The organism is Streptomyces sp. NBC_00829 (genome assembly GCF_045161795.1).
GTDB lineage: Bacteria > Actinomycetota > Actinomycetes > Streptomycetales > Streptomycetaceae > Streptomyces.
In genome coordinates, this window is sequence record NZ_CP108867.1 from 2065074 (window position 1) to 2180416 (window position 115343).

General features: G+C 69.5%; 89 protein-coding genes, 1 tRNA gene, 3 rRNA genes, 4 pseudogenes and 1 riboswitch (2 of these 98 cut by a window edge). Of the genes and pseudogenes, 32 read left to right on the forward strand and 65 right to left on the reverse strand.

Annotated features, from left to right (window positions below):
• On the forward strand, positions 1 to 1867 hold the 3' portion of the coding sequence (locus OG293_RS08390) for a SpoIIE family protein phosphatase (protein WP_405998140.1). Its footprint begins 791 nt before the window's first position; the window shows 1867 of its 2658 coding nt (coding positions 792-2658); its start codon lies beyond the left edge, outside the window; it ends in the stop codon at positions 1865 to 1867.
• Between the two features lie 64 nt (positions 1868 to 1931).
• Here OG293_RS08390 and OG293_RS08395 read toward each other — a convergent pair.
• From OG293_RS08395 to thyX, 7 genes are all read right to left on the reverse strand, one after another.
• A tRNA-Thr gene (locus OG293_RS08395) sits at positions 1932 to 2004 on the reverse strand.
• A 260-nt stretch (positions 2005 to 2264) separates the two neighbouring features.
• Positions 2265 to 2381, reverse strand: a 5S ribosomal RNA gene (rrf, locus tag OG293_RS08400).
• A gap of 86 nt (positions 2382 to 2467) precedes the next feature.
• Positions 2468 to 5592, reverse strand: a 23S ribosomal RNA gene (locus OG293_RS08405).
• Positions 5593 to 5893: 301 nt separating this feature from the next.
• A 16S ribosomal RNA gene (locus tag OG293_RS08410) occupies positions 5894 to 7419 on the reverse strand.
• Together the 16S, 23S and 5S rRNA genes with 1 tRNA gene alongside form the textbook arrangement of a ribosomal RNA operon.
• 519 nt (positions 7420 to 7938) lie before the next feature.
• On the reverse strand, positions 7939 to 9624 hold the full coding sequence (locus tag OG293_RS08415) for a ribonuclease J (RefSeq protein ID WP_405998141.1): 1686 nt from the start codon (positions 9622 to 9624) through the stop codon (positions 7939 to 7941).
• A 133-nt stretch (positions 9625 to 9757) separates the two neighbouring features.
• Positions 9758 to 10657 carry a 4-hydroxy-tetrahydrodipicolinate synthase gene (dapA, locus tag OG293_RS08420; protein ID WP_405998142.1) on the reverse strand — a complete coding sequence of 300 codons (900 nt, stop codon included), beginning with the start codon at positions 10655 to 10657 and terminating at the stop codon, positions 9758 to 9760.
• Between the two features lie 208 nt (positions 10658 to 10865).
• Positions 10866 to 11606 carry an FAD-dependent thymidylate synthase gene (gene thyX / locus OG293_RS08425; RefSeq protein WP_405998143.1) on the reverse strand — a complete coding sequence of 247 codons (741 nt, stop codon included), beginning with the start codon at positions 11604 to 11606 and terminating at the stop codon, positions 10866 to 10868.
• Positions 11607 to 11789: 183 nt separating this feature from the next.
• On the opposite strand from thyX, the gene OG293_RS08430 reads away from it, so the two are divergent.
• Together OG293_RS08430 and OG293_RS08435 are read left to right on the forward strand one after the other, a co-directional pair.
• A complete protein-coding gene (locus OG293_RS08430; RefSeq protein ID WP_405998144.1) occupies positions 11790 to 12029 on the forward strand; it encodes a hypothetical protein in 240 nt (79 codons plus the stop codon).
• A 95-nt stretch (positions 12030 to 12124) separates the two neighbouring features.
• Positions 12125 to 12673 carry a hypothetical protein gene (locus tag OG293_RS08435; RefSeq protein WP_405998145.1) on the forward strand — a complete coding sequence of 183 codons (549 nt, stop codon included), beginning with the start codon at positions 12125 to 12127 and terminating at the stop codon, positions 12671 to 12673.
• A 35-nt stretch (positions 12674 to 12708) separates the two neighbouring features.
• Here the strand turns inward: OG293_RS08435 and OG293_RS08440 are convergent, their stop codons facing one another.
• From OG293_RS08440 to eccD, 6 genes are all read right to left on the reverse strand, one after another.
• The gene (locus OG293_RS08440) at positions 12709 to 13164 is read right to left on the reverse strand and encodes a hypothetical protein (protein WP_405998146.1); all 456 of its coding nucleotides are present in this window, start codon (positions 13162 to 13164) and stop codon (positions 12709 to 12711) included.
• Between the two features lie 5 nt (positions 13165 to 13169).
• Positions 13170 to 13922: a 4-hydroxy-tetrahydrodipicolinate reductase gene (dapB, locus tag OG293_RS08445; protein ID WP_405998147.1), complete on the reverse strand. Its 753-nt coding sequence runs from the start codon at positions 13920 to 13922 to the stop codon at positions 13170 to 13172.
• 60 nt (positions 13923 to 13982) lie between these two features.
• Positions 13983 to 15362, reverse strand: a complete 1380-nt coding sequence (locus tag OG293_RS08450; RefSeq protein WP_405998148.1) for a M16 family metallopeptidase — start codon at positions 15360 to 15362, stop codon at positions 13983 to 13985.
• Complete coding sequence (locus OG293_RS08455; RefSeq protein ID WP_405998149.1) at positions 15359 to 17590, reverse strand: polyribonucleotide nucleotidyltransferase; 2232 nt, start codon at positions 17588 to 17590, stop codon at positions 15359 to 15361. Before OG293_RS08455 ends, OG293_RS08450 begins: the two co-directional genes overlap by 4 nt.
• Positions 17591 to 17851: 261 nt before the next feature.
• Positions 17852 to 18142 carry a 30S ribosomal protein S15 gene (gene rpsO / locus OG293_RS08460; protein ID WP_215096097.1) on the reverse strand — a complete coding sequence of 97 codons (291 nt, stop codon included), beginning with the start codon at positions 18140 to 18142 and terminating at the stop codon, positions 17852 to 17854.
• A gap of 234 nt (positions 18143 to 18376) precedes the next feature.
• Positions 18377 to 19852, reverse strand: coding sequence for a type VII secretion integral membrane protein EccD (gene eccD / locus OG293_RS08465; protein WP_405998150.1), 1476 nt, complete (start codon positions 19850 to 19852; stop codon positions 18377 to 18379).
• Positions 19853 to 20037: 185 nt separating this feature from the next.
• Between eccD and eccCa the strand changes: the two genes are divergently transcribed.
• Together eccCa and OG293_RS08475 are read left to right on the forward strand one after the other, a co-directional pair.
• Complete coding sequence (gene eccCa, locus OG293_RS08470; protein ID WP_405998151.1) at positions 20038 to 23991, forward strand: type VII secretion protein EccCa; 3954 nt, start codon at positions 20038 to 20040, stop codon at positions 23989 to 23991.
• Positions 23992 to 24037: 46 nt separating this feature from the next.
• A complete protein-coding gene (locus OG293_RS08475) occupies positions 24038 to 24283 on the forward strand; it encodes a DUF397 domain-containing protein (RefSeq protein WP_405998152.1) in 246 nt (81 codons plus the stop codon).
• Between the two features lie 93 nt (positions 24284 to 24376).
• Here OG293_RS08475 and OG293_RS08480 read toward each other — a convergent pair whose 3' ends face one another.
• From OG293_RS08480 to eccB, 4 genes are all read right to left on the reverse strand, one after another.
• Positions 24377 to 24670 carry a WXG100 family type VII secretion target gene (locus tag OG293_RS08480; RefSeq protein WP_405998153.1) on the reverse strand — a complete coding sequence of 98 codons (294 nt, stop codon included), beginning with the start codon at positions 24668 to 24670 and terminating at the stop codon, positions 24377 to 24379.
• Positions 24671 to 24712: 42 nt separating this feature from the next.
• On the reverse strand, positions 24713 to 25042 hold the full coding sequence (locus OG293_RS08485) for a WXG100 family type VII secretion target (RefSeq protein ID WP_405998154.1): 330 nt from the start codon (positions 25040 to 25042) through the stop codon (positions 24713 to 24715).
• Positions 25043 to 25187: 145 nt separating this feature from the next.
• A complete protein-coding gene (gene mycP / locus OG293_RS08490) occupies positions 25188 to 26441 on the reverse strand; it encodes a type VII secretion-associated serine protease mycosin (protein WP_405998155.1) in 1254 nt (417 codons plus the stop codon).
• Positions 26442 to 26454: 13 nt separating this feature from the next.
• Positions 26455 to 27996, reverse strand: a complete 1542-nt coding sequence (eccB, locus tag OG293_RS08495) for a type VII secretion protein EccB (RefSeq protein ID WP_405998156.1) — start codon at positions 27994 to 27996, stop codon at positions 26455 to 26457.
• A gap of 219 nt (positions 27997 to 28215) precedes the next feature.
• On the opposite strand from eccB, the gene eccE reads away from it, so the two are divergent.
• The 8 genes from eccE to OG293_RS08535 all read left to right on the forward strand — a co-directional run bounded on the left by eccE (position 28216) and on the right by OG293_RS08535 (position 39620).
• Positions 28216 to 29511 carry a type VII secretion protein EccE gene (gene eccE / locus OG293_RS08500; protein ID WP_405998157.1) on the forward strand — a complete coding sequence of 432 codons (1296 nt, stop codon included), beginning with the start codon at positions 28216 to 28218 and terminating at the stop codon, positions 29509 to 29511.
• On the forward strand, positions 29511 to 30230 hold the full coding sequence (locus OG293_RS08505; protein WP_405998158.1) for a hypothetical protein: 720 nt from the start codon (positions 29511 to 29513) through the stop codon (positions 30228 to 30230). Before eccE ends, OG293_RS08505 begins: the two co-directional genes overlap by 1 nt.
• A gap of 285 nt (positions 30231 to 30515) precedes the next feature.
• Positions 30516 to 33683: an SCO5717 family growth-regulating ATPase gene (locus tag OG293_RS08510; protein ID WP_405998159.1), complete on the forward strand. Its 3168-nt coding sequence runs from the start codon at positions 30516 to 30518 to the stop codon at positions 33681 to 33683.
• Between the two features lie 195 nt (positions 33684 to 33878).
• The gene (locus OG293_RS08515; protein ID WP_405998160.1) at positions 33879 to 35705 is read left to right on the forward strand and encodes an ABC transporter substrate-binding protein; all 1827 of its coding nucleotides are present in this window, start codon (positions 33879 to 33881) and stop codon (positions 35703 to 35705) included.
• A gap of 3 nt (positions 35706 to 35708) precedes the next feature.
• Positions 35709 to 36761, forward strand: coding sequence for an ABC transporter permease (locus OG293_RS08520; RefSeq protein WP_405998161.1), 1053 nt, complete (start codon positions 35709 to 35711; stop codon positions 36759 to 36761).
• Positions 36758 to 37648, forward strand: coding sequence for an ABC transporter permease (locus OG293_RS08525; protein ID WP_405998162.1), 891 nt, complete (start codon positions 36758 to 36760; stop codon positions 37646 to 37648). The genes OG293_RS08520 and OG293_RS08525 overlap by 4 nt, the downstream gene beginning before the upstream one ends.
• On the forward strand, positions 37645 to 38628 hold the full coding sequence (locus OG293_RS08530; protein WP_405998163.1) for an ABC transporter ATP-binding protein: 984 nt from the start codon (positions 37645 to 37647) through the stop codon (positions 38626 to 38628). Before OG293_RS08525 ends, OG293_RS08530 begins: the two co-directional genes overlap by 4 nt.
• Complete coding sequence (locus tag OG293_RS08535; protein WP_405998164.1) at positions 38625 to 39620, forward strand: ABC transporter ATP-binding protein; 996 nt, start codon at positions 38625 to 38627, stop codon at positions 39618 to 39620. Before OG293_RS08530 ends, OG293_RS08535 begins: the two co-directional genes overlap by 4 nt.
• 168 nt (positions 39621 to 39788) lie before the next feature.
• Here the strand turns inward: OG293_RS08535 and OG293_RS08540 are convergent, their stop codons facing one another.
• The 9 genes from OG293_RS08540 to rimP form a co-directional block, all read right to left on the reverse strand.
• On the reverse strand, positions 39789 to 40733 hold the full coding sequence (locus OG293_RS08540) for a bifunctional riboflavin kinase/FAD synthetase (RefSeq protein ID WP_405998165.1): 945 nt from the start codon (positions 40731 to 40733) through the stop codon (positions 39789 to 39791).
• Between the two features lie 41 nt (positions 40734 to 40774).
• The gene (locus tag OG293_RS08545) at positions 40775 to 44497 is read right to left on the reverse strand and encodes a serine protease (protein WP_405998166.1); all 3723 of its coding nucleotides are present in this window, start codon (positions 44495 to 44497) and stop codon (positions 40775 to 40777) included.
• 243 nt (positions 44498 to 44740) lie between these two features.
• Entirely contained in the window at positions 44741 to 45637 is an 897-nt protein-coding gene (gene truB / locus OG293_RS08550) for a tRNA pseudouridine(55) synthase TruB (protein ID WP_405998167.1), read from the reverse strand.
• Entirely contained in the window at positions 45634 to 46077 is a 444-nt protein-coding gene (gene rbfA, locus OG293_RS08555; RefSeq protein WP_405998168.1) for a 30S ribosome-binding factor RbfA, read from the reverse strand. Before rbfA ends, truB begins: the two co-directional genes overlap by 4 nt.
• A 36-nt stretch (positions 46078 to 46113) precedes the next feature.
• Positions 46114 to 46407, reverse strand: a complete 294-nt coding sequence (locus OG293_RS08560; RefSeq protein ID WP_405998169.1) for a DUF503 domain-containing protein — start codon at positions 46405 to 46407, stop codon at positions 46114 to 46116.
• A gap of 136 nt (positions 46408 to 46543) precedes the next feature.
• Positions 46544 to 49639, reverse strand: a complete 3096-nt coding sequence (gene infB, locus OG293_RS08565) for a translation initiation factor IF-2 (protein ID WP_405998170.1) — start codon at positions 49637 to 49639, stop codon at positions 46544 to 46546.
• A gap of 148 nt (positions 49640 to 49787) precedes the next feature.
• A complete protein-coding gene (locus OG293_RS08570; protein WP_405998171.1) occupies positions 49788 to 50066 on the reverse strand; it encodes a YlxR family protein in 279 nt (92 codons plus the stop codon).
• A gap of 130 nt (positions 50067 to 50196) precedes the next feature.
• A complete protein-coding gene (nusA, locus tag OG293_RS08575; RefSeq protein ID WP_405998172.1) occupies positions 50197 to 51204 on the reverse strand; it encodes a transcription termination factor NusA in 1008 nt (335 codons plus the stop codon).
• Between the two features lie 2 nt (positions 51205 to 51206).
• Positions 51207 to 51704 (reverse strand): ribosome maturation factor RimP, encoded by a 498-nt coding sequence (gene rimP / locus OG293_RS08580; protein ID WP_405998173.1) that lies wholly within the window; start codon positions 51702 to 51704, stop codon positions 51207 to 51209.
• Between the two features lie 191 nt (positions 51705 to 51895).
• On the opposite strand from rimP, the gene OG293_RS08585 reads away from it, so the two are divergent.
• The 3 genes from OG293_RS08585 to OG293_RS08595 are packed head-to-tail and all read left to right on the forward strand — an operon-like array spanning position 51896 to position 53684.
• Positions 51896 to 52348, forward strand: a complete 453-nt coding sequence (locus tag OG293_RS08585) for a hypothetical protein (RefSeq protein WP_405998174.1) — start codon at positions 51896 to 51898, stop codon at positions 52346 to 52348.
• Positions 52345 to 52785 carry a ferritin-like domain-containing protein gene (locus tag OG293_RS08590; protein WP_405998175.1) on the forward strand — a complete coding sequence of 147 codons (441 nt, stop codon included), beginning with the start codon at positions 52345 to 52347 and terminating at the stop codon, positions 52783 to 52785. Before OG293_RS08585 ends, OG293_RS08590 begins: the two co-directional genes overlap by 4 nt.
• Before the next feature lie 23 nt (positions 52786 to 52808).
• Entirely contained in the window at positions 52809 to 53684 is an 876-nt protein-coding gene (locus OG293_RS08595) for an aminoglycoside phosphotransferase family protein (protein ID WP_405998176.1), read from the forward strand.
• A 57-nt stretch (positions 53685 to 53741) separates the two neighbouring features.
• Here OG293_RS08595 and OG293_RS08600 read toward each other — a convergent pair whose 3' ends face one another.
• From OG293_RS08600 to OG293_RS08655, 12 genes are all read right to left on the reverse strand, one after another.
• Positions 53742 to 55436, reverse strand: a complete 1695-nt coding sequence (locus tag OG293_RS08600; RefSeq protein WP_405998177.1) for a proline--tRNA ligase — start codon at positions 55434 to 55436, stop codon at positions 53742 to 53744.
• A 65-nt stretch (positions 55437 to 55501) separates the two neighbouring features.
• Complete coding sequence (locus OG293_RS08605; RefSeq protein WP_405998178.1) at positions 55502 to 56071, reverse strand: GNAT family N-acetyltransferase; 570 nt, start codon at positions 56069 to 56071, stop codon at positions 55502 to 55504.
• A gap of 29 nt (positions 56072 to 56100) precedes the next feature.
• A complete protein-coding gene (locus OG293_RS08610) occupies positions 56101 to 56943 on the reverse strand; it encodes a GNAT family N-acetyltransferase (protein ID WP_406003540.1) in 843 nt (280 codons plus the stop codon).
• 125 nt (positions 56944 to 57068) lie between these two features.
• Positions 57069 to 58235, reverse strand: coding sequence for a flavodoxin-dependent (E)-4-hydroxy-3-methylbut-2-enyl-diphosphate synthase (gene ispG / locus OG293_RS08615; RefSeq protein ID WP_405998179.1), 1167 nt, complete (start codon positions 58233 to 58235; stop codon positions 57069 to 57071).
• 163 nt (positions 58236 to 58398) lie between these two features.
• Positions 58399 to 59700 carry a M50 family metallopeptidase gene (locus OG293_RS08620; protein WP_405998180.1) on the reverse strand — a complete coding sequence of 434 codons (1302 nt, stop codon included), beginning with the start codon at positions 59698 to 59700 and terminating at the stop codon, positions 58399 to 58401.
• Positions 59697 to 60947 (reverse strand): 1-deoxy-D-xylulose-5-phosphate reductoisomerase, encoded by a 1251-nt coding sequence (gene dxr / locus OG293_RS08625; protein WP_405998181.1) that lies wholly within the window; start codon positions 60945 to 60947, stop codon positions 59697 to 59699. The genes OG293_RS08620 and dxr overlap by 4 nt, the downstream gene beginning before the upstream one ends.
• A gap of 45 nt (positions 60948 to 60992) precedes the next feature.
• A complete protein-coding gene (locus OG293_RS08630) occupies positions 60993 to 61772 on the reverse strand; it encodes a hypothetical protein (RefSeq protein WP_405998182.1) in 780 nt (259 codons plus the stop codon).
• Positions 61773 to 61844: 72 nt separating this feature from the next.
• Positions 61845 to 63782: an acyl-CoA dehydrogenase family protein gene (locus OG293_RS08635; RefSeq protein WP_405998183.1), complete on the reverse strand. Its 1938-nt coding sequence runs from the start codon at positions 63780 to 63782 to the stop codon at positions 61845 to 61847.
• A 197-nt stretch (positions 63783 to 63979) separates the two neighbouring features.
• Positions 63980 to 65425, reverse strand: coding sequence for an aldehyde dehydrogenase family protein (locus OG293_RS08640; RefSeq protein WP_405998184.1), 1446 nt, complete (start codon positions 65423 to 65425; stop codon positions 63980 to 63982).
• A 139-nt stretch (positions 65426 to 65564) separates the two neighbouring features.
• Positions 65565 to 66524 carry an EamA family transporter gene (locus tag OG293_RS08645; RefSeq protein ID WP_405998185.1) on the reverse strand — a complete coding sequence of 320 codons (960 nt, stop codon included), beginning with the start codon at positions 66522 to 66524 and terminating at the stop codon, positions 65565 to 65567.
• Positions 66525 to 66754: 230 nt separating this feature from the next.
• The gene (locus OG293_RS08650; RefSeq protein ID WP_405998186.1) at positions 66755 to 68320 is read right to left on the reverse strand and encodes a PucR family transcriptional regulator; all 1566 of its coding nucleotides are present in this window, start codon (positions 68318 to 68320) and stop codon (positions 66755 to 66757) included.
• 107 nt (positions 68321 to 68427) lie between these two features.
• On the reverse strand, positions 68428 to 70545 hold the full coding sequence (locus OG293_RS08655) for an ATP-binding protein (protein ID WP_405998187.1): 2118 nt from the start codon (positions 70543 to 70545) through the stop codon (positions 68428 to 68430).
• A gap of 230 nt (positions 70546 to 70775) precedes the next feature.
• On the opposite strand from OG293_RS08655, the gene gabT reads away from it, so the two are divergent.
• Both gabT and OG293_RS08665 read left to right on the forward strand, forming a co-directional pair.
• The gene (gene gabT, locus OG293_RS08660) at positions 70776 to 72110 is read left to right on the forward strand and encodes a 4-aminobutyrate--2-oxoglutarate transaminase (RefSeq protein WP_405998188.1); all 1335 of its coding nucleotides are present in this window, start codon (positions 70776 to 70778) and stop codon (positions 72108 to 72110) included.
• 342 nt (positions 72111 to 72452) lie between these two features.
• Positions 72453 to 73007, forward strand: coding sequence for a phosphatase PAP2 family protein (locus tag OG293_RS08665; RefSeq protein WP_405998189.1), 555 nt, complete (start codon positions 72453 to 72455; stop codon positions 73005 to 73007).
• Here OG293_RS08665 and OG293_RS08670 read toward each other — a convergent pair.
• The 7 genes from OG293_RS08670 to OG293_RS08700 form a co-directional block, all read right to left on the reverse strand.
• The gene (locus OG293_RS08670) at positions 72958 to 74760 is read right to left on the reverse strand and encodes a chitinase (protein WP_405998190.1); all 1803 of its coding nucleotides are present in this window, start codon (positions 74758 to 74760) and stop codon (positions 72958 to 72960) included. The two genes, OG293_RS08665 and OG293_RS08670, sit on opposite strands and share 50 nt — an antisense overlap.
• A gap of 285 nt (positions 74761 to 75045) precedes the next feature.
• A complete protein-coding gene (locus OG293_RS08675; RefSeq protein WP_405998191.1) occupies positions 75046 to 76458 on the reverse strand; it encodes an NAD(P)/FAD-dependent oxidoreductase in 1413 nt (470 codons plus the stop codon).
• 19 nt (positions 76459 to 76477) lie between these two features.
• Positions 76478 to 77275, reverse strand: a complete 798-nt coding sequence (locus OG293_RS08680) for an ABC transporter permease (protein WP_405998192.1) — start codon at positions 77273 to 77275, stop codon at positions 76478 to 76480.
• Positions 77275 to 78201, reverse strand: a complete 927-nt coding sequence (locus tag OG293_RS08685) for an ABC transporter permease (RefSeq protein ID WP_405998193.1) — start codon at positions 78199 to 78201, stop codon at positions 77275 to 77277. Before OG293_RS08685 ends, OG293_RS08680 begins: the two co-directional genes overlap by 1 nt.
• Entirely contained in the window at positions 78198 to 79349 is a 1152-nt protein-coding gene (locus tag OG293_RS08690) for an ABC transporter ATP-binding protein (protein ID WP_405998194.1), read from the reverse strand. Before OG293_RS08690 ends, OG293_RS08685 begins: the two co-directional genes overlap by 4 nt.
• Before the next feature lie 36 nt (positions 79350 to 79385).
• Positions 79386 to 80633 carry a PotD/PotF family extracellular solute-binding protein gene (locus tag OG293_RS08695; protein ID WP_405998195.1) on the reverse strand — a complete coding sequence of 416 codons (1248 nt, stop codon included), beginning with the start codon at positions 80631 to 80633 and terminating at the stop codon, positions 79386 to 79388.
• A gap of 69 nt (positions 80634 to 80702) precedes the next feature.
• On the reverse strand, positions 80703 to 82217 hold the full coding sequence (locus OG293_RS08700) for a gamma-aminobutyraldehyde dehydrogenase (RefSeq protein ID WP_405998196.1): 1515 nt from the start codon (positions 82215 to 82217) through the stop codon (positions 80703 to 80705).
• Positions 82218 to 82392: 175 nt separating this feature from the next.
• On the opposite strand from OG293_RS08700, the gene OG293_RS08705 reads away from it, so the two are divergent.
• On the forward strand, positions 82393 to 82941 hold the full coding sequence (locus OG293_RS08705; protein WP_405998197.1) for an NADAR family protein: 549 nt from the start codon (positions 82393 to 82395) through the stop codon (positions 82939 to 82941).
• A 239-nt stretch (positions 82942 to 83180) separates the two neighbouring features.
• Here the strand turns inward: OG293_RS08705 and OG293_RS08710 are convergent, their stop codons facing one another.
• Positions 83181 to 83888: a DUF4190 domain-containing protein gene (locus tag OG293_RS08710; protein ID WP_405998198.1), complete on the reverse strand. Its 708-nt coding sequence runs from the start codon at positions 83886 to 83888 to the stop codon at positions 83181 to 83183.
• A 131-nt stretch (positions 83889 to 84019) separates the two neighbouring features.
• On the opposite strand from OG293_RS08710, the gene OG293_RS08715 reads away from it, so the two are divergent.
• Genes OG293_RS08715 through OG293_RS08725 form a run of 3 tightly spaced genes read left to right on the forward strand, consistent with a single transcriptional unit; the run spans position 84020 to position 86608 of the window.
• Positions 84020 to 85045 (forward strand): adenosine deaminase, encoded by a 1026-nt coding sequence (locus OG293_RS08715; RefSeq protein ID WP_405998199.1) that lies wholly within the window; start codon positions 84020 to 84022, stop codon positions 85043 to 85045.
• Positions 85046 to 85057: 12 nt separating this feature from the next.
• On the forward strand, positions 85058 to 85777 hold the full coding sequence (locus OG293_RS08720; RefSeq protein WP_405998200.1) for a glycerophosphodiester phosphodiesterase: 720 nt from the start codon (positions 85058 to 85060) through the stop codon (positions 85775 to 85777).
• Between the two features lie 45 nt (positions 85778 to 85822).
• Positions 85823 to 86608, forward strand: a complete 786-nt coding sequence (locus OG293_RS08725) for an SAM-dependent methyltransferase (protein ID WP_405998201.1) — start codon at positions 85823 to 85825, stop codon at positions 86606 to 86608.
• Positions 86609 to 86687: 79 nt separating this feature from the next.
• Here the strand turns inward: OG293_RS08725 and OG293_RS08730 are convergent, their stop codons facing one another.
• Positions 86688 to 87851 (reverse strand): spermidine/putrescine ABC transporter substrate-binding protein, encoded by a 1164-nt coding sequence (locus OG293_RS08730; protein WP_406003541.1) that lies wholly within the window; start codon positions 87849 to 87851, stop codon positions 86688 to 86690.
• A 169-nt stretch (positions 87852 to 88020) separates the two neighbouring features.
• Between OG293_RS08730 and OG293_RS08735 the strand changes: the two genes are divergently transcribed.
• Together OG293_RS08735 and OG293_RS08740 are read left to right on the forward strand one after the other, a co-directional pair.
• The gene (locus tag OG293_RS08735; RefSeq protein WP_405998202.1) at positions 88021 to 88383 is read left to right on the forward strand and encodes a DUF1304 domain-containing protein; all 363 of its coding nucleotides are present in this window, start codon (positions 88021 to 88023) and stop codon (positions 88381 to 88383) included.
• Positions 88380 to 88946: a TetR/AcrR family transcriptional regulator gene (locus OG293_RS08740; RefSeq protein ID WP_405998203.1), complete on the forward strand. Its 567-nt coding sequence runs from the start codon at positions 88380 to 88382 to the stop codon at positions 88944 to 88946. Before OG293_RS08735 ends, OG293_RS08740 begins: the two co-directional genes overlap by 4 nt.
• A gap of 53 nt (positions 88947 to 88999) precedes the next feature.
• Here OG293_RS08740 and OG293_RS08745 read toward each other — a convergent pair whose 3' ends face one another.
• A complete protein-coding gene (locus tag OG293_RS08745; protein ID WP_405998204.1) occupies positions 89000 to 90439 on the reverse strand; it encodes a gamma-aminobutyraldehyde dehydrogenase in 1440 nt (479 codons plus the stop codon).
• Positions 90440 to 90604: 165 nt separating this feature from the next.
• On the opposite strand from OG293_RS08745, the gene OG293_RS08750 reads away from it, so the two are divergent.
• The 6 genes and pseudogenes from OG293_RS08750 to OG293_RS08775 all read left to right on the forward strand — a co-directional run bounded on the left by OG293_RS08750 (position 90605) and on the right by OG293_RS08775 (position 96864).
• Positions 90605 to 91111: an Lrp/AsnC family transcriptional regulator gene (locus OG293_RS08750; protein ID WP_405998205.1), complete on the forward strand. Its 507-nt coding sequence runs from the start codon at positions 90605 to 90607 to the stop codon at positions 91109 to 91111.
• Positions 91096 to 92475, forward strand: a complete 1380-nt coding sequence (locus tag OG293_RS08755) for an aspartate aminotransferase family protein (protein ID WP_405998206.1) — start codon at positions 91096 to 91098, stop codon at positions 92473 to 92475. Before OG293_RS08750 ends, OG293_RS08755 begins: the two co-directional genes overlap by 16 nt.
• Before the next feature lie 209 nt (positions 92476 to 92684).
• Positions 92685 to 93410 carry an ABC transporter ATP-binding protein gene (locus tag OG293_RS08760; RefSeq protein WP_405998207.1) on the forward strand — a complete coding sequence of 242 codons (726 nt, stop codon included), beginning with the start codon at positions 92685 to 92687 and terminating at the stop codon, positions 93408 to 93410.
• Positions 93392 to 94627, forward strand: a complete 1236-nt coding sequence (locus OG293_RS08765) for a hypothetical protein (protein WP_405998208.1) — start codon at positions 93392 to 93394, stop codon at positions 94625 to 94627. Before OG293_RS08760 ends, OG293_RS08765 begins: the two co-directional genes overlap by 19 nt.
• A gap of 111 nt (positions 94628 to 94738) precedes the next feature.
• A pseudogene (locus OG293_RS08770) lies at positions 94739 to 95844 on the forward strand (LOG family protein).
• Positions 95845 to 95922: 78 nt separating this feature from the next.
• Positions 95923 to 96864: a hypothetical protein gene (locus OG293_RS08775; RefSeq protein ID WP_405998209.1), complete on the forward strand. Its 942-nt coding sequence runs from the start codon at positions 95923 to 95925 to the stop codon at positions 96862 to 96864.
• Between the two features lie 109 nt (positions 96865 to 96973).
• Here OG293_RS08775 and OG293_RS08780 read toward each other — a convergent pair whose 3' ends face one another.
• The 8 genes and pseudogenes from OG293_RS08780 to OG293_RS08815 form a co-directional block, all read right to left on the reverse strand.
• Positions 96974 to 97999, reverse strand: coding sequence for an ABC transporter ATP-binding protein (locus OG293_RS08780; protein WP_405998210.1), 1026 nt, complete (start codon positions 97997 to 97999; stop codon positions 96974 to 96976).
• Complete coding sequence (locus tag OG293_RS08785; protein ID WP_405998211.1) at positions 97999 to 99615, reverse strand: ABC transporter permease; 1617 nt, start codon at positions 99613 to 99615, stop codon at positions 97999 to 98001. The genes OG293_RS08780 and OG293_RS08785 overlap by 1 nt, the downstream gene beginning before the upstream one ends.
• 38 nt (positions 99616 to 99653) lie before the next feature.
• The gene (locus OG293_RS08790; protein WP_405998212.1) at positions 99654 to 100745 is read right to left on the reverse strand and encodes a thiamine ABC transporter substrate binding subunit; all 1092 of its coding nucleotides are present in this window, start codon (positions 100743 to 100745) and stop codon (positions 99654 to 99656) included.
• A gap of 67 nt (positions 100746 to 100812) precedes the next feature.
• A riboswitch (TPP riboswitch) is annotated at positions 100813 to 100922 on the reverse strand.
• Between the two features lie 19 nt (positions 100923 to 100941).
• The gene (gene rlmN / locus OG293_RS08795; RefSeq protein WP_405998213.1) at positions 100942 to 102048 is read right to left on the reverse strand and encodes a 23S rRNA (adenine(2503)-C(2))-methyltransferase RlmN; all 1107 of its coding nucleotides are present in this window, start codon (positions 102046 to 102048) and stop codon (positions 100942 to 100944) included.
• Positions 102049 to 102554: 506 nt separating this feature from the next.
• Positions 102555 to 103220 (reverse strand): annotated as a pseudogene (locus OG293_RS08800) (YdcF family protein).
• Positions 103217 to 103668: pseudogene (locus OG293_RS08805) on the reverse strand (UTRA domain-containing protein); the annotation flags it as partial. The pseudogenes OG293_RS08800 and OG293_RS08805, both read right to left, overlap by 4 nt.
• A gap of 194 nt (positions 103669 to 103862) precedes the next feature.
• Entirely contained in the window at positions 103863 to 104183 is a 321-nt protein-coding gene (locus OG293_RS08810) for a hypothetical protein (RefSeq protein ID WP_405998214.1), read from the reverse strand.
• A gap of 53 nt (positions 104184 to 104236) precedes the next feature.
• Positions 104237 to 104386, reverse strand: a complete 150-nt coding sequence (locus tag OG293_RS08815; protein WP_405998215.1) for a hypothetical protein — start codon at positions 104384 to 104386, stop codon at positions 104237 to 104239.
• A gap of 422 nt (positions 104387 to 104808) precedes the next feature.
• Here OG293_RS08815 and OG293_RS08820 point away from each other — a divergent pair, with 422 nt between their 5' ends.
• Entirely contained in the window at positions 104809 to 105051 is a 243-nt protein-coding gene (locus OG293_RS08820; RefSeq protein WP_405998216.1) for a hypothetical protein, read from the forward strand.
• 523 nt (positions 105052 to 105574) lie between these two features.
• On the opposite strand, the gene OG293_RS08825 is transcribed toward OG293_RS08820, so the two are convergent.
• The 5 genes from OG293_RS08825 to rpsB all read right to left on the reverse strand — a co-directional run bounded on the left by OG293_RS08825 (position 105575) and on the right by rpsB (position 110185).
• Positions 105575 to 106684 (reverse strand): phosphatidate cytidylyltransferase, encoded by a 1110-nt coding sequence (locus tag OG293_RS08825; RefSeq protein WP_405998217.1) that lies wholly within the window; start codon positions 106682 to 106684, stop codon positions 105575 to 105577.
• Positions 106684 to 107241 (reverse strand): ribosome recycling factor, encoded by a 558-nt coding sequence (gene frr / locus OG293_RS08830; protein WP_405998218.1) that lies wholly within the window; start codon positions 107239 to 107241, stop codon positions 106684 to 106686. The genes OG293_RS08825 and frr overlap by 1 nt, the downstream gene beginning before the upstream one ends.
• Before the next feature lie 135 nt (positions 107242 to 107376).
• Positions 107377 to 108159, reverse strand: coding sequence for a UMP kinase (pyrH, locus tag OG293_RS08835; RefSeq protein WP_405998219.1), 783 nt, complete (start codon positions 108157 to 108159; stop codon positions 107377 to 107379).
• Between the two features lie 159 nt (positions 108160 to 108318).
• A complete protein-coding gene (tsf, locus tag OG293_RS08840; RefSeq protein WP_405998220.1) occupies positions 108319 to 109155 on the reverse strand; it encodes a translation elongation factor Ts in 837 nt (278 codons plus the stop codon).
• Positions 109156 to 109261: 106 nt separating this feature from the next.
• Positions 109262 to 110185, reverse strand: a complete 924-nt coding sequence (gene rpsB, locus OG293_RS08845; RefSeq protein WP_405998221.1) for a 30S ribosomal protein S2 — start codon at positions 110183 to 110185, stop codon at positions 109262 to 109264.
• A gap of 258 nt (positions 110186 to 110443) precedes the next feature.
• Between rpsB and OG293_RS08850 the strand changes: the two are divergent.
• Positions 110444 to 110833: pseudogene (locus tag OG293_RS08850) on the forward strand (peptidoglycan DD-metalloendopeptidase family protein); the annotation flags it as partial.
• 343 nt (positions 110834 to 111176) lie between these two features.
• On the opposite strand, the gene OG293_RS08855 reads toward OG293_RS08850, so the two are convergent.
• The 4 genes from OG293_RS08855 to OG293_RS08870 all read right to left on the reverse strand — a co-directional run.
• The gene (locus OG293_RS08855) at positions 111177 to 111734 is read right to left on the reverse strand and encodes a TetR/AcrR family transcriptional regulator (RefSeq protein WP_406003542.1); all 558 of its coding nucleotides are present in this window, start codon (positions 111732 to 111734) and stop codon (positions 111177 to 111179) included.
• 70 nt (positions 111735 to 111804) lie between these two features.
• Positions 111805 to 112641, reverse strand: coding sequence for an RNA polymerase sigma factor WhiG (whiG, locus tag OG293_RS08860; protein WP_405998222.1), 837 nt, complete (start codon positions 112639 to 112641; stop codon positions 111805 to 111807).
• 243 nt (positions 112642 to 112884) lie between these two features.
• Positions 112885 to 114087 (reverse strand): DNA-processing protein DprA, encoded by a 1203-nt coding sequence (dprA, locus tag OG293_RS08865; protein ID WP_405998223.1) that lies wholly within the window; start codon positions 114085 to 114087, stop codon positions 112885 to 112887.
• A gap of 95 nt (positions 114088 to 114182) precedes the next feature.
• Positions 114183 to 115343 carry the 3' portion of a YifB family Mg chelatase-like AAA ATPase gene (locus OG293_RS08870; RefSeq protein WP_405998224.1) on the reverse strand. The gene runs 456 nt beyond the window's last position, so the window shows 1161 of its 1617 coding nt (coding positions 457-1617); the start codon falls outside the window, past its right edge; the stop codon is at positions 114183 to 114185.

Below are 115343 nucleotides of genomic sequence, written 5' to 3' on the forward strand. Positions count from 1 at the left end.
TCTCGTACGCGACGACGAACGCGCGGTCATCCAGACACCGCAGCGCGCCCCCGTCACCGACACCGGCGCCGAGAGCCGTTCCACGGACCCCTTCGAGGTGTTCATCGGCTCCCCCGCGCCCGACGATCTCGACGGCCTCCTCCAGCGCACTGTCGAACGCGCCCGCGACATGCTCGACGGCGACGCCGCGTTCCTGCTGCTGGCCACCGACGACGAGACCGAGCTGGAAGTACGGGCCACCACCGGACTGCCCTCCGCCCGCCAGCGCTTCGCCCGCGTCCCCGTCGAGGCCGGCACCGGCCGGTACGGCTCGGCCCGGATGCCCGCCGTCCACGAGGACCTGGCGGCCGTTCCGGGAGCTGTTCCCCTGCTCAACTCCACCGGCATGCGCTCGGTCGTCACCGTCCCGCTGAAGGTCGAGGGCCGCCTCACCGGCTCCCTGGGCGTCGCCGCCGAGTCTGCTTGCCGCTACTCCAACGAGGAGGCCCTGCGCCTCCAGTTCGCCGCCGACCGCATCGCCCTGGCCGTCGAATCGGCCCGGCTCGGCGAACTGGAACGGCTGCGCCGGGGCTCCCTCTCCTTCCTCGTCGAGGCTTCCGACCTGCTCGCCGGGACCCTCGACCGCGACCAGACACTGGCCCTGATGGCTCAGATGACGGTCCCCACCCTCGCCACCTGGTGCGCCGTCTACACCATCGCGGACCAGGCCTCGGAGCCGTACCTCAGCTATGTGCTCCACGAGGACGAGGAGAGGATCGACGGCCTCAAGGCCCTCCTCTCCAAGATCGACCCCCCGGAGCCGGTGCCCACACCCGGAGCACGCGTCTGGGCGGCACCCGCGGAAGCCGCCCATCGCGCTGCCCTGCGCTCCTCCCGGCGCGAACTGGGCCTCGGCTCATCTCCCCCTGTCTCCTCCGGGATCGGCACCACCCTCGCGACGGCCGCGGCCGTCGGAGGCGAGACGGTCGTTCTCCCCCTGGTGGCACGCAATCGCGTCATCGGCATGCTGACCCTCGGCAAGCCATCCGACGACCACTTCCGCCAGGAGATCCTGGAACTGGCCGAGGACCTCTCCCGACGAGCGGCCCTCGCCCTCGACAACGCCCGTCTGTACTCCGAGCGGGTGGCCATCAGCCAGTCCCTCCAGCGCAGCCTCCTGCCGCCGGAGCTCCCCCATGTTCCCGGCGTCGAGGTCGAGGTCATCTACCGAGCGGCCGGCGAAGGCAACGAAGTCGGCGGCGACTTCTACGACCTCTTCCCCATCCGCGACGGCGCGTACGGCTTCGCCATCGGCGATGTCTGCGGCACGGGACCGGAAGCCGCTGCCGTCACCGGCCTCGCCCGTCACGCCCTGCGCCTCCTCGCCCGTGAAGGCTTCGGCGGTCCCGCCGTCCTGGAGCGCCTCAACGCGGCGATCCTCGACGAAGGCGCCCGCAGCCGCTTCCTGACGCTCCTTTACGGCGAGCTGTGGCCACAGGAGGACGGCAGCGCGGTCCTCAAGGTCGTCTGCGCAGGCCACCCCCTCCCGCTGCGCCTGCGCCAGGACGGCACGGTCGAACCGGCGGCCGAACCTCAGCCGCTCCTCGGCGTCATGGAGGATCTTGAGCTGTACGAGCAGATGGTGACCCTCGACCCCGGCGACGTCCTGCTCTGCGTCACCGACGGCGTCACTGAACGGCGCGAGGGCACGCGCATGCTGGGCGACGACGGCCTCAGCGACGTCCTCACGAACTGCACGGGCCTCACCGCCGGCGCGGTCGCCTCCCGCGTGCTGCGCGCGGTCGAACGCTTCGCCGCCGAACCGGCCTCCGACGACATGGCCATCCTCGCGATGCGCGTCCCGGAGCCCGAGACCCCCCGGAGCTGAACACCAATCGGAGCTGAACACGAAGCAGGCCCCCGCCACTTGGCGGGGGCCTGCTTCTGTACCGAGCCCCAATACGGAATCGAACCGTAGACCTTCTCCTTACCATGGAGACGCTCTACCGACTGAGCTATTGGGGCAATGCTGCGCTGCGGCAACGGGATAGATCATACCCCGAACAGGCGGTTGCTTTGAACCACCTGGGCCGCTGTACGGCCAACTGGCTTCCTGCCACCCGGTGTCACGGTGACGGGCGGGCGACTCGCCGGGCGACAGACCCCGAGCACCCGCGACCGTCCCCGGCGTCGGAGCCAGGAGACCGTGCCATTCCGAACCGTGGAACGGTCCTGAACGCAGAAAAGCCCCGCACCAGAAGGTGCGGGGCTTTCCCACAATGATTGTTCGGCGGCGTCCTACTCTCCCACAGGGTCCCCCCTGCAGTACCATCGGCGCTGAAAGGCTTAGCTTCCGGGTTCGGAATGTAACCGGGCGTTTCCCTAACGCAATGACCACCGAAACACTATGAAACTGTTCACCGGAGTCCCGGCCATGGGGACTCGACAGTTCGTTGTTTCAGAACCAACACAGTGGACGCGAGCAACTGAGGACAAGCCCTCGGCCTATTAGTACCAGTCAGCTCCACCCCTTGCGGGGCTTCCACATCTGGCCTATCAACCCAGTCGTCTACTGGGAGCCTTAACCCCTCAAAGGGGGTGGGAGTCCTCATCTCGAAGCAGGCTTCCCGCTTAGATGCTTTCAGCGGTTATCCTTTCCGAACGTAGCCAACCAGCCATGCCCTTGGCAGGACAACTGGCACACCAGAGGTTCGTCCGTCCCGGTCCTCTCGTACTAGGGACAGCCCTTCTCAAGACTCCTACGCGCACAGCGGATAGGGACCGAACTGTCTCACGACGTTCTAAACCCAGCTCGCGTACCGCTTTAATGGGCGAACAGCCCAACCCTTGGGACCGACTCCAGCCCCAGGATGCGACGAGCCGACATCGAGGTGCCAAACCATCCCGTCGATATGGACTCTTGGGGAAGATCAGCCTGTTATCCCCGGGGTACCTTTTATCCGTTGAGCGACGGCGCTTCCACAAGCCACCGCCGGATCACTAGTCCCGACTTTCGTCCCTGCTCGACCCGTCGGTCTCACAGTCAAGCTCCCTTGTGCACTTACACTCAACACCTGATTGCCAACCAGGCTGAGGGAACCTTTGGGCGCCTCCGTTACCCTTTGGGAGGCAACCGCCCCAGTTAAACTACCCATCAGACACTGTCCCTGATCCGGATCACGGACCCAGGTTAGACATCCAGCACGACCAGAGTGGTATTTCAACGACGACTCCACAACCACTGGCGTGGCCGCTTCACAGTCTCCCACCTATCCTACACAAGCCGAACCGAACACCAATATCAAACTGTAGTAAAGGTCCCGGGGTCTTTCCGTCCTGCTGCGCGAAACGAGCATCTTTACTCGTAGTGCAATTTCACCGGGCCTATGGTTGAGACAGTCGAGAAGTCGTTACGCCATTCGTGCAGGTCGGAACTTACCCGACAAGGAATTTCGCTACCTTAGGATGGTTATAGTTACCACCGCCGTTTACTGGCGCTTAAGTTCTCAGCTTCGCCACACCGAAATGTGACTAACCGGTCCCCTTAACGTTCCAGCACCGGGCAGGCGTCAGTCCGTATACATCGCCTTACGGCTTCGCACGGACCTGTGTTTTTAGTAAACAGTCGCTTCTCGCTGGTCTCTGCGGCCACCCCCAGCTCAAGCAGCAAGTGCTCTCACCAGTGATGGCCCCCCTTCTCCCGAAGTTACGGGGGCATTTTGCCGAGTTCCTTAACCATAGTTCACCCGAACGCCTCGGTATTCTCTACCTGACCACCTGAGTCGGTTTAGGGTACGGGCCGCCATGAAACTCGCTAGAGGCTTTTCTCGACAGCATAGGATCATCCACTTCACCACAATCGGCTCGGCATCAGGTCTCAGCCCCATGTGTGACGGATTTGCCTATCACACGGCCTACACCCTTACCCCGGGACAACCACCGCCCGGGCTGGACTACCTTCCTGCGTCACCCCATCGCTTACCTACTACCACCTTGGGCCGGCGGCTCCACCACTCCCCTCAACTCCGAAGAGATCAGGGCGGCTTCACGGCCTTAGCATTAATGGGCTCGATACTGGGCGTTTCAAAGCGGGTACCGGAATATCAACCGGTTGTCCATCGACTACGCCTGTCGGCCTCGCCTTAGGTCCCGACTTACCCTGGGCAGATCAGCTTGACCCAGGAACCCTTAGTCAATCGGCGCACACGTTTCTCACGTGTGTATCGCTACTCATGCCTGCATTCTCACTCGTGAACCGTCCACCACTGCCTTCCGGCGCGGCTTCACCCGGCACACGACGCTCCCCTACCCATCCACACTCCCGTTGGGGATATATGCGTGAATGACACGACTTCGGCGGTACGCTTGAGCCCCGCTACATTGTCGGCGCGGAATCACTTGACCAGTGAGCTATTACGCACTCTTTCAAGGGTGGCTGCTTCTAAGCCAACCTCCTGGTTGTCTCTGCGACTCCACATCCTTTCCCACTTAGCGTACGCTTAGGGGCCTTAGTCGATGCTCTGGGCTGTTTCCCTCTCGACCATGGAGCTTATCCCCCACAGTCTCACTGCCGCGCTCTCACTTACCGGCATTCGGAGTTTGGCTAAGGTCAGTAACCCGGTAGGGCCCATCGCCTATCCAGTGCTCTACCTCCGGCAAGAAACACACGACGCTGCACCTAAATGCATTTCGGGGAGAACCAGCTATCACGGAGTTTGATTGGCCTTTCACCCCTAACCACAGGTCATCCCCCAGGTTTTCAACCCTGGTGGGTTCGGTCCTCCACGAAGTCTTACCTCCGCTTCAACCTGCCCATGGCTAGATCACTCCGCTTCGGGTCTTGAGCGCGCTACTGAATCGCCCTATTCGGACTCGCTTTCGCTACGGCTTCCCCACACGGGTTAACCTCGCAACACACCGCAAACTCGCAGGCTCATTCTTCAAAAGGCACGCAGTCACGAGACACCAAGCAAGCTTGATGTCCGACGCTCCCACGGCTTGTAGGCACACGGTTTCAGGTACTATTTCACTCCGCTCCCGCGGTACTTTTCACCATTCCCTCACGGTACTATCCGCTATCGGTCACCAGGGAATATTTAGGCTTAACGGGTGGTCCCGCCAGATTCACACGGGATTTCTCGGGCCCCGTGCTACTTGGGTGTCTCTTAAACGAGCCGTTGATGTTTCAGCTACGGGGGTCTTACCCTCTACGCCGGACCTTTCGCATGTCCTTCGCCTACATCAACGGTTTCTGACTCGTCTCACAGCCGGCAGACCGTGAAAAAGAGATCCCACAACCCCGCATGCGCAACCCCTGCCGGGTATCACACGCATACGGTTTGGCCTCATCCGGTTTCGCTCGCCACTACTCCCGGAATCACGGTTGTTTTCTCTTCCTGAGGGTACTGAGATGTTTCACTTCCCCTCGTTCCCTCCACACTGCCTATGTGTTCAGCAGCGGGTGACAGCCCATGACGACTGCCGGGTTTCCCCATTCGGAAACCCCCGGATCAAAGCCTGGTTGACGGCTCCCCGGGGACTATCGTGGCCTCCCACGTCCTTCATCGGTTCCTGGTGCCAAGGCATCCACCGTGCGCCCTTAAAAACTTGGCCACAGATGCTCGCGTCCACTGTGCAGTTCTCAAACAACGACCAGTCACCCATCACCCCACCCCATCAGGCGAGTTCACTGGGACCGGCATCCCGAAGGACGAGCTCACGCTCGCACCCTCAGACACCCAACAGCGCGCCCGGCACGACCAGTCGAAGACACACGTTCCACGCCGAAGCAGTACTAGTGATCCCAACCAACCGTGCCGAATAGTCAACGTTCCACCCATGAGCAACCAGCACCGGACATTCGCCGATGAACTGGCCTCTGACCAGGCCAGGCCTGGTAAGAAGTGCTCCTTAGAAAGGAGGTGATCCAGCCGCACCTTCCGGTACGGCTACCTTGTTACGACTTCGTCCCAATCGCCAGTCCCACCTTCGACAGCTCCCTCCCACAAGGGGTTGGGCCACCGGCTTCGGGTGTTACCGACTTTCGTGACGTGACGGGCGGTGTGTACAAGGCCCGGGAACGTATTCACCGCAGCAATGCTGATCTGCGATTACTAGCAACTCCGACTTCATGGGGTCGAGTTGCAGACCCCAATCCGAACTGAGACCGGCTTTTTGAGATTCGCTCCGCCTCACGGCATCGCAGCTCTTTGTACCGGCCATTGTAGCACGTGTGCAGCCCAAGACATAAGGGGCATGATGACTTGACGTCGTCCCCACCTTCCTCCGAGTTGACCCCGGCAGTCTCCTGTGAGTCCCCATCACCCCGAAGGGCATGCTGGCAACACAGAACAAGGGTTGCGCTCGTTGCGGGACTTAACCCAACATCTCACGACACGAGCTGACGACAGCCATGCACCACCTGTATACCGACCACAAGGGGGGCACCATCTCTGATGCTTTCCGGTATATGTCAAGCCTTGGTAAGGTTCTTCGCGTTGCGTCGAATTAAGCCACATGCTCCGCTGCTTGTGCGGGCCCCCGTCAATTCCTTTGAGTTTTAGCCTTGCGGCCGTACTCCCCAGGCGGGGAACTTAATGCGTTAGCTGCGGCACCGACGACGTGGAATGTCGCCAACACCTAGTTCCCAACGTTTACGGCGTGGACTACCAGGGTATCTAATCCTGTTCGCTCCCCACGCTTTCGCTCCTCAGCGTCAGTAATGGCCCAGAGATCCGCCTTCGCCACCGGTGTTCCTCCTGATATCTGCGCATTTCACCGCTACACCAGGAATTCCGATCTCCCCTACCACACTCTAGCTAGCCCGTATCGAATGCAGACCCGGGGTTAAGCCCCGGGCTTTCACATCCGACGTGACAAGCCGCCTACGAGCTCTTTACGCCCAATAATTCCGGACAACGCTTGCGCCCTACGTATTACCGCGGCTGCTGGCACGTAGTTAGCCGGCGCTTCTTCTGCAGGTACCGTCACTTTCGCTTCTTCCCTGCTGAAAGAGGTTTACAACCCGAAGGCCGTCATCCCTCACGCGGCGTCGCTGCATCAGGCTTTCGCCCATTGTGCAATATTCCCCACTGCTGCCTCCCGTAGGAGTCTGGGCCGTGTCTCAGTCCCAGTGTGGCCGGTCGCCCTCTCAGGCCGGCTACCCGTCGTCGCCTTGGTAGGCCATCACCCCACCAACAAGCTGATAGGCCGCGGGCTCATCCTTCACCGCCGGAGCTTTCAACCCCTCCCCATGCGAGGAAGAGTGGTATCCGGTATTAGACCCCGTTTCCAGGGCTTGTCCCAGAGTGAAGGGCAGATTGCCCACGTGTTACTCACCCGTTCGCCACTAATCCACCCCGAAGGGCTTCATCGTTCGACTTGCATGTGTTAAGCACGCCGCCAGCGTTCGTCCTGAGCCAGGATCAAACTCTCCATGAATGTTTTCCCGTAATCGGGATGAACACCACAAGAGCGGAACAGCCGGTCGGAATAAGACCGACTGTTCACAGCGTCCTCGCTGTGTCATTGCCTACCCGCCCAAAGGGCCAAGATAGGACTTTCAAAGGAACCACGCCCTGCCGAAGCAGAGACGGGGTATCAACATATCTGGCGTTGACTTTTGGCACGCTGTTGAGTTCTCAAGGAACGGACGCTTCCTTCGTACTCACCCTCTCGGGCTTTCCTCCGGGCGCTTCCCTTCGGTCTTGCGTTTCCAACCCTACCAGACTCTGTTTCCATTCCGTTTCCGGTGAGGAATTCGAATCCAGTGGCCGTTGGAAGGCCTTTTGCCTTTCGGCTGAACCGACTTTATCAGAGATTCTGAGTCGGAATTCCCGCCCCGTTCAGGAACTGTTCCGAACACACGAGTGTGCCGGGTCCCGTTCAGGCGGAGCCGCAAACGTACTGGAGCGGAGCTCCCCGACGCAAATCGGGGGCTCCGCTCCTGGATCGACGGCGTCAGACCTCGACGACGACGGGAAGGATCATCGGGCGCCGGCGGTATGTGTCGGACACCCACTTGCCCACCGTGCGGCGGACGAGTTGCTGCAGCTGGTGCGGCTCGGCGACACCGTCGGCCGCCGACTTCCCGATGGCTTCCTCGATCTTCGGGAGCACCGCGCTGAACGCGGCGTCCTCGATGCCGGAGCCGCGGGCGTGGATGTGCGGGCCGCCCACCACCTTGCCCGTGGTGGAGTCGACCACCACGAAGACCGAGATGATGCCCTCGTCGCCCAGGATGCGGCGGTCCTTGAGGACGGGCTCGGTGACATCGCCGACCGAGAGTCCGTCGACGTACACATACCCGGCCTGGACCTTGCCGACGATCCTGGCCTTGCCGTCGACGAGGTCGACGACGACTCCGTCCTCCGCGATGACGATGTGGTCCTTGGGGACACCCGTCAGTGCGCCGAGTTCGGCGTTGGCGCGCAGATGGCGCCATTCACCGTGGACCGGCATCAGGTTCTTCGGCTTGCAGATGTTGTAGAAGTACAGCAGCTCGCCGGCCGATGCGTGACCCGAGACATGGACCTTGGCGTTGCCCTTGTGGACGACGTTTGCGCCCCAGCGGGACAGGCCGTTGATCACGCGGTAGACCGCGTTCTCGTTACCCGGGATGAGGGACGACGCCAGGATCACCGTGTCGCCCTGGACGATACGGATCTGGTGGTCTCGGTTGGCCATTCGGGACAACGCCGCCATCGGCTCACCCTGGGAACCCGTACAGACGAGGACGACGTCGTGGTCCGGGAGGTCGTCGAGCGTCTTGACGTCGACGACGAGGCCGGCCGGGACCCGGAGGTAGCCCAGGTCGCGGGCGATGCCCATGTTGCGGACCATCGAGCGGCCGACGAAGGCGACCCGGCGGCCGTATTCGTGTGCCGCGTCGAGGATCTGCTGGATGCGGTGCACGTGGCTGGCGAAGCTGGCCACGATGATGCGCTTCTGGGCGTTCGCGAAGACCGTGCGCAGGACGTTCGAGATGTCGCGCTCGGGCGGAACGAAGCCCGGGACCTCGGCGTTGGTCGAGTCCGAGAGCAGCAGGTCGATGCCCTCCTCGCTGAGCCGCGCGAATGCGTGCAGGTCGGTCAGGCGACGGTCCAGCGGGAGCTGGTCCATCTTGAAGTCGCCGGTGTGGACGACCATGCCCGCGGGGGTGCGGATGGCGACGGCCAGCGCGTCCGGGATGGAGTGGTTGACCGCGATGAATTCGCAGTCGAAGGGACCGATCCGCTCACGGTGGCCCTCGGTGACTTCGAGGGTGTAGGGGCGGATGCGGTGCTCCTGAAGCTTCGCCTCGATCAGCGCGAGGGTCAGCTTGGAGCCGATCAGCGGGATGTCCGGCTTCAGGCGGAGCAGGAACGGGACGCCGCCGATGTGGTCCTCGTGGCCGTGCGTGAGCACGATCCCGTCGATGTCGTCCAGGCGCTCCCGCAGGGTGGTGAAGTCCGGCAGGATCAGATCGATTCCGGGCTGCTCCTCCTCGGGGAAGAGGACGCCGCAGTCGACGATAAGCAGTCGGCCGTCGTACTCGAAGACCGTCATGTTCCGGCCGATCTCACCGAGACCGCCGAGTGGGGTGACGCGCAGGCCGCCCTTGGGAAGCTTCGGCGGGGCGCCGAGTTCAGGATGCGGATGACTCAAAAGACTCTCCTCACCACGCACGCCACGTACCGCTTCGGCACGTGGCGTACATGACATTCGTGCACTTGCCGTTGTCTGGGTCCGACCGCTTCGGGGCCGGATTTCTTCGCGTATTCAGTTGTGAAGTCCGTGTTTAGAGCTGTACCCCACCGGCCGCGAGGTCGATCTTGAGCTGCGCGGTTTCTTCCGGGGAGAGCTCCACAAGGGGCAGCCGGAGCGGTCCGGCCGGGAGGCCCTGGAGCGCCAGTGCCGCCTTGGTGGTGATGACGCCCTGGGTGCGGAACATCCCGGTGAAGACCGGGAGGAGTCGCTGGTGGATCTCGGTGGCCTTCTGGACGTCGCCGTTGACATGGGCGTCCACGAGGGCGCGGAGCTCCGGGGTCACGACATGGCCCACGACGGAGACGAAGCCGACGGCGCCGACCGAGAGCAGCGGGAGGTTGAGCATGTCGTCGCCGGAGTACCAGGCGAGTCCGCTGCGGGCGATGGCCCAGCTGGCGCGGCCGAGGTCTCCCTTGGCGTCCTTGTTGGCGACGATACGCGGGTGATCGGCGAGGCGCACCAGGGTTTCGGTGTCGATCGGAACGCCGCTGCGCCCGGGGATGTCGTACAGCATGACGGGCAGTTCCGTCGCGTCAGCGATGGCCGAGAAGTGACGGTACAGGCCCTCCTGTGGAGGCTTGTTGTAGTACGGCGTGACGGCGAGCAGGCCGTGTGCGCCGGAGCGTTCGGCGGTGCGGGCGAGCTCGACGCTGTGGCGGGTGTCGTTGGTGCCGATACCGGCGACGACGTGGGCTCGGTCTCCGACGGCTTCCAGTACGGCCCGTACGAGCTGGTCTTTCTCCGCGTCGCTGGTGGTCGGCGACTCACCGGTGGTGCCATTGATGATCAGGCCGTCGTTGCCTGCGTCCACCAGATGGGCGGCCAGACGCTGTGCGCCGGCGAGGTCGAGTGCGCCGTCAGCCGTGAAGGGCGTGACCATGGCGGTGAGGACCCGCCCGAAGGGGGTCTGCGGAGTGGAGATCGGAGCCATGGGTAACACGCTACTCGCTGCTCAGCACGCAGTGTCCCCTAGGGGGACGTGACGTACGACGTGGCATGAGGAGCCCGGCACTGCCTGCTCGGGGGTTCAAGCAGTGCCGGGTCCGTTTGATCAGCCTAGATGAACTTCATGAAACACCGCAATGCGGACACTTCGCCGTGCCAATGCGTACACCTGTGCTCTATGGGACTGCTGTGCCCTAAGGGGCAACGCGGCCGTTGGCGTTGAAGGCGGCGTATGTGAGCGGCATGAGCTGCGCCCAGTGCTGCTCCATCTTTTCGCCGACCATCTCGATCTCGCGCTGCGGGAAGGACGGGACCGCCGCCAGCTCGTGCTGGGTGCGCAGTCCGAGGAAGTGCATCAGCGAGCGGGCGTTGCAGGTGGCGTACATGGAGGAGAACAGGCCGACGGGGAGGACCGCGCGGGCGACCTCGCGGGCGATGCCCTCGGCGAGCATCTCCTGGTACGTCTCGTACGAGCGGCGGTACGAGTCCACCATCGCGTCGGAGACGACCTTGTGCTGCGCGGGGGACCCGTCGATGAAGACGTACTTGCCGGGGCGGCCTTCCTGGACCAGCTTGCGGTTCTGCCCCGGGACGTAGAAGACCGGCTGGAGCTCGCGGTAGCGGCCGGACTCCTCGTTGTAGGACCAGCCCACGCGGTGCCGCATGAACTCGCGGAAGACGAAGATCGGGGCGCTGATGAAGAAGGTCATCGAGTTGTGCTCGAAGGGGCTGCCGTGGCGGTCCCGCATCAGGTAGTTGATCAGTCCCTTCGAGCGCTCCGGGTCCTTCTGGAGCTCCTCCAGAGACTGCTCGCCTGCCGTGGAGACGCGGGCGGCCCACAGCACGTCGGAGTCGGCGGCGGTGTGCTTCACCAGCTCGACGGTGACATCGCTGCGGAAACTGGGCGTGGCTGTCTCGGCGGGGGTGTCGGGCACCAGGGGTCCTTCCGGTTGAACGCTTAGGCGGCGCCCACTTTAACGACGGAACGCTCCGCCAGTGCCTCTGGCCCCTTCGGCTGATTCCCCGTCGAAGGCACGATCGATGGCACCAAACGGCTGCTTCTTACGTCAGTACCAGTAGAACCCCACAATCATGCGATGCCAAGGAGAGTGTTCCTGATGTTCCGCCGGCGAGAGGCCGTCCCGTTCGCATTCGTCGCCGAGGCCGACCGCTTCCGCAGTAACGTCACTCCCCCACCCCGTGAACGCCCCAGCAGGTCCGACCTCGCAAGCCGCAGCCTGATCGGGCTGACCATGGTCTGCGGACTCGTCGGAGCCCTGCTCCTCGGGGTCCCCGCCCTGGATTCCGGCCAGGCTCAGGGACATTCACAGAAGTCCGAGGCGTCCCGGGGGCACTGACTCGTACGGCCCCCCTGGGGTGGTCGGTCCGTGGTCGCCTCGGTAGCCTCACCCGTCACAGCCCAATCGAGTGTGCTGGTGAGTGAGGATCAGTCGTGCCCCTGCCCTTCCTGACGGCCGACCGTGCGTTTGACACGACCACGGACGACGTCGCGCTGCCCTTCGACGATCACGACCACTGGCGGCGTCCGTACCGTCCGGGTCCGTGGCGGGTCTGCGCGGCGGCGTTGTTGCTGCTCCTCGCCTCGTTCGTGCTGATCGCGGCGATGATCATCGCGTTCGCCGGTGAGCTGCCGGGAGCGGGCGCCTGTCTGGGCGTGGGGCTCGCGGTCATCTTCGCCGCGCTGCGGCTGCTGCGGATGGGCGTCTGGGTCAGCCGGCACGGGCTACGGCGCGTCGCCTTCTTCGCGACCACCACGATGCCGTGGAACCACGCGTCGGCCGTACGCACCGTGCAGCAGCCGGTGCGCTGGCTCGGGCTGCCGCGCACGGTCCAGGGGCAGGCGCTCGTCGTCGTACGCCAGGGCGGGGAGCCGCTGCCCCTGCTGACCGATCACAACGCGGATTTCCTCTCGCGCACCGAGGCGTTCGACCGCGCGGCCGACACGGTCGAGGCGTGGGGCTCGGAGTACCGCGGAGCCTGACCCCGTGCTCCCGCCGGAACGACTCGGCAAACGGCTCAGGGGCTCGATACCGCCGGGCGGTCGTGCAGTGCGATCGCCCGCTGCATGGCCTTGCGGGCGCGCGGGGTGTCCCGGGCGTCGTGATAGGCGACGGCGAGACGGAACCAGCAGCGCCAGTCGTCCGGTGAATCCTCGGTCTCGGCCCGCCTCTTGGCGAAGGTCTCGTCGGCCGCGTCGCGGTCGATACGGCCGCCGTGCGTCCGCGCCGACTCCTCGGCCGGCAGGCCGCCCTCGGCCTCCAGCTCACGAGCCAGGCGATGCGCATTGCGCGCGAAGCTCGTGTTGTGCCAGAGGAACCAGCCCCCGATGAACGGCAGCAGGAACGCCACCGCGCCCATGCCCATGGCCGCAGGCTCACCGGTGAGCAGGAGCAGGACGCCTTCCATCGCCACCACGCCGAAGACAAGCACCAGCACGGTGGCGAGGAAGAAGTACGTGATCTTTCCGCCCATGGCCGTCAGCCCAGGTCGAGGAAGTGTTCGAGACCGAAGGTGAGGCCTGGCGCGGACACCACACGGCGGACGCCGAGCAGGATGCCGGGCATGAAGCTGCTGTGGTGCAGCGAGTCGTGCCGGATGGTGAGCGTCTCGCCCTCGGCGCCCAGCAGGACCTCCTGGTGGGCGAGGAGACCGCGCAGCCGGACGGCGTGCACGGGGACACCGTCGACGTCCGCGCCCCGGGCGCCGTCCAGTGCGGTGACGGTCGCGTCGGGCTGCGGGGCGCTGCCCGCCTCCGCGCGCGCCGCCGCGATCAGCTGGGCGGTGCGGGTCGCGGTGCCGCTCGGGGCGTCGGCCTTGTTCGGGTGATGCAGTTCGACGACCTCGACGGACTCGAAGAAGCGCGCGGCCTGCTGGGCGAACTTCATCGTGAGGACGGCGCCGATCGAGAAGTTCGGGGCGATGAGCACACCCGTCTGCGGCGATGCGGCGAGCGAGGTGTTCAGCTGCGCGAGGCGTTCGTCCGTCCAGCCAGTGGTGCCGACGACCGCGTGGATGCCGTGGCGTACGCAGAAGTCGAGGTTGCCCATCACCGAGGCCGGGGTGGTCAGCTCGACCACGACCTGGGCGCCGGAGTCCACCAGGGCCTCCAGCTTGTCGCCCCTGCCGAGCGCCACGACCAGTTCCATGTCGTCGGCGGCCTCGACGGCTCGTACCGCTTCCGAGCCGATACGGCCCTTGGCCCCGAGGACGGCCACGCGCAGCTTGCTCATTGCCTTACTTCCCTTTTCTTGAGGGACCGCTTCCGGAAGACACCTTCTAGGACACAGCTTCTAGGAGACGGCTTCGTGGAGGCGGTCCGCCTGCTTGTCCTTCAGGGGGCCGATCACCGACAGCGAGGGCCGCTGCCCCAGCACGTCGGCCGCCACGGCACGCACCTCGTCGGGAGTGACGGCGGCTATCCGCGCGAGCATGTCGTCGACGGACATCTGCGTGCCCCAGCACAGTTCGCTCTTGCCGATACGGTTCATCAGCGCGCCCGTATCCTCAAGCCCCAGCACCGTGGAGCCGGAGAGCTGGCCGACCGCTCGCCCGATCTCCTCGTCCGACAGACTGTCCGTGGCGGCCCGGTCGAGCTCGTCACGGCAGATCTTCAGGACGTCGTGGACCTGGCTGGGCCGACAGCCCGCGTAGACCCCGAAGAGGCCGGTGTCGGCGAAGCCCGAGGTGTACGAGTACACGCTGTAGGCGAGGCCTCGCTTCTCCCGTACCTCCTGGAACAGACGTGAGGACATGCCGCCGCCGAGGGCGGTGTTCAGCACGCCGAGCGCCCAGCGGCGCTCGTCGGTGCGGGCGAGGCCCGGCATGCCGAGCACGACGTGGGCCTGCTCGGTCTTGCGGTTGAGCAGTTCGACGCGGCCCGCGGTGCGCAGGGCGCGCACTCCGTCACGCGGAGGCGTCGGGACGGCGTCCGTACGGGTGAGGGCGCCGGCCTTCTCGAAGGCCCTGCGGACCTGGCGTACGACCGTGGTGTGGTCGATGTTGCCCGCGGCGGCGACGACCAGGTGGGTGGGGTCGTAGTGCTTCTTGTAGAAGCGGCGGACGCGATCGGCGGTCAGCGCGTTGACCGTGTCGACGGTGCCGAGGACCGGGCGGCCGAGGGGGGTGTCGCCGAACATGGTGTGCGCGAACAGATCGTGCACACAGTCGCCCGGGTCGTCCTCGGTCATCGCGATCTCTTCGAGGATGACTCCCCGCTCGGCGTCGACGTCCTCCTGGAGGATCAGGGAGCCGGTGAGCATGTCGCAGACGACATCGATGGCGAGCGGCAGGTCCGTGTCGAGGACCCGCGCGTAGTAGCAGGTGTACTCCTTCGCCGTGAAGGCGTTCATCTCCCCGCCGACCGCGTCGATCGCCGAGGAGATGTCCAGGGCGGAGCGCCGTCGCGTGCCCTTGAAGAGGAGGTGCTCCAGGTAGTGCGTGGCGCCGCCGAGGGACGGCGTCTCGTCACGGGAGCCGACGTTCGCCCAGATCCCGAAGGTCGCGGAGCGTACGGAGGGCAGGGTCTCGGTGACGACCCGCAGGCCGCCGGGGAGGACGGTGCGCCGGACGGTGCCGATGCCGTTCTCGCCCTTGAGGAGCGTTTGGGTACGGGCGACGGCCCGCGCCTCCGAAGAGGTGCGGGCCGTCGTCCTGGAACTACGGGACGTCACTTGGCGGCGTCGTCCTTGTTCTCGGAGTCACCCTCGGACGCGGACTCCTCGCCCTCGATCACGGGGATCAGGGAGAGCTTGCCGCGCGAGTCGATCTCGGCGATCTCGACCTGCACCTTGGCGCCGACCGCGAGCACGTCCTCGACGTTCTCCACGCGCTTGCCACCGGCGAGCTTGCGGATCTGCGAGATGTGCAGCAGGCCGTCCTTGCCCGGGAGCAGGGACACGAACGCACCGAACGTGGTCGTCTTGACGACCGTGCCCAGGTAGCGCTCGCCGACCTCCGGCATGGTCGGGTTGGCGATGCCGTTGATCGTGGCGCGGGCGGCCTCGGCGGCCGGGCCGTCGGCGGCACCGATGTAGATGGTGCCGTCGTCCTCGATCGTGATGTCGGCGCCGGTGTCCTCCTGGATCTGGTTGATCATCTTGCCCTTGGGGCCGATGACCTCACCGATCTTGTCCACCGGGATCTTGACGGTGATGATCCGCGGGGCGTTGGGGGACATCTCGTCCGGGACGTCGATGGCCTCGTTCATCACATCGAGGATGTGGAGGCGGGCGTCGCGGGCCTGCTTCAGCGCGGCGGCCAGGACCGAGGCGGGGATGCCGTCGAGCTTGGTGTCGAGCTGGAGCGCGGTGACGAAGGTCTTCGTACCGGCGACCTTGAAGTCCATGTCACCGAACGCGTCCTCCGCACCGAGGATGTCGGTGAGGGTGACGTAGTGGGTCTCGCCCTCGATCTCCTGGGAGATCAGACCCATGGCGATACCGGCGACGGGGGCCTTGAGCGGCACACCGGCGTTCAGCAGCGACATGGTGGAGGCGCAGACCGAGCCCATCGACGTGGAGCCGTTGGAGCTCAGCGCCTCGGAGACCTGGCGGATGGCGTACGGGAACTCCTCGCGCGTCGGCAGCACCGGCACGAGCGCCCGCTCGGCCAAGGCGCCGTGGCCGATCTCGCGGCGCTTCGGCGAACCGACGCGGCCGGTCTCACCGGTGGAGTACGGCGGGAAGTTGTAGTTGTGCATGTAGCGCTTGCGGGTCACCGGGGAGAGGGTGTCCAGCTGCTGCTCCATCCGGAGCATGTTCAGGGTGGTGACGCCCAGGATCTGGGTCTCGCCACGCTCGAACAGCGCCGAACCGTGCACGCGCGGGATGGCCTCGACCTCGGCGGCGAGCGTACGGATGTCCGTGACGCCACGGCCGTCGATGCGGACCTTCTCCTTGATGACGCGCTCGCGCACCAGGGTCTTGGTCAGCGAGCGGTACGCGGCGGAGATCTCCTTCTCGCGGCCCTCGAACTGCGGGAGCAATTTCTCGCCGGCCAGCGCCTTGACGCGGTCCAGCTCGGCCTCGCGCTCCTGCTTGCCGGCGATGGTGAGCGCCTGGGCGAGCTCGCTCTTGACCGCGGCGGAGAGGGCCTCGAGGACGTCGTCCTCGTAGTCCAGGAAGATCGGGAACTCACCGGTCGGCTTGGCGGCCTTGGCGGCGAGGTCCGACTGCGCCTTGCAGAGGGTCTTGATGAAGGGCTTCGCGGCCTCGAGACCGGCGGCCACGACCTCCTCGGTCGGCGCCTCGGCGCCGCCCTTGACGAGCTCGATGGTCTTCTCGGTGGCCTCGGCCTCGACCATCATGATCGCGACGTCGCCATCCTCCAGGACGCGACCGGCGACCACCATGTCGAAGACGGCGTCCTCAAGCTCGGTGTGCGTCGGGAAAGCGACCCACTGGCCCTTGATCAGCGCGACACGGGTGCCGCCGATCGGGCCGGAGAAGGGCAGGCCGGCCAGCTGCGTGGAGCAGGAGGCGGCGTTGATCGCGACCACGTCGTACAGGTGGTCGGGGTTGAGCGCCATGATCGTCTCGACGACCTGGATTTCGTTGCGCAGGCCCTTCTTGAAGGACGGGCGCAGCGGGCGGTCGATCAGGCGGCAGGTGAGGATCGCGTCCTCGGAGGGCCGGCCCTCACGACGGAAGAAGGAGCCGGGAATCTTGCCGGCTGCGTACATCCGCTCCTCGACGTCCACCGTCAGGGGGAAGAAGTCGAGCTGGTCCTTGGGCTTCTTGGAAGCGGTGGTGGCCGACAGCACCATGGTGTCGTCGTCCAGGTAGGCCACGGCGGAGCCGGCGGCCTGACGGGCCAGACGGCCCGTCTCGAAGCGGATGGTGCGGGTGCCGAAGGAACCGTTGTCAATGACGGCCTCGGCGTAGTGGGTCTCGTTCTCCACTAGCGTTTTCTCCTCGTCTTCGTCCCCTCGCCCGTGTGGCGGAGGACGGTGGCCGAGAAGCCCTCGTTCTGCGGGCCGGTCTTCGATCGAAGCACCCGGGGTGTGGTTCTCCGGGGGCCACTACCGAGGACCGGCGGCGGTGAGGCGGCTTCTCGTTCGGTATTGCGTTGTGCGACCAGACTAATTGCCGTCCGGTACGTCGCGCACGTACAGCAAAGGGAGCGGCCCCCTCAGAGTGGGAACCGCTCCCTTCACGGCGTCTTACTTGGCGCCGCCGGCCGCACCGCGGCGGATGCCGAGGCGGTCGACCAGCGCACGGAAGCGCTGGATGTCCTTCTTGGCCAGGTACTGCAGCAGACGGCGACGCTGGCCCACCAGGATCAGCAGACCACGGCGGGAGTGGTGGTCGTGCTTGTGCGTCTTGAGGTGCTCGGTCAGGTCCGAGATACGGCGGGAGAGCATCGCGACCTGCACCTCGGGGGAGCCGGTGTCGCCCTCCTTGGTGCCGAACTCGGACATGATCTGCTTCTTCGTAGCGGCGTCGAGAGACACTCGGTACTCCTCTGGGTGTTCGATGCGCCCACGAGTGCCCCTGGTCTTGATCTCAGGGGAGCTTCCGTGACTCGGAGGCGAAGGTCCGATGAGCGCTGCACCCAGAATCCGAGATTCCGGGAATCGCGTACACAAACGGCCGTCACACAGCGTACCAGCCCTCCGCGTCCCTCTTGACGGGCGGTCCAGTACCTGTTCCTGGGTCCTGTCCGGGCGATCAGGCCGGATGGGGACCTAGCTGGTCAGGGAGCGGGCCGCGTTGAAGACGTCGAGCACGGCCAGGCAGAGCGGGACCAGCGAGAGCAGGACGGCACCCTCGGTGAGGTCGAGCAGCCGGCCCCAGAAGGGTGACAGGCCCTTCTTCGGGATGACCAGGCCGATCGCGGTGATCAGGGCGGCACCGGCGGCGAGGGCCGCGGTGAGCCAGATCGTACGGATGTCGAGGCCGCCGCGGTCCCCGTACATCAGGAGATCCTTGACGAGGTCGACGGGCGGATTCAGGGACAGGCCGAGGATCAGCAGCGCGACCGCCGCGATGCCGGCGACCAGGGTGCAGGCGACTTGCGAGGTGTAGCGGAAGAGACGGGCGCGCAGCAGCATCGCCAGACCGGCGGAGAGGGCGAGGAGCTGGCCCCACACGCTGCCGGAGAAACCGAGCACGGCGGCGCAGCCGACGACGACCGCGGCGCAGCCGCCGACCAGGCCGAGCAGCATCTCGTGGCCGCGGCGGGCCTGGGCGGCGATCCGCTCGCCGTCAACAGGCTGGGCCTCGGGGGCCTCGTTCGGGTCGCCCGGGATGTCGTCGTAACCCTCCGTGGCGCTGCGTGGCGATGCGTAGCCGATGGGCAGCCGGGCGAAGCGGGCGGAGAGACCGGGCAGGAAAGCGACCAGGCCGATGGCGACCGGGGCGACGGCGGAGGCGGTCTCGGTGGCGGAGGCCTCCGTGAGGATCGCGACGAAGGTGGCGAGGGTGCCGGTGGCACCGAGGAAGGTGGCGGCGACGAAGGGGGCGTCGCCGCTCGGGGTCAGCGCGACGAGACTGACGGAGGCGACCAGGACGGTGACACAGCCGAGCAGGAACTGCAGCTTGCCGGGGCCCTGGCCGGCGTCCGGGCCGATGATGCCGGAGCCGGCGATCAGCAGCATCGGCAGGGCGCCGAGTCCGAGGGCGACGGCGGTGGCGCGGTCGGAGTAGACCCGGGCGCGCACACCCGCGAAGGCGGTGAGCAACAGCCCTGCCGCGCCCGCGATGATGCCGGGCAGGCTGTGCATGTCGTGACGGACCGGGTCGGCGAACCAGAGCACGAAGCCCATCAGGACCAGCAGCAGGACACCGCCCACCAGGCCCGCCCCGCGCAGGAGTTCGTCGCTCCACAGATGCCGGTCACGGGTGACGGCGGAGGCGACGGCGTCTGACACGTCGTCGAAGACGGCGGGCGGCAGGGACTCCGCGAAGGGGCGCAGGCTGAGTACTTCACCGTCGAGTACCTGCTGCGCGGAGAGCGACCGGGCGCCGTCGAGCACAGTGCCGTCGCGGCGGACCAGGTGGTATCCGGTGGGAGTTCCCGGAGTCTGGGTCTGGCCGGTGAGACGCAGAATCTCCGGGTAGACGTCAGCGACGGCGATGTCCTCCGGGAGGGCGACATCGATACGGCTGTCAGGCGCCACGACGGTGACGCGGCAGAAGCCGGTCGCTGCGGTCGTACTCACGTGTCTGGTCCCCCTGATTCGCGGTTGCGCACACTGCGCGCGCCACCCTACCGGGACGCGCCCGATGGGCCTGCACGTAGGATCACCGTCGCGCGGAGGGAAGTCCGCAGCAAAGGCCGTCACGGGGGCGTCGGCGCCGAATCCGGCCGTCCCTCTTCCATCCGTAACGAGGGATTGATGCTCCGGTGAGCCAGATCGTCGTCAAACGCCCGCCGAGGTCACTGCCGCCTGAAGTGCCCATGGATGAGCTGGCTCTTGAGGCTCCTCCGGAGCTGCCGCGAGGGCAGCAGGAGGGCATGCTGATGCAGATCCTGCCGGTGCTCGGCATGAGCTCTTCGGTGGTCTTCTTCTTCTCTCCCCAGGCGCCGCCCTTCATGCGGATCATGGGTGTTCTGATGCTGGTCTCGACCGTCGCGATGGTCGTCGCCCAGGTCGTCAGATTCCGTCGCGGTACGCAGGGGCAAATGGCTGATGTCCGTCGCGACTACCTCAAATACCTTGCCCAGACACGGCGTACGGTCCGCAAGACCGCGCGCAAGCAGCGCGACGCCCAGCTGTATCTGCACCCCTCCCCCGAACAGCTCTGGTCCGTGGTGGCCGAGGGCTCACGGGTGTGGGAACGCCGGGTGGGCGACAAGGACTTCGGCCAGGTGCGGGTCGGGCTCGGCGCGCAGCAGCTGGCAACTCCCCTCATAGCGCCGGACACCGCGCCGGTGGATGAACTGGAGCCGCTGGCCGCCGGTGCGATGCAGCAGTTCCTCGCGGTGCACGGCTCGTTGGACGGGCTGCCGATGGCGGTCTCGATGCGCGCCTTCTACCACGTGACGGTCTCCGGAGAGCCGGAGTCCGCGCAGTCCGCGGCGCGCGCGCTGGTCTCCCAACTGGTGACGCTGCACTCCCCCGAGGACCTGGTGGTCGCGGTGGTGGCGGCGCCGGGCGCGGTCGCGCGCTGGGACTGGACGAAGTGGCTGCCGCACACGCAGGTACCCGGTCAGGTGGACGGCGCCGGTACGAAGCGGCTGTTCGGCGACGACCTCGGTGAGCTGGAGCAGCTGCTGCACGGCCGGCTCGACGGCCGGCCGCGGTTCAGCCGGGAGAACCAGCCGGTGTTGGACCAGCCGCACATCGTGGTCGTCCTCGACGGCGGCATGGTGCCTGCGGACTCGCTGTTCGCGGCGGCCGAGGGCTTGCAGGGCGTCACCATCGTCGAGGTCGTCTCCGGGGATCTGGACGAGCCGCGCGGCGGTCTTTCGGTGGTCGTGCGTCCCGGCCGGCTGCGCCTGGAGTCCGGCCACCGGGTGGCGTACGAGGGAGTGCCGGACGGGATCTCGCTGCCGGCCGCCGAGGCGCTCGCGCGTCAGCTGGCGCCGTTGCGGATGGGCGGAGGCGACGACGACGAACCGCTGCTCGCCAATCTGGACTTCACGGATCTGCTGAACCTGGGCGACGCGGCCGGTGTCGATGTGGCCCGCACCTGGCGGCCGCGTTCGGTTGCCGAGCGGCTGCGCGTGCCGATCGGTGTCGGCGAGGACGGCCAGCCGGTGATGCTGGACCTCAAGGAGGCCGCGCAGGAGGGCATGGGCCCGCACGGTCTGTGCGTCGGCGCGACCGGTTCCGGCAAGTCGGAACTGCTGCGCACACTGGTCCTCGGCCTCGCGGTCACGCACTCCTCGGAGACGCTCAACTTCGTCCTCGCGGACTTCAAGGGCGGTGCGACGTTCGCGGGCATGTCGCAGATGCCGCACGTCGCCGCCGTGATCACCAACCTCTCCGACGACCTGACACTGGTCGACCGCATGGGCGACGCGATCCGCGGAGAGCTCCAGCGGCGGCAGGAGCTGCTGCACAAGTCCGGCAACTACGCGAACATCCACGACTACGAGAAGGCCCGCGCGGCCGGTGCTCCGCTGGAGCCGCTCGCCTCGCTGGTCCTCGTTCTGGACGAGTTCTCCGAACTCCTCACCGCCAAGCCCGACTTCATCGACATGTTCATCCAGATCGGCCGCATCGGCCGTTCGCTGGGTGTGCATCTGCTGCTGGCGTCACAGCGCCTGGAGGAGGGCAAGCTGCGCGGCCTGGACACCTATCTCTCGTACCGGATCGGTCTGCGGACCTTCTCGGCGGCGGAGTCGCGTACGGCGATCGGTGTGCCCGACGCGTACCACCTGCCGTCGGTGCCCGGCTCCGGCTATCTGAAGTTCGGCACGGACGAGATGACCCGCTTCAAGGCGGCGTACGTCTCCGGCACGTACCGCACCGGAGTGCCGGAGACGTCGGTGGGGCATCTGCCCATCGAACGGCTGCCCGTGGTCTTCACCGCGGCCCCTGTGCCCGTGGTGTACGCGGCTCCCGACCCGGCCGGGACGGCCGCGGCGCATGCCGCCGGGGACGAGGCGCTCGCGGACACGGTCCTCGATGTGATCGTGCGCCGTCTGGAGGGCCAGGGCGTGCCCGCGCACCAGGTGTGGCTGCCGCCGCTGGAGCAGGCGCCCACGCTCGACCAGTTGCTTCCGGGACTCGCGCCGACCGCCGAGCGCGGTCTCACCGCGACCGAGTACACCCGCCCGGGCGGTCTCACCGTCCCGCTCGGCCTCATCGACAAGCCCTTCGAGCAGCGCCGCGAGGTGCTCTACCGGGACTTCTCCGGTGCCGCGGGCCACATGATGGTCGTCGGCGGTCCGCAGTCCGGCAAGTCGACGCTGATGCGGACGCTGATCTCCTCGTTCGCGCTCACCCACACGCCGGGCGAGGTGCAGTTCTACGCGCTGGACTTCGGCGGTGGCGGTCTGACCTCGCTGGCCGACCTGCCCCATGTGGGCGGGATCGCTTCGCGCCTCGACCCCGAGCGGGTGCGGCGTGCGGTCGCGGAGGTGATGGGCGTGCTGAACCGGCGCGAGGAGTTCTTCCGCGCCAACGGCATCGACTCCATCGGCACCTACCGGCGCAAGCGGGCCGCGGGTGAACTGCCCGGCGAGGCATGGGGAGACGTCTTCCTGGTCATCGACGGCTGGGGCGGCTTCAAGAACGACTACGAGATGCTGGAGCCGGTCGTCGCCGACCTCGCGGCGCGCGGTCTCGGCTACGGCATCCATGTCGTCATCACCGCCGCCCGGTACATGGAGGTCCGCGCGGCGCTCAAGGACCAGATGCTGGGCCGCCTCGAACTGCGCCTCGGTGATGTCATGGACTCCGAGTTCGACCGCAAGGTCGCGGCGAACGTGCCGCCGGGTGTGCCGGGCCGCGGCCAGGTCCCGGAGAAGCTGCACTTCATGACGGCTCTGCCGCGTATCGACTCGATCAGCAGCTCGGGCGACCTGTCGGAAGGCACCGCGGCTTTCGTGCGGGCGGTGAAGTCGAACTGGGCGGGCGCCCCCGCGCCGGCGATCCGTCTGCTGCCGCGCCGGCTGCCGGCCGAGCAGCTGCCCAAGGGGTTCGAGTACCCGCAGCACGGCATCGCGATCGGTATCGACGAGACGAACCTGGAGCCGGTGTTCGTCGACTTCGAGACGGATCCGTTCTTCCTGATCTTCGGCGAGAGCGAGTCCGGCAAGACGGCGCTGCTGCGGCTGATCGCCAAGCAGATCACCGAGCGCTACACCCCGGAGCAGGCCCGGATCGTGGTCGGCGACTACCGGCGCACGATGCTGGAGGCCGTACCGTCGTCGCATCTCCTGGAGTACGCGCCAATGACGTCCGCGATGGAGATGCACATGGACGCCATCAACACGGTCATGGGCAAGCGCGCGCCGAAGCCGGACATCACTCCGCAGCAGCTGCGCGACCGCAGCTGGTGGACGGGACCGCAGCTGTTCGTGCTGATCGACGACTACGAGCTGGTCGCCACCAACTCCGGCAATCCGCTGTCGGCGCTGGTGGAGAATCTGCCGTTCGCCCGTGACGTCGGCATCCGGTTCATCATCGCGCGCAGTCAGGCCGGAGCCTCCCGGGCGATGTACGAGTCGTTCATGCAGCGCATCAAGGAGCTGGGCGCACAGGGCGTCATCCTGTCGGGCGACCCGGGCGAGGGCGACATCCTCGGCAATGTGCGGGCCCGGCCGATGCCTCCGGGGCGTGGCACGTTCGTGTCGCGCAAGCGGGGTGCGCCGCTTGTTCAACTCGGGTGGATGCCGGAGCAGTAGGGTGGTCGCGCACCTCGATCGTCACACCCGTGGAGGGACCGCGCCGATGGCTGACGCCAGCGAGAAGGAACGCCAGAAGGAAGAGCTGTACGCCCTCGACATCTCCGGTGTGGAGTGGCTCAGCGCGCCCGGCACGAGCCAGGACGAGGAGCGCGTCGAGATCGCGCACCTGCCGGACGGGGCGGTCGCCATGCGCTCGTCGCTCGACCCGGAGACGGTGCTGCGGTACACCGAGGCCGAGTGGCGCGCGTTCGTACTCGGCGCGCGCGACGGCGAGTTCGACCTGAGGTAGTCGGCCGGAGCGGTCCGGCCGAGGCATGTGCCGTTACGGCAAGGGGGGTTGCCCGCATCGGCGGGCAACCCCCCTTGTGGTACGCAGGGTTCGTCAGTGCATCATGCGGAAACGGGCGGCGTTGCCCTTGTCCGTGTCCTGGTAGCCGATGACCGACTCGTCGAGCAGACGGGCGATGTGGGCCAGGTCCTGGTTCATGCCGTCCATGTCCCGGGCGAGGCGCGCCTGGATCTCGGTGTACGCCGTCTTGGACTCACCGTCCCAGTTGCCCGCGACGTTCCTGACGTGCGTCATCAGCGTCTGGAGCTGCTCGCTGAGGTACGAGGACGTGCCGCGGACATCGCTGGCCGCCGTGGTCACTGTGTCGTAATTGACGGCAGTGGTCATTCTCTAACTCCTAGTGGCGAGGTTCGACGGAGGATGGGTGACTCAGACGTCGAGGATGGCGCTGCCCTTGGAGGCTTCCATCTTGCGGAAGGACGAGATGCGCTCGGTCTCGTGCGCATCGAAGCCGTCGGCGCTCATCTTGATGAGGTTCTCGAGGTTCTCCAGGTCGCGCTGCATGCTCCGCAGACGGCGGTTGAGGTCCGACTGAACCCGGTCGTACTCGAGGCTGGCGGCACCCTTCCAGCCGGCCTGGATGCGGTCGACCACGCCGTTGAGGGACGTGATGCGACCGTTCAGCTGGTCCTGGAACGTCTGGACCTTGCCCGCAAGACCAGTGATCTCACTACTCGTTACATTCAGGTCTTTCGACATCGTGCCCTTCTTCCTTCAACGGTGACGTAGACGGAAGCCATGTGGATGCCGCCCCCGTGCCGGACCCGGTCCTCACCAAGTCCGGCTGTCACTCTAACCACTTGATACGACAGTTCCAACTGCAAAGTCTGGAGGGAGACTTGGCTCACCGGGCCCGTGTGCGCCGGGTGTCCCTGATGACCGTGGCCGCCCCCGCGACCACGGCCACCAGGACGACGCCCATGCCCAGCGCGTAGGTTGCATAACGCTCGTTGCGTTCCTGGACGGTCTCCGTCATCGCCAGATGCGCCGGTTCCGGGGCGGGCGGTTTCGGCGGGCCGGGGTCCGCGTGCGGGGCCGCGATCGGGTGGCCGTCGCCGCTGAGCGCGCGCACCGGGTCGACCACTCCCCAGCCCACGAAGTTGTCCCTGCCGTTCACGCTGCGCTCGGCGGTCTGCTCGATCTGCGCGATGATCTGCGCCACCGTCCACTTGGGGTACTTGGCTTTCAGCAAAGCGGCCACTCCGGCGACGTAGGGGGCCGAGAAGCTGGTGCCGTTGTCGACGCACTGGCCGTTGCCCGGGACGGTGGAGACGACGTCGACGCCCGGTGCCGCAACGCCGACGAAGGTGCCCGCCTGCGAGAAGGCGGCACGCTCGTTGTTACGGTCGGAGGAGGCGACGGCGAGCACTCCGGGGAACGCCGCGGGGTAGGTGGTCTTCAGCTTGCCGTCCATGCCGTCGTTGCCGGCGGAGGCGACCACCACGATCTTCTTCCGGATGGCCCGCTGTACGGCCTGGTTGAGCGGCGAGGTGGTGGGCAGCGGCTTCGTGGTGTCCTGCGAGATGTTGATGACGCCGGCGCCCTTGGCGACGGCGTGGTCGATCGCCGTGGCCATCGTCGATTCGTTGCCGGTGTTGTTCTCGTCGTTCTGGCGGATCGGGATGATCGTGGCCTCGGGCGCCAGCCCGACGAAGCCGGTGCCCTTGCGGGGGCGCGCGGCGATGATCCCGGCGACCTTGGTCCCGTGGCCGACCTCGTCGACCGTGCCGTCGGTCTTGCCGCGCTTGTCGTCGCCCGCGCCCGGGTTCTTCTTGTCGGGCGTGAGGAGGTCCCTGCCCGCGGAGGCGTCGACGGCGGACTTCAGCTGGATGTTGTCATCGTCCACACCGGTGTCGATGACCGCGACGCGTACACCCTTGCCCTTGGTGTCCTGCCAGAGCTCGTCGAGCAGAACCCGCTGGAGCGGCCAGGGGATCCCTTCGATCTGCTCCTTCATCGGGAACGTGCACTCGCCGCTGCCGTCGACACCGAGCACGCCGGGCGTCTCGTCGGCATACGCGGCAGGAGGCACGGCCGCCAGGCTTGTCAGTGCCGCCGCGGCACTGACCACGGCGGCCTTCCTGCACAGGTGCAGCATCGGTGGCACTCCCCTACGAACCCTGCGGCTGACGCGCGCTGTTGGTGTCCAGGCGGGGTCCCTTGGAGAGGAACTCCGACCAGGTGATCGGGACGAGCGTGGGGGTGACCTTCTCGTAGCCGAGCCGGATCTGCGCCTGGCTGGGCTCGGGGCGGCCGTCCTGCTGCTTCTCCTGGTCCCCCGTGCCGATGTCGGAGCGGCCCTTGTCGCTGTCGCCGTTGGCCTGGACCGCGTACCGCAGTCCGGTGTCGGTCACCAGGAACAGCGATCCGTCGGGCTTCGTCTGGTTGCCCTGGACCTGGGTGAAGAGCAGGCCGGTTCCCGGAGTGACGTAGGTGCTGGTGCCACCCGCCGTGATCTCGGCGGGGTACTCGGATCCCGCCCAGGTCGACAGGGTCGTACGGCCCTTGTCGTCGACCTTGCGCAGCACGCTGCACACGGTGTCCCGCTCGCCGCCCGCGTCGTTGACCTGATCGGCCTTCAGCGAGGGCCAGCGGTACTCCGTGCCGAAGAGGTCGTTCTCGGGCGAGAAGGAGGCCGCGTCGACGACGGTCGCCTTGCCTCCCATGTTGAGAGTGTCGGTCTGCGGGGAGTTGATGAGAAGCCAGGCCGTGAAGTCCGAGACCGGCTGGACCTTGCCCGGGAGGACCACGTAATGCTGCGGTCCGGAGCCGGTCTGGGCCTGGAGCACCATGCCGACCCGGTCCTGCTCGGGCGTCAGCCCGCCTCCGACGCCCGCGGAGGATTTGACGCTGCCGGGGATGACGGGGAAGTCGATGGGGCTGCCGGTGTGCAGGGTCGCCAGCCAGTCCTCGGTGACGGACTGCGGCTCCCGGCTGCCGACGAGGGCGCGCGTCAGAACGGAGGAGTCGGCCGGGGTGCCGCGCACCAGATACCTGGTGCCGTCCGCGTCGACGAGATAGCGCAGCCCGTTCTGGCCCTTGACGTACAGGACATGACCGCCGGTCAGGCGCTTGCTGCCCTCGGTGCGCTTCATGTCGCGCTCGCCGAGGACGAACGTGGCCTTCTGCGCGGTGCCGCCCTTGCCGCCGCCGGGCTGCTCGCATACCGCCCAGCGCTTGGCCTTGGCGGCCTCCTTGTCGCTCGGCAGCCGGTCGGGTGCGTACGGAATGCCGAGGATGGGACCGCGCGGAGGCTTGCCCGCGTCGAGGATGTCGTCGCTGACCTGGATCACCTTGAACTGCTGGGGGTTGAGCAGCAGTCGTGCTGACGCGAGGTTCAGTACCGGGTGCAGCAGGACCTTCTTGTTCTTGCCCTTGCCGGTGGCCAGCACCACATAGCGGGTAGTGGAGTCCTTGCCGATGATGACCTTGGTGCCGGGCGCCGCCCAGTCCTTGGGGGCCTTGGGCTTGAACATGCCGAACGCGCCGAAGCCCGCCAGGATCAGCGCACCGACGATCAGGCTGGGGATGACGGCGCGCATCGGGCGCGGCGCCCCCTCCTCCGTGCCTGTGGCGGAGGGTTGGAGGAATGCGGCCACCGTGCGCTTCTTCGCAAAGGTGTACGCGTTGAGCTCATCCCGCCGTGATGCCATGAGTCCCCATTGGTAAAGAAGGCACTGTCTCCCCGCGGGGCCTTGTGGTGAGCGCGGTCCCCCGGGCCGGCCTGCCGGACCGGCCCCCTACTATGCCTGTTGATCGACGGTGTCTGTGGGGCGGGTAGGGTGATCCAGCCGCCGAAAGCCTTGCTGTACAGGGCTGGACAGGGTGATCGGGATGAATTGGGGCCTAATGAACCGGGGGGTGCCGCAATAATGGCTTCCGCGACGCGGGTACGACCGGGACCCCGGGGGCAGGCTCCGACTCGGCCCGCAGCGCCGTCCCAGGGACCGGCCGCACCCCGGCTCAGGGCACGACCCGGGCACTTCGGTTCGTTCCGACTGCAACAACTCGTACTGATCGAGATCGCCGCCGCTCTGCTGCTCATCGCCTGGGTGATCGATCCGCTGATGCTGGTGCCCGCCGGAGTCGTGGCAGCGCTCCTGGTGCTGCTCGCGCTCGTACGCAGACACCGCCGCTCCCTGCCCGAATGGCTCGCCACCGTCTTCGCGTTGCGTGCCCGCGGGCGCAGGGCAGCGTCCCTGACTCTGCCGCCCGGCACGGAACCCGGACTGGCGCCCGCCGTCGAGTGCGACCCGGCCCTGCGGACGTACAGCTACAGCGACCGCGACCGGCGGCCGGTCGGAATGATCGGCGACGGAACCTTTCTGACGGCGCTGCTCCAGGTCGAGGCCGGCGCGAGCGCCCTGAGGCCCGACCGGACCGCTCGGCCACTGCCGTTGGCGCTTGTACGGGATGTCCTCGACGTCGACGGCATCCGTCTTGAGTCCGCGCAGATCGTTCAGCACACCCAGCCCGCGCCCGCACCCCATCTGCCGCAGCAGTCGGTGGCGGCGCGCAACTACGCACCGCTGCAGGCGCAGACCGGCTCGCCCGCCATCCGTATCACCTGGATCGCGCTCAAACTCGACCCGGAGCTCTGCCCGGAGGCGGTGGCCGCGCGCGGCGGCGGGATCGAGGGCGCGCAGAAGTGTCTCGTACGCTCGGCCGACCAGCTGGCGAGCCGGCTCACCGGCGCCGGGTTCAAGGCGACCGTGCTGACCGAGCAGGAGCTGACGGCCGCCGTCGCCACCTCCTCCTGCGCGAGCCCCATGGCCATCGCCCAGGCGGGCCGGGCGGAGGTGCCCGCGCGCCGCACCCAGGAGACCTCACGCACCTGGCGCGTCGACGACCGCCGCCACACCACCTACTGGGTGGGCCGCTGGCCCCAACTGGGCGGCGGTGGGGCCCCGATGCCCCAGCTCGTCGCGCTGCTCACCTCGATCCCCGCGCTGGCCACGACCTTCAGTCTCACGGTGGGCCACGGCGACCGGCAGGGCGTGTCGGTCACCGGCCATGTCCGTATCACCGGGCGCAGCGACGAGGAACTGGTCGCCGCACGTCATGAACTGGAGCGGGCCGCCCGCGGGGTCAAGACCGGTCTCGTACGGCTCGACCGCGAGCAGCTGCCCGGGATGCTCGCCACACTGCCGCTCGGGGGAGCCCGCTGATGCCTTCGTCTGCCGCCAAGCCGCGCATCGGCTTCGGACTGATCGGACCGCGCCGTGACCGGCACGCGCTGTCGCTCGACCAACTGGCCGCGCTCGCGCTGCCCGTGGGCGACGACGGCGTGGTCATCGGTGTGGACGCCGAGGGCCGGCCAGCGGTGCTCGGGATCAACAGACCCACGCCGTACGACGTCACGCTGATCGGCGGTCTGTGGACCGCCCAGGTGCTGGCGCTGCGTGCGGCGGCCACCGGCGCACGTGTCACCGTCGAGACCGGCCGGGCGCACGCCTGGACGACGCTTGCTCAGGCGGCGGGCGGCGGGACACAGATCATCTCGCTGCACGACGTGGGCAGGGTGCCGCCGCAGGGCGCATCCGCCGGCAGTCCGGTGGTCGTCGTGCGCGACTGCGGTATGCGTCCGCCACGTGGCCGTGTCGTCTCCGGTCCGTGGCAGTCGGTACTGACCCTGCTGCCCTATCTGAGCCCGGTTGCACCGCGGCTGATGGAGAAGTCCGGCCTGGTCGGCGTCCAGCGGGTCTCGCCCGACGAAGCCGCCCAGATCGCGCGCATCATGCATCTTCCGCGGCCCGAGACCGAGGCGCTGTCCACGCTCGCGGACGGGGTCACGCTGTGGTGCACACCGCGGGACCGGCAGTTCGTCATGACGCAGGCCACGGACGCCGAGACCGGATTGTTGGGCAGCGCCCGGCGGATGGACTGACGGCCGGACAACCGTACGCAGTTGTACTGATTTGACCCGTCAGCTTTCTCACCCTCCGCCAGACCCGCCTCACTTGGGGGCGGGGCGTGACGTACGGGAGGGGAGCCGCCGGGCGGCCGGGCCTGCCGGACGGGCGTTGTTGACGATTAGGGTGGGAGAGGGAGCGGCAGAGAACCTGTGGACAGCCCGGCCGCGTCCCCAAGGGGAGAGCCCGGGCCGATCGAACGACACAGGTCGCCCCCATCCACGACGGCACAAGGCTGCTCGACCACTCAAGGAGGCAAAGTGAACGGCGATCGGGACGAGATCCGCGGGGGCTGGAACATTCCCGTCGATGATCAGTCCGACGCGGAGCCCGCCGAGCTGACGGGTGAGTTCACCATCGACTACACCCCGCCGGCCTGGTACACGCAGAACGCGTCGGGCGCCACAACGGGCGGGGCCGCGGGTGCGGTCCAGCAGGGGTCCACGCCGCCTCCGCCGCCGAACGGAGCGCCGGTCGCCGTGCCGGGGCTGCCGGTGGGCAGTGGGTTCGAGCCGAACTGGGCGCCCGTTCCGGCGCCCGCCCCTGCCCCGGCTCCTCCCGTGCAGCAGACGCCGCCTCCGGTGCCCACCCCCTCACCCACACCGGCTCCGGCTCCGGTGCAGCAGACGCCTCCGGCTGCTCCTGCTCCGGCGCCCGTGCCTGCTCCCGCGCCCCCCGTCACCGAGGCTGCTGCCGGGCCCGCGCCGCAGCCCTTCGGAGGCGGCGAGGTGGAGAGCGGTGCGACGATGCGGTTCTCCCCCGCTGCGCTGAAGCGCGAGATGGAGGAGCGCGCGGCGGCCGAGAAGGCCGATGCCACAGACGTGCCTGCCACGGCCTCCACCGACGAGCCGGCTCCCGCGGGCTCCGCGGACGGGCCCGCGGACGCTGCCGCCACCCCGGCGGCGGACGATGCGGCACAGACCGTGGACGAGAGCCCCGCGGAGCCGGTCGAGCCCGTCGAGGCCCCGGAGGCATCCGGCGCTGCCGAGGAGACCGGTGAGGTTGCCTCGGACACCGCGGTCCGGGCCAACGCCCAGTCCGGTGACGCGAGCGCCCCGCAGCCCGGGACGGAGGTGAGCGGCGAGGAACCGTCCGACTTCCCCCTTCAGGACTCCGTGTCCGAGGACGTGGATCCTCAGAACGCGGATAGTCAGGACACGGATAGTCAGGACGCCGATCCGCAGGCCCCGGAGCCGCAGGACGCAGTGCCGCAGGACGCGGTGCCACTGGGGCCCCTGCCCGCCGTCGCCGACGCGCCGCAGGTCACTCCGCCGGGCCCCGCCCCGGCGCAGCCCTGGCCGGCCACGCCTCCTGCGCCACCCGCGCAGCCGCAGCCTCAGGGCGCGGGCCTGCCACCGCTGCCGCCCGCCTTCCAGCCGGCCGCTCCTACGTCCGCGCCTCAGTGGCCGGTCTCCGCGCAGACCGCCGAGCAGTCCGACGCACCGCATGCCCAGCAGCCGGTGCAGGGTGGCTACGGGTTCCCCCAGCAGGGACAGCAGCCACAGCCTTCACCTCAGCAAGGCGGCTACGGCTTCGCGCAGCCAGGACAGCCCGGGCCGCACCCCGGCGCGCAGGCACCCGCACCCGTCGCGCCCCACCCCCAGCCGTACCAGCATCCGGTCCAAGGCGGCTACGGGTTCCCCCAGCAGGGACAGCAGCCACAGCCTTCCCCCCAGCAGGGCGGCTACGGCTTCCCGCAGCCAGGACAGCCCGGGCCGCACCCCGGCGCGCAGGCACCCGCACCCGTCGCGCCCCAACAGCCGCAGCAGCCGCAGACACCTCAGGTTGCGCAGCCGCCGAATCTGCCCGCGCCCGTAACGCCCCACCTGCCGGCGCAACAGGCCCACCCGCAGCAGACCCACACCCAGCCGCCGCCGGCCGCGCCCGTCGACCCGCGCACCGGTGCCGCCTGGCCCACGCCCGTGACGCACGATCAGCGCGAGCGCTCCGTACCGGGCGCCCCTCTCGGGTACACCGCGGCCGTCGAGCTCTCCTCCGACCGCCTGCTGCGCAACAACAAGCAGAAGGCCAAGAGCAGCCGCATCCCCGGCGCCGCGGCCCGTTTCAAGATCGGCGGCAAGAAGGAAGAGGCCGAGCGCCAGCGCAAGCTCGACCTGATCCGTACACCGGTGCTGTCGTGCTACCGGATCGCGGTCATCAGCCTCAAGGGCGGTGTCGGCAAGACCACGACGACCACCGCGCTGGGCTCTACCCTGGCCACCGAGCGGCAGGACAAGATCCTGGCGATCGACGCCAACCCCGACGCCGGCACGCTCGGCCGCCGGGTGCGACGCGAGACCGGTGCCACGATCCGCGACCTGGTCCAGGCGATCCCGTACCTCAACTCGTACATGGACATCCGCCGGTTCACCTCCCAGGCGCCCTCCGGTCTGGAGATCATCGCCAACGATGTGGACCCGGCGGTCTCCACGACGTTCAACGACGAGGACTACCGGCGCGCGATCGACGTCCTGGGCAAGCAGTACCCGATCATCCTCACCGACTCCGGCACCGGTCTGCTCTACAGCGCGATGCGCGGAGTGCTCGATCTGGCCGATCAGCTGATCATCATCTCGACGCCGTCCGTCGACGGTGCGAGCAGCGCCTCGACGACGCTCGACTGGCTGTCGGCGCACGGGTACGCGGAGCTGGTGCAGCGTTCCCTCACGGTCATCTCCGGGGTTCGCGAGACCGGAAAGATGATCAAGGTGGACGACATCGTGCAGCACTTCCAGACGCGCTGCCGCGGAGTGGTCGTGGTGCCGTTCGACGAACACCTCTCGGCCGGCGCCGAGGTCGATCTCGACATGATGCGCCCCAAGACCCGGGAGGCGTACTTCAACCTCTCGGTACTGGTTGCCGAGGACTTCGTTCGCGCCCAGCAGCAGCAGGGCCTGTGGACCGCGGACGGTAACCCGCCACCGCACATGGCCCCGCCGATGCCGGGCCATCAGCAGGCGCCGGGGCAGCCAGTGCCTGGTCAGCCGATGCACGGTCAGCCGTACGCCCCTCAGCAGCCGCACCAGCCATACCCCCAGGGGCAGCCGCACCAGCCATACCCCCAGGGGCAGCCCCACCAGCCGTACGGGGGACAGCGGCCTCCCCAGCAGCCCTACCCGCCCCAAGGCGCCCAGCAGTCCTACCCGCCCCAAGGCACCCAGCAGCCCTACCCGCCGCAAGGCACCCAGCAGCCCTACCCGCCGCAAGGCACCCAGCAGCCCTACCCGCCGCAGGGCTGGCAGCAGTCGCTCCCCTCGCAGGCACAGTCCCCCGCGAGTCCGGCCGGACCACCGCCCGCACAGCCGGGACACACCGGTCACCCCGGCCGGCCGGGCGATCCGGGACAGCCCGAGCTGCAGGGCCCCGTGCCTCCCGCAGGATGGCCTCAGCCGCAGCCTCCGCAGGCACCGCCAGCCCCTCAACAGTAGGGCGACAGAGGTCTCAACCAATGAGGGTCCGCACCGTTCCGAGGTGCGGACCCTCAGCGCATTCCCGCAGCCCACAAGGGGTTTGAGGGGCCGTTGACTCAGTGGTGCACCGCTGATAAACCTTCATTTCACCGGCCGGCGAACCAGAGATCGACACGCCTTCTCCCAGCGAGTGATGACGCGAGGTCCCCCTCCATGGTCAACGCAAAGGTTCCCCCACGCATCCGAATGCTTCTGGCCTCCGGAGCCGCCACCTTACTGGTGGCGGGCTCGGCCGTTCCCTCGGCGCAGGCCGCCGACGGCGGCGGCAAGGACGGCGGAAAGAAGGTCCTCACCGTCGCCGTCTCGCAGAGTGTGGACTCCCTCAGCCCCTTCCTCGCGCAGAAGCTCGTCAGCACCACCGTCCACCGACTGGCCTACGAGTACCTGACGAATTACGACGTCAGGGACGCCCATCCGATCCCCGGTCTGGCCACCGCGTGGAAGACGTCCCCGGACAAGCTGACCTGGACGTACACGATCCGGAAGAACTCCCGGTGGTCCGACGGGAAGCGGGCCACCGCCGAGGACGCCGCCTGGACCTTCAACAAGATGATGACGGACGAGAACGCCGCCACCGCCAACGGCAGCTTCACCGCCAACTTCAAGAAGGTCACGGCTCCCGATCCCGAGACCCTCGTCATCGAGCTGAAGAAGCCTCAGGCGACGATGCTCGCCCTGGACGTACCGATCGTGCCCGCACACGTCTGGGAGAAGGTCGGCGACTTCTCGAAGTTCAACAACGACAAGCAGTTCCCCATCGTCGGCAACGGCCCCTTCGTCATCACCGACTTCAAGGTCGACCAGTTCGTCAAACTCAGGCCCAACAAGGACTTCTGGCGTGGTGCGCCCAAGTTCGACGAACTGGTGTTCAAATACTACAAGGACGGTGACGCGGCCGTCGCAGCACTGAAGAAGGGCGAGGTCTCCTTCGTCCAGGGGCTCACGCCCGCACAGGCCACGGCCCTGAAGAGCGCCGACAACATCAAGGTCAACGACGCTCCGGGCCGCCGCTTCCTCGCTCTCGCGACCAACCCCGGCGCGAGGTCCAAGGACGGAAAGACCTTCGGCAGCGGCCACAAGGCACTGCTCGACCCGGCCGTGCGCAAGGCTCTCCTCCACGCCACCGACCGCTCGACCATCGTCGACAAGGTCTTCCAGGGGCACGCGGTGGAAGGCGAGGGCTACATCCCGCCGCGCTTCGCCTCCTACTTCTGGAAGCCGACGGCACGTCAGAAGACCGCCTACGACCCGGCGAAGGCAGCCGCCCTCCTCGACGGGGCAGGCTACCGGAAGAACGGCAGCGGCAAGCGCGTCGGCAAGGACGGCAAGGCGCTCGACCTGCGCGTCCTCTGCCATGCCACCGACCCCAACGACAAGGCGATCGGCAAGTACCTCCAGGAGTGGTGGGGCGAGCTCGGGGTCGGGCTGAAGGTCGACTGCCTCGACAATGTCTCCGACCCCTGGCTCAAGGGCGACTACGACCTCGCCTTCGACGGCTGGTCCGTCAACCCTGACCCGGACTTCGTCCTGTCCATCCACACCTGCGCGGCGCTCCCTGCCACACCCAAGGACTCCGGCGCCACGGACAACTTCATCTGCGACAAGCAGTTCGACGGACTCTACGCACAGCAGACCGCCGAGTACGACGCCGCCAAGCGGACCGCGCTGGTCAAGCAGATGGAATCCCGGCTGTACGACACGGGCTACATGAATGTCCTCGCGTATCCGAACGCTGTCGAGGCGTACCGTACCGACCAGATCAAGTCCATCAAGACGATGCCGGAGGCCGCGGGCAATCTCTGGGGTCAGGACGGCTACTGGAGCTGGTGGTCGGCGGAGCCGGCCGCCGGGAGCAGCAACTCCGACGGCGGCACCTCCATGGGCGTGGTGACCGGTATCGGAGTGGTCGTGGTCCTCGCCGTCGGACTCGGGCTCATCGTCGTGATGCGTCGCCGTTCCACCGCGGAAGACCGTGAATAGTCGATGAGCACCACAAGCACCACCGGCTCCGCCGCCGTGGCCCTGGCCCCCGAGGCCAGGGCCACGAGCGGCGGGAACGCACGCGCCTATCTCCTCTATGTCGGGGGCAGGCTCGGCGGCGCCGCGGTCTCGCTGCTCGCCGTTCTCGTCACCAGCTTCTTCCTCTTCCGGATCATCCCGGGCGACCCCGTGAAGGCCATGACGCACGGCGCGCCCACCTCCGCCGAACAACTGGCGGCGCTGCGCAGGCAGTTCGGCCTCGACCAGCCGATGTGGCAGCAGTTCACCGACTACTGCGGCAAGGCGCTGACGGGGGATCTCGGCACCTCGTACCAGTTCCACGCGCCCGTCGGGGAGCTGATCGCCCAGAAGCTCCCGGCGACGCTCCTGCTCACGGGTGTCGCCGTGGTCATCTACTCGACGATCGGGCTCTGGCTCGGCACCCGTGCGGCGTGGCGGCACGGCAGCCTCGGCGACAAGCTGAACACGGGCGTGGCGCTGACCCTGTGGTCCGTGCCGTCGTTCTGGCTGGGGCTGCTGCTGATCATCACTTTCTCGGTGGGCGCCGGTCCGATCCCCGGTCTCTTCCCGACCGGCGGCATGGAGTCGGGCGACGAGACCGGCTTCGCGTACGTCGTCGATGTCGCGCACCACATGGTGCTGCCGGTCATCACGCTGGTCGCGGTCGGTTACGCCCAGACGCTCCTGGTGATGCGATCCTCCCTGCTCGACGAGATGGGCAGCGACTATCTGACGACGGCACGGGCGAAGGGGCTGCGCGACGACGCCGTACGCCGTCGGCACGCCGTGCCCAACGCACTGCTGCCCACCGTCACGATGGTCTTCATCAACCTGGGTCATGTGGCGGCCGGCTCGATCCTCGTCGAGACGGTGTTCTCCTGGCCTGGCCTCGGCGGGCTCTTCTACCAGGCGCTGAGCGTGCCCGATCTGCCGCTCGTCCAAGGCCTGTTCGTGGTGTTCGCAGGTGCGATGATCGTGATGAATCTGCTGGCCGATCTGCTCTATCCGCTGCTCGACCCCCGGGTGGGCCGATGACTGCCGCTTCCCTCACATGGACGCGCCGCCGCGACTCGGTCAGCCGGTTCTGGCGCGCGTACCGCACCCATCGGGCCGGGCTGTACGGGCTCGTCGGGCTCGCGCTCATCGCCCTGATCGCCGTCGCGGCGCCGCTGCTCGTCGGCGACGACGTGCAGAGCGTGACAAACGCGCCGGGCAGCGCGCTGGAGCCGCCGAGCGGAGAATTCCCGCTCGGGACGGACCAGTTCGGGCGCTCGCTGCTCGGGCTGCTGGTGTGGGGCGCGCGGATCTCGCTCACCGTGGGCCTGCTGGCGGCTGCCCTGTCGGTGGCGATCGGCACGCTGGTCGGCATCATCGCCGGGCACTACGGCGGATGGTTCTCGACCGTCGTCATGCGGATCACGGACTGGTTCCTGGTGATGCCGACGCTCGTACTCGCGATCGTCCTGGCCACCGTGATGTCCCGGAGCGTGTGGACGGTGGTCCTCGCGATCGGCGTCACCAGCTGGCCGACCACGGCGAGGCTCGTGCGGGCGCAGACGATCGCGGTCGAGTCCCGTCCGTACATCGAGCGCGCGAGGGCCCTCGGCGGCGGCCACGGCCACATCATGACCCGCCATGTGCTGCCGAACGTGATGCCGCTGGTGCTCGCGCAGACGACGCTCGGCATCTCCACCGCGATCCTGACAGAGGCCACGCTGGCCTTCCTCGGCCTCGGCGATCCGACGGTCGTCTCCTGGGGCGGGATGCTCCAGGACGCGCGGGAGGCGGGCGCGGTCTCGTCCGGCCACTGGTGGTACCTGGCGCCGCCCGGGATCGCGATCGCGCTGGTCGCGCTCGCGTTCACGCTCTGCGGCCGGGCGATCGAGGCCGTGCTCAACCCGAAGCTGGGGGTGGCTCGTTGAGCCTGCTCGAAGTCAGGAACCTTCAGGTGACATACGGCACCGGCGCCCGGGCGGTGCCCGCCGTACGCGGTGTCGATCTGAGTGTGGCCCCCGGGCAGAAGCTGGGCATCGCGGGCGAGTCGGGCTGCGGCAAGTCGACGCTCGCCCTCGCCCTGCTGCGTCTTCTCCCCGCCTCCGCCAGGCTCTCGGGCAAAATCCTGCTCGACGGGGAGGATGTGCTCGCCATGAAGTGGGGGCGGCTGCGGGCCGTGCGATGGGCGGGGGCGTCGATCGTCTTCCAGGGGGCGATGCACTCGCTGAACGCGGTGCACCGTGTCGGGGAGCAGATCTCCGAGCCGATCCTGCTGCACAGCGGGACGACGCCGGCCGCCGCGAAGAGGCGCGTCCGCGAGCTGCTGGCGCATGTAGGGCTGCCCGTCGCCCGCGCCGACGCGTATCCGCACGAACTGTCCGGCGGACAGCGGCAGCGCGTGATGATCGCCATGGCACTGGCCTGCGATCCGCGGCTGATCGTTGCCGACGAGCCGACCACAGCGCTCGACGTCATGATCCAGGCGCAGATCCTGCGGCTGATCGAGCAGCTGGTCGCCGAGCAGGACATCAGTCTGCTGATGATCAGCCACGATCTGGCCGTGCTCGCCGACACCTGCGACCGGCTGGCGGTGATGTACGCGGGGCGGGTCGTCGAGGAAGGCCCGGCCCGGACCGTGTACGGCTCGGCTTCGCATCCGTACGGCCGGGCCCTGGCCGCGGCCTTCCCCCGCATCGGCGACACCGCCTCCCGCCGGGCCCCGCGCGGCCTGCCGGGCGACCCGCCCGATCCCTCCGCGCTGCCGGGCGGCTGTACGTTCCACCCGCGCTGCCCCGTCGCGGTCGACGCGTGCGAGCGGGAGGACCAGGTGCTGGTGGCGGCGGGTGAGGGGCACCGGGCGGCGTGCGTCCACGTGGGCGCTGCCCTGCCGACGGAGAAGCGCCTGTGACCCCCTCGCCCAGCGGTCAGGAGCCCGCCGTGAACTCCACTCCCCTGCTGTCGGCCGCCGGTCTGCACGTCACCTTCCCCGGGCGGCGCGGCGGCCCGTCCGCCCGTGCCGTCGACGGGGTCGACCTCGACATCGGCACGGGCGAGATCGTGGCCCTGGTCGGCGAGTCCGGCTGCGGCAAGACGACGCTCGCGCGCTCGCTGCTCGGCCTGGTGCGGCCGACCTCGGGCCGGGTGACGTTCGGCGGCGAGCCACTGTCGTACACCTCCCGCGCGCTCAAGTCGTACCGCAAGCGGGTGCAGTTGGTGCTCCAGGACCCGAGCGGCTCGCTCAACCCCCGGCACACGGTGTACGACGCGGTCTCCGAGGGCCTGCGGATCCACGGGTACGCCGGGGACGAGCGCGAGGCCGTCGCCGAGGCGCTGTCCCGCGCCGGACTGCGCCCTCCCGAGCGCTTCTTCCTGCGCTACCCGCACGAGCTGTCGGGCGGCCAGCGTCAGCGCGTGGTGATCGCCGGGGCACTGGTGCTCGGGCCCGAACTGATCGTCGCGGACGAGCCGGTGGCCTCCCTCGACGCCTCGGTACGGGGCGAGATCCTGGCGCTCCTGCTCCGTCTGCGGGACGAACTGGGCCTGTCCGCGCTGGTCGTCACGCACGACCTGGGCCTCGCGTGGAACATCGCGGACCGGGTGGCGGTGATGTACCTCGGACGGATCGTGGAGTCGGGCACGGTCGAGGAGGTCCTGACGTCCCCCCGCCACCCCTATACGCAGGCGCTCCTGTCGGTCCTCCCGGAGGCGTCCGGCCCCCCGGTGGTCCTCACGGGCGAACCCCCGGACCCGACCCGCATCCCGTCCGGCTGCCGCTTCCACGCGCGCTGCCAGGTGCTGGCGTCGGGAGAGGCGGAGAGTGCGGGGGTGGCGGACAAGTGCCGGACGGGGGTGCTGGAGGTGTTGGGCAGGGGGGCGGGGGTGGCATGCCACTGGGCGTGAGGGTGTGCTCCCCTGTCCGGCCCCTTCCCGAAACCGGGGCGGTTCCCCGGCCCCTGACGAGCGGGGGTACGTCGCACCTGCCCTGACACCGCGCCTCGCCGCGGCCCACCTTGCGATCCACGGCACCGGACCCCGCTCACTGATCCGGCCCGATCCAAGCGAAAGACCTCAGGCCGAAGCCGTCAGCTCCCGGCACTTCTTCACGTCCGCCCCGATCGCATCCAGCAACGCCTCGATCGAGTCGAACTTCTCCTGCCCCCGCACATACGCCAGGAAGTCCACCGCCACATGCAGGCCGTACAGATCCAGACCCACCCGGTCGATCGCGTAGGCCTCCACCGTCCGCTCGGTGCCGTCGAACTGCGGGTTCGTGCCCACCGAGATCGCCGCCGGCATCCTCTCGCCGTCCGCGGTCAGCCAGCCCGCGTACACCCCGTCCGCCGGGATGGCCGTGTGCGGCAGCGTCTCGACGTTCGCCGTCGGGTAGCCCAGTTCACGGCCGCGCTGCGCGCCCCGCACCACCACGCCCTCGACGCGGTGCGGGCGGCCGAGGATCTCCGCCGCGCCCTCGACGTCGCCGTCCGCGACGAGGCGGCGCGTCAGGGTGGAGGAGAACGGCTCGCCGCCCCCCGCCGCTCCGCTGACGAAGAGGTCGACGACCTCGACCTCGTAGTCGTAGGTGGCACCCAGCTCCGACAGGAACGCGACATTGCCCGCGGCCTTGTGCCCGAAGCGGAAGTTCGGTCCCTCGATGACCGCCCGCGCGTGCAACTTGTCGACCAGGACCTTCACAATGAAGTCCGCGGGCGACAGCTTCGAGAACTCGCTCGTGAACGGAAGGATCAGCACGGCGTCGACGCCGAGCTCCGCCATCAGCTCGGCACGCCGGTGATGCGGTGCGAGCAGGGGCGGATGGCTGCCGGGGCGGACGACCTCGCTGGGGTGCGGGTCGAAGGTCACCACGACCGACGGCACGGAGAGCTCGCGCGCACGCTCGACCGCGCGCCCGATGATCAGCTGGTGCCCTCGGTGCACCCCGTCGTAGGAGCCGATGGTGACGACGCTGCGTCCCCAGTCCTCGGGGATGTCCTCCAAGCCACGCCAGCGCTGCACTGTGACCGCTCCTCGCCCGAACCTGTGTACGTGATTGCCGGTTACGCAGGTCTAAGACTGCCATGCCCGCAGCTTCCGGTTCGCATCGGCACCGGGCTGCCGAGGGTCTCGACCGTCCGGCGCGCGCTCGGGCCGACCACCGCGGCCCACTCGTGCGGCGCGTCCGCCAGCCACCCGGCGACGAGGGCGGCGAAGCCGGGGACCTCGCGGGCGAGCTCGACCAGGCGGCGGTCGAAGCAGGTCGCGCCCTCGGGCGTACGGACGAGGAGCAGGCCGGTGTGGTGGACCAGGTCGCGGGTACGGGCCTCGGCCCGGGCCGCACAGCCGAGAGCGGCGGCCCGCAGGACGGCATCCAGGACGGCCGGTTCACGGGACTCGTGGTGCTCGTACTCCAGCAGCAGGCCGAGGAGCTCGGCCCGCAGCTGCCGCGACACCCGGGTGCCCGGGGCGGCCAGGACGGGGGCGAGCGCACTGCGCACCTGGACGGGCCGTCCGCGCAGGAGGCCGCTGACCAGCGGGTAGAGGGTGGCACGGGCTGCCGGTCCCTGTTCGAGGCAGCGGTCGACGTACGCCGCCGCGTGGGCCGCGCCCTCGGGCCGGTGGTCGATGTACTCCTCGACGAGCGCCGCGGCCCGGCGCGCAAGTGCGGGCGTGGTGACGTCGGCGAGGGCGCGCAGCACCTCCCCCGCCCCGTCCCCGGGCTGGCGCATCCGCGCCTGGAAGGCCGCGAGTACCGGCTCCGGGTGGGTGGTGAGCGCGGCGGCGAGCGCGTCCGCGGGCAGCCGCCGATCACCGGCTCCGAAGGCGGCCAGCGCCCGGCCGAGATGGCGGGAGCGGGTGTGCGGATCGCGGACGAGAAGGGCGAGCGCGGGGCCGTGCAGCGTGGTGTCGTCGGGCCGGCCGAGCAGGGCGATGGCGGCGTAGCGGAGCAGTTCGCGGTCGGTGCCGGTGGTGACCCGGGGGGCGGTGGCCGGTCCGTAGGTCGCCGCGGCGAATCGCCGCTCCGGCCTCGGGGCGTGGGCCCAGCGGTCGACGGCCCGGCACATCGCGGACGGCTCATCCTCGGCGAGCGCGGCGAGGAGCTCGTCGCCGCGAGGGTGGGCGGTGGCGACGAGCGCCTCGATGAGGTCGTCGACCGCCAGGCTGCGGTGGGCGTACAGCAGTGCCTGCGCGGCGGCGGCGACGGTGGCCCGCACTTCGGCGCCGGGGAGCGCGGGCAGCGGTGTCGCGTCGGTGAACCACCGGCACAGGAGGGGCTGTACGGCACTGGGGTCGGCGGTGAGCCGTGCGGCGACGGCGTCGAGATAGCGCGGGCCGAAACGGGCGCCGGGGGCACCGTCGGCGGGCAGGAGGCGGCGTAGCAGATGGAGGCGCTGCGTCTCGCTCACGCCCACCCGCTCCCAGAACCAGGGCCCGAACTCACCGAGCCCGCCGAGGTGCTGGGGCCCGCCACGGCTCACGGAACGGCCGGTGATCCGTTCGGCGAGCAGCCGCAGGACGGGCATGTACGCACCGGGGTCCGGGACTCTCAGCAGCGCCTCCCCGAGGAGGTGCGCGCCCCACCAGCGGGCGTCGTCGAGCCGCGCGTCGCTCTCCTCCGGCGCACCTCCCGATCGGGCGCTCTCCGCGCCCCCGCGGCCACCGGGCCACCGGCTCCCTTCGGCCGGCCACGCCTCGCCCGCACCCGGCACCCCACCGATCCGGGCGCTCGGCTCCCCGCCCGCGCCCTCGGACCGTCCAGCGCTCCCGCGCCGTGCCTCCTCCAGACCGTCCAGCGCCTCCACCAACTCCATGAGCCTGTACGACAGTTCCGCCGGTCCATACACCCGGTCCAGCCGGAGCAGGGCCTGGACCACCGGGCCGATCCGGTGGCGCGGAACCGGCAGCGAGCGTGTGTCCCACTCCCGGGACACCGGTGGGGGCGGCACCTGACCGCTTCCTTGGACGCTCGCCCCGGGCCTGGACCGCAGCCCCACCGGCGCCCGCACGTGCCAGCGGTGGACCAGGCAGTGGAGCGCGGCGTCGAGGTCGAGATGCGCGCCCTGGACCCAGTCCGCGACCTCTTCGTGCGCAAAGCGGTATCCCCCGCCCGCCGGGACGAGCAGCCCCTCGGTGAGGACGGCCGACGCCCAGCCCGTGCGCCACGGAAAGATCTCCTCGAAGGACTCCCGGTCCAGCTCCCCCTGTCCGGGCCCGAGGCAGCGCCGCGCCGCCTCATGGACCCGGCCCGCGACCCTCGCCGCCAGACGGCGCACCGCCGGACCCCGCAACTGCGGGCGGGAGGCCGCGGCGATGCGCACGGCGATCCGCAGGCACAGCAGATCGAGATGGGCGCTGTAGACGTCCTCGCGGCAGGGCCGCCCCGGCACGTCGGCGGGCAGGGCCTCCCGTACCTCGGCGAGCAGCCGCAGGGTGAGTGGATGCCGTTCGTCGGCGGCGGCGACGGCCCCGGCCACAAGCCCGTACCGCTCCCTGGCGCGCTCCGCCTCGGCGGCGGTCAGGGCACCGATCCGCAGCGCGGGCGGCAGCCGGTGCGCGGGTGCCGCGGGCCGGTGCAGTACGTCCTCCGGATAGAGCGCTCCGGCCAGCTCCCAGTGTTCGGGTCGGCAGGCGACGACCATTCGCGCCCCGCAGGCGCTCAGCCAGTCCACCGTCCCCGCTGTCCAGTCGGGCAGCCGGTGGGCCAGCAGCGGCGGCATCTCCTCGGGCCCGTCGAGCAGTACGAGCAGGGGCCTCGCTGCCTCGTGCGCGAGCCGTGCCACCTGCGCGGGGGTGACGAGGTCCAGGTCGTCGCTCCGGGCGCCCGACGCGGCGAGGATGCGTCCGGCCTGCCGCAGGGCGCGCGCGAGGGCGTCGGCGACCGAGGTGTCGTCGGCGTGCAGGTCGGCGCCGCGCAGCCATACGGTGGGTGCGGGTTCCGGGCCTTCGGCGCGGCGGGCGGCGAGCGCCGCGAGTTCGGTCGTGCGGCCCGTTCCCGGATCGCCGACCACGCCCATCACCAGGGCGGTGAAGGCGTCGAACTCCCTGACCGCGTCGGGGCGTTCGACGGGTTCGGACCAGGCGCTCGGGCCACCCAGCGACCCCGTCGACCCCACGGATGTCCCGGTGAGCTCCAGCACGGCGGCGAGGTTCAGGTCGTGTCCGTAGGCGGGGACGGTCGCGGCGTTGCGCCGCAGCAGCTCGGCGAGCGGCCCGTCCTGCGCCATGCCCGCCGCCCGCAGCGGCAGGGCGAACCCGGCCGCCCTGCGCCCGGACTGCAGCGCGGTGCCGAGCACGGCCAGGACCGCGCCGGTCTCCGCGTCGAGGACGGGTCCCCCGGCGGCCTCGCCTCCGAGGCGCAGCGCGTCGCTGCCGTCCGTACCGATCGCCAACTCCAGGGCGTCGCCGACCAGATGGAAGCGGTCGGTCGCGGTGTAGGTCACCTGGGCGGCGCCCAGCACCCTCGCCTCGCGCCAGCCGCCTGCCGGGAGCCGGACATATGTGCCCGTCCCGACCTGCTCCCGGGGGCTGACGGGCAGGGGCCGCATCCCGAGCCCCTCGCTGCGCACCAGCGCGAGACCGGCCTCCGGCAGCGGAGTGATGGCGTCCGCCTCCGCGAGGCAGGTACGGTCGCCGGGCGCGTGCAGCACCACCCCGACCAGCCCGTCGACCGCCTCGTGACTCGTCACCACCGTGCCCCGCTCATCGGCGACGAACCCGGTCCCGCGAGGCCGTCCCGCCAGATCGCAGATACGTACCAGCGTTGTCAGGTCCCCGCGTCCCATGCCGTCGACGGTAGGTCCGCGGTGATCACCAAGTGAAGGTCGTGTCCCGAACGCGCCCCCAAGTACACCCGTGGTTCACTCCGAGCGCCTGCCCGATGGGGTGAATACCGGGTCCGAGGCGGATAGACCCTTGGGCGAGGGGGATCGTGGAACGGGCAGTGGCCCTGCCCGTTCCACGATGGGGCCGCCGAAGCGGCCGGGTCGGGCGAAGAAGGTCCGGCGGACCAGGCCGGGCGGACAAGGTCAGGCGAAGACGGCGAGGCTCTTGGCCTTGCCTTTCTGCTCCTCCACCAGCGCCAGGAAGCGCCCGTCGGGCCCGAAGACCGCCACCGGAGCCGTGTCGTACGCCGGCATGTCGAGCCGCACACCGTTGGTGATCAGCGCGGCCCGCTTCTCGTCCACGTCCCAGCGGGGGAACGCGGCGGCGGCGGCCTCGGCGATCGGCATCACCGTCAGCGACTCCTGGAGTTGGCCGAGCGTCTTCGCCGCGTCCAGTCCGTACGGGCCGACCCGGGTGCGCCGAAGGGCCGTGAGATGTCCGCCGACACCGAGCCCTGCACCGAGGTCACGGGCGAGGGCGCGGATGTACGTACCGGACGAGCAGACCACGGAGACGACCAGGTCGGTCACGGGTGTGCCGTCCTCGGCGACCGCTTCCCGGACGTCGTAGACGCGGAAGGCGGAGACGGTCACGGGACGGGCGGGGATCTCGAACTCCTCGCCCCCCCGCACGCGCGCGTACGACCGCTTGCCGTCGATCTTGATGGCACTGACCTTCGACGGCACCTGCATGATCCTGCCGGTCAGCCCGGCCACGCCGGCGTCGATCGCGTCCCTGGTCACCCTGGAGGCGTCCGCGGAGGACGTGATCTCGCCCTCCGCGTCGTCCGTGACGGTGCTCTGCCCCAGCCTGATGGTGCCGAGGTACTCCTTCTCCGTCAGCGCCAGATGTCCGAGGAGCTTGGTGGCCCTCTCGACGCCCAGGACGAGCACACCGGTGGCCATCGGGTCCAGCGTCCCCGCATGCCCGACGCGGCGGGTCTTCGCGATCCCCCGCATCTTGGCGACGACGTCGTGCGAAGTGAAGCCGGACGGCTTGTCGACGATGACAAGGCCGTCCGGCGTGGTGTTCTGCGTCATTCGGAGGCTTCGTCCTCATCCTCCGGCTTGCGGTACGGATCCGCCTCGCCGGCGTACGCGGCGCCCGAGGACGCCTCGCGCACCTTGGCGTCGGAGGCCCGCGCCTTGTCGAGGAGGTCCTCGATCGTCTTGGCGTTCTCCGGAAGCGCGTCCGCGACGAACGTGAGGGTCGGCGTGAACTTCGTCCCCGCCGCCGCGCCGACCGCGGACCGCAGGACGCCCTTGGCGCTCTCCAGTCCGGCCGCGGCGCTCGCCCGGTCCTCGTCGTCGCCGTAGACCGTGTAGAAGACCGTGGCCTCCCGCAGGTCACCGGTGACGCGGGTGTCCGTGATGGTCACGTGCGTACCCAGGCGCGGGTCCTTGATGCCGCGCTGCAGCTTCTCGGCGACCACCTCCCGGATGAGGTCCGCCAGCTTCTTCGCCCGCGCGTTGTCGGCCACTGGTCCTTCTCCCTTTTCCTGCTGTGCCTTGCTCATTCAGTCTTCGTCGCCGTGGAGCCTGCGTCTAACCGACAGCAGCTCCACCTCGGGCCGGGCGGCGACGAGGCGCTCGCACCGGTCGAGTACATCTGCGAGGTGCCCGGTGTCCCCGGACACCGCGGCCAGGCCGATCGCGGCCCGGCGGTGGAGATCCTGATCGCCCACCTCTGCCGCGCTCACCGCGTATTTGCGCTGGAGCTCGGCCACGATCGGGCGGATCACGGAGCGTTTCTCCTTCAGCGACCGTACGTCGCCGAGGAGCAGATCGAAGGACAGTGTCCCCACATACATGTATGTCCGGATGTCCCGCCGGTTCGGGGTCGTGGCCCCGCCGCTGAGGTGGCGGGAACACAAGAACCGTACACGCAACGGCCGGGGCCGATCGACGGAAATACCTCCGCCGACCGGCCCCGGACCGAGCTGTGGATCAGCCTCGCGGCTTCTCGCGCATCTCGTACGTCGCGATGACGTCGTCGATCTTGATGTCGTTGAAGTTTCCGAGGTTGATACCGCCCTCGAAGCCTTCGCGGATCTCTGTGACGTCGTCCTTGAAACGGCGCAGACCCTCGATGTTGAGGTTCTCCGCGATGACCTTGCCGTCGCGGATGAGCCTGGCCTTGGTGTTCCGCTTGACCTCGCCGGAACGGACGAGAACACCCGCGATGTTGCCCAGCTTGGACGAGCGGAAGACCTCGCGGATCTCCGCCGTACCGAGCTCGACCTCTTCGTACTCCGGCTTGAGCATGCCCTTGAGGGCCGCCTCGATCTCTTCGATGGCCTGGTAGATCACCGAGTAGTACCGGACGTCGACGCCCTCGCGGTCCGCCATCTGCGCGGCACGGCCGGCCGCGCGGACGTTGAAGCCGATGACGATGGCGTCGGAGCCCATCGCCAGGTCGATGTCCGACTCGGTGACCGCACCCACACCACGGTGGAGGACGCGGATGTCGACCTCTTCACCGACGTCGAGCTGGAGCAGCGAGGACTCGAGAGCCTCCACCGAACCGGACGCGTCGCCCTTGATGATGAGGTTGAGCTGCTGCACCTCGCCGGCCTTGAGCACCTTGTCCAGGTCCTCGAGGGAGACGCGGCGCACCCGCTTGGCGAACGCGGCGTTGCGCTCACGGGCGGCACGCTTCTCGGCGATCTGACGGGCCGTACGGTCCTCGTCGACCACCAGGAAGTTGTCGCCGGCGCCCGGGACGTTGGTGAGACCGAGGACGAGGACGGGGGTCGAGGGACCCGCTTCCTCGACGTTCTCGCCCTTGTCGTCGAGCATGGCGCGCACACGGCCGTAGGCGTCGCCCGCGACCATCGTGTCGCCGACCCGCAGGGTGCCTCGCTGGACCAGGACGGTCGCGACGGCGCCGCGGCCACGGTCCAGGTGGGCCTCGATCGCAATACCCTGCGCGTCCTGCTCCGGGTTGGCCCGCAGGTCGAGCGAGGCGTCCGCGGTCAGGACCACGGCCTCCAGCAGGGAGTCGATGTTCAGACCCTGCTTCGCGGAGATGTCGACGAACATCGTGTCGCCGCCGTACTCCTCGGCCACCAGACCGAACTCGGTCAGCTGACCGCGCACCTTCGTCGGGTCCGCGCCCTCGACGTCGATCTTGTTGACCGCGACCACGATCGGCACGTCGGCCGCCTTGGCGTGGTTCAGCGCCTCGATCGTCTGGGGCATCACACCGTCGTTGGCCGCGACCACGAGGATCGCGATGTCGGTGGACTTGGCACCACGGGCACGCATGGCGGTGAACGCCTCGTGACCGGGGGTGTCGATGAAGGTGATACGGCGGTCCTCGCCGTTGACCTCGGTGGCGACCTGGTACGCACCGATGTGCTGCGTGATGCCGCCCGCCTCGCCCGCGACGACATTCGTCTTGCGGATGGCGTCGAGCAGTCGGGTCTTACCGTGGTCGACGTGACCCATGACGGTCACGACCGGCGGACGGGACACGAGGTATTCCTCGCCGCCCTCGTCCTCGCCGAACTCGATGTCGAAGGACTCGAGAAGCTCGCGGTCCTCCTCCTCCGGGCTGACGATCTGGACCGTGTAGTTCATCTCCGACGCCAGCATTTCCAGCGTGTCGTCCGAGACGGACTGGGTCGCGGTGACCATTTCGCCGAGGTTCATCATGACCGCGACGAGCGACGCCGGGTTGGCGTTGATCTTCTCCGCGAAGTCGGTGAGCGAAGCACCGCGCGACAGGCGAACGGTCTCGCCGTTGCCGCGAGGCAGCATCACACCGCCGACCGACGGGGCCTGCATGGCCTCGTACTCCTGGCGCCTCTGCCGCTTCGACTTGCGGCCTCGACGCGCCGGGCCGCCGGGACGGCCGAAGGCGCCCTGCGTGCCACCACGGCCGCCGGGACCACCCGGACGTCCGCCGAAGCCGGGACGGCCGCCGCCGCCACCGAAGCCGCCACCGCCACCGGGGCCACCGCCACCGGGACGACCGGCGAAACCGCCGCCACCACCACCGGGACGACCGCCACCGCCACCGCCACCGGGACGACCGGCGAAACCGCCGCCACCGCCGCCGGGACGACCTGCACCGGCACCGCCGGGACGACCGGCGCCGCCACCACCGGGACCACGGCCACCGCCGCCGGGACCGCCACCAGGACGGGGACCGGCAGCAGGACGCTGCGGCATCATGCCCGGGTTCGGGCGGTTACCTGCGGGGCCGCCGCCGGGACGCGGAGCCTGCGGACGCGGCATGCCGCCCGGGGTCGGACGGGCGCCGCCCTGACCCTGCGGACGGGGAGCGCCGCCGGGACCGCCCTGCGGACGGGGAGCGCCGGGAGCGCCGCCACCGGAACGCGGGGCGCCACCCGGACGGGGCGCCTGCGGGCGCGCCATACCGGTGGAGCCACCCGAGGTGAAGGGGTTGTTGCCCGGACGGGGACCGGCCGGACGGTTGCCGCCGGGGCGCGGGGCGCCCTGACCGGCGGGACGTGCGGGACGCTCGCCGCCACGGCCACCGTCGCGGCCGCCGTCACGCTGACCGCCGGCCGGAGCCGGACGGGCGGGACGCGGACCGGGGGTGGCACCCGCGGGACGCGGGGCCTGCGGTGCGGCGGGCTGTGCCGGGGCCGGAGCCGAGAACTCGGCGGCGGGCACCGGAGCCGGAGCGGGCTTGGCCGGTGCGGGCTTGGGCCCAGGACGCGGACCCGAGGATGCCGGGGCCGCGGAGGGGGTGCTGCTGACCGGAGCCTCGGCAACGGCCGGCTTGGGGGCCGGGGCGCCGGGCTTGGGGGCAGCGGGACGGGCCGACGGCGCCGGAGAGGGCGCGGCAGGCTTGGCAGGCGCGGCCTTGCGGGGCGCGCCGGGCTTCGCAGCGGACTTGCCGGCGCCGCCGCCGGGTCCCTGCAAAGCATCAGTCAACTTGCGTACAACCGGCGCCTCGATCGTCGAGGACGCCGAACGGACGAATTCACCGAGTTCTTGGAGCTTGGCCATGACGACCTTGCTCTCTACGCCGAACTCCTTGGCGAGTTCGTATACCCGGACCTTAGCCACTTCGCTCCTTTTAGGTCCGGGTTACCGCCGGACCGTCGCTACTTCATGGGCGTACTCATCGCGTACTCATCGAGTGCTCATCGCAATCTCGACCTACTTCCAACTCGCGAGGTACCTGACCGCACGGTGCTCCGTGCCGTACTTCTTCTTACAGTGCTGCCTGCTCGACATACCGGCGTACATCCGCGGTATCGAGCGGTCCCTGGACCCTGAAGGCCCGGGGAAACGCCCGGCGGCGGACCGCCAGATCAAAACAGACCAAGGCGGGGTGCACATAAGCACCCCGGCCGGGCAGCGTACCGCGGTCATCGGGGACACATGCGTCCTCGATCACCACGATGCGCAGCAGATCGCTCTTGGCCACTCGCTCCCGGCATCCCACACAGGTTCGCTCAGGGCATACGCGGGCCTGCGTCCGGCCAGACACGTTCAGTCTACCTCCCCGCACCGACCTCACCCCTTTGGGGCAAAATCCGAACGGATGTTGTCTTGATGAGGGTGATGTCCCGGACGCCCCCCGCAGCTCTCGCAACGGGAATGCGCCCCTGGCGCATTCCTCAGTCCTCGTCGGGGCCCTGCTCGGAGGTCTGCTCCGTGTCGGGGCGGATGTCGATGCGCCAGCCGGTGAGGCGCGCGGCCAGGCGGGCGTTCTGCCCCTCCTTGCCGATCGCCAGCGACAGCTGGTAGTCGGGGACGGTCACCCGCGCGGAACGGGCGCCGAGGTCGACGACCTCGACCTTGCTGACCCGGGCGGGCGAGAGTGCGTTGGCCACCATCTCGGCCGGGTCGTCCGACCAGTCCACGATGTCGATCTTCTCGCCGTGCAGCTCCGCCATCACGTTGCGCACCCGGCCGCCCATCGGCCCGATGCAGGCGCCCTTGGCGTTGAGGCCCGAGCGGGTGGAGCGCACGGCGATCTTGGTGCGGTGGCCCGCCTCACGGGCGATGGCGGCGATCTCGACGCTGCCGTCCGCGATCTCCGGGACCTCCAGCGCGAAGAGCTTCTTCACCAGATTGGGATGTGTGCGCGAAAGGGTGACGGACGGGCCGCGCACACCCTTGGCCACCCGAACGACGTACGTGCGCAGGCGCAGACCGTGGGTGTACTCCTCGCCCGGCACCTGCTCCTGCACCGGAAGGATGGCCTCCAGCTTGTCGTCCAGCTTGACCAGGACGTTCTTGGGGTCCTTGCCCTGCTGCACCATGCCGGCGACGACATCGCCCTCACGGCGGGCGTACTCACCGAAGGTGACGTCGTTCTCGGCGTCCCGCAGACGCTGCTGGATGACCTGGCGCGCGGTGGTGGCGGCGATCCGGCCGAAGTCCGAGGGGGTGTCGTCGAACTCCTTGGGCTCCTGGCCCTCCTCGAGGTCGGACGCATCCTCCTTGGCCCACACCGTCACATGGCCGGTGTCCCGGCTCAGCACGACGCGAGCGTGCCGGCGGCTGCCCTCGGTGCGGTGGTACGCGATGAGGAGGGCCGACTCGATCGCCTCGACCAGCAGGTCGAAGGGGATCTCCTTCTCTTGTGCCAAGCCCTTCAGGAGCTTTACGTCGATGTCCACGGCTACGCCTCCTCTTCCTTCTTGTCCTTGCGGTTGAACTCAAGCTCCACGCGGGCCTTGGCGATCTGATCGAAGGGGACGCGGCGGGCGGTGGGCTTGCGCCCCTTCACGCCCGGCACCTCGAGGTCGAGCCCCTCGTCGTCGACGGCGAGGATGCGGGCCACCAGCTCCTCACCCTCCTGGAGCTGCAGCTTCACCAGCCGGCCGGTCGCGCGTACGTAGTGGCGGTGCTCGGTCAGCGGGCGGTCGGCGCCGGGCGAGCTCACTTCGAGGACGTACTCGCCCTCACCCATGGCGTCGCTCTCGTCGAGCTTCTCGGAGATGGTGCGGCTCAGCTCGGCACAGGCGTCCAGAGTGGCGCCCTCGTCGGAGTCCACGATGATCCTCAGCATGCGGCGCTTGCCCGCCCGGGACACCTCGATCTCTTCCAGATCCAGGTCGGCGGCGCTGACGAGCGGTTCCAGCAGCCCGCGCAGCCTCTCGCTCTGGGTCGTGCTCATCCGGGTGACTCCTCGGCCGCGTGTGCTGTTGTGGGATCGTCGCGTGTCAGATCAAAGGGTATCCGGTCCCGAGGGGTGTTGCCGTCCACCTGCGCCGGACCCGCAGGTACGCTCGCCTGCGGCGATGATCACCGCGATGTCGTGAGGAGATGGGCGTGGGGCGCACGGGTACAACACGCAGGCGTGCGCTCATGTTGACGGGGGCCGCCGCGGCCACTGTGTTGACGGGCTGTTCGAACGAGGAGCCGGAGCGTCGGCGCACCTCCGGCCCGGCCGCCGATCCGGCGCGCGCCGAGGCGGCCCGGCGGCGCAGGTTCGCCGCGACGAGCGGTGCGCTGCGGGACCAGTACGACGCCGTCCTGGCACGGCATCCGTCGCTGGCAGGGCAGTTGACCGCTCTGCGGGCCGCGGTCGCCGAGCACGTGACGGCACTCGGCGGGGCCGCGACTGCTCCGCCGACGTGGCCGGTTCCGGCCGATGCCCGAGCCGCGGTGAAGGCCCTGGCGGACGCCGAACGCCGTACGTCCGACGCGCACATGGCAGCGCTCACCGACGCGGAGCCCGAGCTCGCGCGGCTGCTCGCCTCGATCGCGGCGGCCGGGGCCGCGCATGCGTACCTGCTGACGAAGGGCGGCCCGCGATGAGTACGTCGGACGCGATGGACGCCGTACAGGCCGCGCTGGCGGCGGAGCACGCGGCGGTGTACGGGTACGGGGTCGTCGGCGGCCGGATCGGCGACGACCGCGAGGCCGAGGCCACGGCCGCCTACGCGTCCCACCGGGCCCGGCGGGACGCGCTCCGGCGTACGGTCCGTGACCTGGGCGGAAAGCCCGTGGCCGCGGCGCCGGCGTACGCCCTGCCCTTTCCGGTGCCCGACCAGGCCGCGGCCGTCCGGCTTGCCACGGCGCTGGAGGACCGGGTCGCGGGTGTCTACTCCGATGTCGTACGGGCCGCCGAGGGGCCGCTGCGGCGGGAGGCCGCGAGCGCGCTGCGCGAGGCGGCCGTCCGTGCGGTGAGGTGGCGCGGCAACGGCGTAGCCTTTCCTGGGCTCACGGAGCGAACGGAAGGCCCGGCGCGCTGAAGGGGAAAGGGATCAACGGACGTATGGCTTTCGAACCGCCGCAGCGGCTCGTCCGGGCACTGGGCGAGCGCGACGACTGGCTCGGGCAGTTGCCCAAGACCGTCCAGGAGGCGGCGGACCGCTGGGAGCTGGACGTCGAGCGGGTGAGCGCGCCCGGCGGCCGGAGCAGTCTCGTCCTTCTCGTACGGCGGCCGGACGGCACGGCGGCGGCGCTGAAAGTCGCCCCTCCCACCGCGTCCCCGGCTCTGGAACAGGCCGCGCTGGAGCAGTGGGACGGCTGGGGCGCGGTGCGTCTGCTGGCCGCCGCCGACGGGGCGCTGCTGCTGGAGCGGCTGCACCCGGAGATGTCGCTGCGGTCGCTGCCGGAGGCGAAAGCCCTGCTGGAGGCGGCGGGGACGGTGCGGCGGCTGTGGGTCGAGCCGCCCGCGGACCACGCCTTCGAGACGGTCGTCGAGCGGACGGCACGCCAGGCCGAGGTCATGCGGGCCGTGTGTGACCCTGCGTCGGCCGCGCTGGTGTCGGCGGCGCTGGACGCGCGCGACGAGCTCACAGCCCTGCCACCCGAACTCCTGCTGCTGCACGGCAACTTCCGCCAGGGCAAGGTTCTCGCGGGCGACCGCACGCCGTGGCTCGTCGTCGGCCCCGAACCCGTGGTGGGAGAGCGGGCCTACGACCTGGCCCGCCTGGCCCGTGACCGCGTCGAGGATCTGATCGCCTCGTCGGCGGGCGCGTCCGCGGCCCGTCGACGGGTGACCCGACTGGCCGACTCGCTGGAGGTCGACGGCGACCGCCTGCGGTCCTGGACGCTGTTCCGGGCCGTGGAGTCGGGGACGAGGGCGGTGGCGGGCGGTCGGCGCCAGGAGGGCGAACTGGCGCTGGAGTTCGCGGGCTGGCTGTAGTCCGGGGCTCCTCACCGGAGCCCCGGACCGCACCGCCTCGATCGCCGGCGGGGCCGGTCAGCCGCGCAGCCGCGCGACCGCCTCCGCGACCGGAAGCTCCTCGCGCTCGCCCGTCCGGCGGTCCTTCAGTTCCACGACGCCCTCGCCGGCGCGGCGGCCCGCCACCAGGATGTGCGGGACGCCGATGAGCTCCGCGTCGGTGAACTTCACGCCGGGCGATACACCCGGGCGCTCGTCCACCAGCACCCGCAGGCCCGCCGCCGCCAGCTGGTCCGCGACATCGAGCGCCAGTTCCGTCTGGAGCGCCTTGCCCGCCGCCACCACGTGGACGTCCGCCGGGGCGATCTCGCGGGGCCAGCACAGGCCCTTGTCGTCGGCCGTCTGCTCGGCGAGCGCGGCCACCGCGCGGGAGACACCGATGCCGTACGAGCCCATGGTGACCCGGACGGGCTTGCCGTTCTGGCCGAGTACGTCGAGCTGGAAGGCGTCGGCGTACTTGCGGCCGAGCTGGAAGATGTGGCCGATCTCGATCGCGCGGTCGAGCTTCAGTCCGGCGCCGCACGTGGGGCAGGGGTCGCCGTCCTCGACGACGACCACGTCGAGGTACTCGTCCACCACGAAGTCCCGGCCCGCGACGACATTGCGGGCGTGGGTGTCGGGCTTGTTGGCGCCGGTGACCCACGCGGTGCCGGGGGCGACCCGGGGGTCGGCGATGCAGCGGACCTTCTCCAGGCCCTGCGGGCCGACGTAGCCGCGTACGAGGTCGGGCCTGCCCGTGAAGTCCTCGGCGGTGACGAGCTCGACCTCGGCGGGGGCCAGGTGGTCCGCGAGCTTGCCGAGGTCCACCTCGCGGTCGCCGGGCACCGCGACCGCGACGATCTCGCCGTCGACCTTGACCAGGAGGTTCTTGAGCGTGGCCGACGCCGGGACACCCAGGTGCTGGGCGAGCGTCTCGATCGTCGGGGTGTCGGGGGTGTCCAGCTCCTCGACGGGACCGTGCGCGCCCGCGTCCGCCGGCTCGGCCACGAAGGTCACCGCCTCGGTGTTGGCGGCGTAGTCGCAGGAGGGGCAGTGGACGAAGGTGTCCTCACCCGCCGCGGCGGGGGCCAGGAACTCCTCGGACGCCGAGCCGCCCATCGCGCCGGAGACCGCCGACACGATCCGGTGGTCGAGGCCGAGGCGGCGGAAGATCTTGATGTACGCCTCACGGTGCAGGGCGTACGACTCGGCCAGGCCTTCGTCGGTCGTGTCGAAGGAGTACGAGTCCTTCATCTGGAACTCACGGCCGCGCAGGATGCCCGAGCGGGGACGCGCCTCGTCGCGGTACTTCGTCTGGATCTGGTAGAGGATCACCGGCAGGTCCTTGTAGGACGTGCACTGGTCCTTGACCAGCTGGGTGAAGATCTCCTCGTGCGTCGGGCCGAGGAGGTAGTCGGCGCCCTTGCGGTCCTTGAGGCGGAACAGCTCGGCGCCGTACTCCTCCCAGCGGCCGGTGGCCTCGTACGGCTCCTTGGGCAGCAGCGCGGGGAGCAGCACTTCCTGGCCGCCGATCGCGTCCATCTCCTCGCGCACCACGCGCGTCACGTTCTCCAGGACCTTCTTGCCCAGCGGCAGCCAGGACCAGATTCCGGCGGCGTTGCGCCTGACGTAGCCGGCGCGCATCAGCAGCTTGTGGCTGAGCGTCTCGGCGTCCGCGGGGTCGTCGCGCAGTGTCTTGACCATCAGACGGGACATGCGCTGGACCTGGGCCATGGTGAACTCCTGCTCGGAACGTGTGATGAGCAGGAGGTTAGCCGGGGCGCACCGGCAGGCGGAAATCAGTTCCCGCGCAGCAGCGGCAGCGGGGCCCCCATCACGGCGTACGGACTCGGCGCGCTCGGGAAGATCACCTGGCGGGCGAGATCCTGGTAGCCGAGCGAGCGGTAGAGGCCACGGGCCGGGCTCTCGGTGTCGATCGCCGAGAGAATGGACCGGGGCTGATCGACTCCGTCGGTGATCGAGGTGATCAGTGCGCGGCCGATGCCCTGACCCTGGTAACCGGGGTGGACATGGAGTTCGGTGATCACGAAGGAGTCGTCGAGCCAGCCCTCGGTGCCGTTCTGGCGCAGATACGGCTCCACCACGGTGGACCACCAGTGGACGCGGTTGTTGGGCATGCCGTACACGAACCCGACGAGGCGTCCCGACTCCGTCAGTGCGCCCAGCGCGCACGCGGCGGGCTGGAGAAGGTGCCGGTAGACGATATGGCGGCGCACCTCGATCTCGTCGTCGGAGAGTCCGAAGGCGAGGGCCTGCACGGCAAGCGCTTCATCGATCCGCGCCGCGAGATTGACCGGACCGACCACGACGCTGGGAGTATGCGGTCCGCCGCCTGAAAGTGCTGCCATGGGCGAACCTTACTGGGGACCGTCCACGGTCAGAACAGCACGCTCATGAAGGCTCCGACCTCCTGGAAGCCGACTCTGCGGTAGGCCGCCCTGGCCGCGGTGTTGTAGTCGTTGACGTACAGGCTGACGACCGGGGCGACATCGGCGATCGCGTAGCGCAGGACGGCGGCCATGCCGGTCTCGGAGAGTCCCCGGCCGCGGAACTCCGGTGCGACCCAGACGCCTTGGATCTGGCAGGCCTCGGACGTGGCCGCGCCGATCTCCGCCTTGAAGAGGACCTGCCCGTCGTCGATGCGGGCGAACGACCGTCCCGCGCCGACGAGTTCGGCGACCCGGGCCTGGTAGAGCAGTCCGCCGTCGCCTGCCATCGGCGAGATGCCGACCTCCTCGGTGAACATCGCCACGCACGCGGGCATGATCACGCCCATCTCGTCCTTGCGGATCCGCCGGACATACGGGTCGGGCTCGATGTCCTCGGGGACCCGCTCGGTGACCATGAGCGGCTGCTGCGCGCGTACGTCCCTGGCCGGGCCCCAGTGCGGTTCGAGCAGCCGCCACAGCTGGGAGGTGGAATCGGCCGGGCCGACGATGGATGAGCAGCGGCGGCCGGTCCTGCGCGCACGGTCGGCGAAGGCGCGAACGGCCTCGGGGGTGGCGCAGATGGGCACGAGATTGGCGCCGGAGTAGCAGAGCGAGCGGAGGCGCCCGTCCGCGTACCAGCCCCACATCTCGCCGCCGAGGCGCCAGGGGTCGAGCCCCGCGACCTGGACTCGGGACGTGACAAAGGCGTTCGTCACGGGCTCGCTCTCGAGGATGGCGAGCGCTGCGCCGAGGTCACTGGGTTCGAGGACCCGGGTGGTGGTCTGCGTCAACACGAGGGAGCCTCACCATACGGTCTGCTGATCTCCGAACTGTACCTGGCGGGTATGCGGGGTGCCGAGCTCAGCGCAGAGCCCCGCTGCACGCCGGGAGCGTGTGCGGGGCTCGTGTACTGCTGTCAGCCGGCCTCGCCGACCGCGACGACGTCGGGAGAGCCCGAGGGCACGCCGTCCTTCTCCATCTGCTCGGCGATCTTCAGGGCCTCTTCGATGAGGGTCTCGACGATCTTCGACTCGGGCACCGTCTTGATGACCTCGCCCTTGACGAAGATCTGCCCCTTGCCGTTGCCGGAGGCGACACCGAGGTCCGCCTCACGGGCCTCCCCGGGACCGTTGACGACACAGCCCATGACGGCGACACGCAGCGGCACCTCCATCCCCTCAAGTCCCGCGCTGACCTGGTCGGCAAGCTTGTACACATCCACCTGAGCCCGCCCACAGGAAGGACAGGACACGATTTCCAGCCGCCGCTGCTTGAGATTCAACGACTCCAGGATCTGGATACCGACCTTGACCTCCTCGGCGGGCGGCGCGGACAGCGAGACGCGGATCGTGTCGCCGATGCCCTCACTGAGCAGCGCGCCGAACGCGACCGCGGACTTGATCGTGCCCTGGAACGCCGGCCCCGCCTCCGTGACACCGAGATGAAGGGGGTAGTCGCACTGGGCTGCAAGCTGACGGTAGGCATTGACCATCACGACCGGGTCGTTGTGCTTGACCGAGATCTTGATGTCACGGAAGCCGTGCTCCTCGAACAGGGACGCCTCCCACAACGCCGACTCGACCAGCGCCTCCGGGGTGGCCCTGCCGTACTTCTTCAGCAGCCGCGCATCGAGCGAACCCGCGTTCACCCCGATACGGATCGGGGTGCCCGCATCGCCCGCCGCCCTGGCGATCTCCTTCACCTTGTCGTCGAACTGCTTGATGTTCCCCGGGTTCACCCGCACCGCGGCACAGCCCGCGTCGATCGCCGCGAAGACATACTTCGGCTGGAAGTGGATATCGGCGATCACCGGGATCTGCGACTTGCGCGCGATGACCGCCAGCGCGTCGGCATCATCCTGCGTCGGGCACGCGACCCGCACGATCTGGCACCCCGACGCCGTCAGCTCGGCAATCTGCTGAAGCGTCGCACCGACATCCGACGTCCGCGTCGTCGTCATCGACTGCACGGACACGGGCGCGTCCCCACCGACGGCCACCGAACCGACCTGGATCTTGCGGCTGACCCTCCGGTCGGCGAGCTTCGTCGGAACGGACGGCATTCCGAGAGAAATTGCGGTCATCTGCTGTGCAACCCCAAGGTGTGGATCGAGGTCCCGAGATCGGCGGGCTCCAGCCACCGAGATTACGGCACCGGCGTTCGACCGAGCACATCGCTCCATGAAGTCCACCCAAAGGTGAACGGCCGGACACAAAGGGTGTCCGGCCGTTGCCAACATGGTCGAGTCAGCTGATTTTGACCGGGTTGACGATGTCGGCGACCAGTACGAGCAGGGTGAAGCAGATGAAGATCCCCGCCACGACGTACGCGACCGGCATCAGCTTGGCGACGTCGAAGGGACCGGGGTCGGGGCGCTTGAACAGCCGGGCGAGGTTCCGGCGTACGGACTCCCACAGCGCGCCCGCGATGTGTCCGCCGTCCAGCGGCAGCAGCGGCAGCATGTTGAACAGGAACAGCGAGAGGTTGAAGCCCGCCAGCAGCATCATGAACATCGCGATGAGGTTCTGCGCCGGCGCGTCGAGGGTCATCACCTCGCCGCTGATGCGCGCGGCGCCGACAACGCCGACCGGGGAGTCGTCCTTGCGCTCGCCGTCGCTGAAGGCCGCGTTCCACAGGTCGGGAACCTTGGACGGCAGCGCGACGATCGACTCCACGCCGTTCTCGATCATGTCGCCCATGCGGTCGACCGAGTCGGTGAAGGAGAGCGGGAGGATCTCGGTCCGGGCGGCGAAGCCGAGATAGCCGGCCGGGACGTACTGACCGGCGACGACCTCGCCGTCCGCGTTCTTCTTGGCCACCATGTTCTTGGCGAGCGTGGCGTTGAGGACCTGCTGGGTGCCGTCCCGCTCCACGGTGATGGTGGCCGGTCCGATCGTGTCGCGGATGTGGTTCGACAGCGTGGTCCAGTCGGCGACGGGCTGCCCGTTGAACGCGATGATCTTGTCGCCTCTCTGCAGGCCGGCGGCCTGTGCGGGCGAGACCTTGTCACCCGGCTTGCAGATGTCGCGGTTCTCCGCTTGCGAGATGACGCACTTCTGGACCCCGGCCACCTCGGTGGTCTGGGTCGAGAAGCCGAAGGTCATCGCCACTCCGAGGAAGATCGCGACGGCGAGGACCAGGTTCATGAACGGTCCCGCGAACATCACGATCACGCGCTTCCACGGCTTGCGCGTGTAGAAGAGACGGTCCTCGTCGCCCGGCTTCAGCTCCTCGAAGGCGGCCGAGCGCGCGTCCTCGATCATCCCGCGCCAGGGCGACGTGGAGCGTGCCTCCAGCCTGCCGTCCTCGCCGGGCGGGAACATCCCGATCATGCGGATGTAGCCGCCCATGGGGATGGCCTTGATGCCGTACTCGGTGTCGCCCTTCTGCCGGGACCAGATGGTCGGTCCGAAGCCGACCATGTACTGGGGCACCCGGATGCCGAAGAGCTTGGCCGTCGAGAGGTGGCCCAGCTCGTGCCAGGCGATGGAGATCAGCAGCCCTACGGCGAAGAGGAGTATGCCGAGGACCGTCAACAGAATCGTCATGCGCGAGCCTTTGCTGTCGCCTTCACTGCCAGTTCCCGGGCCCTGGCCCGGGACCAGGTCTCCGCTTCCAGGACGTCCGCCACCGTGAGCAGGGTTCCCTGGGCGGGCACCCCGTGCTCGGCGACGACTTCGGTGACCGTATCCATGATTTGGTTGAACGGCAGCCGACCGGCGAGAAATGCCTCCACGCACTCCTCGTTCGCGGCATTGAACACCGCCGGAGCCGTACCGCCCAGTTCCCCCACATGCCGGGCGAGTCCGACCGAGGGGAAGGCTTCGGTGTCGAGCGGGAAGAACTCCCAGCTCGACGCCGTGGACCAGTCGAAGGCGGGGGCGGCGCCGGGCACCCGCCGCGGCCATCCGATGCCCAGCGCGATCGGCCCGCGCATGTCGGGCGGGGTGGCCTGGGCGATGGTCGAGCCGTCGGTGAACTCCACCATGGAGTGGACATACGACTGAGGGTGCACGACGACCTCGATGCGGTCGAAGGGGATGTCGTAGAGAAGATGTGCCTCGATGACCTCCAGACCCTTGTTGACCAGCGTCGCGGAGTTGATGGTGATCACCGGGCCCATCGCCCAGGTGGGGTGCGCGAGCGCGGCCTCGGGGGTGACGTCCGCGAGCTCCGCCCTCGTACGCCCGCGGAAGGGGCCGCCGGACGCGGTGACGACGAGCTTGCGCACCTCGGCCCTGGTGCCGGCCGCGAGCGCCTGGAAGAGCGCCGCGTGCTCGGAGTCGACCGGGATGATCTGGCCCGGCTCGGCGAGCGCCCTGACCAGCGGACCGCCGACGATGAGCGACTCCTTGTTGGCCAGCGCGAGCGTGCGTCCGGCTTCGAGGGCGGCAAGGGTCGGCGCGAGGCCGATGGAGCCGGTGATGCCGTTGAGCACGGTGTGACAGGAGGAGGCGGCGAGCTGGGTGGCGGCGTCGGGCCCGGCCAGGATCTCGGGCAGGGGCTCGGAGCCGTACTGCCCCGCCAGCGCCTCGCGCAGGGCGGGCACGGCGTCCTCGCGGGCCACGGCGACGGTGTCGACGCGAAGCCGACGCGCTTGCTCGGCCAGGAGTCCCACCCGCCCGCCTGCGGCGGAGAGCGCGGAGACACGGAAGCGGTCGGGGTTGCGCAGGACCAGATCGATGGCCTGGGTGCCGATGGACCCGGTCGAGCCGAGGACGACGATGTCCCGGCGGCCTTCGGTCGCGTCGAAGACCAGGTGCGGGTCGGCGAGGGGGGATGGGCTGTCGCTCATGCCCCCATTGTGGCCGCATCCGCTGTCCGACCGGACAGTGCGTCCCTATCCACCGGACTTCGGCCCGGACTTCAGCCCGGCCCGGAACTTCTCCCACTGGGCCTTCATGACCTCCTGCGGCACTCCCCCGATGTCCTCGGTGCCGAGGATCTCGGCCCGGAAGGAGAGCGTGACCGAGCCCGAACGGACGACGGTGAGGTACTCGTACAGCTTCAGCTTTCCCTTCACGTCGAGGATCGTGAAGCGGTACGCCCCGGCCTCGTCCGCCTGCCCGGCGAAGGCCGGCGCCTCCGCGGGCTCCACCGTGAGGTATTTCGCCTTCGCAAGGGCCCGCTCCTCGGTGAACCCGCCCGCGCACCGCGTACCGGCGGCGGCGAGTTCCTTCATGACGGCGGCGGCCTGCCCGTTCGCGTACGACCGCAGCTGTACGGCGACGCTCGGCCCGGCCGTCTCGCCCACCACGTCCGCCTCACGGTTGACCTCGGCGGCGGGATCGTGGCCGGTGGCGCCCTTGGCGAGGCTGACGAGGGGCTGGCAGACGGCGGGATCGGCGGTGTAGTCCTCCCCGAGCGGCGCGCCGAGGGTGAACTCGGACGTGGTGTACGCGCCGACACGCTCCCCCTCGGTAAAGGAGACCGCCGTGAGCTGCGCCTCGGACATCGCCTCGGGTGCCGCGGCGGACGGCTTGGCGTCGGCCTTGTCCCTCTTTCCCCCGTCCTTCCCCCCGTCGCCACCGCCTCCGCAGGCGCCGACACCGCCGAGGGCCGCCGCCACGAGGACGGCGGCCGCCCGTCGCCGGCCGCTGTGGTTCCCCGCCCCGAACATCCCTGCCCCGTTCCGCCGTCGACCGTGATCAGAGGTCGATTGTGGGGCAGGGGCGCCGGAGGGGTCGGGTTTTCAGCGGATCGGACGGTGAAGGTTCGTACGCTCCGACGGTCCCGGGGTCGCGTCCGCGATCCAGGGTCCCTCGCCGCTCGGGTCGACGATGCCCTCCTCCAGCCAGGTGTAGGTGCCGGACAGGACACCGTCCACGACCTTGCGGTCCAGGTCGTCGGTGTTGGACCACAGACGGGTGAACAGTTCCTCGACCCGGATGCGGGACTGGCGGCAGAAGGCGTCGGCCAGTTGGTGCGCCTCGCGGCCGTGTTTCCTGGTGGTCCGCATCAGTTCCGCGCGTACGCAGGCCGCGCTCATCGCGAACAGCTCGGCACCGATGTCGACGATCCGGCCCAGGAACGCCTGTTTGGTCTCCATCCGGCCCTGCCAGCGGGACATCGCGTAGAAGGTCGAGCGCGCCAGTTTGCGCGAGGAGCGCTCGACATAGCGCAGATGGGTCGCCAGGTCACCGAACTCGCTGTACGAGCGCGGGAGCTGGCCCGGTCCCGTGACCAGCTTCGGCAGCCAGCGGGCGTAGAAGGAACCGGCGCGTGCGCCCGCCTTCGCCTTGTCGGACAGCGGCTTGTCGGGGTCGATGATGTCTCCCGCCACGGCCAGGTGCGCGTCGACCGCCTCGCGCGCGATCAGCAGATGCATGATCTCGGTCGAGCCCTCGAAGATGCGGTTGATGCGCAGATCGCGCAGCATCTGTTCGGCCGGGACGGCCCGTTCGCCCCGCGCCGCCAGCGAGTCCGCGGTCTCGAAGCCCCGGCCGCCGCGGATCTGGATCAGTTCGTCTGCCATGAGCCAGGCCATCTCGGAGCCGTACAGCTTGGCCAGGGCAGCCTCGATGCGGATGTCGTTGCGGTCCTCGTCGGCCATCTGCGAGGAGAGGTCGAGCACCGCTTCCAGGGCGAAGGTGGTGGCCGCGATGAAGGAGATCTTGGTGCCCACCGCCTCGTGCCTGGCGACCGGCTTGCCCCACTGCTCGCGCGCTGCCGACCACTCGCGGGCGATCTTCAGACACCACTTGCCGGCTCCCGCGCACATGGCGGGCAGCGAGAGGCGTCCGGTGTTGAGGGTGGTGAGGGCGATCTTGAGTCCGGAGCCCTCGGGGCCGATGCGGTTCGCGGCGGGAACGCGGACGGCGTGGAAGCGGGTGACGCCGTTCTCCAGACCGCGCAAGCCCATGAACGCGTTGCGGTTCTCGACGGTGATGCCCTCGGCGTCCGCCTCCACGACGAAGGCGGTGATGCCGCCCTTGTGTCCCTCGGACTTCGGGACGCGGGCCATGACCACGAGCAGATCGGCGACGACGCCGTTGGTCGTCCAGAGCTTCACCCCGTCGAGTACGTACGCGTCTGCGTCGGGGACGGCCGTGGTGGCCAGACGTGCCGGGTCCGATCCGACATCGGGCTCGGTGAGCAGGAAGGCGGAGATGTCGGTACGCGCCAGCCGCGGCAGGAAGGCGTCCTTCTGCTCCTGCGTGCCGAAGATCTTGAGCGGCTGCGGTACGCCGATCGACTGATGGGCGGAGAGCAGCGCGCCCAGCGCCGGATTCGCCGAGCCGACCAGGGCCAGCGCCCTGTTGTAGTACACCTGGGTGAGGCCGAGGCCGCCGTACTTCGTATCGATCTTCATACCGAGCGCGCCGAGCTCCTTGAGCCCGTTGATCACGTCGTCGGGGATCTTCGCCTCGCGCTCGATGAGCGCACCGTCGATCTTCGTCTCGCAGAAGGCCCGCAGTTTCGCGAGAAAGGCCTCGCCCCGCCGGGTGTCCTCGTCGGCGGGCATGGGGTGCGGGTGGATCAGGTCGAGCCGGAAGCGGCCAAGGAACAGTTCCTTGGCAAAGCTGGGTTTGCGCCAGTCCTGTTCACGTGCGGCTTCGGCGACCTGGCGTGCTTCGCGTTCAGTGACTTTCGGGGACTGTGTCCGGGTCTTGTCGGGTGGTGCGGACATGAGGCTCACCTCGCCGCGAGTCGGGGGCATCCGGGAATGCCGGCCGGGGCGCAGGGTCGCCCTTACCGACCGGTGCTACTCGTCCGTAGTACCCGATTCCCGACCCATCCACCAGTGGCCGTACAGCAGTGGAGGTACAGCAACGGCCGAAGCCCCCGCACAGTGGGCTCCGGCCGCCGGTCTGTGGCGCGTACGGGTTACAGCGCGAGGCCCGTGAGGACCAGCACCCGCTCGTACGTGTAGTCGTCCATCGCGTAGCGCACACCCTCGCGGCCCACTCCGGACTGCTTGGCGCCGCCGTACGGCATCTGGTCCGCGCGGTACGAGGGGACGTCACCGATGATCACGCCGCCGACCTCGAGGGCGCGGTGGGCACGGAAGGCGGTCTGCACGTCGTGCGTGAACACACCTGCCTGGAGGCCGTACTTGGAGTCGTTGACCGCGGCGAAGGCCTCGGCCTCGCCGTCGACCTTCCGCACGGTCAGCACGGGTCCGAAGACCTCCTCGCAGGCGACGGTGGTCTCCGCGGGGACGTCGGCGAGCACGGTCGGCGCGTAGGAGGCGCCTTCGCGCTTGCCGCCGGCGAGCAGCTTCGCGCCCGCCTGGACCGCCTCGTCGACCCAGGACTCGACGCGCCTTGCGGCGTCCTCGTTGACCAGCGGGCCGACGTCGGTGGCGCTGTCGGACGGGTCGCCGGTGACCTGGGCCTCGACGGCCGCGACGATCTTCGGCAGGAGCCGGTCGTAGACGGTGGCGTCCGCGATCACCCGCTGCACGGAGATGCAGGACTGGCCGCCCTGGTAGTTCGAGAAGGTGGCGATACGGGTCGCGGCCCAGTCCAGGTCCTTCTCGGAGGCGAAGTCGCCGAGGACGACGGCCGCGCCGTTGCCGCCCAGCTCCAGGGTGCAGTGCTTGCGCGGCACCGAGTCCATGATCGCGTAGCCGACCTTGTCGGAACCGGTGAAGGAGATGACCGGAAGGCGCTCGTCCTGGACGAGTGCGGGCATCTGGTCGTTCGGGACCGGGAGCACGGACCAGGAACCAGCGGGCAGCTCGGTCTCGGCGAGCAGCTCACCGAGGATCAGGCCGGAGAGCGGGGTGGCCGGGGCGGGCTTGAGGATGATCGGCGCACCGACCGCGATCGCCGGGGCGATCTTGTGGGCGCAGAGGTTCAGCGGGAAGTTGAACGGCGCGATACCGAGGACGGCGCCCTTGGGGAAGCGGCGGGTGAGCGCGAGACGGCCCTGGCCGCCGGCGTCGGTGTCCAGGCGCTGAGCCTCGCCACCGTTGAAGCGGCGGGCCTCCTCGGCGGCGAACCGGAAGACGGAGACGGCACGGCCGACCTCGCCACGGGCCCACTTGATCGGCTTGCCGTTCTCGGCGGAGATCAGCTGGGCGATCTCCTCGGTGCGCTCGACGAGCCGGCGCGACACATGGTCGAGGGCGGCGGCGCGTACATGGGCCGGGGTCGCTGCGAACTCGTCCCGCACGGCGTGCGCGGCGGCGACGGCCTCCTCGACCTGGGCCTCGGTCGGGACCGAGACCTGGCCGACAAGGCGTCCGTCCCAGGGGGAGGTGACGTCGAAGGCGGTCTCGCCGGTGGCCTGGCGGCCGGCGAGCCAGAAGGCGTGGGTGGAGGTCATGTCCCGGCCCTTCCGAGATAGGTGGGGTGTCTCTGCCCCACGGTAGGGGCGGGAGGCCGGTCCGGCGTTTGTCCGGGGTGGAGTGGTGGGGGCGTGGCCTGCGACGGTTTGGCGTGCGAGGCGCCCTCTGTGTTTCGGCTCAGCGGCGGCGCTCCGTCGAGACGATCAGGAAGACTCCGGCCACCACCACGACGCCGCCCAGCGCGATCGGCCAGGTCAGATCCTCGTTCAGGATCAGCGCGCCCAGCAGGACCGCGACGACCGGGTTCACATAGGCGTAGGTCGCCACGAGCGACAACGGCGCGGAGTGCAGCAGCCAGGCGTACGCCGTGAAGGCGACCAGCGAGCCGAAGACGACGAGGTAGCCGAGCGCCGCCCAGGAACGGGCCGAGACCTGGTCGAGCGCGAAGCCGTGCTGCTCACCCCGGCCGAGGCCCACGATCGCACAGCCGATGCCGCCCGCGATCATCTCGTAGGCGCTGGCCGCGAACGGGTTGGCCGGCATCGGGATGCGCGACGAGGAGAAGGAACCCACCGACCACATCACGGTCGCGGCGATCACGGTGAGGACGCCCCACAGGCGGACGTCACCGCTGAGGCCGGGCAGGGTGAGGACGGCGAGGCCGCCGAGGCCGAGCAGGACGCCGCCGTAGGCGCCGAGGCCGGGCCGTTCGCCGAAGGCCCTGCGCAGGACGACCACCCAGGCGGGCACGACGGCGATGAGAAGGGCGGCGAGCCCGGAGGGGACCGCGGTTTCGGCGAGGACGACGAGGCCGTTGCCGCCGAGCAGGAGCAGCACGCCGATCAGGGCGGCCGAGGCGAGCTGGGTGCGGGTGACCCTGAGCGCGGAGGCTCCCTGCCGCCAGGCCACCAGTGCCGCGAGGATCAGGCCGGCCACCACGAAGCGGGCGCCTGCGGAGAGGAAGGGCGGCATGGTCTCGACGACGATGCGGATGCCGAGGTACGTCGAGCCCCAGACGACGTACACGATGGCGAGGGCCGCCCAGACGGCGCCGGATATCCGGCGGCCGGGCGGGGACTTCGCGGGGGCGCCGACGACGGACGTGCCGGTCTCAGGTGTGCTGGAGTTCGTGACCACGAGGCAGGACTGTAAGCACTTCCCCCCTCAACAGCCAACAATTTTGCCCGACTTCGGGCACAAAAGCCGAAGATCTTTGTGCTACTGGGGCACTCCGATCGCAGAACGGCCCTTCCGCCCGCCACTTCGACCGCCCGTCACTTCGACCGCCCGCCGGAACCGGCCGGTCACCCCGGCCGGTTCCGAGTACTTCCGCCGGTCGCGCCCGGCCGCCCCGACGCCCGCGCCGGTCACTCCGCCGCCGGGCCCGCCGTCGTCTTCAGCGCCAGCCACAGCTCCATCCGCACATCCGGATCGTCCAGGGAGCGGCCGAGTATCTCCTCCACCCGGCGCATCCGGTAGCGCAGCGTATGACGGTGCACGCCGAGGTCGGCTGCCGCCGCGTCCCACTGGCCGTGGCGCGAGAGCCAGGCGCGCAGCGAGGCGACCAGGTCGCCTCGGCCGGTCGCGTCGTGCTCGTACAGGGCGCGGAGCATGCCGTCCGCGAAGGCGCGCACCGCGTCGTCCGCGAGCAGCGGCAGGACCGACCCGGCGGCCAGCTCCTCGTGCTCGACCAGGGCACGGCCGCGCCTCCGGGCCACCGAGAGCGCCTGCTCGGCCTGCTTGTACGCGCCCGCCACCGCTATCGGACCGGTGGGCGCCGAGAGGCCGACGACCACCTCGGCGTCCTCGGCCGCCTTGTCTGCGTACGCGGCGGCGCAGGCGGCCACCACCGCGCCCCCGTCGGCGGCGAGCACCACGAGACGGTCGTCCGCGTCGGGCACGACGAGCAGCGACTCCCCCGCCCGGGACGCCGCCGACTCCAGGAATTCCGCGAAAGCGGGGATCGGGCGCTCGGCGGCCGGGTCGGGCTCGCCCGCCGGGTCGGCGACGAGCAGCCGGAACGGGGCGTCGAGCAGCCCGCCGTAGAGATCACCGGCCACGGCGCGGGCATGGTCCTGCTGGCCGGAGAGCAGCATCCGCAGCACCGCGGCCCCCAGGCGCTGCTCGGCCGCCTGGAGCGCGCGTGAGCGCTCCGTCGACAGGGTCAGCAGGGCGACGGCGGAGTGCACGGCGTACCGCTCGGCGGTGCCCAGCGGTGCTCCCGTGCCCACGGCGAGCGCGCCGCGGACCCGGCGCCCGCTGCCCAGCGACTGCAGTTCGACCCGGTCGTCGTCGCTGTCGCCGACCACGGCGCTGGCGGGGGCCGAGCGCTCGCTCAGCCGTTCCACGTCGGCCGTGAGGCGGGCCGCGCGGCGCGCGGCCCACTCGGGCGCCGCCTCGACGACCGCGCCGGAGGCGTCGTAGAGCGCGGCCCATCCGTCGACATACGCGGCGAGCCTGGCGACGACGCCCCCGGGGCCCTCCGCGAGGGCCGCGCGCGTCAGCTCTCGCTGGGCCTCGAAACCGGCCGTCACGGCGCGGTACTGGTCGGCCGCGATCGCGGCGGAGACCGCCTTGCTGATGGCGAGGAAGGGGGTGCGGCGCGGTACGGCGAGGAGCGGGAGTTCCTCCTCCGTGGCCGCCTCCACGAGCGCGTCGGGAATGTCGTCGTAGTACACGCCGACCGCGAATCCGAGCCCGACGACACCCGCGCCGACCAGCCTGCGCACATAGCGGCGCATGGCCTCACGGTCCTCGGCGTCCAGCGTCATCGCGGTCACCAGGAGCAGTTCGCCGCCCTCCATGTACGGCACGGGGTCGGCGAGTTCGCTGACATGCGCCCAGCGCACGGGCGTCTCCAGCCGGTCCTCCCCGGCGCGCACGGTGAGTTTGAGCGCCGAGTGCTGGACGAGCGAGGCGAGCGTGGGCGGCATGGAACGGTGAGCCCTTCAAGCAGACGCGCGGAGGTGCGGACGATTACGCCGTCCCGTATGAACGGCGTACTTCGATTCTGCCAGGGCGTAGCAGTCCGGGCGTCGGCTCAGGTCCGCAGGTCGACCAGAAGGGGCGGCGTGTGCTCGCCCCGCACGGTCGTCAGCGAGAGCACCGCATGACCTGCGGGAACGGCGTGCGCCAGGTCGGACGCGGACCAGCGGGCCCGCTCGACCTCGCGGACCGTGACCGCCTCGGCCGTGGCCGCCTTTCCGGTGACCAGGCGCCGCATCATGTGGAGCGCCTTGGTGAGGGGCTCGTCGGAGATGATCTGCCGGTTGGTGACGTCCCGGGTCTGCACCCATTCGGTGCCCCAGGTCTCGGCGAACCGTCCGCCGTCCCAGGGTGCGAGCCCGGCGAACGCCATCCGGCAGCCGACCGCGCCGAGCAGCGGGCCCCGCAGCGGCTCCGGCACGTCTTCCAGTGTGCGCAGCGCGAACACCACGCCCGCGTTGGCGGAGCGCAGGCGCTGCACGGCCCGCACGGAGTCGGCGGTCACGGTGTACGTCGCGTCGTCGAGGACGAGGCAGGCGAAGAGGCTGCGGTCCGCGCGGGTCAGCGCGGCCTCGGTGAACTGGGCGAGCACCAGGCGCGCGATGATCCTCGAAGCCTCGGCATGACCGCGCTCGGGCAGATCGATGCGGACTCGCAGCGGGTGTTCGATGGCTCGCAGCGAGAACTGCCGGCCTGCGCCGTCCGTACGGAAGAACTGGGCGAAGGCGGGCCGGTCCAGGAAGGCGATGCGCTCGGCGAGAAGCACGCCGATGTCGTCGGCGCGGGCCGACTGCCGCTCCCGGGCGTCCAGTTCCCGCAGCTGGGCGGCGGCGCCGGGATCGCCCGCAGCGTGCAGGGCGGTGCGCAGCGCTCCGACGGCGGCGGGCGCGCCGCCGAGCAGCTCCCGCAGTTCCGCTACGGCGGGGAAGTGCCCGTGGACGCACTGGTACGGGCCGATCAGCTGGGCCAGCGCGGTGGCGGCGCGGCGGCTGTCGCCGCCGGGAAGGGTGGCGGCGAGGTCGCCGACGAGTGCCTCGGCCAGGACGCGGGCGGCCTCGTCGGGGTCGTCGGCTCCGCCGTACAGATCGAGGTCATGGGTGGAGTCGGGCCGGCCGATGCCGATGACGAGGTCGAACGTCTCGTCGGGGGCGAGCCCGGTGCCGTGTGCCGTGACCGCGACGACGGCGGCGCGGTTGGCGAGCGCGAGCAGGCACAGGGACTCGACGACGGGGCGTACGAGCCGCACGCTCTTGCCGGACCCGGAGGGCCCGACGGCGACCAGTGAGGTCCCGAGGAGTGCGGGTTCGAGGGCGACGCCGGTGGTGCGGCGGGCGTACGGGTTACGCCCGTCGTCGACGGCGGTGCCGATCCGCACCTGCGCGGTGGCCAGGTCGTGGGTGGCGGTGCGCACGGGCAGATCGCGTACGCCCGAGGGGTGGGCACAGGCCGCGGCGCCGTGCTTGCGCACGGTGTCGGTGAAGGCGGTGAGGCGGTCCGGACGGGCGTGGACGCCCTGCCAGGCGCGCCGGATCCTTGCGTAGTCGACATCGCCGAGCGCGCCGGAGCGGGTGGCGTCGGCGAGGCTCTGGGCGGCGTCGAGGAGACCTGCGGAACGCAGGTCGGGCCAGTCGGCGGGATCGGCTTCCGGGGGCGGCGGCGGGACGGCGGCCGGCTTGTCGGAGCGGCGCACACAGCGGTGCCAGATCTCCGGCACATGGCCGACGCGGGCGAAGAACACCAGCAGGGCGCCGCCGACGATCGTGTAGTAGGTGTAGCTGGCGATCGCCCAGGTGGGCGGGTCGGAGCGCCATGAGTCCGGGGTGAGGACCAGCAGCGGCCAGATCCAGTAGCGGCCCAGGTAGCCGTTCCACAGCAGCGACCACAGCAGCCAGCCGCTGAGCAGGGCGATGACGGCTCCGGCGACGAGCCTCCGGGCGGGGACGAGCTCGGGCTCCTCCTCGGGCCGTGCCCGGTGCCCGAGGCGCCAGACGCCGGGCTCGGCGGCGGGCCGCGGAGTGCGCAGCCAGTCGACGACGGCGGGGCGGGTGGTGGGGGCGTGGCCGGGGACGGCGGGGAACGCGGGTACGGCAGGAGGCACGGCGGGCGGCCTGGAAGGCCGTGGCACGGGATTGGACCGTGTGCCGCGTGTGTCGAAAGTGCCTTCGGAATCCATTGAACCGCTGCCCCCTGACCAGCCAGGCCCGCTCTGTGCCCCCGTCAATCTAGTGCCCACGGGTGGTCAGTTCACTGATTCGCCCCGCGAGGACCGGCCGTCGCCTATGTCCGGCGCGGACAACGACACACCCCCAACACTCCCGAACGGCGCATGCCCACCCCCCGCTCTCGCGCCTAGCCTGCGGAGAAAGAGACAAGTAGCGTCCAAAGCACCCCCAGGAGCCCCTCATGACCGCAATCCCGCAGGAGCGCCGCGTCGTCACCGCCATCCCCGGCCCGAAGTCGATCGAGCTGCAGGCCCGCCGTACCGCCGCGGTCGCCGGCGGTGTGGGATCCGTGCTGCCCGTATTCACCGCCCGCGCCGGCGGCGGTGTGATCGAGGACGTGGACGGGAACCGCCTCATCGACTTCGGCTCCGGCATCGCCGTGACCTCCGTCGGCGCCTCCGCCGAGGCCGTCGTACGCCGTGCGTCCGCGCAGCTCGCGGACTTCACCCACACCTGTTTCATGGTCACCCCCTACGAGGGCTATGTGGAGGTCGCCGAGGCTCTCGCGGAGCTGACCCCGGGTGACCACGCGAAGAAGTCCGCGCTGTTCAACTCCGGCGCCGAGGCCGTCGAGAACGCCGTCAAGATCGCCCGTGCCTACACCAAGCGCCAGGCGGTCGTCGTCTTCGACCACGGCTACCACGGCCGCACCAACCTGACGATGGCGCTGACCGCCAAGAACATGCCGTACAAGCACGGCTTCGGTCCGTTCGCCCCCGAGGTCTACCGCGTACCGGTGGCCTACGGCTACCGCTGGCCGACGGGTGCGCAGAACGCCGGCGCCGAGGCGTCCGCCCAGGCCATCGACATGATCAGCAAGCAGGTCGGCGCCGAGAACGTCGCCGCGATCATCATCGAGCCGCTCCTCGGCGAGGGCGGCTTCATCGAGCCGGCCAAGGGCTTCCTGCCCGCGATCGCACAGTTCGCCAAGGACAACGGGATCGTGTTCGTCGCGGACGAGATCCAGTCCGGCTTCTGCCGCACCGGCCAGTGGTTCGCCTGTGAGGACGAGGGCATCGTCCCGGACCTGATCACCACCGCCAAGGGCATCGCGGGCGGTCTGCCGCTCGCCGCCGTGACCGGCCGCGCCGAGATCATGGACGCCCCGCACGCGGGCGGCCTCGGGGGCACATACGGCGGCAACCCGGTGGCCTGCGCCGGCGCCCTCGGCGCGATCGAGACCATGAAGGAGCTCGACCTCAACGGCAGGGCCAAGCGGATCGAGGAGGTCATGAAGGGCCGCCTCACGGCGATGGCCGAGAAGTTCGACATCATCGGCGACATCCGTGGCCGGGGCGCGATGATCGCGATCGAGCTGGTCACGGACCGGGGCACCAAGGAGCCGAACCCGGCCGCGGCGGCGGCGCTCGCCAAGGCCTGCCACGCCGAGGGTCTGCTGGTCCTGACCTGCGGCACATACGGCAATGTGCTGCGCTTCCTGCCGCCGCTGGTCATCGGCGAGGACCTGCTCAACGAGGGTCTGGACATCATTGAGCAGGCCTTCGTCGGCGTGTGATCGCCAGGAACGGTCGGAGCCTGTGAAGAAGCTGTGGGGGGCCGATGGCGGGATGGAGATCCGCCTGTCGGTCCCCCTGTGCCTGACGTACGGTTTCTGCAGATGAGAGAAACACCCAGCTCGCAGGGGACTGCGGGCGACTCCGGGTCGAGGCCTCCCCAGCTTCGTCCTGGCCGTGCCCTCGCGCACACCACTGGAGCCTCTGGCTCCGGAACTCCTCACCGATCGGATGGCCGCCCGCCCCAAACCCCCCGGGGCGCGCGGCAAACCGGTCCAGTCGGCCGCCTCGGAACAACCCCCCCTGTTCCGAGGCGGCCGGCTTCTCTTTTCTCCGGCTCGCTCATGACACTGTGCGCCGTCGTCTTCGCGGTGATCACCTGGCAGGTGGTCGCGAACGGGCCGCTGCGGTCCCTGGACGAGCGCGTCGAGCTCAGGATCGTCGGCCACGGCTCCCGGAGACTGGCCGACCTGCTGGCCGATCTCGGCAACATGAGTGTGGCGCTGCCGGTACTGGCCGCGGCCATCGCCTACGCCGTGTGGCGCGGCCGTCGCCGCCAGGCCCTGGCCGTCGCCCTCGCGATGGCATGCGTGCCGGCCCTCGTCGCCCCGCTCAAGGCGCTCGTCGACCGCGCCGGACCCCTCACCGACGCAAGCGGCTACTACCCCTCGGGGCACTCTGCCACCGCGACGGTGGCCTATTGCGGCGCGGCCATGCTCGTCTCCGCCCGGCTGATGCCTGTCGCCGTCCTGCTGACGGTGGCGACGGGCATCGGACTGCTGCTGCGCGGCTACCACTGGCCCCTCGATGTGCTGGCCAGTTGGTGCCTGTGCGCAGTCCCGCTGCTCATCAGCTCCATGGATACGCGTCGAAGTTCTTCGAGAACTCCCCCTGGTTGAACCGGTCCCAGTTGATCGACCAGGTCATCAGGCCGCGCAGGGCCGGCCATGTGCCATGGGTCGCGTACGAACCGCAGGTGGTCTTCTTCGTCAGGCAGTCCAGCGCCTTGTTCACCTCGGTGGGCGTGGTGTGGCCGTTGCCCGCCTGTGTGGAGGCGGGCAGCCCGATGGCGACCTGCTCGGGGCGCAGGGCGGGGAAGACCTTGGTGGTGTCACCGGCCACCGGGAAGCCGGTGAGCAGCATGTCGGTCATGGCGATGTGGAAGTCGGCGCCGCCCATGGAGTGGTACTGGTTGTCCAGGCCCATGATCGAACCCGAGTTGTAGTCCTGGACGTGCAGCAGGGTGAGGGCGTCGCGCAGGGCGTGGATGACCGGAAGGTACGCGCCCGCCCGCGGGTCCTGCCCGCCCCAGGGACCCGAGCCGTAGTACTGGTAGCCGAGCTGTACGAAGTAGGTCTCCGGGGCCATGGTGAGCACGAAGCCGGAGCCGTACTTCGCCTTGAGGGTCCTGACCGCCGAGATCAGGTTGACGATTGACGGCGTGGTCGGCGAACGGAAGTCGGTGTCGCCGCTGTTCAGGGCGAGGGAGTGGCCCTCGAAGTCGATGTCCAGGCCGTCGAGGCCGTACTCGTCGATGATCTTCGAGACGGAGGAGACGAAGGTGTCCCGGGCGGCGGTGGTGCTCAGCTGCACCTGTCCGTTGGCGCCGCCGATGGAGATCAGCACCTTCTTGCCCGCCGCCTGTTTGGCCTTGACGGCGGCCTTGAAGTCGACGAGGGACTCGACGTTCGGGCACTCGGACGCCGGGCAGAGGCCGAAGCGGATGTCGCCCGAGGTGACCGAGGTCGGTTCACCGAAGGCGAGGTTGATGATGTCCCAGGAGTCCGGCACGTCGGCCATGCGCAGATAGCCGGAGCCGTTGGCGAAACTGGCGTGCAGATAGCCGACGAGGGCGTGGGCGGGCAGGCCCTCGCCGGGGTTGCCGCCGCCCGCCGTGGTGGTGTCGGTGACGGCGGCCGACTTCGGGGACTCACCGGCGCTGTTGGTGGCCGAGACCTGGAAGCTGTACGAGGTGGAGGGGGTCAGGCCGGTCACGGTGGCCGAAGTCCCGCTCAGGGACATGACCTTGGTGCCGGCGCGGTAGACGTTGTAGCCGGTCGCCCCCGAGGCGGCGGACCAGCTCAGCGGGACGGAGGTGGAGCCGGGGGACCCTGCCTTCAGGCCGGTGGGGGCGGCCGGTGTCTGGACCGGGTCGCCGCCCGGACCGAGCAGGGAGAGGTCGTCGGCGTTGTACGCGGGCGTGCCGTACCAGCCGTGGGTGTAGATCGTCACCGAGGTGGTGGACGCGCCCGTGCGGAAGGTGGTGGAGAGCTTCTGCCAGCTCGGCGCGGACGCAGTCCAGGTGGAGACGTCGGTGGTGCCGGTGCCGGTGACGCCGAGGTAGACGTAGCTGCCCTGGACCCAGCCGCTGAGCGTGTAGTCGGAGTTGGGCTTCACGGTGACCGTCTGGCCGCACCTGGCGTTGTCACTGCCCGCGGGCGTCGCCTTGAGCGCGGAACCGCCACCGTGGACCGGTGAGCTGACAACGGCGCCGCTGCCGGCCGTACAGGTCCAGCCGTCGAGACCCGTCTCGAAGCCGCCGTTGCGGGCGAGTTCGGTGTCGGCCGCTCCGGCCGGGCCGGCCATGGCGACGAGCGCGCTCGCGGCGAGTGCGGCCGCCGAAAGGGCAGCAAGAAGTCTGGTCCGGTCCACAACTGCCTCCGGGCATGGGGGGATTGAGAGGGAGCGGGCACAACATGGTCCAGACCAATGCTGTTGTCAAGACCTCTGGCAGTGCCCGCCCCCGTCGCTCCCCCATGTCCCCCCGATTGCGGCAGCCGCCGATCGTGGTCCCGTGCCCGGGGCGGGTCGGTGCAGGCGTGCGCCGGCTGGTCCTGCCGGACGAGTCCTCGTGCATCGCCGGCTCCAGCAGCGACGGATCGGCGAGGGCGTGGGGCTGCCAGTCGGCAGCGAACTGCCTCACGGCTGCCCGGCGGATCAGCTGTCGAATCCGAGACCCAGCTTGTCCATCGCCTTCAGCCAGACGTTGCGACGGCCGCCATTGGCATCCGCCCTGGCCAGCGCCCACTTGGTGAGACCGATCCCGGCCCAGGCCACGGGCTCGGGCGGAAAGGGCAACGGCTTGCTGCGCACCATCTCCAGCGCGGTGCGCTCGGTCCGCTCCCCGGAGAGAAGGTCGAGCATGACGTCCGCGCCGAAGCGGGTCGCGCCGACTCCCAGACCGGTGTACCCCGCGGCGTAGGCGACCTTGCCGCCGTGTGCCGTCCCGAAGAAGGCGGAGAAGCGGGAGCAGGTGTCGATCGCGCCGCCCCAGGCGTGGCTGAAGCGCACTCCCTCCAGCTGCGGGAAGCAGCGGAAGAAGTGCTCCGCGAGCTTGAGATAGGTCTCCGGCCGGTGGTCCATCTCGGCGCTGATCTTGCCGCCGTACGGATAGATGGCGTCGTAACCGCCCCACAGGATGCGGTGGTCCGCGGTGATCCGGAAGTAGTGGAACTGGTTCGCGCTGTCGCCGAGGCCCTGCCGTCGCCTCCAGCCGATCGCCGAGAGCTGCTCCGCGCTGAGCGGCTCGGTCATCAGCGCGTAGTCGTAGACCGGGACGGTGTACGCACGCACCCGCTTGACCAGGGACGGGAAGACGTTCGTACCGAGCGCGACCTGGCGGGCGAAGACCCGGCCATAGGGCGTGCGGACGGCCGTTCCCGCGCCGGAGGAGGCAAGTTGCAGACCCTGGGTGTTCTCGTAGATACGCACACCGAGGTCGGCGCAGGCCTGCTTGAGGCCCCAGGCGAGCCGGGCCGGGTGCAGCATCGCGACACCGCGCCGGTCCCAGAGGCCGCCGAGGAAGGTCGGGGAGTTGACCTCGGCGCGTACCGCGTCCTGGTCGAGGAGTTCGAGTCCGGTGAAGCCGAGCCGTGTCACCTCCTCGTACATCTCCTGGAGCTCCTCGGCCTGGTGGGGCTCGGTGGCCACGTCGATCTCACCGGTGCGCTCGAAATCGCAGTCGATGGCGTACCTCCCGACCGCGGCCTCGATGGCGTCGAGGTTGCGCTCGCCGAGCTCCTCCAGCGTGGCGAGCTCGCCGGGCCAGCGGGCGAGTCCGTTGCCGAGGCCGTGGGTGAGGGAGGCGGCGCAGAAACCGCCGTTGCGGCCCGAGGCGGCCCAGCCCACCTCGCGGCCCTCGATCAGCACGACATCCCGCCCGGGGTCGCGCTCCTTGGCGAGGAGCGCGGTCCACAGTCCGCTGTATCCGCCGCCGACGACCAGGAGGTCGCAGTGTTCGTCACCGGTGAGCGCCGGCAGCGCGCCGGGCCTTGCCGGGTCGTCCAGCCAGAAGGAGACGGGCTGGACGTCGGAGAGTGATGAGGCAAAGGTCATGGCAGCTGGGGCCATGGTTTCCACTCCTTCGGAGTTACCTGGTCAGTGCGCTGTTCTTCCGCCGGTTGCCGATGAACTGCGCGGTGACGACGATCAGTACGGCGATGATGAACATGGCCGTGCCGATGACGTTGATCTGGACGGGCGTACCGCGCTGGGCGGAGCCCCACACGAACATGGGGAAGGTGACGGTGTTGCCCGAGTTGAAGTTGGTGATGATGAAGTCGTCGAACGAGAGCGCGAAGGCGAGCATCGCGCCGGCGGCGATTCCGGGAGCGGCAATCGGCAGCGTGACCCGTACGAACGTCTGCACCGGCCCGGCGTAGAGGTCGCGCGCGGCCTCCTCCAGGCGGGGGTCCATCGACAGCACGCGCGCCTTGACGGCGACCACCACGAAGCTCAGACAGAACATGGTGTGCGCGATGAGGATGGTCCAGAAGCCCAGCTCGGCGCCGAGGTTGAGGAAGAGGGTGAGCAGCGAGGCGGCCATGACCACCTCGGGCATCGCCATGGGGAGGAAGATCAGCGAGTTGATCGCGCCACGTGCCCGGAAGCGGTAGCGGACCAGCGCGAAGGCGATCATCGAACCCAGTACGGTGGCGCCGATCGTCGCCCAGAGGGCGATCTGGAGGGAGAGCGTGAGCGAGCCGCACATGTCGGCGACGCCGCACGGGTCCTTCCACGCGTCGGTGGAGAACTCCTGCCAGGAGTAGTTGAAGCGCCCGGCCGGCTTGTTGAACGAGAACACCATCACGACGATGTTCGGCAGGATCAGGTACGCGAGCGTGATCAGGCCCGCGATGACCACGAGGTTGTGCCGTATCCAACGCATCAGAGAAGATCCTCCGTCCCGGCCCGCCGGATGTAGACGGTCACCATGATCAGCACGACTGCCATGAGAATGAACGACAGCGCGGCCGCGGTCGGGTAGTCGAGCACCCTGAGGAACTGCGACTGGATGACGTTGCCGACCATCTTGGTGTCGGTGGAGCCGAGCAGCTCGGCATTGACGTAGTCGCCGCTCGCCGGGATGAAGGTCAGCAGCGTGCCGGAGACGACGCCCGGCATGGACAGCGGGAACGTGACCTTGCGGAAGACGGTGGAGGGCCGCGCGTACAGATCTCCGGCCGCCTCGTGCAGGCGCGGGTCGATCCGCTCCAGCGAGGTGTACAGCGGAAGGATCATGAACGGCAGGAAGTTGTACGTCAGACCGCAGACCACCGCGAGCGGTGTGGCGAGCAGCCGGTTCCCCTCGGTCATCCCCAGCCAGCTGGTGACGTCCAGGAAGCCGACGCTGTCCAGGACGTTCACCACCGGTCCGCCGTCCGCGAGGATCGTCTTCCAGGCGAGCGTGCGGATCAGGAAGCTGGTGAAGAACGGCGCGATGACCAGCACCAGCAGCAGATTGCGCCAGCGGCCGGCCTTGAAGGCGATCAGATACGCGAGCGGGTAGCCGAGCAGCAGACACAGGACCGTGGCCGTGCCGGCGTAGAGCACCGAGCGCAGGAACTGCGGGTAGTACTCGGTGAGCGCGTCCCAGTAGGTCTGGAAGTGCCAGGTGACCTTGAAGCCCTCTTCGAGGGAACCCGTCTGTACGGACGTCGACGCCTGGTAGACCATCGGCAGCGCGAAGAAGACGACCAGCCACAGGATTCCGGGCAGCAGCAGCCAGTACGGCACCAGCTTGCGCCGGACCGACTTCTTGTGGACGACCGGCTCGGAGACGGGCGCTGTGGGCGGAGCCTCGGTGACGGTCATGGGGTCTCCTCCACCGTCTCCACTCCGGCGTCGATGTCCTGGGCGGCGTCGAGGCCGAAGGTGTGCTCCGGATTCCAGTGCAGGACGACCTCCGCGCCGGGCACCAGGCGGGGGTCCCGCTCGATGTTCTGCACGTACACCTCGAGCTCCGGACAGACCGGGCTGTCGATGACGAACTGCGTGGACACTCCGATGAAGCTGGAGTCGGCTATCTTCCCGGTGAACCGGTTGCGGCCTTCGGCGATCTCGCCCGCGTCGTCCGCGTGGGCCAGCGAGATCTTCTCGGGACGTACGCCGACCAGCAGCTTCTCGCCGTTGCGGGGCCGGGTGGCGCAGCGCCCGGCGGGCAGCCGCAGCTTGGCGTCGGCGGCCGTGACGACGATGTCGCCGTTGCCGGTCGCCGCGACCTCGGCCTCGATGAGGTTGGAGGTGCCCAGGAAGTTGGCGACGAAGGTGGTCTGCGGGTTCTCGTAGAGCTCGGCCGGCGCGCCGAGCTGCTCGACCCGTCCGCCGTTCATCACCGCGACCGTGTCGGCCATCGTCATGGCCTCCTCCTGGTCGTGGGTGACATGCACGAAGGTGATGCCGACCTCGGTCTGGATGCGCTTGAGCTCCAGCTGCATCTGGCGGCGCAGCTTGAGGTCGAGGGCGCCGAGGGGCTCGTCGAGGAGGAGCACCTGGGGGTGGTTGATGAGCGCGCGGGCCACGGCGACGCGCTGCTGCTGGCCGCCGGAGAGCTGGTGCGGCTTGCGCTTGGCGAAGTCGCCGAGCTCCACGAGGTCGAGCATGTCGCCGACCTGGCTCTTCACCGACTTCATACCGCGCCTGCGCAGTCCGAAGGCGACGTTCTCGTAGATGTCGAGATGCGGGAAGAGGGCATAGCTCTGGAAGACGGTGTTGACGGGGCGCTTGTACGGCGGCAGGGCGGTGACGTCCTTGTCGCCGAGGTACACGGTGCCCGTGCTGGGGTCCTCAAGGCCGGCGATCATCCGCAGCGTGGTGGTCTTGCCGCAGCCGGAGGCGCCGAGCAGGGCGAAGAACGATCCCTGCGGGATGGTGAGATCGAGCGGATGGACGGCGGTGAAGGAGCCGAAGGTCTTGCTGATCCCGGAGAGGCGGACGTCGCCGCCCTCTGTCTTTTCAGTCATGGGTCGCGGTCCCAGTTGTGTCGGGGGAAGGGGAGGTCAGGCGCCGATGAGCTTGGCGAACTTCTCTTCGTACGCCGTCTCTTCCTTGCTGCTGAGCGAGCGGAAGGAGTGGGACTTGGCCGCCATGGCCGCGTCCGGGATGATCAGCGGGTTCTTGGCCAGCTCCGGGTCGATCTTCGCGAGCTCGGGGCCGACTCCGGCGACCGGGCACACGTAGTTGATGTACGCGGCGAGCTGTGCGGCCACCGGGAGCTCGTAGTAGTAGTCGATCAACCGGGTGGCGTTCCTCTGGTGCCTGGCGTGCGCCGGGACCAGGAGATTGTCGGTGGCCGTCATGTAACCGGCGGCCGGGATCGCGAACTTGATGTCGGGGTTGTCGGTCTGGAGCTGGATCAGGTCACCGGCCCAGGCCAGGCAGGCGGCGATGTCGCCCTTGTCGAGGTCCGAGGTGTAGTCGTTGCCGGTGAAGCGCCTGATCTGCTTCTTGTCGACGCCCTTCTGGAGCCGGTTGATGGCGGCGTCGTAGTCGGCGTCGGTCACCTTGGCCGGGTCCTTGCCGAGGTCGAGCAGGGTCATGCCGACCGTGTCGCGCATCTCGGTGAGGAAGCTGACCCGGCCCTTGAGGGTGGGGTCGTCCAGCAGCTGGGTGACGGAGTCGACCTTCTTGCCACCGGTCGCCTTCACGTTGTACGCGATGACGGCCGGAATTCCGGTCCAGGGGTAGGAGTAGGCACGCCCCGGGTCCCAGTCGGGGCTGCGGAACTGCGGGGAGAGGTTGGCGTACGCGTGCGGCAGCAGCGAGGGGTCCAGCTTCTGCGCCCAGCCGAGCCGGATCATGCGGGCCGCCAGCCAGTCCGTGACGTTGATCAGGTCACGGCCGGTGGCCTGGCCCGCCGCGAGCTGCGGCTGGATCTTGCCGAAGAACTCGACGTTGTCGTTGATGTCCTCGGTGTACTTGACCTTGATCCCGGTGCGCCGGGTGAACTCCGTGAGCGTCGGACGGCTCTTCTCGTCCTCGCTGATGTCCATGTACTCGGTCCAGTTGGAGAAGGTGAGCTGCTTCTCCTGGTCCGAGTGGTCGTCCGAGACCTCCGCGCCGCCCTCGCGCTTGGCGGGCGGGATCCCGCAGGCGCTCAGGGAGGCGAGTCCGCCGACGGTGAGCGCGCCGATGCCACCGACGCGCAGCATTGCCCGCCGGGAGAGGGCGCCCCTGCCGCTGGTGATGCTCCTTCGCATCGCGGCGAGTTGGGCCGCGGACAGGACGTCCGGCTCGTGCTGATCCATGCGCTGTGCCCTTTCGGGATGGTGCCGCCGGATCGGCGGCGCTGGCTGGGCTGGACTGGACTGGGCCGGCTACCGGTCCCCGAAGATGGTGCGGTGCCAGTCCTTGGCCGCCACCGCGGTGTTGTCGTACATCACATGCTTGACCTGCGTGTACTCCTCGAAGGAGTAGACCGACATGTCCTTGCCGAAGCCCGAGGACTTGTATCCGCCGTGGGGCATCTCGCTGATGATCGGGATGTGGTCGTTGACCCAGACGCACCCGGCCTTGATCTCGCGGGTGGCGCGGCCGGCGCGGAACACGTCACGACTCCAGGCGGAGGCGGCCAGACCGTAGGGGGTGTCGTTGGCGAGCGCGATGCCTTCGTCGTCGGAGTCGAAGGGGAGGACGACGAGGACCGGGCCGAAGATCTCGGACTGGACGATCTCGCTGTCCTGGGCGGCGCCGGCGATCAGGGTGGGCCGGTAGTACGCGCCCGCCTTCAGCTCTCCCTGCGGGACCTCGCCGCCGGTGACGACCGTGGCGTAGGCGCGAGCCCGGTCGACGAAGCCCGCGACACGGTCCCGCTGGAGGTGCGAGACGAGCGGGCCGAGGTCGGTGGCGGGGTCCAGGGGGTCGCCGAGACGTACGGTCGCCATCAGGTCGGCGACACCGCTGACGAAGGCGTCGTACAGCGGGCGCTGGACATAGGCGCGGGTGGCGGCCGTGCAGTCCTGGCCGGAGTTGATGAGCGAGCCGGCGACCGCGCCGTGAACGGCTGCCTCCAGGTCGGCATCGTCGAAGACCACGAAGGGGGCCTTGCCGCCGAGCTCCAGGTGGAGGCGCTTGACGGTGGAGGTGGCGATCTCCGCGACGCGCTTGCCGACCGGGGTGGAGCCGGTGAAGGAGGTCATGGCGACATCGGGGTGGCCGACGAGGTGCTCGCCCGCCTCCCTGCCCGCGCCGTTGACGACGTTGACGACGCCGTCGGGGATCCCGGCCTCCTTCGCCGCCTCGGCGAACATCAGCGAGGTCACGGGGGTGATCTCGGCGGGCTTGAGGACGATCGTGTTGCCCGCGGCGACGGCCGGAAGGACCTTCCAGGCGGCCATCTGGAGCGGATAGTTCCAGGGGGCGATGGAGCCGACGACGCCGATCGGCTCCCGGCGGACGTACGAGGTGTGGTCGCCGCTGTACTCACCGGCCGACTGGCCCTGGAGATGGCGGGCGGCCCCGGCGAAGAAGGAGGTGTTGTCGACGGTGCCCGGCACGTCGAACTCGGTGGTGAGCCGGATCGGCTTCCCGCACTGGAGGGACTCGGCGTGGGCGAAGTCCGCGGCCTGGTCGGCGAGGACCGACGCGAAGCGGTGCAGGGCGTCGGAACGCTCGCCCGGCGTGGCGCCCGACCAGCCGGGAAATGCCTCGCGGGCGGCGGCCACGGCCGCGTCGACGTCGGCGGTTCCCGCCAGCTCATAGCTGTGGAGGGTCTGGCCGTCGGCCGGGTTCACGATGTCCTGCGTATGTCCTGAGGTACCGGGCCGCAGCTGCCCGCCGATGTACTGTGCGCCGTCCGCGTAGCGGTCGTGCACATGGAAGCGGTTGCCCATGACGCTCTCCGTTGCTACAGCTCGAATTGAGTGCCGATCCTGACAGAGCACTACTCCCTCAACAAGGGATTCCGTTGTTGCCTTTTGGTTACGCAACGGAATCGGTCGACCATGTGTCGGGTCCGGCGGCTTCTGGGCGTACGGAGTGTCAGTGGTGGATGCCAGACTCGCGTGCATGGGGATGAAAGAGCTGATCCAGCGGGTCGCCGATGATGAGCGAATCAAGTATCTGCACTTCTGGGGGCACGCACCGCGCCGCGACGGAAGCATCGGTGCGAGCTGTCTCAGCCAGTGGTGGCCGTCACCCTTCGCGGTCGACGGTGTTCGCTACGCCACCGCGGAGCACTGGATGATGGCCGAGAAGGCACGGCTCTTCGGCGACTCCGAGGCCGAGCGGCAGGCGCTGGACGCGAGCAGCCCCGCGGCGGCCAAGCGGGCGGGGCGGCTGGTGCGCGGTTTCAAGGACTCGATATGGGAGCGCGAGCGGTTCGCGATCGTCCGCGCGGGCAGTGAGCACAAATTCGCCCAGCATGCCGAGCTGCGCGACTTTCTGCTGGCCACGGGGGACCGGGTGCTGGTCGAGGCGAGCCCGCTCGACCGGGTCTGGGGCATCGGGCTGGCCGCCGACGACGAGCGGGCGCAGGATCCCACGCGCTGGCGCGGGCTCAATCTGCTGGGGTTCGCGCTGATGGAGGCGCGGGAGGAGCTGCGGGCGACACGGTGACCGGGCCGCACGCCGGGGGCCATGCGCAGGGTCACCGGCCGGGGCCGGTGGGGATGCGCCGGGCCGTCGGAGGGGTCGGGGTCCGCGCGCCCGGTTGTCGGGCGGGTGCGGTTTCCATGCGCCGGGCCATCGGGCGGTCGCGGTGCGGCAGCCCGCCCGGCGACCGGCTGACCAGGTCCGGCCGGGACAGGCCCGAGGCGGCCCGGCCAGGGATCAGGCCCCGGCCGGACACTCGCTGGTCAGCGCGTCACGCCGTCGAGCACCAGCGTGTTCGAGTAGTCCTCGTAGCCGTCGCCCTTGTTGCGCTCGTCGTTGATCGCCTCGGTGATTCCCCAGACCATCAGAGCCACGACGACCAGGCCGATCACGATACCGACGGAGCCCAGAATGATGCCCGCCAGGGCCATGCCGCCGTTGGTCGCCTCGCCCCGCCGGGCGCGCTTCCTCCCGAGGATGCCGAAGATCAGGGCGAGCACGCCGAGCACGATTCCGACGACGCCGTACAGACAGAAGAGACAGACGGAGAGGATGCCGAGCACCATCGCCGTGATGCCCATGCCGTTCGCCGGAGCGGGTTGCCAGCCGGTCTGGCCGAAGCCCTGGTAACCGGGGTATCCGGGGTAGCCGCCGTAGGGGTCACCGACGGCGGGTCCGGGCTGCTGGAGACTCGGCGCCGCGGGATAGCCGTACGGTCCCGGCGCGGGCTGGGCCGGGCCACCGGGGGCGGTCGGGGGCGGCGGCACCGCGCCCGCATCGGAAGCGGGGACAGCGCTGGGCATGGAGGCGACCGTCATCTGGTTGTGCACGGGCGGTACCGGCGGTGCCGGTGCGGCGGCAGGCTTGTCCAGCGGCACCTTGTGCTGCGCCGGGCCGCTCTCCGGCGGAGCCCACGGGTCGCGCTCGCGCGGCGCGGGCCCGCCCGGCGGCTGGGCCTGGTTGTCAGACATGGTTCTTCCCCCATCGTGTCCGGTCATGCTACGGCCTGCGGCCGGTGCTCGACCGGGCCCCCCTACGATGATCCCTGGCGCCGCGGGCGCCGCGCACACCGCCCCACAGGCCATCACCACGGAGGACCCCGATGACCGATCTGCACCCCTTCATCGCGGGGCTGCCCAAGGCCGAGCTGCATGTGCACCACGTCGGTTCGGCCTCGCCGCGCATCGTCGCCGAGCTGGCCGCCCGCCACCCCGACTCCAGGGTGCCCACCGACCCTGAGGCGCTCGCCGACTACTTCACCTTCACCGACTTCGCGCACTTCATCGAGGTCTATCTCTCGGTCGTGGACCTGATCCGCACCCCCGAGGACGTACGGCTGCTCACCTTCGAGGTGGCCCGTGACATGGCCCGCCAGAACATCCGGTACGCCGAGCTGACCGTGACGCCCTTCTCCTCGACCCGCCGCGGCATCGAGGAGAAGGCGTTCATGGCGGCGATCGAGGATGCGCGCAGGGCGGCCGAGGCCGAGTTCGGCGTCGTACTGCGCTGGTGCTTCGACATCCCCGGCGAGGCCGGACTCGAAGCGGCCGAGGAGACCGCGCGGCTGGCGGTGGATCTGCACCCCGAGGGTCTGGTGTCCTTCGGTCTGGGCGGCCCGGAGATCGGTGTACCGCGACCGCAGTTCAAGCCGTACTTCGACCGCGCGATCGCGGCCGGCCTGCACTCCGTGCCGCACGCGGGCGAGACGACGGGGCCGCAGACGATCTGGGACGCGCTGAACGACCTGCGGGCGGAGCGCATCGGCCATGGCACCAGCGCGACGCAGGACCCGAAGCTGCTCGGGCACCTCGCGGAGCACCGGATCGCGCTGGAGGTCTGCCCGACGTCGAACATCGCCACACGCGCCGTCACCGACCTCGACGAGCACCCGATCAAGGAGATGGTCGCCGCAGGTGTCCTGGTGACGATCAACAGCGACGACCCGCCGATGTTCGGCAGCGACCTGAACAACGAGTACGCGGTCGCCGCCCGGCTTCTCCGGCTCGACGAGCGCGGTCTCGCCGGTCTGGCGAAGAACGCCGTGGAGGCGTCGTTCCTGGACGCCCCGGGCAAGGCGCGCATCGCGGCCGAGATCGACACGTACACCGCCGCCTGGCTCGCGCGCTGACCGGTGCCGACCATGACGCTCAGGCGCAGCATCATCGTTGTGGGCCATCGCGGCGACCCGTACCGCGTCCGTGAGAACACCCTGCCCTCGCTCCGCTCGGCCGTGGAGCGGGGCGCGGACGCCGTGGAGATCGATGTGCGCGTCACCCGCGACGGCATGCCCGTACTACTCCACGACGCCTCGCTGAAACGGCTCTGGGGCCACGACCGACCTCTCGCCCGGCTCAGCCACGCCGAGGTGGACGGGCTCACGGACGGCGGGGTCCCGACGCTGCGCGAGGCCCTCGCCGCCGTCGGCACACACCGCACGATGATCGATCTGCCCGGCGGGACCGAGGAGTCGGTCCGCACGGTCATGGACGCCGTCCGCGAGTGCGGTGCGGCCGAGCGGGTCTACTACTGCGCCGGCCCGCGCACCATGCTCGCCGTACGCGCCGCCGATCCGTCGGCCGAGATCGCGATGACCTGGACGACGCTCGCCCCGCCGCGTCCGGCGCTGCTGGAGGCCGTCCGTCCGCGCTGGCTCAACTACCGCTTCGGACTGCTCTCCTCGGAGCTGACGGACCGTGTCCACCGGGACGGCATGCTGGTCTCGGCGTGGACGGCGGACACCCGGCGCTCCATGCGCAGGCTCGTCGGCCACGGCGTCGACTCGATCACCACGAACCGCGTCGACGCGCTGCACCGGGTACTGACCGGGCACGCGAACTCCCCTTCGGACGCTGTGTCTTGATCCTTCCGGCATGATGGGCTCCACGCACCGTCCGAGGAGCAGAACGTGACCGACAGGATCCGCACCGACGTAGCGCACAACGCCAGAGTCTGGAACCACTGGCTGGGCGGCAAGGACAACTATCCGGTCGACCGAGCGGTCGGCGACCATGTCACCGGGCTGTACCCGAGTATCGGCGAGGTGGCGCGCGCGGACCGCGCGTTCCTGGGCCGTGCGGTGACGTATCTGGCCGGTGAGGCGGGGGTGCGCCAGTTCCTCGACATCGGCACCGGACTGCCCACCGTCGAGAACACCCATGAGGTGGCCCAGCGCATCGCGCCCGGCTCGCGGATCGTCTATGTGGACAACGACCCGATCGTGCTGGCGCATGCGCGTGCCCTCCTCACGAGTGCGCCCGAGGGTGCTACCGAGTACATCGACGCCGACGCCCACGACCCGGACGAGATCATCCGGGCCGTCGGGTCGACCCTGGATCTCCGGCAGCCGGTCGCGGTGATGATGCTCGGCATCCTGAACTTCGTACTGGACACCGACAAGGCGCTCTCGATCGTGCGCCGACTGATGGACGCGGTGCCGTCCGGCAGCTATCTCGTGCTCACCCATCCGACGCTGGAGCTGGGCGGCGAGGGCAACGCCGAGGCGATGGCGTTCTGGAACGAGAACGCCACTCCGCCGATCCGGGCACGCAGCGGCGAGGAGTTCACGGCCTTCCTGGACGGCCTGGACGTGCTGGAACCGGGCGTCGTCTCCTGCGCGCGCTGGCGGCACGAGCCCGGCGCGGGCGAGCCGGCACAGGTGGCGCAGTTCGGCGCGGTGGGCCGCAAGCCCTGACGCCGCACGGGCCGGCCGCGGGGGGGATGCCCCCGGCAACTCCCGGTGCCTGCCCGGTGCTCGGCGACGGACCGCGTGGCTACAGCCCCACGATGGAATTCCACCGCTTCGCGAACGGTGCCCGCTCCTCGGAAGTGATGTCCCTGGCGATCGCGAGGCGCTTGCGCATCGCGTCGTCAGGGAAGATCAGCGGGTCCTCGGCGAGCGCGGCCGTCTCCTCGTCCTTAGCGGAGGCCAGCACATCGCGGGCGGCCGGTACCGGGCAGACGTAGTTGACCCAGGCCGCAAGCTCGGCGGCGACCTCCGGCCGGTAGTAGTGGTCGACGAGTGCCTCGGCATTGCTCTTGTGCCGGGCGAGATTGGGGACCATCAGGCTCTCGGCCCACAGCTCCGCGCCCTCCTCGGGCACGACGAACTCGATGTCCGGGTTGTCGGCCTGGAGCTGGATGACATCGCCGGAGTACGCCTGACAGGCCAGTACGTCACCGGTGGAGAGGTCCTTGATGTAGTCGTTGCCGGTGAAGCGCCTGATGTGCTTGTCCTTCACCAGCCGCTCCACCTGGTCGCACATCGTGTGGAAGTCGTCCGCGGTCCACCGGGTGACGTCGACGCCGTTGCCCTGCATCAGCAGGGCGAACGACTCGTCGAGCCCCGAGAGCAGCGTGACTTTGCCGCGCAGGTCGTCCGTCCACAGCTCACCGGTGTGCCGGATCTCGCGGCCGAGCTTCTTGCGGTTGTACGCGATGCCGGTGATCCCGGACTGCCACGGGACGCTGTGCCGCCGCCCTTCGTCGAACGCGGGGCCGCGCAGCTGCGGGTCCAGGTAGCGGGCGACATTCGGCTGCCTGTGCCGGTCCATCTCCTGCACCCAGCCGAGCCGTACGAAGCGGGCCGCCATCCAGTCGCTGACCACGATCAGATCGCGGCCCGTCTCCTGATGGTTCATCAGCGCCGGGCTGATCTTCCCGAAGAACTCGTCGTTGTCGTTGATCTCCTCGGTGTAGCGGACGGAGATCCCGGTGCGCTCGGTGAAGGCGTCGAGGGTCGGCCGCCTGGAGGTGTCCTCGTCGTCGGTGTCGATGTAGAGCGGCCAGTTGGCGAAGTCGATGGTCCGCTCGCGCTGCGATACGTCATGCCGGGAGCGGTCCTGCGGCTGCACGTAGGCCGCGGGCACCCCGCAGCCGGCGAGGGCGAGACCACCGGCTCCGCCGCCGAGCGCACGCAGCAGGGACCGCCGTGACATGGGGTTCATCCGGGTCGCAGACACGTGTGAAGGATCCCGTTGGGCGGGCGCGCGCGGCAATGGGCGCTGCGTCGATCCGTACGTGCCCGGGGCGACACCCTGTCGATCATGGACATATGCCTATACTTACTGGACACATGTCCATGAAGCCTGACCCCGAGGATCGACGATGAACACAACGGCCCATGTCCTGGTCGGCCTGGTGGCCGCGCTGCACCTCTACTTCCTCGTTCTGGAGATGTTCCTGTGGGAGCGCAGGCCCGGCCGTGAACTCTCCGGCTTCGACGCGGAGATGGCCCGCGCGACCGCCCCGCTCGCCGCGAACCAGGGGCTGTACAACGGCTTCCTCGCCGCAGGCCTGATCTGGGGCCTGATCGCCGCGGACCCGACCGGGTACCGGGCGCAGGTGTTCTTCCTGAGCTGTGTGCTGATCGCGGGCCTGTACGGGGGCTTCACCGCGAACCGCCGCATCCTGGTGGCTCAGGCGCTCCCGGGCGCGATCGCGCTGGCGGCCGTCCTGGTGGCGGGATGAGCGCGAGCGCATCGGACCCGAGGGCGGAGCGCACCCGCGCGCGGCTGCGCGCGGCGCTGCTGGAGGAGTGCGCCGAGCGCCCCCTCGACGAGGTCAGCGTCGCAGCGCTGGTCCGCGGTGCGGGGCTGGGCAGGGCCACGTTCTATCTGCACTACCCGGACCTGGAGGCCCTCGCGGTCGACGCCTGCGCCGAGGTGGTCCGTGACGCGGTGGACGCGCTCCACGCCTGGCGCGGAACCCCCGATCCCGCGGCTCCGCCGACGGCACTGACCGAGTTCTTCGACGGCCTGGTGCCGCACGCCGGGCTCTACCGGACACTCCTGCGCGAGGGCGGCAGCGGTCCGCTCGGCGATCTGCTCCACCGTGAGCTGCGTGAACGCAGCCGCAGGGAGCGCGAGTTGGCGGGCGGAGCGGCCGCTGACCTGATCGCGTCGGCGGTGGCCGCGACGTTCGCGGGCGTCCTGGCGGACTGGCTGCACGGACGCATCGAGGCGACACCGGCCGCGATGGCGTCCCAGGTCTGGCGCCTGCTGCTGGCACTGCACCGCACGCCGACCGCCTGAAACGGGAAAGGGCGGGACCGGGGACGATCCCCGGCCCCGCCCCTCCGGCGGGCCTACCCGTCGAGCGACGTCATCACGTGCTTGATGCGCGTGTAGTCGTCGAACCCGTACGACGACAGGTCCTTGCCGTAGCCGGACTTCTTGAAGCCGCCGTGCGGCATCTCCGCGACCAGCGGGATGTGCGTGTTGATCCACACACAGCCGAAGTCGAGGTTCTTGGACATGCGCATCGCCCGGGCGTGGTCCTTGGTCCACACCGAGGAGGCGAGCGCGTACTCCACGCCGTTCGCCCACTCCAGCGCCTGTGCCTCGTCCGTGAAGGACTGGACGGTGATCACCGGCCCGAAGACCTCGTGCTGGATGATCTCGTCGTCCTGCTTCAGGCCGGAGACGACGGTCGGGGCGTAGAAGTAGCCCTTGTCGCCGACCTGGTGGCCGCCCGCCTCCACCTTGGCGTGCGCCGGCAGCCGGTCGATGAAGCCGCTGACCTGCTTGAGCTGGTTGGCGTTGTTGAGCGGGCCGTAGAGCACGTCGGCGTCGTCCGGCGCGCCGGTCTTCGTGTCCGCCGCCGCCTTCGCGAGAGCGGAGACGAACGCGTCGTGGATCGACTCCTGGACGAGGACGCGGGTGGCGGCCGTACAGTCCTGGCCCGCGTTGAAGTAGCCCGCCACCGCGATGTCCTCGACGGCCTTGGCGATGTCCGTGTCCTCGAAGACGACGACCGGCGCCTTGCCGCCCAGCTCCAGGTGCACGCGCTTGACGTCCTTGGCCGCGGACGCGGCGACCTGCATGCCGGCCCGTACGGAACCGGTGATGGAGGCCATCGCCGGGGTCGAGTGCTCGACCATCGCTCGGCCGGTCTCCCGGTCGCCGCAGATGACGTTGAAGACACCCTTGGGGACGATCGAGCCGATGATCTCGGCGATCAGCACGGTGGACGCGGGAGTCGTGTCCGAGGGCTTGATGACGACGGTGTTGCCCGCGGCCAGGGCCGGGGCGAACTTCCACACGGCCATCATCATCGGGTAGTTCCACGGCGCGACCTGCGCGCAGACGCCGACCGGCTCACGCCGGACGATGGAGGTCATATTCTCCATGTACTCGCCGGCCGAACGGCCTTCGAGCATCCGCGCGGCACCCGCGAAGAAGCGGATCTGGTCCACCATCGGCGGGATCTCTTCGGTACGGGTCAGCTCGACCGGCTTGCCCGTGTTCTCCGACTCGGCGGCGATCAGGTCCTCGGCCCGCTCCTCGAAGGCGTCCGCGATCTTCAGCAGAACCTTCTGGCGCTCGGCCGGGGTCGTGTCGCGCCAGGCGGGGAAGGCAGCCGCGGCAGCATCCATGGCGGCGTCGACGTCGGCCTGCCCGGAGAGCGGAGACGTGGCGTACACCTCGCCCGTGGCCGGGTTGACGACGTCGATGGTCCGTCCGTCGGCGGCGTCCCTGAACTCCCCGTTGATGTAGTTGCGCAGACGACGCGGCTCGGTGGTCACTGTTGCCACCCCTCCTGTCAGATGTCCGATGGGTGAGACACCCACCTTAATCTCTTTGGTGACGCTTTCGACAGGCCCGACCCTCGGCAACTTCGGATTCAGTGAGAATCAGTCGTTCAAACAACGAATTTCATCGCCCAGGGGTTGCGGGACAGACGAGTCGCGGTGCACAGTGTGCCCGTGGCCAGTCGAAACCCGGAGTCCAGGAACGGCAACGGATCGTCCCCGACGATCGACACCGTCTCCCTCGCAATCATCGAACAGCTCCAGGAGGACGGGCGCCGTCCGTATGCCGCGATAGGCAAGGCCGTCGGCCTCTCCGAAGCGGCCGTGCGGCAACGCGTCCAGAAACTGCTCGACCAGGGCGTCATGCAGATCGTCGCCGTCACCGACCCGCTCACCGTGGGCCTGCGACGCCAGGCGATGGTCGGCATCTCGGTCGAGGGTGATGTCGACCCGGTGGCAGACGCACTCACCGCGATGGCCGAATGCGAGTACGTGGTGATGACCGCGGGCTCCTTCGACCTGATGGTGGAGATCGTCTGCGAGGACGACGACCACCTTCTCGAAGTGATCAACAAACGGATTCGCGCGCTCCCCGGCGTGCGGACCACCGAAAGCTTCGTCTACCTCAAGCTCAAGAAGCAGACCTATATGTGGGGAACCCGATAGCCGTGAGCAAGGACCTCTCCAAGACCGCGTACGACCACCTGTGGATGCACTTCACCCGCATGTCGTCGTATGAGAACGCACCCGTGCCCACCATCGTGCGAGGCGAGGGCACCTACATCTACGACGACAAGGGCAAGCGCTACCTCGACGGCCTCTCCGGCCTGTTCGTGGTCAACGCCGGCCACGGCCGTCACGAGCTCGCCGAGACCGCGTACAAGCAGGCTCAGGAGCTCGCCTTCTTCCCCGTGTGGTCGTACGCCCACCCGAAGGCCGTGGAACTCGCCGAGCGGCTCGCGCAGCACGCTCCCGGCGACCTCAACAAGGTCTTCTTCACCACCGGTGGCGGTGAGGCGGTCGAGACCGCCTGGAAGCTGGCGAAGCAGTACTTCAAGCTCAAGGGCCAGCCGACCAAGTACAAGGTCATCTCGCGGGCGGTCGCCTACCACGGCACCCCGCAGGGCGCCCTGTCCATCACCGGCCTGCCCGCGCTGAAGGCGCCCTTCGAGCCGCTGGTGCCCGGCGCGCACAAGGTGCCGAACACCAACATCTACCGCGCGCCGATCTACGGCGACGACCCCGAGGCCTTCGGCCGCTGGGCCGCCGACCAGATCGAGCAGCAGATCCTCTTCGAGGGCCCCGAGACCGTCGCGGCCGTCTTCCTGGAGCCGGTTCAGAACGCCGGCGGCTGCTTCCCTCCGCCGCCCGGGTACTTCCGGCGGGTCCGCGAGATCTGCGACCAGCACGACGTGCTGCTGGTGTCGGACGAGGTCATCTGCGCCTTCGGCCGCCTCGGCACGATGTTCGCCTGCGACAAGTTCGGCTACGTCCCGGACATGATCACCTGCGCCAAGGGCATGACCTCGGGCTACTCCCCGATCGGCGCGTGCATCGTCTCCGACCGCCTCGCCGAGCCGTTCTACAAGGGCGACAACACCTTCCTGCACGGCTACACCTTCGGCGGCCACCCGGTCTCCGCGGCGGTGGGCCTGGCCAACCTCGACATCTTCGAGAAGGAAGGCCTCAACCAGCACGTCCTCGACAACGAGGGCGCGTTCCTCTCGACGCTGCAGAAGCTGCACGACCTGCCGATCGTCGGCGACGTCCGCGGCAACGGCTTCTTCTACGGCATCGAGCTGGTGAAGGACAAGAGCACCAAGGAGACCTTCACCGACGAGGAGACCGAGCGCGTGCTCTACGGCTTCCTCTCGAAGGCGCTGTACGACGCCGGCCTGTACTGCCGTGCCGACGACCGTGGTGACCCGGTCGTCCAGCTGGCGCCGCCGCTGATCTCCACGCAGGAGACCTTCGACGAGATCGAGGGCATTCTGCGGAGCGTGCTCACGGAGGCATGGACGAAGCTCTAGCCACTGCCGCGTCACGGCCTGCTGCTTGCGGCTATCGGCCCGGGGCATCCCTCACTCATTCGGCCGTCCGAGTGAGATGGGGTGCACCCGGGCCGTGTGCTTCCCTCCACCCCGGTTCTGAATCCTTACCGTGCCGAGTGACCCATCGGCCCTGCCTTCGTTCCCCCGGACGGAGGAGCGGAAATCTGATCAGAACCGAGGTGTACGCCATGGCCCCGCCGGACAACGATGTGCTCTGGGCACGCTCCCTGCACCACTCCCACAGCGGTTCGCCCGCACTCGCCGGCGTGTCGCTGGGCGTGCGGGAGGGCGAGATCCTCGCCGTGTGCGGGCCGCGCGGCAGCGGCAAGTCCACCCTCCTGCGGTGCCTGTCGGGCCAACTCGTCGCGCAGGAGGGCGAGGTGTGGTTCAACAGTTCCCCCGTCCACACCATGAACCCGCTGCAGCGCGAGCGGCTGCGGCGTGAGCGCTTCGGATGGATCGCCCCCGAGCCGGCCCTGGTCCCCGAGCTGACGGCGTGGGAGAACGCCGCCCTGCCGCTGATGCTGCGCGGCACCTCGCACCGCGCCGCGAAGAACGCCGCGATGGAATGGCTGGAACGTCTCGACATCGGCGCGTGCGCCCGGAAACGACCGCACGACCTGCTCCAGGCACAGCGCCAGCGGGTCGCCACGGCGCGGGCACTGGCTTGCGAGCCGTCGGTGCTGTTCGCGGACGAGCCGACGGCGACACTGCACCGCGCGGACCGGGCTCAGGTGCTGCGTACGGTCACGGCGGCGGCCCGCTCGCACCGGATCACGGTCGTGCTCGCCACGCACGACCCGGAGGTGGCGGCGCTCGCGGACCGCTCGATCACACTCATGGACGGCCGACGGGTCAACTCGCTCGCGGACGCGGACACGGAAGGCCGGGCCGAGTGCTCGCTCTCCGTCTAGCCCGCGGCTCACACCCACCGGTCCTGCTGCGCCGGCTGATGGTCACGGCGGCATCGGCAGGGGTCGGCTTCCTGCTGCTGTGCACACTGACGTACGCGCTCGCCCACCCCGGCGACTCCGGCACGTCGGGTGTGCGGCTCCTGTGGTGCCTGATTCCGCTCGCGGCGACCGTGCAGCTCGCGGTGGCGGTGGCGCGTACGGATCCGAGCACACGCCCGAGGGCCGGGCTGTCGGCGTTCGGCCTGGGGCCCGCCCGTCTCGCCGCGCTGGCCGCCGTCTCCACGGCCGTCTCCGGCACCCTCGGCAGCATGCTCGCGCTGCTGTTCTTCCTGCATCTGCGCGGCGATCTGACGGGGCTCCCGTTCGACGGGGCCGCTGCCGACCTGCTGGCGGCGGACCGGCCACTGCCGCTGGGTGCCGCGCTGACCCTGCTCACACTGGTGCCGCTGACCGCCTCGGGGGCGGCGGCACTGGCGCTGCGCCCGCGCCGGGCACCGCTGCCCTCGGCCGGGGGACGCGGCCGAGAGCGCCGGACGGAGCCCGCTGAGCAGACCACGTACGTGGAACAGCGCTCCGTACCGGCTCCCACTGCCGACCCGGCGGCGGGAGCCGCAGCGAACGGGCTTCCCTGGGGAGTGGCGCTGATCGCCGCGGGCCTGGCGGCGGAGACGTACGCGAGCCGCGGCGGAACGGGCTCCACGCTTGTGCTGCCCGGGGAGTTCGGCGGAAACCCGGCGGGCGTGCTGGCGGGCTGGGTTCTCACGGCTGTGGGCCTCGCCCTCGCGGGCCCCGGGATCACCCGCTTCTGCGGCGGGCTTCTCCAGTGGTTCCGCCCGGGGCCGGCCCGCCTGCTGGCGGGCCGCATCCTGATGGCGGAGTCCGGCCGCATCGGGCGCCCGCTGGGCGTGGTCTGCGCGGTCGCCTCGGCCGCCCTGGCGACGGTCACCCTCCACGCCGGGTCGGACCCCGGCTTCTTCGGCCCCCTGACGGGCCTGGGCGCGGCCCTGGTCATCACGTGCACGACGGCCACACTCCTGGTTTCGGCGCTGGAGGCCAAGCAGGACCGCGCCCCGACGACCGAGTCCCTCCGCCGCCTGGGCACCCCGGAAACCCTCCTGCGCCACGCGGCGGCCCTCCGCGTGGCCATGCTCCTTCTGGTCTTCGCCCCGCTGACGTGGACGGTGGGCGCGCTGGCGGCCGTACCGCTCTCGGGCTGACGGGGCCAGTCCCCGGACCACGGGTCAACTGCGCCTGCGCTCCAGGGAAGAGGCGGCAGGGGGACGCCTCCCCGACCGCGTCTCCCCACGCCCACCCCCTATCGTGGCTCCATGCCTCACCGCCCCGACCTTGAGATCGAAACCCTCGACGAGTTCGACCATGTTGTCGCCCACGGCACACTCGCCGGACACCGCGTCCAGTCCGTCGACCTCACCGTGCGCACCTCCGCGCTGCTCTCCGCCGACCTCACCGGCGCCGTCTTCCTCGGCTGCCGCATGCAGCCGGAAGCAGCCGCGAAGGTCAGGAGCGATGGCGCGCTCGTGTTCCCGCCCGTCCCGGATCTGCCCTTCGACCCGTACCGCGGGCTGCTCTACTCCCCCGACGAGCTCTTCGCCGGCCTCGCCACCGGTGCGTACGACGTCACCCCCGACGCCCTCGCCTACGCCTGGTTCCAGCAGACCAAGGCCAACGGCGACATCTTCGCCTCGATGCTGCGCTCGATCCACGACGACGCGATCTCCGATGCCCTGGACGAACTCCTCGTCGGCTCCCGCGTCGTCGGCGTGATGGGCGGGCACGCCATGGCCCGCGGCACGGACGCCTACGCGGGTGCCGCGCGCCTGGGCCGGGTCCTGGCCAGGGGGGACTCACGGTCGCGACCGGCGGCGGCCCCGGTGCCATGGAGGCCGCCAACCTGGGCGCGTATGCCGCGCCGCACGCCGACGGAATGCTGGACGAGGCGCTCGAACTCCTCACCAAGACCCCGTCGTTCGTCCCCTCGATCTCCGACTGGGCCAACGCCGCCTTCGAAGTGCGCAACCGCTGGCCCAACGGCGGTGACTCGGTCGGCATCCCCACCTGGTTCTACGGCCACGAGCCGCCGAACGCCTTCGCTGGTCACATCGCCAAGTACTTCGCCAACGCCACCCGCGAAGACGGTCTCCTCGCCCGCTGCACCGCGGGCGTGATCTTCCTGCCCGGTGCCGCCGGCACGGTCCAGGAGGTCTTCGACAACGCGACCCCGAACTACTACGAGTCCCGCGGCGAGCCGACCCCGATGGTCCTGGTCGACCGCGAGCACTGGACTCACAAGCTCCCTGCCTGGCCGCTGCTCCAGTCCCTGGCGGCCGGACGCTCGATGGAGTCCCACATCGCGCTCGTCGACTCGATCGACGAAGCCCCGGCGGCGCTGAAGCGGCTGACCGGCGGCGCATAGGGCGAAGCAACCTCGGAGGCCGAACACACGTCTGCCATTCCAGCCGGAGTTGGACCTGCCATGTGAACGGAGCCTTTGGTGCTGATCGGCCTACTGACCGCTGTCGCGGCCTCGATCTGTTACGGCACGGGATCGGTGCTGCAAGCCGTCGGATCGCGCAGATCCGCGCGGCGCGAGGCAGCGGCCGGCGTCACCCAGCACGGCGGACCGAGCCTTTCCTCCACCGCGAAGGCCGCGATGACCTGGGAGTTCATCGTCGGCACCGTCCTCGACTTCGTCGGCTTCGGGCTGGGTGCGCTGGCCGCCCGGCTGCTGCCGCTCTTCCTCTCCCAGACCGTGATCAGCGCGAACCTGGTGATCACGGCGGTGCTGAGTGTCAAGATGCTCGGGATCCGGCTGACCCGCGCCGAGTGGACCTCGATCGCCGTGGTCTGCTCGGCCCTGGTGCTGCTGGCCACGGCGTCCGGCCCGGAGGGCAGCGGGCACACCCCCATCGCAACCCACTGGTGGCTGCTGGCGGTCTCGCTGCTGCTGATCGCCGGGGGTACGGTCGTCGTACGCCTCCTCGGCGCGCGCGCCGCGATCCTGGCCGGTCTGCTGTCCGGGCTGGGCTTCGGCGCGCTGGGCGTCGGCGTGCGCGTCCTGAACGGCATCGACCCCTTCGACCTGGGCGCGCTGCTGACCGACCCGGCTCTGTACGCGATCCTCGTGGCCGGTATCGGCGGCATGTATCTGCACACGATCGCCCTGCAGATCGGCTCCGTGAACGGCGCGACGGCGGCTCTGGTGGTCGGCGAGACGGTGCTGCCGGGCATGATCGGCGTGCTGTGGCTGGGCGACTCGTCCCGCGCCGGCTTCGCCTGGATGGCGATTCTCGGCTTCGTCCTCGCGGTGGCAGGAGCGGTGGCGGTGGCCTGGTTCGGCGCACCGGAGGCGCACGGCACGGCGGAGGGTCCCGGAGCCGGGACGCTCCCGGCGCCGGCCGATACGGAGTCCGACGAGCTCGCGGCCCTGCGTTAGGGTCTTTCGTTTGGATCAGGCCGAAGGCCGGGCGTGCCCGGCCGCTGTCCGCGCACGGCCGGCTGATCGTCGTCCGCGTGCTCTGAACTCCCGTGGTGGCAGGGCGCGTTCAGCCGAGCACCACCACGTCGTCGCCGTCGAAGACCACTCCCACCTCGTCCCCTTCCCGCGGTGCCCGACGCGGGGAGCACTCGGCCTCCAGGGACGGGCCGCCGTCGCCGGGCCTCAGCAGTACGGCGACGAGATCGCCCCGGAACGTACGCGCCTCGACCGTGCACGCGAGCCCGTCGGCCGGGTCGACAAAGCGTACGCCACCGGGCCGGACCAGCAGTGTGCGCTCGCCCTGCGGCGAACCGTCCGGCACCGGGACCTTGCCCCACACCGTGTCCGCCGCGGCGCCGCTCACCGTCGCCGCCACGACGTTGTCGAAGCCGAGGAAGCGGGCCACGAACTCCGACGCGGGCCGCTGCCAGACCTCCGGCGGCGTGCCCGTCTGGGCGATCCGGCCTTCCCGCATCACCACGACACGGTCGGCGAGCGCGAAGGCCTCGCCCTGGTCGTGCGTGACGGCGAGCACGGTGGTGCCGAGCCGCCCGAACAGCCCGCGCAGCTCGACGACGAGCCGCTCACGCAGTCCGCGGTCCAGCTGACCGAGCGGCTCGTCCAGCATCAGCAGCCGGGGCTCCGGTGCGAGTGCCCTGGCCAGCGCCACCCGCTGCTGCTCCCCGCCGGAGAGCGAGGCCACGGCTCGGTGCCGCGCTCCCGGCAGTCCGACAAGATCCAGCAACTCGTCGACACGGCGCGTCTGTTCGGCCCGCCCCACGCCGCGCATCCGCAGCCCGAAGGCGACATTGCCGCCCGCGTCCCGCTGGGGGAACAGCTGATGGTCCTGGAACATCAGGCCCACTCCGCGCCGGTGCACGGGCACCCCGGCCTGGTCCGCGCCGGAGAGCAGAACCCGGCCGAAATCCACGGGCTGGAGCCCCGCGACGACCCGCAGAAGGGTGGACTTGCCGCTGCCGCTCGGCCCCAGCACACAGACGATCTCGTGCTCGGCGACGTCCAGGTCCACCGCGTCGAGGGCCGCCCGCGCCCCGAACCGTACGGTCACGTCCGCCAGTCGCAGCAAGGCCATCAGAACTCCCCGGAGGTCTTGTCGGGACGGATGCGTTCGAGGAGCAGCAGCGCCGCCGCGCACACCATCATCAGGATCGTCGAAAGAGCCATCGCCTGGCCGTAGTTGAGCTCGCCGGGCCGGCCGAGAAGCCGGGCGACGGCAACGGGGAGCGTTGGGTTGTCCGGCCTGGCGATGAAGACGGTCGCACCGAATTCACCGAGCGAGACCGCGAAGGCGAAACCCGCCGCGATCAGCAACGCCCGCCTCACCAGAGGCAGATCGACCTCGCGCCAGACCCGCAGCGGCGACGCCCCGAGCACGGCCGCGGCCTCGCGCAGCCTGCCGTCGACCGCGCGCAGCACGGGCAGCATGATCCGTACGACGAAGGGGACGCCGACGAGCGCCTGCGCCAGCGGTACGAGGATCCACGAGGTGCGCAGATCGAGCGGCGGCTCGTCGAGCGTGATCAGGAAGCCGAAGCCGACGGTCACCGCGGAGACGCCGAGGGGCAGCATCAGCAGCCCGTCGAAGCCGCGGAGGAGCCGGCCCGCACGCCGGGTGAGTGCGGCTGCCGCGAGCCCGCCTACGGCGAGCGCGATGGCGGTCGCGGCCAGTGCGTACTGCAGCGAGTTCCAGACCGCCTCGATCGGCGGGACGAGGAACGTGCCGCCCGCCGCGTCGGTGGAGGCGAGGGCCCGGTAGTAGGCGAACCCGTACCCGTCGGGCCCGTCGAAGGACCGCTCGACCAGCACGCCGAGCGGCACGAGCACCAGCACCAGGATCGTCGTGAGTACTCCGCCGAGCAGCGCCCACTGTCCGGCGCCGCGTGGCCTGCGGGCGGTCTGCGCTGGGTCGACCAGCTTCAGCGTGGCTTCCCGCTTCCGTACGGTCCGCGCGTGCACGGCCAGGATCGCGCCGACCGCGGCGAACTGCACCAGGGTGAGTACGGCGGCGGTGGACAGATCCAGCAGCTGGGCCGTCTGCCGGTAGATCTCCACCTCAAGCGTGGAGAACGTCGGGCCGCCGAGGATCTGGACGACGCCGAAGGAGGTGAAGGTGAAAAGGAAGACCATCAGGGCGGCGGCGGCGACGGCAGGACCGAGCGCCGGCAGTGTCACCCGCCGCCAAGCCCCGAACCGCCCTGCGCCCAGTACCCGGGCCGCCTCCTCCTGGCGCGGGTCGAGCTGCGACCACAGTCCGCCCACGGTGCGTACGACGACGGCGTAGTTGAAGAAGACGTGCGCGAGCAGGATCGCCCACACCGTGGTGTCGAGCCGGACGCCCCACACCTCGTCCAGCAGCCCGCCGCGGCCGAGGAGCGCGAGGAACGCGGTGCCGACGACGACGGTCGGCAGGACGAACGGAACCGTGACCACCGCCCGCAGCAGCCGCTTGCCGGGGAAGGAGAAACGGGCGAAGACATACGCCCCCGGCAGGGCGACGAGCAGGGTGAGCGCGGTCGAGGCGAGCGCCTGCCAGGTGGTGAACCAGAGCACGTGCTGGATGTCGGGGCGGCTCAGCACCTCGCCGATCCGCCCGAACTGCCACACCCTGTCGGTGTGGAGTCCTCGGCCGATGATCGCGACGACGGGATAGGCGAAGAAGACCGCGAAGAACGCGACGGGCCCGGCCATCAGTCCGAGCCGCGCCGCGCTCCCGCGGAAGGAGGTGGTTACTTCACTACGAGCGAGGACCACGACTGGACCCACTGCTCACGATTCTTGGCGATCGTGTCGGGTGCGACCGTTTCCGGCTTGTCGACGACCGCGCCGAACCGGGTGAACGCCTCGGGCAGCTTCGCGCCCTTGACCACCGGGTTGACGAACATGTTCAGCGGCATGTCCTCCTGGAACTGCTTGGAGATCAGGAAGTCGATCAGGGCCTTGCCGCCCTTCTCGTTCTTCGCTCCCTTCAGCAGTCCCGCGAACTCCGTCTGACGGAAGCAGGTCCCGGTCGCGACACCTGTGGGCGCCTGGGACGGCTGAGGGCTGGCGAAGATGACCTCGGCCGGCGGGCTGGAGGCGTACGAGACGACCAGCGGCCGGTCCGCCTTGGCCTTCCTTCCTCCGGCGGAACCGGAGAACTCCTCGTTGTACGCCTGCTCCCAGCCGTCGACGACCTTGACGCCGTTGTTCTTCAGCTTCTTCCAGTAGTCCTGCCAGCCCTGCTCGCCGTACTTGCCGATGCTGCCGAGGAGGAAGCCGAGGCCGGGCGAGGACGTGGCCGCGTTCTCTGTGACCAGGAGGTTCTTGTACTGCGGCTTGATGAGGTCGTCGAAGGACCGCGGCGGGGCGATCTTCTTGTCGGCGAAGTACTTCTTGTCGTAGTTGACGCAGATGTCGCCGGTGTCGACGGGCGTGACGCGGTGCTCGCCCTTGTCGAGCTGCACGTCGTCCGGCACCTGGGCCAGGCCCTTGGCCTCGTACGGAGTGAAGAGACCGTTGTCGAGGGCGCGGGAGAGGAGGGTGTTGTCGACACCGAAGAAGACATCGCCCTGGGGGGAGCCCTTGGTGAGGATCTCCTTGTTCAGGGCCGCGCCCGCGTCACCGCTCTTCAGTACCTTGACCGTGTAGCCGGTCTCCTTCGTGAACTGCTTCAGCACGGCCGGAGAGGCGACGAACGAGTCATGGCTGACCAGCGTCACGGTCTTGGACGTCCGGCCGCTGTCGGCGCTGTCCTTGGACTCCCCGCCGCAGGCGGCGAGCGTGGACACGCCAAGGGCGGCGGCGACGGCGGTGACCGCCAACTTCTGGGTGGTGCTCACTGAGATTCCTCCTGGAGTGACCAGGAAGAGACGCGGCCCTGCTCACAAGGTGAGCAGGGCGCAACAGCTTGAGTGATGACCGAACTTCCTACCCAGAATGACCTGGGCAAGGTTCAGAGGGTCTGCGACCTGACGGTGTCGCACTCTCAGCGCTGTGGCGCTCCCCTGTCGGAATATGCAAATGTTCGAACCCAGACTACCGCTCGGACGCCGCGAGCTGACCGCACGCTCCGTCGATCTCCTGGCCACGGGTGTCCCGGACGGTCACCGGCACTCCGTGGGCCGCGATCGCCTCCACGAACGCCTTCTCGTCTTCCGGACGGGAGGCGGTCCACTTCGACCCGGGCGTCGGGTTCAGCGGGATCAGGTTCACATGGACGCGCTTGCCCTTGAGCAGCCGGCCGAGCAGGTCGCCCCGCCACCCCTGGTCGTTGATGTCCCTGATCAGGGCGTACTCGATGGAAATACGGCGGCCGGACTTCTCGGCGTACTCCCAGGCGGCGTCGAGGACCTCGCGGACCTTCCAGCGCGTGTTGACCGGGACCAGGGTGTCGCGGAGCTCGTCGTCGGGGGCGTGCAGCGAGACGGCGAGACGGCATTTGAAGCCCTCGTCGGCGAAGCGGTGCATCGCGGGCACCAGACCGACGGTCGAGACGGTGATCCCGCGCTGCGAAAGGCCGAGCCCGTCCGGCTCGGGGTCGGTGAGCCGGCGGATCGAGCCGACGACCCGCTTGTAGTTGGCGAGCGGCTCGCCCATGCCCATGAAGACGATGTTGGACAGCCGCGCGGGCCCGCCCGGCACCTCGCCGTCACGCAGGGCGCGCATGCCGTCGACGATCTGGTGCACGATCTCGGCGGTCGACAGATTACGGTCGAGCCCGGCCTGGCCGGTGGCGCAGAAGGGGCAGTTCATCCCGCAGCCGGCCTGCGACGAGATGCACATGGTCACCCGGTCCGGGTAACGCATCAGGACAGATTCGACAAGCGTCCCGTCGTGCAGCCGCCACAGGGTCTTGCGGGTGGTGTCGTCGTCACAGGAGATGTGCCGGACGACGGACATCAGATCGGGCAGCAGCTCGGCGGCGAGCTTCTCGCGCGCGGCGGCCGGAATGTCCGTCCACTGGGCGGGGTCGTGGGCGTACCGCGCGAAGTAGTGCTGCGAGAGCTGCTTGGCGCGAAACGGCTTCTCTCCGATCGCGGCGACGGCGTCCTTGCGCTCGGCGGGCGTGAGGTCGGCGAGATGCCGCGGGGGCTTCTTGGCTCCGCGGGGCGCGACGAAAGTGAGTTCTCCGGGCTTGGGCATGGTGGTACCAGTGTCGCAGAAGGATTCTCGTGGCCTGGGGCGCAGGACCTCTGTGGTGGTCGTTGGTGGTCGTTGTGGGCCGTCCCCGGTCGCCCCGGGACGGCCCACAGACGGCCCGGTATCGCCCCTCTGACCTTGTCGGATGCTCGCCGGATCCGGCCGCAAGGGCCCAAAATCTGGCCTCCTGAGACGAACAGCACCCCCGCGCCGACCAGCTCAGGGGACGATTTCCCTGTCTCGCTCCATCGACAGGGGAGGACACGTGGGCTACCAGGTCAAGTGCGGATCGACCAAGACCACGACAGGGAAGCCGTGCAAGAACCCGGCAATGATCGGCTACTCCCGATGCCAGAAACACCGAGGGGACTGGACGCCCCGGCAACAGCGGAAGACCAAGAAGCGCTGAACCTCGGTCTCCTGCACGGTGACGTTTGGGTACTACGTGAGCCCCAGGCCGAGGGCCCGGGGCTCATCCTTCGAGAGTCGTGACGACGGGCACCACCCACTCAGTGGTGGCTGTGTTCCGGGACGATGCGGCACGTGAACCCCTCCGCGCGGAGCCGCTGGTATGCGGCAGTCACAGGGGCCGGAACCTCTTGATTGATCATGAAGCCCTGCTTCGGGTAAACGAGCAGGCGCTGCTGAGCCCCGACGAGCATGTCCACTACGAGCCGAGCGTCCCCAAGCGAGTCCACGTACTCCGCAAGGGTCATCGGCGCGGACGCGCTGACGATCTCGACTTCGGGCCAGAGCTTCCGGGCGGTCACGTAGGCCCGCCGCTCCTCATACGGCTTGCTGACGAGGAGGACGGACGAGACGTCGATGCCCCGCTCCGCGAGCAGCGCGCGCGAGAAGCGAATGCTCTCCCCCCTGTTCCGCGCGTTCGGCTCGACAAGGATCGCCGACGTCGGCACACCCAGTTCCAGGGCCCGCCCGCTCCCGGTAGTGCTCGGCTTCCCCGCGGGGCATCCGTTCGCGCGTCGTACGGCTCGTGGCGCCCGTGAAGACGACGAGCGGCATCATGCCGCGCCGGTACAGGTCGACCGCCACGTCGGCTACACCGAGGTCGTGGCTGCCGAGTCCGATGCCCACCGAGCAGCGGCGCGGCTCGTGGTGCATCAGCTGGAATCCCAGAGGCGCTGCGCATCGGACCACGACTGAACCGAGATCACTGGGCACCCCCGTTCCCCGAGACGGGGACCTTGAAGTCGTACGCCCACGCGAAGCGAGTGGCCGCGTGGATGCCGATGGCGAACTCCACAACGGTCCCGTCGGCCGTGTACGTGGTGCGGTGAAGTTCCACCACCCACTCTCCGGCGCCAGCTGGAGCAGCGCCACCTCCTCGGGCGTGGCCACCCGCGCGAACAGTTCCTCACGCATGTGGTCGATCTCGAATCCAGCGTCGTAGAGAACGCGGAAGCCACGGCCCCGGCCGGCGGGCCCCGGCGTCGGGTTGACCAAGCGCGTCCCCTCGACATGCTCAGGCCGGTAGTAGCTGGTCAGGGTGTGCGTCGGCTGGTCACCCTCCTTCACCAGTCGGGCCCGCGCGTACACCTCGGACCCTTCTGGCAGACCGTGAGCAGCAGCCACCAGGGCCGTAGCGGGCACGCGGCTGACACTGTACGCGCACCTCATGCCCACGAGCTGTGAGCGCACTCGCAAGGCCGTCGACGGGGTGGTCGTGCCGAGTGCGCGCGAAGCCGGGGGCGCTCCGTGAAGTTGTTCGCGGTTGGCAAGCCGTGCTCACCTGGGACGATGGCGTCCCGGGTGAGCACGACGATTCACCCGGCTCCAGGGGAGTCGCCTTCGCAACCTCACTTCACATTCAAGGGCGACTCGCTCGGCGTCTGCGGGGTAAGGGAACTCGTCACCGCCGGCTTCGGCGTCGCTCCCGGGTCTTCCTGCTGCGCCACCCAGCGGATAACGCCGGCGACCACGCAGAGGAAGGTGTAGATGGCGAGCACGAGCGTGAATATCTTGACGAACGCCCCACCACCCGCGGCGCGAGCCTCATGAACGGTCTTGCCGGGGACTTCCTTGAGATTGATGTAGGCGAGGAGCCCGGAGGTCGCCGCGATGAAGAACGCGAGTCCCAGCCCTACGCCGACTATGAGGAACCAGATCCAGAGCGGCACGATGGTCTCTTTCAAGGTCTGTTACGAGCAACGTTAGTGATCAAGGGGCAGCGCTAGCCCGCTGCCTCTGCCGCGTCCCCGGCGACATCACGGGAAGCCCATATGTGTATGTACGAACGGTGAGTTGGGGCTTCGATCTCGCCTTCAGACTCGCCGGTGAGATAGATGCCGACGAGGGCACCCTCGGTCGGCGTCTCGTTCACGCCAGGGCCCTCCTCGGGCCCTTCTTGGTCCGGCCATTGGCCGGGACCGACGGTGCGGTCCACTCGGCGTCGAGTCCCTTCATTCGCCGAAGAGCACGGAGTCAGAGCACGGTGGCCAACAACGCTGCAGCTCAGACCGTCTGCAACAGCACTGGCACCCTCGCGACTTGAGATCGCGTCATGACGCAAACATCATCGCTGTGGACTCACTGTAACCCCTCGCCAACAGCTGGTCACCATCCGTGGTGCGGAAAATACACAGAAGACCATCAGACTTGGTGTCAAAGAGGTGATTCCATGGGACTATTGAGCCGCACTCGCTGTTGCCCGGGCATAGGAGACCGCCAACTCCTGCCCCAAGAACGGGGCGGCTGTGCAAGCTGACTAGCCATCAGGAATGAATGAAGTGGAAGGGAGAATTCGTGCCGCGAGACTCCGCTGTCGGCGCCGAGAGCGCGACAGAGAACGAGCGGTTCACGGTGACCCTAATCGTCGCAGCAGTACGGGCACTCGGAAGGATCATGCGCCTCACCGGCCACTCCAAGACCGATGCCATCAACCGTTCTGTGCAGGTCTATGCCTTCGTCCTCGAGCAGACCGCGCAGGACAAGGAACTGATGCTCCGCGGTATGGACGGCACCCTTGAGAAGGTGCATGTCCTCTAGTTGCCTGCACCGTGAATCCCAGAGTGGCCCTGCGGTCTCCGACCGCGGGGCCACTCTTCTGATCACACTGTGGCTCCTCAGCGGAAGCAGTAACGACCATCACGAAGGAAGCTCCGGTGACCGCGACGGCAGTCCCCCGAACTGGGGCAGCCAAGGCCCGATAGGTGAACCCATCGACGGCCGACTCGTGCAAGCGCCACCCAGGCACCTCTCTCCTCGCCCCGGCCTCCGCTCCCGGTATCGCCGTCTCCCGCGCCGGCCGACATGAGCGCACCAGGCGAAGTGCCCGTACGTAGTTCCAGCGGCGGGCGCCCACGTACGCCTCGCATCCAAGGCTGAGGGCCCGGAGACGGCCCAATGAACGTCGGCCCCCTATAACGCCAAAGGCGCTGATAGGGGGCCTGCTGCTGCCGGAAGACTGCAAGCTCTCCGGGCTTGGGCATGGTGGTACCCGTGTCGCAGAGATGGGAAGAGGGACCCGCCGCCCTGTGGACAACGAGCCCCTCACCAACGAACGCGCAGGTCAGCCCTGGCCCACGAAAATCACCATCAGCAGCCACACGACCGGCGCCGTCGGCAGCAGCGAGTCCAGCCGGTCCATGATGCCGCCGTGCCCCGGCAGCAGCGTGCCCATGTCCTTGATGCCGAGGTCCCGCTTGATCATCGACTCGCCCAGGTCGCCGAGTGTGGCACTGACCGCGACCGCGAAGCCGAGCAGCAGGCCCTGCCACCAGGTGCCGTCGTCGATGAGGAACTGCATACACAGCGCGCCCGCCGCCATCGCGAACGCCACCGCGCCGACCAGGCCCTCGCGGGTCTTGCCGGGGCTGATGCGCGGCGCGAGCTTGTGCTTGCCGAAGCGCCAGCCCACGGCGTACGCACCCGTGTCGCTGACCACGGTCAGCACCAGGAAGATGAGCACCCTCTGCGGACCGTCGTCGGCGGTGAGCATCATCGCCACGAACGTCGCCAGGAACGGAACGTAGAACGCCGCGAAGACGCCTGCCGTGACGTCCTTCAGATATCCCTCGGGAGGCTCCGTCATCCGCCAGACCAGCACCGCGAGCGCCGTGAGCGCCATGGCGACCCAGGCGCCCTCCGCACCGCGTACATAGCCGGCCACGACCATGGCCGCGCCACCCACCGCGAGCGGCACCAGCGGGGCCTTGATCTGCTTGCGCTCCTCGAGCCGCGAGGTCAGTTCCCACAGCCCGACGACGACGGCGACCGCTATCACGCCGACGAACACGGCCTTGACGATGAACAGCGACGCAACGATCACCGCGCCCAGGCCGACGCCCACCCCTATGGCCGCCCGCAGATCGCGGCCGGCCCTCTTCTTCTGCGGCGGCTCCGCTGCCGACGGCGGGGTGGGCATGGGCTCCTGCGGAATCTCGTCACGGAACAGGGGGCCGCTCGACGAAGCGGGCCCCCGGTCACGGTCGGCGCTCTGGTCGTGTTCGCCACGGTCTTCGGCGTCTCTACCTGCGTCGGGAAAGTCCGGCACGATGGGCATGGGCCGAGTCTGGTGTGCGTCATGCTCATCGTATGCGGGACCCGCCGGGGCAGGCCCCTGGTCGGGCGGTCCCCAGAAATCGGCTCTCGGCGGGGCCCCCCAGGAAGACTCGTTCATCAGACCTCGAGCAGCTCGGCTTCCTTGTGCTTGAGCAGCTCGTCCACCTGCGCGACGTACTTCGCGGTGGTGTCGTCGAGCTCCTTCTCCGCTCGGCGGCCCTCGTCCTCGCCGACCTCGCCGTCCTTGATCAGCTTGTCGATCGTCTCCTTGGCCTTGCGGCGCACGGAACGGATCGAGATCTTGGAGTCCTCGGCCTTGGTCTTGGCGACCTTGATGTACTCCTTGCGGCGGTCCTGCGTCAGTTCCGGGAACACCACACGGATGATGTTGCCGTCGTTGCTCGGGTTGACGCCGAGGTCGGAGTCGCGGATCGCCTGCTCGATGTTGCGCAGCGCGCTCTTGTCGAAGGGGGTCACCACGGCCATCCGCGCCTCGGGAACCGAGAACGAGGCCAGCTGGTTGATCGGGGTCAGCGCACCGTAGTAGTCCGCCACGATCTTGTTGAACATCGCCGGGTGCGCGCGTCCGGTGCGGATCGCGGCGAAGTCATCCTTGGCGACCAGGACGGCCTTCTCCATCTTCTCCTCGGCCTCGAGGAGGGTCTCTTCGATCACCACTTGCTCCTGCGTGTCTTGAGTGGGCCCTGTGTAGGACTGGGCCGGCGGAACCCTGTGTCGCGTCTTCCCTGCACGGTGTCCGACCGGCAGGACTTTGTCCATCCCACATGGGATCGAGGGATGTCCCCCGGGTCAGGCCCGGGTGCCCTGGTCGCTCACGAGCGTGCCGATCTTCTCACCCTTGACCGCCCGGGCGATATTGCCCTCGGTGAGCAATTCGAAGACCAGGATCGGAAGAGCGTTGTCGCGGCAGAGGGTGATGGCGGTCGCGTCGGCGACCTTGAGGTTCCGGGAGAGCACCTCGCCGTACTCCAGCGCGTCGAACTTCACCGCGTCGGGGTTGGTCTTGGGGTCGGAGTCGTAGACCCCGTCGACGCCGTTCTTGCCCATGAGCAGGGCCTCGGCGTCGATCTCCAGGGCGCGCTGCGCCGCCGTCGTGTCGGTGGAGAAGTACGGCATGCCCATGCCGGCGCCGAAGATGACGACGCGCCCCTTCTCCAGGTGGCGCACGGCCCGCAACGGGATGTACGGCTCCGCGACCTGCCCCATCGTGATGGCGGTCTGGACACGGGAGTCGATGCCCTCCTTCTCCAGGAAGTCCTGGAGAGCGAGGCAGTTCATCACCGTACCGAGCATGCCCATGTAGTCCGAGCGGGCCCGGTCCATGCCGCGCTGCTGCAGCTCGGCCCCGCGGAAGAAGTTGCCGCCGCCGATGACGACCGCGATCTCCGCGCCGTCGCGTACGACCGCGGCGATCTCGCGCGCGATGGCGTGTACGACGTCGGGGTCGACGCCGAGTCCACCGCCGCCCGCGAAGGCTTCACCGGACAGCTTCAGCATGAAGCGCCCGGCGTTCTTGACGTCGTGGTCGCTCTTGTTGTCGGCAGCCTGGTCGGCGTCCGCGCCCTTGTTCATGGAGATCTCCTCGTACACATACGAAGAAGGCCATTGCCGTGGGTGCTTATGTCCCTGTCGGCAATGGCCTCCTCGTCAGATCTGCGGTCGTTCGGCGCGAGCGCGACCGGCGACTGCGTAAGGAACCCTAGCGGGCTCCCGTGTCGATCGCTTACCGGGTCAGATGCCGACCTTGATGCGCGAGAAGCGCTTCAGCGTGACACCGGCCTCGTCCAGGACCTTCTGGACGGACTTCTTGTTGTCGAGCGCGTAGGGCTGGCCAAGAAGGGTGGCCTCCTTGAAGAAGCCGTTGACGCGACCCTCGACGATCTTCGGGAGGGCGGCCTCGGGCTTGCCCTCGGCGCGCGTGGTCTCCTCGGCGACACGGCGCTCGGACTCGACGACCTCGGCCGGGACGTCCTCACGCGAGAGGTACTTCGGCGCGAAGGCGGCGATGTGCTGCGCGATGCCCTTGGCGACCTCGGCGTTCGGCTTGTCGAGCTCGACAAGGACCCCGATCTGCGGCGGGAGGTCGGGCATGGTGCGGTGCATGTACGCCGTGACGTAGGCACCGGAGAACTGCGCGAAGCGGTCCAGGACGATCTTCTCGCCGAGGTTGGCGTTGGCCTCGTCGACATACGCCTGCACGGTCTTGCCGGCCTCGATCTCGGAGGCGAGCAGCGCGTCGATGTCGGCCGGGGAGGTCGCGGCGACATGAGCGGCGAGCGAGTTGGCGACAGCCTGGAACTTCTCACCCTTGGCGACGAAGTCCGTCTCGCACTTCAGCTCGACGATGACACCCGAGGTGTTGTCGTCGGCGATGAGGGAGACGACGGCGCCGTTCTCGGCGGAGCGGCCCTCGCGCTTGGCGACGCCCTTCTGGCCCTTGATGCGCAGCGCCTCGACGGCCTTGTCGACGCTGCCGTCGGCCTCGTCCAGGGCCTTCTTGCAGTCCATCATGCCGGCGCCGGTGAGCTCGCGGAGCTTTTTGACGTCAGCGGCGGTGTAGTTCGCCATGTCCTTGAATCTCTCTCGAAAGTCGAAAGTCGAAGATCTACGGGTGAGCGGCGGGGGCCGGCGCTTGTGGCACCGTCCCCCGCCGTCAACTACCGAACCTGTGCGGTCAGGCCTGCTCGGCGTCCGCGGCCGGCGCCTCTGCCGGAGCCTCGGCGGCAGGAGCCTCGGCCGGAGCCTCAGCAGCGGCCTCGGCCGGCTTCTCGGCCTCGGCGGCAGCGGCGGCCGGAGCCTCGGCGTCGTCGGCCTTCTTCTCGCCACCCTCGAGGAGGTCGCGCTCCCACTCGGCGAGGGGCTCGCCGACGGCCTTCTCGCCCGGCTTGGAGTCACCGGTGGCGACACCGGAACGGGCGATGAGGCCCTCGGCGACGGCGTCGGCGATCACACGGGTGAGCAGGGTGACGGAGCGGATCGCGTCGTCGTTGCCCGGGATCTTGTAGTCGACCTCGTCGGGGTCGCAGTTGGTGTCCAGGATCGCGACGACCGGGATGTGGAGCTTGCGCGCCTCACCGACGGCGATGTGCTCCTTCTTGGTGTCGACGATCCAGACGGCGCTGGGCACCTTCTGCATCTCGCGGATGCCACCGAGGGTCTTCTCCAGCTTTGCCTTCTCGCGGGAGAGGACCAGGAGCTCCTTCTTGGTGAGGCCGGACGCAGCCACATCCTCGAAGTCGATCTGCTCAAGCTCCTTCAGACGCTGAAGGCGCTTGTAGACGGTGGAGAAGTTGGTGAGCATGCCGCCCAGCCAGCGCTGGTTGACGTACGGCATGCCAACGCGCGTCGCCTGCTCGGCGATGGCCTCCTGGGCCTGCTTCTTGGTGCCGACGAACATGATGGAGCCGCCGTGGGCGACGGTCTCCTTGACGAACTCGTAGGCGCGGTCGATGTACGACAGCGACTGGAGCAGGTCGATGATGTAGATGCCGTTGCGCTCCGTGAAGATGAATCGCTTCATCTTCGGGTTCCAACGACGGGTCTGGTGACCGAAGTGGACGCCGCTTTCCAGCAGCTCCCGCATCGTGACGACGGCCATGGCCGTATCTCCTTGGGTTCTCGGTTATGTCCTGACGCCCCGTCGCGCCGTGCCACAAGGGACCGAGGAGCGCGGCCACCGACCTGAAGAGGGTGTGGTGGCGGGGCGTGCGAAGTCGACCCGGTGACCCGGATCGCCAGAAGAAGTGTACGGGACCCGCGCGGTGCCGGGTGACGGCGCTGTCCACAACCGTTCGGTACTCCACAGATAGGGCTCATGATCCACTCGGCAGCCGGGTTCTGAGGGACGGTCTGTGCCATGAACCGACGACTTCTCGCTGTGATCGCGTGCCTGCTCTGCGTGGCCTCTGGCAAGGCCCGGGCCGACGGCCCGGGTGAGGGGAGCTGGCCGCTGGGGCCTCCACGTCCCGCGGTCGTGCGCGGCTGGGAACCGCCGTCCTCGGTGTACGGGCCGGGGCACCGCGGGGTGGATCTGGCCGCCGCACCGGGCGCCGCCGTGCGGGCCGCGGCGGCGGGCCGGGTCTCTTTCGCGGGCCGGGTCGCGGGCCGCGGCGTGCTCACGATCACCCTCACCGGTACGGGCGACCCGCCCCTGCGCACGACCTACGAGCCGGTCCGCGCGGCGGTGCCCGCGGGTACGGAGGTGAGCGCGGGCCAGGTCGTGGCGACGGTCGAGCCGGGGCCGTCGCACTGCGCGGCGGGGTGCCTGCACTGGGGGCTGTTGCGCGGGCCCGCCTATCTGGACCCGCTGTCCCTGCTCCCGCCGCGCCTTCTGCGCCGGGCCCCGTCCCGGCTGCTGCCGGTGTTCGGTGTGCCTGTGCCCGAGTCGGGTGCCGTCGCCCCGGCCGCCCCCTTGCTCGCGGGCGCGGGCGCTGGCGCGGGCGCTGGCGGGGGCGCCGGCGCGGGCGGGGCGCTGTACGCGGCGGGGCTCCTGGCAGCGGTCCTTGTCGTGCGGCGAGCGAAGCCGGCGAGGCAGGTGCGACAAGGGCGACGGGCGGAAATCGTGTCGGGCCCGCCTGACATGTCCGGGGTCAGCCCCGAACGCCTCTCAGCGCCATCGAGACGGCCGCATCTGCGATCGCCTGCTGATCCTCCGCCGCGCCGATCTCGATCCGGCGAACCGCGGCGTCCACGACACCCTGCAGCAGCATCGCCGCGAGCCGGGACTGCTCCTGGCCCAGTTCGCCCAGCGCTTCCACGATCATCGCGATCAGGCCGCCGTGCGCGGCACGGATCTTCTCTCGTGCCCCTGCGTCCAGCTCACTCGCGGAGATCGCGACAACGGCCCGGTGCCGCCGGTCCCCCACGAGCTCCAGCTGCTTGCGCACATACGCCTCGACCTTGCCCTCGGCCGTGTCCGCCTGCTGCATGGCTGCCTCGACCTCCGCCGCCCAGACGGGGAAGTCGACCGCACACAGCTCTTCGACGACGGCGGCTCGGGACCGGAAGTACTCGTAGACGGAAGACCGGGCAAGGCCCGTGCGCTCGGCGAGGGCGGGGAAGGTCAGCGCCTCCGTACCGCCCTCCGACAGCAGGGAACGCGCGGCGTCCAGCAAGGCGCCTCGCTGCATCGTCCGGTGCTCGGCCACGGAGGCCGCTCGAATCCTGGGCACGCCTCCACTCTACGGATGTCCGCACTGGCGGTAGGACGATTCCGCTTCAGCGCCCGACGTCGGCCAGCTTCGCCCGCAGCTGGAGCACCGACTTTGTGTGGATCTGGCTGACCCTGCTCTCGGTGACGCCGAGGACATGGCCGATCTCGGCGAGCGTGAGGCCCTCGTAGTAGTAGAGGGTGACGACGGTCTTCTCCCGCTCCGGCAGGGTGTTGATGGCGCGAGCGAGCAGCCTGCGCAACTCCCGGTCCTCGGCCACCTCGACGGGGTTGTCGGCGGCCGTGTCCTCAAGGGTGTCCATCAGGCTGAGCCGGTCGCCGCCCTCGCCTCCGGCGTGCAGCAGCTCCTCAAGAGCCACCACGTTCGCCAGCGACAGCTGGCTGAACACCGCGTGCAGTTCCTCGACCGCGATCCCCATCTCGGCGGCGACCTCGCCTTCCGACGGCGTACGCCTCAGCTGCGCCTCAAGGGTGGCGTAGGCGCGCTCCACGGCCCTGGCCTTCTGCCGCACGGAGCGGGGGATCCAGTCCAGGGCACGCAGTTCGTCGATCATCGCGCCACGGATCCGGGTGATCGCGTACGTCTCGAACTTGATGGAGCGATCGATGTCGAACTTCTCGATGGCGTCGATGAGTCCGAAGACTCCCGAGGAGACGAAGTCCGCCTGCTCCACATTGGACGGCAGCCCCACGCTCACCCGGCCCGCGACGTACTTCACCAGCGGTGAGTAGTGCAGGATCAACTGCTCCCGCAGCCGCTCGTCACCCGTGGCCTTGTACGACCGCCACAGCTCGTCGAGCGACGAGGGCGCGGGGGGCCGCACGGTGCCACGGGCAGCGGGTGGCACGGCCGCGCGGTCAGACCCGGAGGTGTGCTGGGGCATGCGTCGCCTTGAGCCGTTCTGCTGTATGGGGGGAGGGAGAGATGCGTCTGGGCCGGAATTCTGGTGAGCGTAGCGTGACTGTGGTGTCGCGGTGAGCGAAGGACGAGGGACGGGTCCTTTGCGGGTATCAGCTGTCGCCCGCACCTTCGAACGGGCGCCGGCACCGTGCTCGCCGGCCCCTCATGCGTTACCGACAGGGCTGCAAAGGTCATCGCCATTACCTTTTCACCCGAATGCTCCAGGTCAAGGATCGCCTCGCCGCGCGTTCGATCCGCGGATGGCGGCGTGCGTCAACCGCCATCCATCGCCCTGCCGCTCGACGAACCCCAGAGCGTGCAGTTCGTACAGTCTGCCGATCGTCTCGTCGAGCGTCGTCCCGGCGGCCAGGGCCGCCCGGTCCCCGTGGATCGTGCCCCGGGCCGGAAGGGCCTCCAGGACCCGGGCGCTCACCGGGTCCAGCAGATCCCTGGGGAGCACGGGACCGTGCCGCGCGGGCGCCAGATCGCCGATGTTCCCCACCAGCTCGGCCACTTCGTCGGCGTCGGTGACCAGCACGGCCTCACCGCGCAGCAGTTCGTGCACACCCGCAGAGAGCCCGCTGGTCACCGGCCCCGGAACCCCTATCGTGAAGCGGCCCAGCTTCTGTGCGCTGCGCGCCGTGGCCAGCGAACCGCTGCGGTATTCGGCCTCGACGACCACCGTGCCCCTGGTGAGCGCGGCAATGACACGGTTGCGCAGAACGAATCTGCTCGGCGTGGGATGGTCGCCCGGCGGCAACTCCCCGATGACGAGTCCCTGTTCGGCGATGCGCCCGATCAACTCGGCATGACCTCGTGGATAGACGACATCGACTCCACAGGCCAGCACGGCCACGGTGGCCCCGCCCGAGGCCATCGCTCCCCGGTGTGCCGAGCCGTCGACCCCGAAGGCGGCGCCGGACACCACGACCCAGCCCCGCTCCGCGAGTCCCGACCCAAGCGTGGCCGCCATATGCGCCCCATACGGCGTGCAGGCCCGTGCGCCAACGACCGCGACCGAGCGCAGCGCCCATTTCCGCAGGTCGGCCGGGCCTCGCACCCAGAGCCCGATGGGTCTGGCGGTGCCGAGATCGTCGAGTTGGGTCGGCCACTCCTGGTCTCCCGGGCAGACGAAGCGCCCTCCGACCGCCGTGACCGCGGCCAGATCCCGTTCGGGGTCGGCCGCCGTCGCCCGTAACCGATAGCCCGCGAGCCGCCGGGTCGTGGCGCCGGTGAGCCCGGTGTCCTCGTGGTCGGGTGCGGTGAGCCGCGCCATGAGCCCGCCGGCCCCGAACTCGCGCAGCCACCGTCCGCCGTGCTCGTCACCGGGCTCGATCACCCTCGTGAGCGCGGCCCGCGCGATCCGCTCCGGCTCCCGTTCACCCGAGCGGGCCCCTTCCGTTTCCGTCCTCCCGGCCCGCCCCCTCACAGCAGTCCCTTCCACCGTCCCGGCCCGCCCCCTCACGACTGCCTCTTGTGGCTGGCCGGGCTCTCGGGCCCGGCCCAGCCCCGCTCCCCCGCCCCTCACAGCCCTCCCGCGCCGGCCGGCAGGGGCGCACCCCGCGCGATGCCGGTACGCAGTTCGAGGGCCAGGCCGACGTCGCAGGCCTGTGGCCGGTCCCGGCCCGCGAGATCCGCGATCGTCCACGCGACCCTGAGCACACGGTCGAGGCCGCGCGCCGTGAGCAGTCCGCGCTCCATGTCCCGCTCCGCGGCGGCCAGCGCCCCGGGGGCGACCAGCCAGCGGGTCCGCAGCTCATGGCCCGGCACCTCGCTGTTCACCCTCCACGGTGTGCCCCGCAGCCGAGCGGCCGCCCGCTCCCTCGCCGACCGGACCCGGGCCGCCACGGTCGCCGTGTCCTCGCCCCGTCCGCCCCCGCACAGCAGATCGCCGCGGCTGACGGGCTCGACCCGAACACGCAGATCCACCCGGTCGAGAAGCGGCCCGGACAGCCGCGCCTGATACCGGCGGATCGCCGAAGGAGGGCACTCGCACCCCGCGCCCTGCAGGGTGTGCCGCCCGCAGGGGCAGGGATTGGCGGCCAGGACCATCAGAAAGCGAGCCGGCAGCCGCACCACTCCGGCGCTGCGCGCCACCACCACCTGCCCGGACTCCAGCGGCTGCCGCAGGGCGTCCAGCGCCTTACCCGAGAACTCGGGGGTCTCATCGAGGAACAAAACTCCCCGGTGGGCCAGAGACACGGCTCCCGGCCTCGGCAGGCCGTTGCCCCCGCCGACGAGCGACTGCATCGTCGCCGAGTGGTGCGGCGCGCAGTACGGAGCCGAACGCACCAGGGGCTCGCCCGGCGGCAGGATGCCCGCCACCGAGTGCACCGCGGTGACTTCCAGGGACTCCCGCCTGGTCAGCGGTGGCAGCAACCCGGGCAGCCGCTCGGCCAGCATCGTCTTGCCCGCGCCCGGCGGCCCGTGCAGCAGCAGATGATGGCCACCCGCCGCGGCGACCTCCAGCGCGCAGCGGGCCGCGTGCTGGCCCGCGACATCGGCGAGGTCCGGCCCGTCCGATAGTTCTCTCGCGAGCCCCGCGCCCACTCCCGTTCCCGGGACCATCAGTCCGGCCAGCATCGGGTCGGGGCTGCCCTCGGGAAGCGGCTCCTCCTCGGGCACCGGTTCATTGGTCAGCACAGCGATGAGCTGCCGCAGACTGCGCACGCCGAGCACGGAGAC

Coding starts and splice junctions, on each gene's coding strand:
- dapA (WP_405998142.1), bottom strand. CDS start 10,657: ATGGCTCCGATCTCCACTCCGCAGACCCCCTTCGGGCGGGTCCTCACC.
- OG293_RS08430 (WP_405998144.1), top strand. CDS start 11,790: ATGTTCCGCCGGCGAGAGGCCGTCCCGTTCGCATTCGTCGCCGAGGCC.
- OG293_RS08440 (WP_405998146.1), bottom strand. CDS start 13,164: ATGGGCGGAAAGATCACGTACTTCTTCCTCGCCACCGTGCTGGTGCTT.
- dapB (WP_405998147.1), bottom strand. CDS start 13,922: ATGAGCAAGCTGCGCGTGGCCGTCCTCGGGGCCAAGGGCCGTATCGGC.
- OG293_RS08475 (WP_405998152.1), top strand. CDS start 24,038: ATGGCTGACGCCAGCGAGAAGGAACGCCAGAAGGAAGAGCTGTACGCC.
- OG293_RS08480 (WP_405998153.1), bottom strand. CDS start 24,670: ATGACCACTGCCGTCAATTACGACACAGTGACCACGGCGGCCAGCGAT.
- OG293_RS08485 (WP_405998154.1), bottom strand. CDS start 25,042: ATGTCGAAAGACCTGAATGTAACGAGTAGTGAGATCACTGGTCTTGCG.
- mycP (WP_405998155.1), bottom strand. CDS start 26,441: ATGCTGCACCTGTGCAGGAAGGCCGCCGTGGTCAGTGCCGCGGCGGCA.
- eccB (WP_405998156.1), bottom strand. CDS start 27,996: ATGGCATCACGGCGGGATGAGCTCAACGCGTACACCTTTGCGAAGAAG.
- eccE (WP_405998157.1), top strand. CDS start 28,216: ATGGCTTCCGCGACGCGGGTACGACCGGGACCCCGGGGGCAGGCTCCG.
- OG293_RS08505 (WP_405998158.1), top strand. CDS start 29,511: ATGCCTTCGTCTGCCGCCAAGCCGCGCATCGGCTTCGGACTGATCGGA.
- OG293_RS08515 (WP_405998160.1), top strand. CDS start 33,879: ATGGTCAACGCAAAGGTTCCCCCACGCATCCGAATGCTTCTGGCCTCC.
- OG293_RS08520 (WP_405998161.1), top strand. CDS start 35,709: ATGAGCACCACAAGCACCACCGGCTCCGCCGCCGTGGCCCTGGCCCCC.
- OG293_RS08525 (WP_405998162.1), top strand. CDS start 36,758: ATGACTGCCGCTTCCCTCACATGGACGCGCCGCCGCGACTCGGTCAGC.
- OG293_RS08545 (WP_405998166.1), bottom strand. CDS start 44,497: ATGGGACGCGGGGACCTGACAACGCTGGTACGTATCTGCGATCTGGCG.
- truB (WP_405998167.1), bottom strand. CDS start 45,637: ATGACGCAGAACACCACGCCGGACGGCCTTGTCATCGTCGACAAGCCG.
- OG293_RS08560 (WP_405998169.1), bottom strand. CDS start 46,407: ATGTATGTGGGGACACTGTCCTTCGATCTGCTCCTCGGCGACGTACGG.
- rimP (WP_405998173.1), bottom strand. CDS start 51,704: ATGAGCACGACCCAGAGCGAGAGGCTGCGCGGGCTGCTGGAACCGCTC.
- OG293_RS08585 (WP_405998174.1), top strand. CDS start 51,896: ATGTTGACGGGGGCCGCCGCGGCCACTGTGTTGACGGGCTGTTCGAAC.
- OG293_RS08590 (WP_405998175.1), top strand. CDS start 52,345: ATGAGTACGTCGGACGCGATGGACGCCGTACAGGCCGCGCTGGCGGCG.
- OG293_RS08595 (WP_405998176.1), top strand. CDS start 52,809: ATGGCTTTCGAACCGCCGCAGCGGCTCGTCCGGGCACTGGGCGAGCGC.
- OG293_RS08600 (WP_405998177.1), bottom strand. CDS start 55,436: ATGGCCCAGGTCCAGCGCATGTCCCGTCTGATGGTCAAGACACTGCGC.
- OG293_RS08605 (WP_405998178.1), bottom strand. CDS start 56,071: ATGGCAGCACTTTCAGGCGGCGGACCGCATACTCCCAGCGTCGTGGTC.
- ispG (WP_405998179.1), bottom strand. CDS start 58,235: ATGACCGCAATTTCTCTCGGAATGCCGTCCGTTCCGACGAAGCTCGCC.
- OG293_RS08620 (WP_405998180.1), bottom strand. CDS start 59,700: ATGACGATTCTGTTGACGGTCCTCGGCATACTCCTCTTCGCCGTAGGG.
- dxr (WP_405998181.1), bottom strand. CDS start 60,947: ATGAGCGACAGCCCATCCCCCCTCGCCGACCCGCACCTGGTCTTCGAC.
- OG293_RS08630 (WP_405998182.1), bottom strand. CDS start 61,772: ATGTTCGGGGCGGGGAACCACAGCGGCCGGCGACGGGCGGCCGCCGTC.
- OG293_RS08635 (WP_405998183.1), bottom strand. CDS start 63,782: ATGTCCGCACCACCCGACAAGACCCGGACACAGTCCCCGAAAGTCACT.
- OG293_RS08640 (WP_405998184.1), bottom strand. CDS start 65,425: ATGACCTCCACCCACGCCTTCTGGCTCGCCGGCCGCCAGGCCACCGGC.
- OG293_RS08650 (WP_405998186.1), bottom strand. CDS start 68,320: ATGCCGCCCACGCTCGCCTCGCTCGTCCAGCACTCGGCGCTCAAACTC.
- OG293_RS08655 (WP_405998187.1), bottom strand. CDS start 70,545: ATGGATTCCGAAGGCACTTTCGACACACGCGGCACACGGTCCAATCCC.
- gabT (WP_405998188.1), top strand. CDS start 70,776: ATGACCGCAATCCCGCAGGAGCGCCGCGTCGTCACCGCCATCCCCGGC.
- OG293_RS08665 (WP_405998189.1), top strand. CDS start 72,453: ATGACACTGTGCGCCGTCGTCTTCGCGGTGATCACCTGGCAGGTGGTC.
- OG293_RS08675 (WP_405998191.1), bottom strand. CDS start 76,458: ATGGCCCCAGCTGCCATGACCTTTGCCTCATCACTCTCCGACGTCCAG.
- OG293_RS08680 (WP_405998192.1), bottom strand. CDS start 77,275: ATGCGTTGGATACGGCACAACCTCGTGGTCATCGCGGGCCTGATCACG.
- OG293_RS08685 (WP_405998193.1), bottom strand. CDS start 78,201: ATGACCGTCACCGAGGCTCCGCCCACAGCGCCCGTCTCCGAGCCGGTC.
- OG293_RS08690 (WP_405998194.1), bottom strand. CDS start 79,349: ATGACTGAAAAGACAGAGGGCGGCGACGTCCGCCTCTCCGGGATCAGC.
- OG293_RS08695 (WP_405998195.1), bottom strand. CDS start 80,633: ATGGATCAGCACGAGCCGGACGTCCTGTCCGCGGCCCAACTCGCCGCG.
- OG293_RS08700 (WP_405998196.1), bottom strand. CDS start 82,217: ATGGGCAACCGCTTCCATGTGCACGACCGCTACGCGGACGGCGCACAG.
- OG293_RS08705 (WP_405998197.1), top strand. CDS start 82,393: ATGGGGATGAAAGAGCTGATCCAGCGGGTCGCCGATGATGAGCGAATC.
- OG293_RS08710 (WP_405998198.1), bottom strand. CDS start 83,888: ATGTCTGACAACCAGGCCCAGCCGCCGGGCGGGCCCGCGCCGCGCGAG.
- OG293_RS08715 (WP_405998199.1), top strand. CDS start 84,020: ATGACCGATCTGCACCCCTTCATCGCGGGGCTGCCCAAGGCCGAGCTG.
- OG293_RS08720 (WP_405998200.1), top strand. CDS start 85,058: ATGACGCTCAGGCGCAGCATCATCGTTGTGGGCCATCGCGGCGACCCG.
- OG293_RS08730 (WP_406003541.1), bottom strand. CDS start 87,851: ATGTCACGGCGGTCCCTGCTGCGTGCGCTCGGCGGCGGAGCCGGTGGT.
- OG293_RS08735 (WP_405998202.1), top strand. CDS start 88,021: ATGAACACAACGGCCCATGTCCTGGTCGGCCTGGTGGCCGCGCTGCAC.
- OG293_RS08740 (WP_405998203.1), top strand. CDS start 88,380: ATGAGCGCGAGCGCATCGGACCCGAGGGCGGAGCGCACCCGCGCGCGG.
- OG293_RS08760 (WP_405998207.1), top strand. CDS start 92,685: ATGGCCCCGCCGGACAACGATGTGCTCTGGGCACGCTCCCTGCACCAC.
- OG293_RS08780 (WP_405998210.1), bottom strand. CDS start 97,999: ATGGCCTTGCTGCGACTGGCGGACGTGACCGTACGGTTCGGGGCGCGG.
- OG293_RS08785 (WP_405998211.1), bottom strand. CDS start 99,615: ATGGCCGGGCCCGTCGCGTTCTTCGCGGTCTTCTTCGCCTATCCCGTC.
- rlmN (WP_405998213.1), bottom strand. CDS start 102,048: ATGCCCAAGCCCGGAGAACTCACTTTCGTCGCGCCCCGCGGAGCCAAG.
- OG293_RS08825 (WP_405998217.1), bottom strand. CDS start 106,684: ATGAACGAGTCTTCCTGGGGGGCCCCGCCGAGAGCCGATTTCTGGGGA.
- pyrH (WP_405998219.1), bottom strand. CDS start 108,159: ATGAACAAGGGCGCGGACGCCGACCAGGCTGCCGACAACAAGAGCGAC.
- tsf (WP_405998220.1), bottom strand. CDS start 109,155: ATGGCGAACTACACCGCCGCTGACGTCAAAAAGCTCCGCGAGCTCACC.
- rpsB (WP_405998221.1), bottom strand. CDS start 110,185: ATGGCCGTCGTCACGATGCGGGAGCTGCTGGAAAGCGGCGTCCACTTC.
- whiG (WP_405998222.1), bottom strand. CDS start 112,641: ATGCCCCAGCACACCTCCGGGTCTGACCGCGCGGCCGTGCCACCCGCT.